Raw genomic sequence first — 115,343 nt, 5'->3', positions numbered from 1 at the left:
TTTGAGCTGCTTTAAGTTTTGATGTATTAGGAGTTCTTGATTCGATGACATCTAAGGTAGAATGAATTTGATAATAAGTATAACCAGCGAAGGCAACAGTACTTGTTAGTACGATAAAAGTAATTGAAAAGAATATTTTTTTTAACATCTGGAGTTCCTCCTCTCTTTTCAATATTTGTTAGCTTACAGAAAAAATGTATCGAAATTGTATCTGTCGATTTATCTTATAAGGAATTATTTCGAATTAGAATTGAGTCTTATAATGAAAACTGCTAAACTTAAAAAAATGAGAAGTTAGGAGGAGGATATGAGTGCCTACAATTAAAGATATTGCTAAATTTACAGGTGTGAGCCCAACAACTGTTTCTAATGTTTTACATGGTCGTTTTGAAAAGGTGTCGCCTGAAACGAAACAAAAAGTTGAGAGCGCTTTAAAAGAGCTTGATTATTCCTCACATATGGCTGGAAGATTGCTAGGTAAGCATGGTTCTAAGATTATTGGCGTTATTATTCAGGATCAAGACGCTCTAGATGAGCAGTTTTACGATAATCCGTACCATGGCGAGTTAATCCAAGCGCTAGAATATCATATCCGTGAACAAGGCTATTTTATGATGTTTCATCGTGTGTCTGATTTTGAAGAAGGGGTACGCTTGGTTAATATGTGGGATCTTGAAGGTGTGATTGTTTCTGGGGCTCGAACTGAAGATATAGCGGATTGGCAAAAGAGAATTTCACGACCAATTGTGTTTTTAGATACGTATGGTGAAGATGAAAATCAAGCAAAATTAAATGTTGGCTTAGATGATTATGATGGTGCCTATCAAATGACGAAATATTTGATTGAAAACGGGCATCAGAATTTAATGTTTTTAGCTAAAGCAGAGAACCCAGAAGATTGGGCTGGAGTTGATGCTTTTCGGTCACAAGGCTTCTTGGCGGCGACTAAAGAATATCAAGTCAATGGTAAACTGAAGGGGCTTAAGTCAACTTATCAACATAATCAATCAGCAATTGAAACATTGGTTGCATCGAATTTTGAGGACTGTACTGTTTTATTTTTTGCTTCAGATTTATTGGCGATTCAAGCAATCGCAGAATTTTCCCGATTAGGCGTTAAAGCAGCGGTTGATATTTCAATTGCAGGATTCGATGGAACGCCTTATAGTCGCTACGCTACACCGCAAATCGCCTCCGTTTTTCAAAATCTGAAAGAAAAAGCGTCTCTAGCTACTAATTTATTAGTGAGTGCAATTCATTTAGGTGAGCAACATCAAGCGGATATCAAAATGAAAGGAACAATTCTACCAGGACAATCGATAAGAATATTGAATTAAAATGGAAACGCTTCTAAAATAATTGACAATGATGAACTGTCGTGCTATAGTTTTGGCACTAGGTGTTTCGCAACACCTGACGGTATAACTAAGATTGTCAGTTATTTTTTTAAGCATAGGTGTTACGTGACACCTATTGAAATTAAGCGTAAATTTAAAATTAAAGTAGAATGAGGTAGTCAGATGGCAAAGACAAAATGGTGGCAAGAAGCGGTAGTGTATCAAATTTATCCTCGTAGTTTCCAAGATACAAATGGAGATGGTATTGGAGATTTACGCGGAATTATTAATCGTTTAGATTATTTAGAAAAGTTAGGCATAACAGCACTTTGGTTAAGTCCTGTTTATCAGTCTCCAAATGATGATAATGGGTATGACATCAGTGATTACGAAGCCATTATGGAAGAGTTTGGTACGATGGCTGATATGGATGAGTTGATTCAAAAAGCACGTCAACGAGACATCCGAATCATTATGGATTTAGTGGTTAATCATACTTCTGATGAACATACTTGGTTTGTGGAAGCTAAAAAAGGTCGAGAAAATCCTTATCGTGATTATTATGTTTGGCGTGATCCGGTTGCAGGTGGCGTCCCTAATGATTTAGGTTCAACTTTTAGTGGCAGTGCTTGGGAATTGGATGAAGCTAGTGGCCAGTATTATCTGCATTTATTCAGTAAAAAACAACCAGACTTGAATTTTGAAAATGAAAAAGTTCGTCAGGAAGTTTACCAAATGATGAATTTTTGGTTAGATAAAGGAATTGGTGGTTTCCGCATGGATGTTATTGATCTCGTGGGTAAAGAACCAGATAAAGGTATCACTGGTAATGGTCCTAAATTACATGATTATTTGCAAGAGATGAATCATGCAACGTTTGGCAAACATGATGTGATGACTGTTGGCGAAACATGGGGCGCAACGCCAGAAATTGCTAAATTATATTCTAATCCAACTCGAGAAGAGCTGTCGATGGTATTCCAATTTGAACATATTGGTTTAGATCAACAAGAGCATCAAGAAAAATGGGATTTGAAGGATTTAGAGATGAAAGATTTAAAGACGGTTCTATCAAAATGGCAAACGTCTTTAGGTTCTGAAGGTTGGAATAGTCTATTTTGGAACAACCATGATACACCAAGAATTGTTTCTCGTTGGGGAAATGATACGACTTATCGCGTTGAAAGTGCTAAAGCATTAGCGATTCTTTTACACATGATGAAAGGTACACCTTACATTTATCAAGGTGAGGAAATTGGCATGACAAATTGTCCTGTCTCAAGTATTGATGAAGTTGAGGATATCGAAAGTGTGAATATGTATGCCGATCGCCTTGCGAAAGGATACGATCCGAAAGATATTATTAAGTCGATTAATGTCAAAGGACGCGATAATGCGCGAACACCAATACAATGGAATAAAGATGCGAGTGGTGGATTTACGACAGGTACACCGTGGTTACATGTGAATCCAAACTATGAGCTGATCAATGTTGAAGCGGCTTTAAATGATCCGAATTCTATCTTTTATACCTATCAAAAACTGATTCAACTTAGAAAATCGGAACCTTTAGTCATATGGGGAGATTATGCATTACTGGAAGACACTGAAGATAAAGTGTTCGCTTATACACGTACTGATAATAATAAGCAGATTTTAGTGGTGGTTAATCTCTCGAATGAAGTGCAAAACTTTACTTCTGATTATGAAATTAAAGAAACTTGGATTAAAAATATGGCAGCACCAAATACGTTGAAAAATATTTCATTACAGCCTTGGCAAGCTTTTGTGGTGGAAGTTAAGAGATAAAAGAAAAAGCTGACAGATGTCGGCTTTTTTGTATGGTTCGTTCTAGATGTTGGTTGTACTTTTTTGGATAGTCGATATTTTTGAAGCATGGGTTCAGCGCCAAGCCAATTCTAGTATTCAGACAAAAAGCGTTAGTTTCGTATGTTTGTCTTGCTGCTCATCTCAAAGCGTCTGCTTCACCATTTTGATTTTTATCTAGTTTTTTTATACGGGGTGTGTTAAAATTAGTAGGATAAGAATTAGATTGTAAAAGACGGAGGTATTGTATGGATAAAATCTTATTAGTCATTATGCTTATTTTATCTGTCTTGATTATTGTAGCGGTTATGTTACAACCAAGTAAACAAAATAGTGCTGCTAGTGCTTTTTCTGGTGGTGCAAGTGAATTGTTTGGTAAATCAAAAGCTAGAGGATTTGAAGCGTTTATGCAACGTGCAACTGCGGTTTTAGGTGTATTATGGGTCGCACTTGCAATTGTATTAGCATTTTTATCTTCAAAATAAAAAGTCTCCTGTTAGTGCAGGGGCTTTTTTTATTAAATGAATATTTTAGAAATAAAGGAGGTATGTTGTATGAATGGATTATTTTTACCAAAAGGACCGAAGGCGGTTCTTCTACTTCATGCTTACACAGGAACCCCTAATGATGTTAGAATGCTAGCACGTAAATTAGAAAAAGAGGGTTATACAGTATTGGCACCACTTTTTACGGGCCATGGAACAATGGATCCACGTGATATTTTATCCCAAAATCCATTAGAATGGTGGCAAGATGCCAGAAATGCGATGCAATTTTTAATCGATAAAGGGTATCAGGAAATCGCAACGTTTGGTTTGTCATTAGGCGGAATTTTTGCAACAAAGTTAATGGAAGAGTATCAAGACGTTATCGTCGGTGGGGGCTCTTTTAGCTCACCTATTTTTCCAAGTGAAAACCATAATATTTTCCCTAACTTTTTGGCGTATTGTGAAATAATCTTTAACCGAAAGGGTTTGAGTCAAGAAGAGGTTGAATTTGAGTTGAAAAAATTAACGGATCCGTTATTGACACAATTGAGTCTAATCAATGATGTAACCAAAGATGTTTATCATGGCTTAGATAAAATTGATTGTCCAGTCTTTTTAGCACAGTCAGCTCAAGATGAAATGATTGAAGCAAGTCACGTTTATCGTATTGCTGAAAAATTAGCGCATCTTGATCACGAAATTCATTGGTACGCTAAGAGTACACATGTTTTGACTGTCAGTAAAGATCGTCACCAATTCGAGCAAGATATGATTTACTTTTTAAGTAAACTAGCATGGGATGTGACAGAGTGAAAACAACAATTAAAACAAATATAATTGAATTTATGAAAAATAGTAATAAAAAGTCTTTTTCAATGGAGCTACTTGCTGAAAATCTAGGCTTACAAAAAAGCCAAGATTTTAAAGTATTAGTTCAAACGATTGCACAAATGGAACGTGAAGGAACCGTTTCATTTAATCAAAAAGGTAAAGTAAGATTGGTAAATAAGGAAACCACTTTAGAAGGTAAGTTTCGAGCGAATGAGAGAGGTTTTGGCTTCGTAACCGTAGAAGGTGAAGACCAAGATATTTTTGTTCCTAAAAATGATACCAATTTTGCTTTGGAAGGCGATCAAGTTGAGATTGAGATTACAACAAGTGGCGATCCTTTGAATGGGAAAGCTGCTGAAGCGAAAGTAAAAAATATTTTAACGCGTGGGACGACGCAAGTGGTAGGAATTTTCACCTTATTTGATGAAGATGAAATTAACGAATCACATTTGTATGGCGTTGTCGTGCCGAAAGATAAAAAATTAGCATCATATCGTGTTTTTGTAACGGCGCAAGGTATTAAACCAGAAGATGGAAGTGTCGTGATAGTTGAAATTACTCACTATCCAGCACCTGAATATACCAATAGCTTTGAAGGTTTAGTCTCAAAAGTGGTGGGGCATAAAAATGATCCAGGTATGGATATCTTGTCAATTGTCTTACAATTGGGGATTCCAACTGATTTTGATCCTGAAACTTTGGCCGAAGCTGAAAAAATTCCAGATGTGGTTTTAGCAGAAGAATTGGTTGGCCGAAAAGATTTGCGTCAAGAAACGATTGTCACGATTGATGGTGCTGAAGCAAAAGATTTAGATGATGCGGTGGCCATTAAAAAGTTAGACAATGGCAACTATTTTTTAGGTGTTTATATTGCTGACGTGAGTCATTATGTGACTGAAAATAGTGCGTTAGACCGTGAAGCTTTAGCTCGTGCAACGAGTGTTTACTTAACTGACCGAGTGATCCCAATGTTACCGCGAAAATTATCAAATGGTATTTGTTCTTTGAATCCAGATGTTGATCGTTTAGTGATGGGTTGCGAGATGGAAATAGACCCAAGTGGTCTGGTTGTCGCACATGACATTATCGAAGGAGTGATTCATTCAACCGCGCGTATGACTTATACTGCAGTTAATGAAATCCTTGATAATAGTAATGAAGAAACTTTAGCTAAATATTCAGAGTTGGTACCATTCTTTGAAAATATGGCCGAGTTACATCATATCTTGGAAGAAAAAAGAACTAGACGCGGTGCAATTTCTTTTGAAAGTCGTGAAGCACAAATTATTGTTGATTCCGATGGTCATCCTGAAGATATTGTATTACGTTCAAGAGGAGTTGGAGAACGTTTAATCGAGTCATTCATGTTGGCAGCTAATGAAACTGTCGCAGATCATTATACGACACTTCAATTACCGTTTATTTATCGGATTCATGAACATCCTAAAGAAGAAAAGATGCAACGCTTCTTTGAATTTTTAACAAACTTTGGTTTAATGATTACGGGAACAAAAGAGGAAGTTGCGCCTAAAGAGTTGCAAAAAGTGTTAGATGAAGTAGCAGATCGACCTGAAGAACCAGTTATTAATATGATGCTTTTACGCAGTATGCAACAGGCGAAGTATTCAGAAACACCAGTTGGTCACTATGGTTTAGCTGCAGAAGACTATACGCATTTTACGTCGCCAATTCGTCGTTACCCGGACTTACTTGTTCACCGTTTGATTAAGGAATATCGTAAGTTACCAGTGAGTCAAAAGACAATGGATAAATGGGATAGTTTAATTCCAGAAATTGCAGATCGTAGTTCTCAAATGGAACGTCGTGCAGTTGAAGCGGAACGCGCAACAGATAGTCTGAAAAAAGCTGAATTTATGCAAGATAAGATTGGTGAAGAATTTGATGGAATTATAACGTCGATAACGAAATTCGGTATTTTTGTTGAATTGAATAATACTGTCGAAGGCTTGATTCACGTCAACCAAATGAAAGAAGATTACTTTCACTTTTTCGAAAGTCATTTAGCACTAGTTGGTGAGAGAACAGGCGTCGTGTATAAGATTGGTCAAGAGGTTGTCATTAAAGTTACGAAGTCTGATCCTGAGACTCGTGAAATCGATTTTGAATTGATTTCGGCAGAGCCACTTGAAGTTTCGCTTCAAGAAATGAACACTTATAATAGTAGAAAACAATCGAAAAATAAACCGAATTCGCCGAAAAGAGGTCAAAGCTCAAAACGTGAGCAGGACAATCATCCGCGTAAAAAAGGCAAAAGCAAAGGTAAAGGAAAACAACCTTTTTATAAAAAAGTCGCAAAAGGTAATAAGAAAAAGAAAAAAGCAAAAAAATAGAAGGTGATAGAAATGCCTAAAGGTGAAGGAAATATAATAGCACAGAATCGAAAGGCGCGCCATGATTATACCGTCATTGATACGATTGAAGCTGGGATTGTATTAAAAGGAACGGAGATTAAATCCATTCGTCAACGACGCGTGAACTTAAAAGATGGCTTTGCTAGAGTGAGAAATGGCGAAGTTTATCTGATGAATGTCCACATCAGTCCCTATGAGCAAGGTAATTTGTTTAATCATGATCCCTTAAGAACGCGCAAATTATTGATGCATAAACGTCAGATCAATCGCTTGGTTAATGAAACCAAAAATACCGGTGTCACACTGGTACCATTAAAGATTTATATCAAAGACGGTTTCGCCAAAGTCTTAATTGGGGTTGCAAAAGGTAAAAAACAATATGATAAACGTCAAGATTTGAAGCGTAAAGACATGAAACGTGAAATTAATCGTGAATTGAGAGAACGTCAAAAATAACGACAACTTAAACTTATTTTTATTCTACCGATAAGGAGGATAGAGATAAGTTTTTGTTTAAAGAACACGCGTTACAAAAATTTACTCAAATCGCCAAAAACCTTTGTAAATATATGATGAAAATGGGTGAAATTTCATGATTTTACTTTGTGTTATTTCGAATTTGGTGGTATCATATTCCTAGTTGATTCAAAATACTTGACAGTCAACTCGCGAATTGAAAGTCGCTTTTTTATTTTACAATAAATTAGCGATTTATAAGAACTTTTCTTACAAGACTCTCGTAAGACAGGTATTTAGAACAGAAAAGGGGTGAGGTCTATGGAAGAGGTATCTTGGATAGTAAATATTGGGGGCATTTATTTTGATATGACAGTCTGCATTATGATTGTACTAACATGTTTAATTGTTTTTGGCATTGTTTATTTTTGTAGTCGGAATCTTCAAATGAAACCAAAAGGCAAGCAAAATGTGTTAGAATTTCTAATCGATTTTGTCCGTAATATTGTAGCCGATAATATTCCGAGGAATGAGGTTAATAACTATCTTTTACTCGGGTTTACATTCTTTATGTTTATCTTGGTATCTAACCTTTTAGGTTTAGTAACCAAAGTAATATTGTTTCCTGGAGAGATATCATTATGGAAGAGTCCGACAGCAGGTCCACTAGTGGCACTAACATTAGCCTTTATCTCAATTATTTTGTCAAACTATTATGGTCTGAGGAAGCAAGGAGTTAAAAACTATTTTGTGAATAGTTTTATGAAGCCAACCGCGATTCTGTTACCAATTAAATTAATTGAAGAGTTTACCAACGTATTAACGCTTGGTCTTCGGTTATACGGTAATATTTTTGCTGGTGAAGTGTTATTGACATTAATTGCTGAGTTGGGTGCATCTGGTCCGTTTAAGGCCATTGCAGCTCTACCAATGGCGGTAATTTGGGACGGTTTCTCTGTCTTCATTGGTGGTGTACAAGCATTTATCTTTGTTACATTAACAATGGTTTACTTATCCCATAAAGTGGAAACAGAACATTAGTACAATTTTTAAATTTAGAAAACAATTTTTAGGAGGAAAACAATAATGCAATATTTAGCAGCAGCTATCGCAGTTTTCGGAGCAGCTATTGGAGCGGCTTACGGTAATGGTAAAGTAATTTCAAAAACTCTTGAGTCAATGACTCGTCAACCAGAAATGTCAGGACAACTAAGATCAACTATGTTCATCGGTGTAGCCCTAATTGAAGCGGTTCCAATCTTAGGTGTGGTTATCGCATTATTATTAGTCTTCAAATAATATCTAATAGGGTGTTTAAATACACCTATAGAGTGTCATAAAGAACTGACACACGAGGAAGGAAGTGTAGTAAGGATATGAACAATCAATTATTGATTGCGAGCTCTGGACAAACTACGCTTAGTACGATTCTTTTTGTTACTGTTTCGTTTATAGTATTAATGCTAGCTTTGAAAAAATTTGCATGGGGTCCAATTGTCAACATGATGGACGAACGTCAACAAAAAATATCTGACGATATTGATAATGCAGAAAAAGCAAACAGTGAAGCAAATGCTCTGGCTAAACAACGTGATGATGAGTTAATAAAAGCACGTACTGAAGCGCAAGTTATTATTGCTCAAGCCAAAGAAACGGCTGAAAATAATGCACACGCCATCATTGTGGATGCTGAAAAGCATACCAAGAGAATGAAGTTACAAGGTCAAGAAGATTTACGACTTGAGCGTGATCGAATGATTGAAGATGCAAAAAAAGAAGTGGCTGAATTATCAGTGCAAATTGCTTCTAAAATTTTGAAAAAGGAATTATCGGCAGCGGCTCATCAAGAGTTGATTCAATCAAGTATTGAAAAGCTAGGAGTCGATAACGATGAATAGACAATATGCAGTAGCACGTACTTATGGAAAAGCAATATTTACTGAAGCACTAGAGATGAATGAATTAATCGAAGTGTATCAAGAATTACTTAAGCTTCGTGACGTTTTTTCTCGTGTTCCCGATTTAGGAGAAATTCTAACAGATGATCGTTTATCTGTTTTTGAAAAAGTAAATATTATTAAAGATTTAGAAGGAAACTTCAGTGATACAGTCGCAAAATTTATTCACACGGTTTATGACTATGGACGTATGGATGAATTTCCTGAGATTATCGACTCGTTTGAAGAGCTTTATTATAACCATTACGGCATTGTGCTTGTCGATGTAACGACAGCAGTTGCTTTAACAATGGATCAACGTCATGAGCTAGAAGAAAAACTAGCGACACAATTTCATGCGAATAAAGTTATTTTACGTCCGAGAATCGACCCAGCTATTATGGGTGGCGTGATTGTTGAATCTGAGCATCGAGTAATCGACCAAAGTATCCGAACTCAGTTAGAAAATGTGAGAACTGAGTTGTTACGCGGTTAGAACTCATTGATAAAGTGAGAGGTGAAATACATGAGTATTAAAGCGGAAGAAATTAGTTCGCATATTAAACAACAGCTTGCTAAATACGAACAGTCTCTAACGGTCGATGAAGTTGGTACGGTTTCATACGTTGGGGATGGTATTGCACGTGCTTACGGTTTAGAAAATGCTATGTCAGGCGAGTTATTAGAATTTGACAATGGCGTCTTTGGGATGGCTCAAAACTTAGAAGCTGAAAGCGTAGGGATTATCATCCTTGGTGAGTTTGAGCAAATCCGTGAAGGGGATAAAGTTAAACGAACTGGCAAGATTATGGAAGTGCCTGTTGGCGATGCCTTAATCGGTCGTGTTGTTAACCCTTTAGGACAACCAATTGATGGTCTTGGTGAAATTCATACTCGTAAAACACGTCCAATCGAAGCTGCAGCACCTGGTGTTATGGCGAGAAAATCGGTTGACCAACCGTTACAAACTGGTATTAAAGCGATTGATGCTTTAGTTCCAATTGGTCGTGGTCAACGTGAGCTTGTAATTGGTGACCGTAAAACTGGTAAAACTTCAATTGCGATTGATGCAATCATTAATCAAAAAGATCAAGATATGATTTGTATTTATGTTGCAATTGGACAAAAAGAATCAACAGTAAGAAACCAAGTGGAAACACTTCGTAAATATGGTGCTCTTGATTATACAATTATTGTATCCGCAAGTGCATCTCAACCTGCACCATTATTGTACCTAGCGCCTTATGCTGGAACTGCAATGGGTGAAGAATTCATGTACAATGGAAAACACGTTTTAGTTGTGTTTGATGATTTATCTAAACAAGCAGCAGCTTACCGTGAAATTTCATTACTACTTAGAAGACCACCAGGTCGTGAAGCGTTCCCAGGGGATGTTTTCTACTTACATTCACGTCTATTAGAACGTGCGGCTAAATTAAATGATAATTTAGGTGGCGGTTCAATGACAGCTTTGCCGTTCGTTGAAACACAAGCAGGAGATATTTCTGCTTATATTCCAACAAACGTAATCTCAATTACAGATGGTCAAATTTTCTTAGAAAGCGACCTGTTCCGTTCAGGTGTTAGACCTTCAATCGATGCTGGTTTGTCAGTATCTCGTGTTGGTGGTTCTGCCCAAATTAAAGCAATGAAACAAGTTGCCGGAACATTACGTCTTGACTTAGCAAGTTACCGTGAATTAGAAGCCTTTACGCAATTTGGTTCTGATTTAGATGCGGCAACACAAGCTAAATTAAACCGTGGTAAACGTACAGTTGAAGTCCTAAAACAAAATGTGCATGAACCATTGGCTGTTGAAAAACAAGTCTTGATTCTATATGCGTTAACAAAAGGATTCTTAGATACAGTTCCTGTAAATGATATTTTACGTTTTGAAAAAGAACTTTGTGAGTATGTTGAAAACAACTATCCTGCAATTTTTGATACAATTAAAACGTCTCATAACTTACCGGAAGCTGAAGATATGAATAAAGCAATTGATGAATTTAAAGAAATCTTTAGTTCAACTAAATTTTCAGTTGCAGATGAATTGAAATAATCAAAGAAAGCGGTGATTGAAAATGGGCGGCTCACTTATTGATATTAAGAAGAGAATAGCTTCAACAAAAAAGACCAGTCAAATCACTAGCGCGATGCAAATGGTTGCAGCGTCTAAATTGACGAAATCTGAACAATCATCCAGACGTTTTCAAGAATATGCTTCAAAAGTAAGATCGATTACCACGCATTTAGCGTCATCTCAATTGGAAGGTATCGCTAATACAAGCGACCCAAACTTTGAGAATAACCTTAAATCGTATAACCAATTATTGGTTGAGCGACCAGTTAAAAAAACAGGTTATATCGTGATTACTTCGGATAAAGGTTTAGCAGGTGGTTACAATAGTGCTATTCTTAAAAAAACACTAGAGATATTAAAAAATGATCATGATGGAAATGATGATTTTGTTTTGATGGCTATCGGTAGTACGGGTGCAGAATTTTTCAAGCATCGTAATATGCCGATTGCATATGAATTAAGAGGACTAAGTGATTATCCAAGCTATGATGAAGTGCGTAAAATTGTGAACTCTGCGATTCAAATGTACAATAGTGAAATTTTTGATGAATTATATGTTTGCTATAATCACCATGTAAATACTCTTTCCTCAGCATTCCGTGCTGAAAAAATGCTACCAATCGTCGATTTGGATGCGAGTGAGGCAGCAGTTTACGAGCAAGAGTATATTATGGAGCCTGACGAGGAAGCAATTTTGAATACACTGTTACCTCTCTATGCTGAAAGTTTAATTTATGGAGCAGTCCTAGACTCTAAAACAGCTGAACATGCCTCTAGAATGACAGCAATGAAGAGTGCGACTGAAAACGCCACTAATATTATCGATGATTTAACAATTTCGTATAATAGAGCTCGCCAAGCAACAATTACTGAAGAAATTACGGAAATTGTTGGTGGAGCGGCAGCATTAGAAGATTAACGGGAAGGAAGACGATTAATGAAAATAGGAAAAATAGCCCAAGTCATTGGCCCGGTTGTTGACGTATCATTTCCCTTAGATCAATCGTTACCTGATATAAATGATGCTTTAGTTGTTTATAAATCAGAAAACAAACAAAAAGTTGTTCTTGAAGTGACGTTAGAACTAGGAGATGGTGTCGTAAGAACGATCGCCATGGAATCAACAGATGGCTTACAACGTGGAATGGAAGTTGTATCAATGGGTCAACCAATTAGTGTGCCCGTTGGTAATGAAACGTTAGGTCGTGTCTTTAATGTTTTGGGTGAAACAATTGATTTAGGTGAAGAATTACCAGAATCAATGGCTAAGAAAAGTATCCACACAAAGGCACCAAAATATGAAGATTTAAGTACAAACACACAAGTGTTGGAAACAGGTATTAAAGTAATCGACTTATTAGCACCTTACTTAAAAGGTGGTAAAATTGGATTGTTCGGTGGTGCCGGTGTAGGTAAAACTGTATTAATTCAAGAGTTAATTCATAATATCGCGCAAGAACATGGTGGTATTTCTGTATTCTCAGGCGTTGGAGAACGTACTCGTGAAGGGAACGACCTTTATTTTGAAATGAAGGACTCTGGCGTTATTAAGAAAACAGCAATGGTGTTCGGTCAAATGAACGAGCCACCTGGTGCCAGAATGCGTGTTGCGTTAACAGGTTTAACAATGGCTGAGTATTTCCGTGATGAAGAAAAACAAGATGTGTTACTCTTTATTGATAACATTTTCCGTTTTACTCAAGCGGGTTCTGAGGTATCTGCCCTTTTAGGTCGTATGCCTTCTGCCGTTGGTTACCAACCAACATTAGCAACAGAAATGGGTCAATTACAAGAACGTATTACGTCAACAAAAGACGGTTCAATTACATCAATCCAAGCGATTTATGTACCAGCCGATGACTATACTGACCCTGCTCCTGCAACAGCGTTTGCCCATTTAGATGCAACAACTAACTTGGAGCGTCACTATGCAGAACAAGGGATTTACCCAGCGGTGGATCCATTAGCTTCTTCTTCAAGTGCCTTAGAACCAAGTATCGTTGGTGAAGAACATTACCAAGTTGCAACTGAAGTTCAACGTTTATTGCAAAGATATAAAGAATTACAAGATATCATTGCTATCTTAGGGATGGATGAATTGTCTGATGACGAAAAAGTTGTCGTAGGACGTGCAAGAAGAGTTCAATTCTTCTTATCACAAAACTTTAACGTTGCTGAACAATTTACAGGCCAACCTGGTAGTTATGTAACTTTAAGCCAAACGATTAGTGGATTCAAAGATATTCTTGCTGGTAAATATGATGATTTACCTGAAGAAGCGTTCCGTAACGTTGGACGTATCGAAGAGGTCGTTGAAAAAGCTAAAAAAATGGATATTAATTAATAGGGAGAGATGAAAATGGGTTCTTTCGTAGTTAATATCGTAACACCTGATGGGATCATTTTTGACCATCATGCTAAATATTTAGTTGCAAATACTGCAGCAGGCTCATTGGGAGTCTTACCTAACCATGCGCCGTTAATTTCACCATTAGAGATTGATGCTGTTCGGATTGATCTTGAAGATGATTCAGATCATAAATCAGAATGGGTCGCAGTAAACGGTGGAATTATTGAAATTCGTGATAATGTTGTTTCGATTATTGCGAATAGTGCTGAAACAGAAGAAAATATCGACATTGCACGTGCGAAAGCAGCTAAAATTAGAGCTGAAGAAAAAATCGCAGCGGCAAAAGAAGCAAGTGATCATGGCATCGACATGGACCGTGCTGAAATTGCACTACATCGTGCGATTAACCGATTAAATGTAGCTAATAAAAGAAGATAAAGGGGATTTCCCTTTATCTTTTTTTTTCAAATTAATAAATACTAAGAGAGGGATTAGGATGGGATTTAATATTTATGGAATTGACACATTAGTTGCTTTTGTCAGTCATTGTTTTTTTATCTATTTATCATTTTGGGCATTACAATCACTCCGAATGGATCAAATATTTAAAAAAGGTGTAAATTATGACATGAAAATCAAAATACTTTACATTTTGTTTTCAATTGTGATTGGATTCACAGTTAGCAGTTTTTTCCTTGATGTTATTTTTATGACACGAAATTTAATTCAAGGGTTAATCGTTTAACGAAATTAATGAGAATAGTCATTAAAAATACCATTTTATTTTTTTCCATGGTATAATTGGGAAGGTTTAAATAATTCCTTATATTTTTGGAGGGAGAATTATGGGATATATTATTGTTCGCCGGTCAGATAAACTTACCGGAGAAGTAAAAATTGAAGGTGCAAAAAATGCTGTTTTACCAATATTAGCTGGAACTTTGTTAGCTGATAAAGGTGTGTCAGTTGTTAAAAATGCACCCATTTTATCAGATGTATTGATGATGAACCAAATGATCAATCATTTGAATACTGAAGTAGAATTTGATCAAGAAAAAAATATTATTAGTGTTGATGCTACAAAAGAATTAAACTGTGAAGCTCCGTTTGAATACGTATCTAAAATGCGAGCTTCAATCGTCGTGATGGGTCCTTTATTAGCTAGAACAGGTCATGCTAAAGTAGCAATGCCTGGTGGCTGTGCAATCGGCACTCGTCCGATTGATTTACATTTAAAAGGTTTCCAAGCATTAGGTGCAACTATTACTCAAGAAAACGGATTTATAGAAGCTAAAGCTGATAAGCTTAAAGGTGCACGAATTTATCTCGATTTTCCAAGTGTAGGTGCAACACAAAATATCATGATGGCTGCTGTTAAAGCAGAAGGAATCACAACAATTGAAAACGTTGCGCGTGAACCTGAGATTGTTGATTTAGCAATTTTCCTTAATAAAATGGGTGCTAAAATCACAGGTGCTGGAACAGAGACACTACGTATTGAAGGTGTGACTGAATTAAGCGGTACCGAACATACAGTGGTTCAAGATCGTATTGAAGCGGGTACGTTCATGGTTGCTGCAGCTGCAACTGGTGGTAATATCTTAATTCAAGAAGGATTGATGGAGCACAACAAACCATTAATTTCAAAATTGAAAGAAATGGGTGCAACTGTTGTTGAGGAAAATGAAGGAATTCGTGTGATTGGACCTAAACGTCTGATTGCAACTGATATCAAAACTTTACCTCATCCTGGTTTCCCAACAGATATGCAAGCGCAAATGAGTGTCTTGTTAACATTGGCTGATGGATCAAGTGTCTTAACTGAAACAGTTTTCGAAAATCGTTTCCAACATTTAGAAGAGATGAAACGAATGAATGCAAAATTTGATATTTCAGGTAACATTGCCCATATTGAAGGTGTCACACAGCTTCAAGGTGCGGAAGTTTCAGCAACAGATTTAAGAGCAGCAGCAGCATTAATCTTAGCAGGTATGCGTGCTGAAGGCTTAACAAAAGTCACACATCTGGAGTATTTAGATCGTGGCTATTACAATTTCCATAAAAAACTTCAAAAATTAGGTGCAAATATTGAACGAATTTCTGAGGATGAAGCAACAGTTTCTAAAGTAACTGAAAAAGTTTAGCAACAAGGAGGACAAATAATGAAAATGACCGGCAAGAAAATACTATCACAATTAACTTTAGTATTAATTTGTTTAGCATTTTTAGTCATTTTATTTTTTGTAGGGATTTTTATCGGCTATGTCTTTTTAGGTAAGGGTCATCCTTCTGAAGCGTTTAATGTCGCAAATTTCCAACATATCATGGATTTTATCAAGTAAAAATTATTCAAAAGGTTATAGGTTGAATCAATTGTTTTTAAAAAAGGAGTATGACATAATAATGTCACGCTTCTTTTTTTTGAAGAGTTGATGCAAGATTGTTGATTATATGAGGAGTGTTGGTTATCAAAAAAATTGTCATTTTACCGGTTCGTTTTTATCAGAAGTTTATTTCCCCCCTTTTTCCAAGAAGCTGTCGTTATTATCCAACTTGTTCGCAGTATATGATTGATGCGGTCTATACACATGGTGCTTTGAAAGGCTTTTTAATGGGGACGTCTAGAATTATGAGGTGCCATCCATTCGCCAAAGGTGGGATTGATTATGTGCCTTTGAAATTTTCTTTACGTAAAAACTATGATGAAACCTACCGCGGACCCTATACGGTAAGAGTGAAAAAAGGCGAATCCAAAATCAATTCTTAATGTTAACCTTAGTGTTAATTTTAGGGATTGATTTTTTTTATTTACTAATAATTCGAAATATTCTGACAATTCTGTTGACTTTAATATTTAGATAGCTTATATTATTAAACAACTTATAAAATTTTGAACGATTAGAGGGTGTTGAAAGATGAAAAAATTAATGGTCGTGGGATTACTCTTAGCATTTTTATTATCAGGTTGTGGCGTACCCGGTGGAGGAGCAGCCGGTGGTGGTGCGGCAATTTTATATAAGGCACAAGAAGAAAGCGAAACTGTAAAAATTGGACTTAATCTCGAATTATCAGGAGCAGTGGCTTCATACGGGAATCAAGAGAGAGATGGCATTATGCTTGCGACAGAAGAAATTAATAAAGATGGCGGAATTAATGGTAAACAAATTGAACTTGTCACCAAAGATAATAAATCAGATACAGCCGAAGCTGCATCTGTCGCTTCAAGCTTAACGACAAAAGAACAAGTTGTTGTGATTGTTGGCCCTGCAACATCTGGTGCTTCAAAGGCAATTATACCTAATATTACTAAAACACAAACACCTGCAATCACACCTTCTGGTACTGATGATGGTATTACAGTCTTGAATGGAAAGGTGCAAGAGTATATTTTTAGAGCAAGTTTCCAGGATTCGTTTCAAGGTGTCATCTTAGCAAATTATGCTTATGAATCGTTAAATGCTAAGAAAGCCGTCATTATCGGAGATGTTTCAAGTGATTATGCCAAAGGATTAACTAAATCTTTTAAAGATACGTATCAAGGAGAGATTGTCGCTGATGAAAAGTTTAGTCAAAAAGATAAAGATTTCAAAGCGATACTGACCAAATTGAAAGATAAAGATTTTGATTTTATTTATTTACCTGGTTATTACGAAGAAGCAGGGTTAATTATAAAACAGGCGCGTGAAATGGGCATTAAACAACCTATTTTGGGAGCAGATGGTTTTTCTGATGAAAAATTGGTGACAATTGCTGGGGCAAAAAATATGAATCAAATTTTTTATACTTCTCACTTTTCCGAGAAAGCACCAGGATCGGATAAAGTTGTCCAATTTATTAACAATTTTGAGGCAAAATATGGTAAAAAACCAAGTGCATTTAATGCTCTAGCTTATGATTCGATTTATATGATTAAAGCATCACTTGAAGGCGAAGCGAAGATGAATAGCGGTGTTTTAACTAAAAATTTAAGTACACTAATTGATTTTGAAGGCGTTACTGGAAAAATGACAATGGATAAAAATCATAATCCGCGCAAGCCAGCTGTGGTTATTGGATTAGAGAAAGGCAAGCAACATTCAGCAGATGTTGTTGAACCTTAAAGGGTTAGAAAGGGTGGTTTTGAATGGATATCATACAACAATTTATTAACGGGTTATCATTAGGAAGTGTCTATGCCCTTTTAGCTTTAGGTTATACCATGGTTTATGGCATCATTAAATTGATCAATTTTGCCCATGGCGAAGTTTATATGATTGGAGCCTATGTGGGATACTATGTGATTAATACCTTTAAGTTAGGTTTAGTTCCGACCTTGATTATTTCGATGGTTATTTGTGCGATTCTTGGCGTTTTGATTGAGTACTTTGCCTATCGACCATTAAGAAAATCAACACGTATTGCAGCACTGATTACGGCAATTGGTGTCTCGTTTTTGATTCAATCATTAATGATTTATTTTGTTGGGGCGGATACACTACCGTTTCCTCAAATTATTGATAATCAAAATTATGATTTAGGTCTTTTTGAAATTAGTAAAATTCAAATTATTATTTTACTGACTTCATTAAATTTAATGGTTTTACTCCAACTAATTGTCCAAAAAACAAAAATGGGTAAAGCAATGCGAGCGGTGAGTGTCGATGCTGACGCTGCGAAACTGATGGGCATTAATGTGAATCATACAATTTCTTTCACATTTGCAATTGGTTCGTCGTTAGCCGCAGCAGGAGGCATTTTAATTGGTCTTTACTATAACAGTATTGATCCGATGATGGGTGTTGCGCCAGGACTTAAAGCCTTTATCGCAGCTGTATTTGGTGGTATTGGGATTATTCCAGGAGCGGCACTTGGGGGCTTTTTAATTGGCCTAATTGAAACTTTTATTAGTGCACTGGGTTTTACAGCTTACCGAGATGCAGCCGTTTATGTCATTTTAATTATCATATTATTAGTACGTCCTGCAGGATTGCTAGGAAAAAATGTCAAAGAGAAAGTGTAGGTGATGGGAATGTTAAAGAATATCAATGTAAAAATGAGTTGGTTATGCACGATGGTTGGCGGCTTTATTGTACTCGCTTTGTTTTATACAACTGGCTTAATGACGCCTGTCATTGAAACGACTTTGGTCATGATTGGAATTAATATTATTTTAGCAGTCGGTTTAAATTTAGTGATTGGATTCTCTGGACAATTTTCTTTAGGTCATGCAGGTTTTATGGCAATCGGTGCTTATGCAATGGGAATTGTCACCTTACGTATCCCAACTTTTGGCGGTTTTTTATTAGGTTTAGTTGTCGGTGTCTTAGTTTCAGGTTTAGCAGCACTATTAGTCGGCATTCCAACCTTACGTTTATCCGGTGATTATTTAGCTATCGCGACGCTGGGTGTGTCAGAAATTATTCGAGTGATTATTATGAATGCAGAAAAAATAACTAACGGTCCAGCTGGACTTTTTGGGATTAAACCATTTGTGACATGGTCTATGGTGTACTTTGCTGTTTGTTTGACCACGCTAATTGTGACAAATTTCATCCATAGTGCTTCAGGTCGAGCAACGCGTTCGGTACGTGATAATGAAATCGCTGCTGAAGCAATGGGTGTTAATACAACCAAGTATAAAGTCATTGCATTTGTGATTGGTGCCATGACAGCTGCCTTAGCAGGTGGACTTTACACAAGCTATTTTCAAACGATTATGCCTCAAAATTTTGATTTTATGAAATCAATTGATATTCTGATTATTGTTGTTTTTGGTGGGGTAGGGAGTATAACAGGAACATTTATTGCAGCAGTCTTATTAGGTTTTCTAAATCTCTTTTTACAAGATGCAGGTGCTTTGAGAATGGTTGTCTATGCCCTAGCTTTGATTATTATCATGATTTTTAAACCGTCAGGCTTGTTGGGGACTAAAGAACTATCATATAAAAATTTATTTAAAAAGGGAGGTCGCAAAGATGCCACTTCTAGAAGTTAAACACTTAACAAAAAACTTTGGTGGATTGACGGCCGTTTCAAATGTCAATATTACATTGGATAAGAACGAATTAGTTGGTTTGATCGGCCCGAACGGTGCAGGAAAAACAACCTTGTTTAACCTTTTGACGGGTGTCTATGTTCCCTCTAGTGGAGATGTACTATTTGAAGACCAAACAGTTCAGCGCTTAAATGGTTTGAAACCCTATAAAATTGCAAAATTGGGACTGAGTCGAACTTTTCAAAATATTCGTCTCTTTCAAGATTTATCGGTTTTAGAAAATGTTTTAGTGGCTCTTAATACGACGAAAGAGCAGGGAACAATAACTGGTATTCTACGTTTACCTAGCTTTTTTAAAGATGAAGAAGTCAAAGAAGAAGAAGCACGTCGTTTACTTGTAATTTTTGATTTAGATGAAAAGGCAACAACTTTAGCGAGTAATTTATCATATGGTGAACAGCGCCGTTTAGAAATTGTTCGTGCCCTTGCAACACAACCTAAGTTGCTCTTTTTAGACGAACCTGCAGCTGGGATGAATCCACAAGAAACAGCTGAATTGACTGAATTAATTAAACGAATTCAAAAGGAATTTGATTTGACAATTTTGTTGATTGAGCATGACATGTCTCTTGTAATGGACGTTTGCGAAAGAATATACGTTTTAGAATATGGCCAGTTAATCGCCGAAGGATTGCCAGAAGAGATAAAAGCAAATCCGCGCGTCATAAAAGCATATTTAGGAGGTGAACTATAATGTTAAATGTGAATCAATTATCAGTTCACTATGGCATGATTCAAGCCGTGAAAGAAGTTAGTTTTAACGTACAACAAGGTGAAATTGTAAGTCTAATTGGTGCAAATGGGGCTGGGAAAACAACAATTTTACGTGCGCTTTCTGGACTAGTGAAACCAAGTCAGGGTACAATTAGTTTTGAGGCACAAGACATTACCAAAAAACAGCCTGAAAAGATAGTTGCAAGTGGTTTGGTACATGTACCAGAAGGGCGCCATATTTTTCCAGGGATGAGTGTGATGGAAAATTTAGAGTTAGGGGCGTTTTTATATCGAGACCGCGAAGAAAGTCAGGCTATTTTAAAAACAGTTTTTGCTCGTTTTCCTGTTCTAGCAGAGCGTAAAAATCAAGATGCTGCAACGCTATCAGGTGGTGAACAACAAATGTTGGCTATGGGCAGAGCGTTAATGTCTCGTCCTAAGCTATTATTATTAGATGAGCCCTCAATGGGTTTAGCTCCTATTTTTATTAAAGAAATTTTTTCGATTATTCAAGAGATTAACCGTCAAGGTACAACGGTATTATTAATTGAGCAAAATGCTAAAATGGCTTTAAGTATCGCCAATCGAGGTTATGTTCTTGAAACAGGTAAAGTTGTTTTAGAAGGAACAGGTGCGGAGTTATTGGAAAGTTCTGAAGTTCAAAAAGCATATTTAGGAGGATAAATCATGTTAGTAAAAGATTTTATGAAAACTGATTTAATTACAATTACTGCCGATTTAAAAATTGTTGAAGCCGTCGAATTGATGAAGAAAAATGACATTCATCGTCTGCCAGTAGTTAAGGGTGGTCAATTAATCGGCTTGTTAACTGAGAGTACGATTCAAGAAGCCATGCCATCTAAAGCGACAAGCTTAAGCGTTTATGAGATGAATTATTTAATAAATAAGACGGTAGCGGCTGATATTATGGTGACAGATGTGATTACTATTGGACCAGAAGAGTTGTTAGAGGATGCAATTTTAACAATGCGTCAGGAAAATGTTGCTGTTTTACCGGTTGTTGATAAGCAAAGCAATCTTTTAGGTATTATTACGAATAATGACATTTTTGATGCCTTTTTAGATATGACAGGTTATAAAAAACCAGGAACAAGAGTTGCGATTGAAATTGAAGAAGATCATACAGGTGTTTTAGCGGATTTAACTAAGATATTTGCAGAAGAACAGTTGAATATCGTGCAAATTGTTGTCTATCGCCAACATACAGCCCCAATTATCATTATTCAATTAACTCATTCTGATATAAAAGATGTCCTGTCTATTCTGACGAAGGCTAATTTTAAAGTTATCTCTTGTGTTGAAACGACCGCTAAGTGATAAGAAAATTTTTATGAAAGTTTATAAATCTCTTTGTAATATTGCAAAGAGATTTTTTATTTGAAGTGTATTAAAGGGGGGAACAGATTTTTAATATTAATTTTTACGATTACTAAGTTCCCTACTTAACAAATCTCTTATTTTATGCTATTCTCAATGAGTTAGAAATTTGAGAGGATGTTTAACAATGAAAAAAAATAAACCAGTTGAAGTAACAGTGAATGAAACTGTTAAAACAGTCTCAGGTGAAGAAGTAGCAGTTCAAGAAGTCTTAATTGGAAAAAAAGTGATCGGTGAAATTGAAGCACAAGCAAATTCTAAATTTAAAGTAACAGGATTCGATAACTTCTATGCGATGACAAAATCCTTAGATGACGCGCTTGAAGAGTTAATAAAACACTGGAATTTGAACAATTAAAAAACTTTTTGAAAAAGGCTTGCCTTTTCTCTGAAAATTAGTTATTATATTGAAGTCGGGTTGATGCGAGTCAACTAGATCGGAGGGATAGCGAAGTGGCTAAACGCGGCGGACTGTAAATCCGCTCCTTCGGGTTCGGCAGTTCGAATCTGCCTCCCTCCATTTTATTTTTGGGCTATAGCCAAGCGGTAAGGCAACGGACTTTGACTCCGTCACTCGTTGGTTCGAATCCAGCTAGCCCAGTTATTTAATCTTACTATATTAAATAGTAAGATTTTTTTTATTTAGTCCTGTTTTGTGTTAAACTTAACATGGATATAATACAAAAAAGAGAAAGAGTGAGCAAAAATGGAAAAATTAAGTGAAAAAATTAAAGATCAAATCTTAAGCTATCGTGAGGTTGTTAAAAGTGCAAATCTTCAGGATCAAGTAAAAGAAAATGGTTTGACTGTTGATCCTTTAAAACGTCATGTAGATTTGATTGACAAACAAAATAGAAGAAAATGGCGTTCAAAATTATAATAATTTAACTAGTCCTTTTAGTTGATTATTGTTGTAAAATAACAAAGATGTTAATCCAATAAATATAATATAAAAGTAACAAGCAAAGATGAAATATCTAATTTTCAACTCCAGGCATTCTTAAAACAAAGGTTTGCTTTGAGTTGATTTTTTTTGAGAAATATTTATTCATTCTGAGGAGAAGTTAAAATATTGGGGTTTAGGGTTGTTCGTTTGACCTAGACCGTTTATAATAAAATTAAGACTATGGACTAAAAAGGATGTGTTGGAGATGGTTTCATCTAAATTACCGGTGTATCTACAAATTCATGATGCGATTAAAAATAAAATTGCCAATGGTTATTGGAATGTGGGCGATCGCTTACCGTCAGAACGTGAATTATCAGAAGTTTTTGGCGTTAGCAGAATGACGCTTCGTCAAGCAATTCAAACGTTAGCTGATGAAGGGATTTTAGAGCGTAAAGTTGGTTCAGGTACTTATGTTGCCCGAAAAAAGGTTAAAGAAACAATGATTGGTACGACAAGTTTTTCAAAAATTGTTTCAGCTCAAGGTAGTGTACCTTCAAGTAAAACAATGTCTTATTTTGTGACTAAACCGAGTTCTAGCGAGATGGAACGATTGAATATTGGTAAAGATGAAGAAATTATCAAAATGGAAAGAATCCGTTATGCTGATGACATTCCAATTTGTTTCGAAGTTGCGAGTATTCCTTATCATATTATTCAAGATTTTGATAAACATGAAATTACACAATCTCTTTATACGGTCCTCGATAAAAACAGTAATAAAAGAATCGGTAAATCATCTCAAACTATCTCAGCCTTAATTGCCTCTGAGAAAATTGCGGAATATCTTGATATAAAAAAAGGTGATGCGGTCTTACGTTTACGTCAAGTCTCGTATTTTACTGATGGTGAACCATTTGAATATGTACGGAGTCAATATGTTGGTGAACGTTTTGAATTTTATTTAGAAAAATAAAAGAGGTGTGACAGAAGTGTTCAGCTTATTTCTGAAGAAGCTACTTCTGTGACACCGTTTAGTTTGTGAAAAGAGACTGTGACGTATTTATGTCGCAGGCCCTTTTTTTATATATCTTTTTCAATATAGCGAACGTCTCCAATTGAGATATCACATTGATTACTGAGCAAATTGACGATTTTGGCTTGAACTTCTGTGGTTTCTTCTTCATCAATCATAATTGTTAACATGACTTTATCTGTAAATTGTGTATCTAAAAGGGTAATATTTTCTTGTTGTAGAAAAAATTTTAATTTTCCGTGATTTGGATAGTCCGTTGTTATGATTATTTCTTGTTGGAGCATGCCTTTAACTAGGCCGATGTGTTCAAGGGATTCGGAGACAGAAGAACTATAAGCACGAATTAAGCCGCCAGCACCGAGTTTGGTACCGCCAAAATATCGCGTGACAACTGCTAGGACGTCTTTTAATTCTTTAACTTTTAATACCTCTAACATTGGCACGCCAGCTGTTCCACTAGGTTCGCCATCATCGCTTGAGCGTTGAATCTCTTGACGTTCACCTAAACAATAAGCGGAGCAATTGTGATTTGCTTTCCAATGTTCTTTTTTGACGGCTGCAATTATTTCTTTTGCATGGTCCTCATCTTTAATTCGATAAAGCGAACAAATGAATCGTGATTTTTTTATTTCGATTTCATAAGTTCCATCTTGTTTTATGGTATAGTAATATGGCAACAAGGGAAAACCTCCTTAGTATGATGATCAGTGAAAGGATTTGAATTATTTTGAAAAATAAAGTATTTTTTTTGATACTGTTAAGTTCCTTCCTAATATTTGGAACAGCTTGTAAAAGTAAAACATCTGAACCCGCAAAAGAGACTGGGCAAGACTCGGCTTTTACATATACCTTTGATTTTGAAGAACATGATTATCAATTTCGTTTGCTTAATGGTTGGATTAAATTTCCTGATAAAGACTCAACGATAGCTTTTTTAGTCGCAAATAAAGATAAAAAAGCTTTTATGTCAGCTGGCTTTGAAGAAAAAAAAGGACAAACGCTCAACGATTATCAAAAACAATTTGAAATAAAAATTAATGAAGCTGACGGAAAAATAGAGGAAAAACCAATTGAAAAAGAGCTGAATGATTTACCAGCCTATTTTCTAGGATTTAAAATGAAAGATGCCAAAAATAGATGGTTGACATATCGTAGTTACTTGATTGAGACAGATAAATATTTCATTAATTTAGCTGCTTGGACAAGTGATCCGAAACCCACTGCTGATTTGATAAAAGAATTAGATGAAATGCTTTCAAATTTTAAAGAGCTAAAATAATAAAAAATATAAGCAATGATGAAAGGTAACCAGGAGAAATTCGCAACGGAATTTTCTCTTGGTTACCTTTTTAATTTACATTGAGTGCAGTGTTTATTTTAAGAATTCAAATGAAGTGTGACCCAGTCATAAAGGTCATACATAACTTCTTCCTGTTCTTCTTCGTTTAGCACTTCATGTCTTAAGTCATGATAAAGTCGTAAAGTAACATCAGTAAAGAAGTGTTCACTTAATTCCAATGCAACTTTGCGCGGGCCCTTTCCATATTGCCCTACAGGATCTTGTTCACCACTAATAATCAGAATAGGTAAATCAGTTCTAATCGAACGGTACCAATTATTTTTAGTAGCATCATCCATCAAATTGACAAGAGTGAAAAAGCCGTTATTCGTAAAAGTAAACCCAAGTTTCTCATGTTGGTCATAGGCTTCAACGTTGGCTTCATTTTTTGAAAGCCATGCATTTTTAGAAGCAGGACGATGAATACGTTTATTAAATTGGCCAAACATCAGTTGATTGATTGCTTGGTTTTTAACTTTAGGGCTGACAGTATTTAACCCTTTGACAATTTTTTTCAAGATAAATAATTCGTCTCGTTTACCACCTGTGCCCATAATAATAGCGCCGTCCACTTGTTGACTATATAATTTAAGGTAGTTGCGAACCACAAATGATCCCATGCTATGACCTAAAATAAAAATAGGAATATCAGGGAAACGTTTTTTAACGTAATTTGTGATTTGATATGTATCTTCGACCAAAATTGAGTTGGGATTTTTTTCAGCAATATACCCATAAAGCGGTTCTTCAGGATTGACAGATTCTCCGTGACCTAAGTGATCATGACCAACAACTAAAATGCGTTGATTTGCAAAGAATTGTCCCAATGCTTCGTAGCGTTCAATAAATTCTGCCATGCCATGGACAACTTGGAGAATAGCACGAGGTTGAGAAGTGACATCTGGTTGCCAAATGATGCCATTTAGGTCTGTTTTTTCATCTAATGATTCAATGACAAAATATTTTTTCATAATAATTCCTTTCCATGACGTATTTATATATTAATTACTTTCTATTATAGTCTATTTCTTTTAGTAGGACTAGTCAATTGAATAGAAAAGACTGGGGTGAAGATGTTGAATAATGCAAAATATTTCTTTGGCAGAAGTTTGTTGCGCGAGGAATTTCCAGATCAGATTCAACCTATTAAAGAAGAGAGTAAAGTGCGGAGTGTAAAATTAATAGGAGATAAAGTTATCTGTCAAAGATGTGGGTCTGAAATAGCTAAGGATAATGTATGCTTAAGAGTAAAGCAGTTGTATTATTGCGATCGATGTTTAGTTATGGGGCGTGCGTCAACAAAAGACTCTCTGTATCGTTTTGCGCAAAAAAAAGAGCCGCGGCGGAGAGTTAACTTGACGTGGGAAGGTCAACTTACCTCAGCTCAAGCGCGAATATCGAAAAATTTGATTCGTGCCTATCGACATAAGAAAAATCATCTGGTCCATGCGGTAACTGGAGCAGGAAAGACAGAGATGCTTTTTCCTTTGATTAAGAGAGTTTTGTCTGATGGTAAACAAATTGCAATTGCTTCCCCAAGAGTTGATGTTTGTTTAGAATTATACCCTCGACTTAAAGCAGCTTTTGTTGAAGAAGAGATAACACTTTTATATGGGGGAGCAGAAGAAGTATATCGTTATTCACCATTGGTTTTATGTACGACACATCAACTGTTGCGTTTTTATCACGCATTTGATGTTATTGTAATCGATGAGGTCGATTCTTTTCCTTATGCTGGCGATGCGGCACTTTTTTATGGAACAAAGCAAGCAAAGAAAAAGAATGGCGTTTTATTCTTTTTAACAGCAACACCAAGTGCTGAAATATTGGCTTATCTTGAGGAAACTAATGGGCGAATTAGTTGTTTAAATCGTCGCTTTCACGGTGTTGACTTACCAGTGCCGAAGTATTATTGGGTTTGGAACTTGACTGAAAAGATGTATCAAAATAAAATTCCAGTACCATTAATGAAGCTTTTAAGTGAAAGTTCACGACAATTGCTTTTGTTTTTCCCAAGTATTAATTTAATGGAAAAGTATTGTCAAACATTACGGCAAGCATTTCCACATAAGCGGATAATGTCTGTCCATGCTGCAGATGAAGAAAGGGAAAAAAAAGTTATTATGATGCGCGAGGAGAAAATTGATTGGCTCTTAACCACAACCATTCTAGAGAGAGGTGTTACATTTCCTAATATAGATGTTATTATTATTCAGGCAGAACACCGAGTGTATACGACAGCAAGTTTGGTTCAAATTTCAGGTCGTGTCGGACGGTCGCCATTATATCCAACCGGAATAGTGGCATTTGTCCATAGCGGAAAAAGTCGAGCAATGAAAGCGGCAGTTACACAAATAAAAAAAATGAATCGAGATGTTTAAGAAGATGGAATGTGAATTATGTCATCTGCCACTCAATTATCCTTTAAATTGGAAAAGTTTATTTTCAAAAAAACCATTTATTGAAAATCATTGTTGTGAGGAATGCTTTCGAACGTTCAAAATGATTCGTGATAATAAGAATATTTGTCGATATTGTATGAAAGAAGTTAGAGTTGGCAAAAATATATGTTCAGATTGTCAATATTGGTTGGAAAAAGAAGGGAAAATTGAGAGTTATCATCGTGCTTTATTTAGTTATGATGAAGCAATGCAACATTATTTTAGGGAATATAAATTTAAAGGGAATATTAAATTGGCTAAAGTATTTTCGAAAGAGATACATCAGGGACTATACTACGAGTTAAATGAAAGAATCATTGTTCCGATTCCTATGAGTCAGACTTCGTTTTTAAAACGTGGATTTAATCCAGTTGAGGAATTTTTGGTACAGGCGGAAATTCCCTTTTTAAAAATCTTAAATAAAAATCAAGAGACTGTTCCTCAATCTAGTAAAAATCGCCCAGAAAGACTCCAATTAGAACAACCTTTTGTTATTGATTATAAATTGAAAAGACAGGTGAAACGACGAAAAGTAATTATTGTTGATGATATCTATACGACAGGCCAAACTATTCATTTGGCAAAAAAATGTTTGTTAGAAAATGGAATTCGAACAGACTTTACTTTTTCGTTAACTAGATAAATAACAAACAAAATCGTTTTCAAAGGAAACTTATTTGTCATTTGGTCTAAAATTGGTTATAATGTAAGTGAAAAGAAATAGTAGGTAAGAGTGGTCCTTCCTTTATTTCTTTTACTGATTAGGTAGGCGAAAGGGGCAATTAATATGTTTAGATATAATGTACGTGGAGAAAATATTGAAGTTACTCAAGCAATTAGAGATTATGTAGAGAAAAAGATTGGGAAACTTGAACGTTATTTCCAAGATGCACCAGAATCTACAGCACATGTAAATTTAAAAGTTTATTCAGATAAAACTGCAAAAGTTGAAGTAACAATTCCACTTCCATACTTAGTGTTAAGAGCGGAAGAAACTTCACCTGATTTATATGCGAGTGTGGATTTAGTAGCTGACAAATTAGAACGTCAAATCAGAAAATATAAAACTAAAATAAACCGTAAATCAAGACAAGTTACTGACGAGGCACCTCTTGTATCAATTCCAGAAATTGATAATCATGAAGAGCCAGATTTAGAAATCGTTCGTACAAAACGTCTCTCATTGAAACCAATGGATAGTGAAGAAGCAGTTCTTCAAATGAACATGCTAGGTCATAACTTCTTCATCTTTGAAGATGCGGAAACAAATGGTTCAAGTATTGTTTATCGTCGTAAAGATGGTAAATATGGTTTGATTGAAACAAATTAAAAAATTAAAAAGTAATGAAAACCCATGATATTTCATGGGTTTTCATTACTTTTATAACATTTTATCGAACTTTTATGAATAATTGGTTTAATTTTTTAATAAGTAATGCTAAAATGTATAAGATAGCCTCATTATAATAAATAAGAGAATACTGATGAGAGGGTAGGATTTAGACAAATGGCAAATTTTTTAAAGAAATTAATTGAAAATGATAAAAAAGAGTTGAAAAGATTAGGGAGTATCGCAGATCAAATTGATCTCTTAAAAGGTGATATTGAAAAATTAAGTGATGAAGAATTACAAGCGAAAACTGAAGAATTTAAAGCACGTTATCAAAAAGGTGAAACGTTAGATGAACTTTTACCTGAAGCTTTTGCTGTTGTACGTGAAGCTGCTAAACGTGTGTTAGGGCTATTCCCATATAAAGTACAGTTAATGGGTGGTATCGTGCTTCATGACGGTAACATTCCAGAAATGAAAACTGGTGAAGGTAAAACGTTAACAGCGACAATGCCAGTTTACTTAAATGCGATTTCAGGCGAAGGTGTTCATGTTGTTACAGTTAACGAATACTTAGCAACACGTGATGCTAACGAAATGGGTGAGTTATATAATTTCCTAGGCTTAACAGTTGGTTTAAACATCAATTCAAAAGACTCAGAAGAAAAGAGACTTGCTTACAACTGCGATATCACATATTCAACAAATAATGAGCTAGGATTTGACTATTTAAGAGATAACATGGTTGTTTACCGTGACCAAATGGTACAACGTCCGTTAAACTTTGCGGTTGTCGATGAAGTCGATTCAATTTTAATCGATGAAGCGAGAACACCATTAATTATTTCAGGACAAGCTGAAAAATCAACAGCAATGTACAATCGTGCAGATAACTTTATTAAAGAGTTAACTGAGGAAGAAGATTACAAAATTGATATTCAATCAAAAACAATTTCATTAACTGAAGAAGGTATTTCTAAAGCAGAAAAACATTTCAATTTAGATAACCTGTATGATATTGCAAACACTTCTTTAACGCATTATTTAGATCAATCATTACGTGCGAACTATATTATGATTAATGATATTGATTATGTAGTTCAAGAAGGTAAAGTAATGATTGTTGACCAATTTACTGGTCGTATTATGGATGGACGTCGTTATTCTGACGGTCTTCACCAAGCGATTGAAGCTAAAGAAGGCGTTGAAATTGAGGACGAAACAAAAACTTTAGCAAATATTACGTTCCAAAACTATTTCCGTATGTATAAAAAATTATCGGGTATGACCGGTACTGCCAAAACGGAAGAAGAAGAATTTAGAGAAATCTATAACATGCAAGTTATTCAAATTCCAACAAACCGTGACATTGCTAGAATTGACCGCCCGGATCTTTTATATCCAAACTTAGGCAGCAAGTTTAATGCCGTTGTTGAGGACATCAAAGAACGTCACTTAAAAGGTCAACCAGTTTTGGTTGGTACTGTAGCTGTTGAAACATCAGAATTATTATCTGATATGTTAACAAAAGCTAAAATTCCGCATGAAGTGTTAAATGCGAAAAATCACTTTAAAGAAGCGGAAATTATCATGAATGCTGGTCAAAAAGGTGTGGTAACAATCGCAACTAACATGGCTGGTCGTGGTACCGATATTCGTTTAGGGAATGGTGTCATTGAAGCAGGTGGATTAGCTGTTATTGGTACAGAGCGACATGAATCTCGTCGTATTGATAACCAATTACGTGGCCGTTCTGGTCGTCAAGGAGACCCAGGTGAAACTCAATTTTACCTTTCACTTGAAGACGATTTAATGAAACGATTCGGATCAGAAAGAATTAAAGCCTTCTTAGATCGTATGAGTTTAGAAGATGAAGATGCTGTTATTCAAAGTAAAATGTTATCTAAACAAGTTGAAGGTGCACAAAAACGAGTTGAAGGTAATAACTACGATACTCGTAAGAACGTCTTACAATATGATGACGTGATGCGTGAACAACGTGAAGTCATCTATAAACAACGGAACCAAGTGATTACAGCAGAAGCTAATTTAGAAGAAGTTCTTTTAGGTATGGTTGAGCGTACGATTGGCCGTTATGTTGATGGCCATACTCAAGGTGAACAAGCTGATTGGAACCTAGTTGGTTTAGTAGACTTTGTGGGTGCTGCCATTACACATGAAGATGCTATTACTGTAGAAGACTTCAAAGGTAAAACAGCAGAAGAAATAAAAAAATTCATCTATGAAAAGGCAAAAACGATTTATGATGAAAAAGTTGAAATTTTAAACAGTGAAGAACAATTATTAGAATTCCAAAAAGTAGTTATTCTAAGAGTAGTTGATATGAAATGGACTGATCATATTGATGCAATGGATCAATTAAGAGAATCAATTGGTTTAAGAGCTTATGGTCAAAATAATCCGTTAGTTGATTATCAAACAGAAGGCTACCAAATGTTCGTTGAAATGGTTGGTGCGATTGAATATGAAGTGACTCGTCTCTTCATGAAATCAGAAATGCGTCAAAACGTTCAAAGAGAACAAGTGAGCCAAGGTGAACCAACTCGTCCAACTGAAGAACAGGGACAAGTATCAAGTGATCAAAAGAAAAAACCAGTTAAGGTTGAAGAAAAAATTGGTCGAAATGATATGTGTCCATGTGGTAGTGGTAAAAAGTATAAAAATTGTCATGGTAAACCAGAATAAAAAGGGCATACGACTTAGTTAATCTGAGTCGTTTTCCTTTTTTAATAACAGAAAGGATGAATACTTTGGAAAATTATGAAATTCAACAGTATTTAGATAAGTTTTCAACAAAAATCGCAAATTTCAGGAGGTCTCTTTGACTTAGAGATACTTGAAGAACAAGTGGCAGAGATTGATTATCAGATGTCAGAACCTGAGTTTTGGGATAACCCTGAAGAAGCTCAAGCTTTCATTGAAAATTCAAATCAGGTAAAAGCAACGTATGAATCATTTAAAGCAATCGAAAAACAACTTGAAGAGCTTTTAGAGTTGCAAGAAATGCTTCAAGAAGAAGAAGATGCTGAGTTACAAACTGAATTAGAACAATATATTCAAGCGTTCAATCAAACGATTGAAGCGTATGAATTGACACAATTATTAAGCGAACCTTATGATAAGAGCAATGCAATAATTGAATTACACCCTGGAGCTGGCGGAACAGAATCGCAGGATTGGGGCAGTATGCTCTTAAGAATGTATCAGCGATGGGCGGATAAGAAAGGTTTTAAAGTTGAAACATTAGATTATCTTGCAGGAGATGAAGCAGGTATTAAAAGTGTTACATTATTGATAAAAGGTTATAATGCTTATGGCTATTTGAAGTCAGAAAAAGGTGTGCATCGTTTGGTTCGTATTTCACCATTCGATTCCAATAGTCGCCGTCATACTTCTTTTTGTTCTGTGGATGTGATGCCGGAATTGTCAGATAATATTGAAATTGAAATTAAAACAGATGATTTAAAAGTTGATACTTATCGTGCGAGTGGTGCTGGTGGACAACATGTCAATAAAACCGAATCTGCTGTCAGAATTACTCATATACCAACGGGTGTGATTGTAGCAAGTCAAGCCCAACGTTCGCAACTTAAAAACAGAGAACAAGCGATGTCCATGTTAAAATCTAAATTATATCAATTAGAAATTGAGAAAAAAGAGCAAGAAGCGGCTGAACTTCGTGGAGAACAGATGGAAATTGGTTGGGGTTCGCAAATTAGATCCTATGTTTTTCATCCATATTCAATGGTTAAAGACCATCGTACTCATTTTGAAGTTGGCAACACTGATCCAGTGATGGACGGTGATTTGGATGGATTTATTGATGCATATTTACGCTGGAAACAAATTTAACGACAATCTTAACAGTAACTTTTCTGAATTGAAATGAAATTGTAAAGATTAACTATTAAATCAGACATATATCCATGTTATACTGGATAAGATATAACGAAGCATAAAAAAATATATAGTCGGGGAGAATATCTATGATTGAAATGAAAAAAGTAACCAAAAAATATTCGAACGGTACGACTGCTTTGCGCAATGTTACGGTAAACATTAATCAAGGTGATTTTGTTTATGTAGTAGGCCCTAGTGGTGCCGGTAAATCTACTTTTATAAAATTAATGTACCGTGAAGAAAGAGCAACAAAAGGCTCATTAAGTGTGTGTGGTTACGACTTATTAACGATAAGAAACCGAAATATTCCGTATTTACGACGTGAAATCGGAATTGTTTTCCAAGATTACAAATTATTAACACATAAAACCGTGTATGAAAATGTTGCATATGCAATGCAAGTTATCGGTAAAAAACCTAGAGAAGTAAAAAAACGTGTGATGGAAGTTTTATCCTTAGTAGGTCTGAAACACAAAGTTCGCGTTTTCCCAAGTGAATTATCTGGTGGGGAACAACAACGTGTTGCAATTGCAAGAGCAATTGTAAATACACCTAAAGTGTTAATCGCCGACGAACCAACGGGTAACTTAGATCCAGAAAACTCATGGGAAATTATGGAGTTATTAGAACGTATCAATGGCCAAGGCACAACAATTGTGATGGCTACTCATAATAGTACAATTGTAAATACAATTCGTCACCGTGTGCTTGCAATTGAAAATGGCCGTATTACAAGGGACCAAGATGAGGGGGATTATGGATACGATGATTAGAAACTTTTTTAGACATATTGGGAGTGCGCTTAAAAACTTAAAACGTAACGGCTGGATGACGGTTGCGTCTGTCAGTGCGGTTACGATTACTTTAACTCTAGTTGGTGTCTTTTTAGCAATCATTTTAAATGTAAGTAAAATTGCTGTTGATATCAAGGATAATGTTGATGTTTCGGTCTTTGTAGAAATTGGTACTTCAGATGAAGATACTCAAAAACTTGGTAAAGAACTAAGTGAGATTAAAGGTGTCGATAAAGTAACATTTTCTAGTAAAGAAACAGAATATAAAAAATTAACTGAAAAACTTGGTGATACTTGGAAATTATTTGATGGTGATGATAATCCACTTTATGATGTTTATGTAGTAACACCAAAAGATACAGAAGACATTAAAACAATTCAAAGAGAAGTTCAGAACCTTGCCAATGTTGATAAAGCGGATTATGGTGGTAAAAAATCAGAAAAACTCTTTACGATGGCAAAAAATGTTAAATTATGGGGAACGATTGCAGGTGTTTTCCTAATTGTAGTCGCTATTTTCTTGATTTCTAATACAATTAGAATTACGATTATTTCAAGAAAACGAGAAATTCAAATTATGCGCCTCGTTGGTGCGAAAAATGGATATATCCGCTGGCCATTCTTTTTAGAAGGTGCCTTTATTGGTGTGCTAGGATCAATTATCCCACTTGTTTTATTATCATTTGGTTATTCACAAGTTTACTTTATTTTCGCGAAGAACATGTCAAGTTACGACTTAATTCGCCCAACAACACTTGTGTTGCAATTGAATGTCATTTTAATTTTAATTGGTGTTGTCATTGGATCGGTAGGATCAGTCTTCTCAATGCGCCGCTTCTTAAAAATCTAATTCAATTAATTTAGAAACGTGTAGAAAAAGAGAATTATCTCTTAATCTACACGTTTTTTTTATAAAAGATAAACTATTATTAAACTTTGGTAGAAAGCTTGCAAAATTTAAGAAAATTCGTCATATTTACTATATATTGAGTCAAGAAACTGGAGGAAAAATTATGCAAGATGTTGTTATTGTTTCAGCGAAAAGAAGTGCGATTGGAAAATTTGGAGGGTCGCTGAGTCAGACGTCAGCTATTGATTTAGCAGCACAGCTTATAGAAAATCAAATTAGTACATTAAGATTAGAACCGGAAGAAGTTGATGAGGTTATTTTAGGTAACGTTTTAGGAGCCGGATTAGGTCAAAATCTTGCCAGGCAAGTTGCTGTAAAAGCGAATTTACCAATTGAAACATCAGCTTATGTTGTAAATAAAGTATGTGGATCAGGTTTAAAGGCTATTATTTTAGGGACGCAAGCGATTATGACAGGTGAACATGAAGTTGTCGTTGCTGGCGGTGTGGAAAATATGAGTCAGGCCCCACACGTTACATACGGCGTGCGAAAAGGAAAAGCAATGGGTAATTTAAACATGCAAGACTTGATGCTACAAGATGGGCTGACTGACGCTTTTTCTGGTGAGCATATGGGTATTACTGCCGAAAATATTGCCGAAAAATTTGGCATTGATCGCAAGGAACAAGATACGTTTGCTTTAAATAGTCAAATTAAAGCTAAACACGCAATAGAAATAGATCGCTTTAAAGATGAAATAGTTCCAATTAAAGTGAACGAAAAACTTGTTTCAACAGGATATTTTGATGTCGATGAATATCCTAGAGCAAATAGTAGTCTAGAACAGTTGGCTAAATTGAAACCAGCTTTCAAAAAGGATGGGACTGTTACAGCGGGGAACGCGTCTGGAATGAATGACGGAGCAGCGACTGTAATTTTAATGAGTCGTGAAAAAGCAGAGTTATTAAAAATGCCTATTTTAGCAACTATTAAATCATGGGCTTCAGCCGGTGTTTCACCTGAATTAATGGGAATGGGTCCAATTGAAGCAACAAAAAAAGCCTTAAAAAAGGCTGCCTTAACAGTTTCTGATTTAGATCTGATTGAGTCAAATGAAGCATTCGCAGCACAGGCACTCTGTGTATCTAAAGAGTTGGGTTTAAATCCTGAGCTTGTAAATGTTAATGGTGGAGCAATTGCCTTGGGCCATCCTATTGGTGCAAGTGGTGCTCGTATTCTAGTCTCTTTGATTCACGAGCTAATGCAACGAAATGAAACAACAGGACTTGCAACGCTTTGTATTGGAGGTGGCCAAGGAATATCAATGGTGATTGAAACAGAACGCTAATTTAACTGGTTAACGTATTGTAAACTATTTGAAATTGCACTGGAAATAGTTTGATCTAATAAACAGTTGCTAATTAATGATGCACCAAATGTTGGTTTTGAAAAAGATATATTATCTTGTTGATCGTAAATTATCAATAGATTATCTGTTTTTAATAGGCCCATATTTGGTGTGAAATCTTTTAATGAGATGTTTTTAATGAGCAGCTGTTTAACACCAGTGCGATTAAAATCTTGCATTCTCATTTTTAAATCTCTTTGTGTCGGGCTTTCGACATTAAAATATAGTGGGTTAAGAATATCCCAATCACAAATTATAATGTCAACTAGTTCTATGAGTTGTCTAAGTTTCTTTTTAACTGGTTCAGTTGAATTAATTATATTATCGTTGTTTTGCAAATCTAAAACACTAAAAACATTTTTTTGTTCTTCAATTAAATTAATGAGTGTCTGTAAGTGATTTTTTGATGCAATTGAGTTAATCAAAATCCCGTCTAAATGACCACCGGCTAATACTGTTTCAATCTGTGCTTCGAAGACGTCTGTTTCAACGTGATGCTGTTGACCATCTTGTAAGGACAGTGAAGTAATTGTAGTAAACCCAAAATGTGAGTAGTCTTGAAAAACTTTTAAATCTGTTTGAATACTCTTTGTCATTAATGGTGAAGACTCGCCAATGGTTAGAATTTTTTTGATCATGCAGTACCTCCTCTTTGAGCAAAGTATAGTATATCATATCTGTTTGATGAATAAAAAACATAACAGTAAGTATTTTAATGTTTATTTTTGTTGTTTGGATAGACTTGTAAGCGATAAGTTTTATGTATATAACAATCGCCTGATAAGTTGTTCTATTCGCTGTCTATATCGTTATAATGAGATGAAGTGTTTAAAATGTCTGATTATCGGACACGAAAGTCTGATAAAAAAATTAATTAAAAGGTATAGTAATAAGTGAGGAAAATAAAAAAATAATTAAGTTTTGGCTTCATAATTTTAATAATAAAGTTATGAATGAGAGTTTGATTAAATAGAAATATTTTTGTTGAGTTTAACACATTATTGTCTATCATGTTTAACAAATGTAAGCATTTTATATTTGTTAACAAAAACACAAATATAGTGATGTTTTTCACTATCTAGTGATACAGTGTGGCACAATGTTTAATTATTTGTTTTTGGAGTTTATCGCTTGCTTTAATGGTTTTTACGTGGTAAATTAATGGTGTTGAAACAAGAATTACTGATACAGTTTATCTGTACTGTTTAAACGAACGACAACACTACTTATTAATAGAGAGGATTGTGAAATAAAGATGGCTAAGAAAAAAATTAATCCACTTGATTTTGACGCTTTGTTACAAGATATCAATGCAGACTTTCCAACAATTCAAGTATTAGATGAGAAAGGGAAAGTGGTAAATGAGGACTTAATGCCTGATTTATCAGATGAAGAATTAGTACAATTAATGACAGACATGGTTTGGTCACGCGTATTAGACCAACGTTCAACTGCTTTAAACCGTCAAGGACGTTTAGGATTCTTCGCCCCAACTGCTGGACAAGAAGCAAGTCAATTAGCGAGTCAATTTGCGATGGATAAAGAGGATGTATTATTACCTGGATATCGTGATGTTCCACAATTAATTAAGCATGGTTTACCATTAACACAAGCATTTTTATGGTCAAGAGGACATGCTGCTGGTAATGAATACCCAGAAACATTAAAAGCCTTACCACCTCAAATTATTATTGGTGCACAATACGTTCAAGCTGCAGGAGTAGCATTAGGACTTAAGAAACGTGGCAAAGCAAATGTTGCTTATACATATACTGGTGATGGCGGTTCATCACAAGGAGATTTTTATGAAGGAATTAACTTTGCAGGAGCTTATAAAGCAAATGCGGTATTCTTCATTCAAAATAATGGCTACGCAATTTCTACACCTCGTGAATTGCAAACAGCTGCTAAAACATTAGCACAAAAAGGAATTGCGGCAGGTATTCCAAGTATTCAAGTTGATGGAATGGATCCATTAGCAGTTTACAAAGTAACACAAGCTGCACGTGAATGGGCAGTTGCAGGAAATGGTCCCGTTTTAATTGAGACATTAACATTCCGTTATGGCCCACATACATTATCAGGGGACGATCCAACTCGTTACCGTACTAAAGATGTTGAAGATGAGTGGCATGCAAAAGATCCGTTAACTCGTTTCCGTATTTACTTAACAGAAAAAGGGTTATGGTCAGAAGAAAAAGAAGAAGCAATCATTGAAGCAACAAAAGAAGAAATTAAAGAAGCAATCAAAGCTGCAGATGCAGTTCCAAAACAAAAAGTATCTGATTTCTTGAAAAATATGTTTGAAGCAACACCAAAAACAATTCAAGAACAAATTGATATTTACGAAGCAAAGGAGTCGAAATAAATCATGGCACAAAAAACAATGATTCAAGCAATTACAGACGCACTAGCTTTAGAACTAGAAGCTAATCCAGATGTATTAGTTTTTGGTGAAGATGTTGGGAATAACGGTGGTGTATTCCGTGCAACAGAAGGTTTGCAAGAAAAATTTGGTGTTGACCGTGTTTTTGATACACCTTTAGCAGAATCTGGTATTGGTGGTTTAGCTTTTGGTTTAGCATTAGAAGGTTTTCGCCCATTACCTGAAATCCAATTCTTCGGTTTCGTATTTGAAGTAATGGATGAAATTATTGGTCAAATGGCACGTACACGTTACCGTATGAGTGGTACACGTAACATGCCGATTACAATTCGCGCTCCATTTGGTGGCGGTGTGCATACTCCTGAATTACACTCAGATAACTTAGAAGGTTTAATTGCACAATCACCTGGTATTCGTGTGGTAATTCCAAGTAACCCATATGATGCTAAGGGATTATTAATTTCAGCGATTCGTGATAACGATCCAGTTGTTTTCTTAGAACATATGAAATTATATCGTTCATTCCGTGAGGAAGTTCCAGATGAAGCTTACACTGTTCCTTTAGACAAAGCAGCTGTAACTCGTGAAGGAAAAGACGTTTCTATTATTACTTATGGTGCGATGGTGCGTGAAGCAATCAAAGCCGCTGATAAATTAGAAAAAGAAGGCATTTCTGTTGAAATCATCGATTTAAGAACGGTTGCGCCATTAGACGTTGATACAATTGTTGCGTCTGTTGAAAAAACAGGTCGTGTGATTGTCGTTCAAGAAGCTCAAAAACAAGCCGGTGTAGGCGCTCAAGTTGCATCTGAAATTTCTGAGCGTGCAGTTCTTTCTTTAGAAGCGCCAATCGGAAGAGTCTCTGCTCCAGATACAATTTTCCCATTTGGTCAAGCTGAAAATGTTTGGTTACCAAATGCATCTGATATCGAAGCAAAAGTGAAAGAAGTTTACGAATTTTAGACTAGCTTACATAGATAAGAGAAGGAGAGTATGAGACATGGCATTTAAATTTAAATTACCAGATATTGGTGAAGGTATTGCAGAAGGCGAAATCGTAAAATGGTTCGTTAAAGAAGGCGATACAATCAATGAAGATGATACACTTTTAGAAGTTCAAAATGATAAATCGGTTGAAGAAATCCCGTCACCAGTGACAGGAAAAGTTTTAAAAGTTGTCGTATCAGAAGGCACAGTTGCAAATGTTGGCGATGTTCTTGTTGAAATTGACGCACCAGGTCATGAAGAAGAGGAAACGGAAGTTGTTGAAGCAGCTCCAGAAGCAATTGTTGTTGAAACAGCAACTCCGGCAACAGGTGGTGTATTCCAATTTAAATTACCAGATATTGGTGAAGGTATTGCAGAAGGCGAAATCATGAAATGGTTCGTCAAAGAAGGCGATACAATCAATGAAGATGATACACTTTTAGAAGTTCAAAATGATAAATCAGTTGAAGAAATCCCATCACCAGTGACAGGGAAAGTTGTTAAAGTTGTCGTCCCTGAAGGTACAGTAGCAAATGTAGGTGATGTCTTAGTTGAGATTGATGCACCAGGACATAACGACGCAACTGCACCAGCTGTTGAAACACCAAAAGCTCCAGAAGTGATTACACTTGTTAGTAATGATGCTCCAGCAGCTCCAAGTGCGTCAAGTGCAACTGCTAATGGTTCAAAACGCGTGTTAGCGATGCCTTCAGTTCGTCAATATGCACGTGAAAAAGGCATTGATATTACACAAGTATCACCAACAGGAAAAGGTGGACGTGTTGTAAAAGCTGATATTGATAATTTTGGTTCAGCACCAGTTGCCACAGATTCAATTCAAGTTGTGACAACGAAAGAAGCGGCTCCAGCTATTGAGGTTGTGACAAGCAAATCTATTCCAGCTGCAGCACCAACACCATTTGTTGGCGCACCAGAAGCCGAAGTTAGAGAAAAAATGACACCAACACGTAAAGCTATTGCAAAAGCAATGGTTAATAGCAAACATACAGCGCCTCATGTTACTTTACATGATGAAGTAGAGGTTTCTAAATTATGGGATCACCGTAAGAAATTTAAAGATGTTGCAGCAGCTCGTGATACTAAATTAACGTTCTTACCATACGTTGTAAAAGCATTAACGGCGACAATGAAACAATTCCCAGTGTTAAACTCATCTATTGATGATTCGACAGATGAAATTGTCTATAAAAACTATTACAACATTGGTATCGCAACTGATACAGATCACGGTCTATATGTACCAAACATCAAACAAGCAGATACAAAAGGTATGTTTGACATTGCTGATGAAATTAACGCAAAAGCGGCACTTGCTATTGAAGGTAAGCTAACAGCTCCCGATATGCGTGGCGGTACTGTTACAATTAGTAACATTGGTTCAGTTGGTGGCGGTTGGTTTACACCAGTTATCAACTACCCAGAAGTGGTTATTTTAGGTGTGGGTACAATTACGCAACAACCAGTTGTCAATGAAGATGGCGAATTAGCAGTAGGTCGTATGATGAAATTATCAATGAGTTTTGACCACCGTGTTGTCGATGGCGCAACAGCTCAAAAAGCAATGAACAATATTAAACGTTTATTGGCAGATCCAGAATTATTATTAATGGAAGGTTAAGGTGAAACGCGCATGGTAGTAGGAGATTTCGCAGTAGAATTAGATACAGTCGTCATTGGGGCAGGACCTGGTGGATATGTAGCAGCAATTCGTGCCGCACAAATGGGGCAAAAAGTCGCAATCATCGAGCGCGAATACATTGGTGGCGTTTGTTTAAACGTTGGCTGTATTCCATCAAAAGCTTTAATTAGTGCTGGACATAAATTACACGATGCAAAACACAGTGATGTTTTCGGTGTGACAGCTGAAAATGTTAAATTGGATTTTGCAAAAACACAGGATTGGAAAGATAACGTTGTCGTGAATCAATTAACGACAGGTGTTAAATTCCTCTTAAAGAAAAATAAAGTTGAAATTATTAATGGTGAAGCATTCTTTGTTGATGAAAACACATTACGTGTCATCAACGAAGATAGCGCCCAAACTTATTCATTCAACAATGCAATTGTTGCGACTGGTAGTCGACCAATTGAAATTAAAGGATTCAAATTTGGTGGTCGCGTTCTTGATTCAACTGGTGGCTTAAACTTACCAGAAGTACCAAAGAAATTTGTCATCGTTGGTGGTGGTGTCATTGGTGCTGAATTAGGAAGTGCTTATGCTAACCTTGGTGCCGAAGTTACAATTCTTGAAGGTTCTCCTCAAATTTTACCAACATTTGAAAAAGATATGGTTAAATTTGTTGAATCAGACTTTAAGAAAAAAGGCATCAAAGTAGTCACTAAAGCAATGGCTAAAGAAGCAATTGATAATGGTGACAGTGTAACTGTTCACTATGAAGCAGATGGTAAAACAGAAACAATTGAAGCTGATTACGTGATGGTAACAGTTGGCCGTCGTCCTAATACAGATGATTTAGGTTTAGAAATTGCTGGCGTTGAGTTATCTGAACGTGGTTTAGTTAATGTTGACAAACAAGGTCGTACAAATGTGCCAAGTATTTGGGCAATTGGTGACATTGTAGCTGGTGCTGCACTTGCTCATAAAGCAAGTTTTGAAGCTAAAATCGCCGCAGAAGCAATTTCTGGTAAAGCAGTTGAAGTCGATTATGTCGGCATGCCTGCAGTAGCTTTTACTGATCCAGAATTAGCAGTTGTTGGAATGACAGAAAAAGAAGCGAAAGAAGCAGGATTAGACGTTAAAGCATCTAAATTCACTTTAGGTGGAAATGGCCGAGCATTATCACTTAACCAAACTGAAGGTTTTGTACGTTTGGTCACAACAAAAGAAGATAACATTGTTGTTGGTGGACAAGTAGTCGGTGTTGGCGCAAGCGATATGATTGCTGAAATTGGCTTAGCAGTTGAAGCTGGGATGAATGCAGAGGATATTGCTTTAACAATCCATTCTCATCCATCATTGGCTGAGGCAGTAATGGATACAGCTGAATTGGCATTAGGTTTACCAATTCACGTTTAATTCAATAGCTATAAATCAAAAGGAACAAGTGCGTATTCGACGCACTTGTTCCTTTTTTACATCTAACCTCTAAGGTTAAATGATTTTATTAATTAAAAAATGTTAAATATTGTTATTTTTATCGGACAAGTTTTCTTCAATAATAAAGCGGGGTCTTTTTTTACTTCGGAATAAATATTTCTGATGTATTCACCAATAATAGATAATGAAACAAGTTGAATACCACCTGAAATCCAAATACTCATCGTCAAAGAAGACCATCCAGGAACAGTATTTCCGGTGAGATGTTGGAACAAGATATTAAGTGAGTAAATAATTCCAATGAAAAATGTTAAAATACCAAGATTTCGAACAAAACGAATAGACATTATTGAAAATGAAGTGATGCCCTCCAACGCGAAAGAAATCATTTTTTTCAATGGATATTTTGATTCTCCAGCAAGGCGTTTATTTCTAGAATAGTAGACTTCAGTAGAAGCATAGTCGACTAAAGGAACGAGACCACGGAGAAAAATATTTTGCTCCTTAAATGAAAGTAATGTTTTTGTAGCGCATTTACTCATTAATCTAAAGTCAGCATGATTTGCCACCATGTTAACACCAATTTTTCCCATCATTGAGTAAAATGCAAGTGCTGTCCGACGCTTGAACTTAGTATTAGTATCTCTGTTGTTTCTTACACCATAAACAACTTCGAATCCTTCATGATATTTGGTTACCATTTCTTTAATTGCATTAATGTCATCTTGGAGGTCAGCATCAATTGTGACTATCATATCAGATGTTTGCACAGCAGTTGTCATACCAGCGATTAATGCATTTTGATGGCCGAAATGACGACTAAATTTGATTCCAGAATAATGGATTGGATCTTCATGATGTAATTTTTCAATTATTTTCCACGTTTGGTCTTTGCTCCCATCATCAACAAATAGGATAGTGCTATTTTCAGCAACTTTATTCTCATTAATTAATTCTATAATAATTTCTCTTATTTGTTTACTTGACTCTGGAAGAACTTCTTCTTCGTTATAGCAAGGTACGATAATTGTTAATTTATTTTCGTCATTTAAAAATTCTCCTTTTTGTAAATACCTAACTATTTTACGATAGTTTATTCAAATGTACAATCGTTCCTTTTTTTAATTGCATTAAATTTATTTCTAGTTTTTATAAAAGTTACGAATATTTTTTGTTCGAGTTGTTATGGTATAATAATTTTATTCATTATTAATTTAATTGGAGAGTGGAAATATGTTTTGGATGGTAAATTTTTTAATTATAGCATTAAAATTTAATATTGGTTTTTATCTTGCAATGATTATTGGGCTTCTGTTGTCAACACGGAATAGTAAGATAATTCGGAGAAGTATTGTCGCATCACTTTGTATGACTATGATTGGTTTTGTTTTTATTTATATGGTATTACCACCGCAAACGTTAAGTAATTTAGTTGTAATTAATATACTTTCATATGTGTTTGGTGTTTTTATTTTTACTATGCTAAATGTTGGAACAGTATTAAAAAATATTAATGTGAAACCCAAAAGAAAAAAGAATGTTATTCAAGCACAATCTGTGGGGGGGATAAAATTAACTAAAGCTCTCTTTGCAGGAATTGTAGCTTTAGTGATAGTGGTTATTTACGTGCCTGTTGCTAGAATTTTGAGTACGGATGAAATTTATCAAACAATCAATGTAAAAAAAGTGAAGGAAACAGAAGAGTTAGTATCTACGAAAGAAACACCAATTGCAATGTCTACTAAAAGTGCACGTAATAAGATGCAAAAAATGATTAGTAGTGTTCCTAACTATAGTGCCTATAAATTAGGAACAACAACGGCACAAGTTATTGATGGTGAGTATGTCTATGTATCTGGTATTGAATATCGTAGCTTTTGGAAGTGGAATCGTTTTAAGAAAATGCCTGGCTATTTTAAAATAAGTGCCACAGATATCAATGCTCAACCAGAATTTGTTAAAACAGAGATGAAATATGTTCCCAGTGCATATCTATGGCAAGACGCCGAACGAAACATCTATGCGAGTTCTTCGAGTTATGCACGAATGGGTGCAGTTAATTTAGAAATAGGTGATGATGGTACTCCTTACTATGTTACTACTCTTTACAAAGAGTATGGCTTAAGTGGTAAAAAAAGATATGATAAATTTAAAGTTGGTGTTTTAAATAGCCAAACAGGCAAAACAATAGTTTATGATTTAAAAGATACGCCAGAATATATTGACGCTCCATTGACAAGTGCAGTTGCAAGTAGCATGAATAATTATTTTGGTAAGTATGGTAAGGGATGGCTAAATAGTATTTTTACTAAAGATGACGTAAAACAACCAACAAGTAATGGAATATACTCAAGTGGAGCCGTGACGCCATTAATGTCTAAATCAGGACACCTTTTGTACTTTACTGATTTCACGAGTGATGATGCTAAGCAAGATAGTGCTTTAGGTTATAGCTTAATTGATGCGAGAACTGGTATTATGGAGTATTATCGTGACAATAAGGGGATGATGGATAGTGATGGGGCCATCTCAATTGCGGAAAAAATTTATCCTGAAAAAAAATGGGATGCTAAAATGCCAATTTTATATAATGTCGAGGGTGTGCCAACTTGGATAATTTCGTTGTTAGATGTAAATGGAATTTTCAAAGGATACGTATATGTTTCAGCGACGGATAGTGATATTGTAGTGGATGGTAATGATGCTCAAAAAACACTGGAAGCGTACAAAGTTCGATTAAGTATGAAAGGAAGTAATAATCGAAATACTACTAAAACAGAGTTAGAAAGTATTAGTGGTGAAGTTCAACGTGTTAATAAAGTCGTTATAGACGGAACTGAAACAATCTCGTTCTTATTAAAGGGAAATAATACTGTTTATACAATTAGTACTTCAAATAACATATATAGTATGTTTTTAAAAGAAGGCGATAAAGTGTCCTTCAAAGCGAATAAAAGTAAGGATGATAAGGTTAGCACAATCGAAGATATCACTATTGAAGACGTGACACCGTAAGAATAAAACTTGACTCAATCGTACTTAAAAGGTATCATACTTTTTGGGCACCCTTTTAATGGGTCAGTTTGTACATGAAAGCTCCTTATTCTCATTAATCATGAGAGTAGGGAGTTTTATTTATTTTTTTGAATCCCCCAAAACTTAAAAGGAGGGAACTTTTGTAGTTTTTAAAATGCACGTTATTACTCATGCCTATTATTATATTTGGTATTGTAATCATGGCAATTAACATAAAAAATAAAAATATGCTACAAAAAATCATTTTAATAGGTTAGGAGTTTTTAGTTAATGATCAATAAAAAAGAGTCTACGCTTAAGCTAGTTATGGGGTATAGCATACTATTTGCAATTGTTTTATATATCATATATTTACCATTCTTAGATAGTGGAAAAACCTTTGTGAGTAATCTAGATGCCTTATCGCAACATTACGTTTCCATTGCGCAATTAAAAGAAATGATAAAAAATGTTATCCATCAACCACAAGAGTTTGGCCATTTTTGGGATTGGACACTTGGGTTAGGAGCGGATTCATTCCAGAGCTTTAGTTACTATTCTGTAGGTGACATTTTTGTTTATCCCTTCTTATTTTTTAAGAATATTGAAAATACATATGTAGCAATGATGCTTTCAAAATTATTTTTTGCTGGTTTAGCATTAATTGCTTACTTAAAAAATAAATATAATTATAGTAATAAAGCATTATTATTAGTTTCAATGTTTTATGTTTTTACAGGATATGCTGTCCATTCTTCAATATCACACCCAATGTTTTTAACACCTTTAGTAATTTATCCACTACTTTTAATGAGTATTGATTATTTTTTAGAAGGAAAAAACAAAGCATTCTTTACTGTTATGGTGACTTGGACATTAATTAATAATTTTTATTTTGCTTTTTTACTTGGATTAGGCGCAATTTTTTATTTTGTGGTCCAAGTTTTAACACAAAAAGAAAAGAACTGGAAAGAGAAGGGAATTCAGATTGCTTCAATTATTCCTTTTGGCCTATTAGGAATTTTATTATCCAGTGTAATTTTGTTACCTACGTTGGACTACTTTTTTAATTCTACACGCTCAAGCGTACCGTTCGCGAATGGATTATTAGTTTATCCATTTAATTATTATTTGGATTTTATACCACGCTTTATTACGGCAACTAGTTCAAATAGTTTTGAATATTATGGGGGGTACGGTGTAGTTGTTGTTCCCGCATTAGTAATAAGTTTTTCTCGATTTAAGAAATATAAAAAATTAAACTTATCAATTGCGGTTGGCTTTATTTGTTGGCTAACACCAATGTTAGCAGCAGCAATTAACGGGATGGCCACTCCTTCTGTTCGTTGGGTTTTTCTGATGACAATTCCGTTTACCATTGTGATAGCCAACATGATTGATTCGATAAAATTAGTTAATCGTAGGGAAGTACAGACAATCTTTATTGTAGGTGCTGTTTTGACAGTAATGGCATTCGTTGGCGATACATACAGCTTCTACGAACAAAAAGCAGTAGGGATACCTTTAGTTCTTATGTGGATAACTATTGGAGTCATTGCTTTTAATGTCGATAATAAAGATAAAAAAATTAAAGGTAGCGTAATCGTTTTATTATCACTAACCTGTATAAACGCCGCGTACTTAGGTAATTATTATAATAGTGAAGAAGGAAATAATGCAATTTCTTGGCATATGAATCGGCACTCAGTTGATCCATACTATAAGAACTATCTTGGGGGATTAAATCAATCTGTTGCTTTTGATAAATCTGATTTTTATCGAAGTAATTTTACTAAGGGAATGTATGATGGTCATCGTTCAAGAGCGAATATTGGACCTATGATTGATAAGCCGATGGTGAATTCTTATGTGTCATTACAAAATGGTTCAGTTGGTGATTTTAGTTTAGCTATGGATAATGTTGAATTTCAAATGGCAGAACCGCTGAAACATTTAGACAATCGTTACATGATGAGTGATTTTTTAGGAGTTCGTTATCTATATGCTCAACAAGGAGCATTAATTCCGAATGGATTTGAAAAAATAGAGTCAAAAGGTAATAAAGGACTTTATGAAACTAAAAATGCTTTTCCACTAGTTTATTCAATGGAGCAATCAATTCCACAAGATAAAGTGAAAAAAATGAATGGGATTGAAAGAGAGGAATTACTGAGTCAAGCAGTTGTCGTTGAAAAAGGGTCAAATCGTAATTCTAATCAGGTTACGTCAACTTTGAAGAACGAATCTGTAAAAGTTTCTAAGAAACAAAATAATTATGAACTTTTATTTAATTCCAAATCACAAGATGTCCAAGATAAAGAATTTTTTATCGAAATAAATGGTATCGAAATCTCACCAAAACCTTTTAGTGAAAGAAGATTTGAATCTAAACATAGACCTTTATATGAAGGTGAAAATAAAATCGAACGCAAAATGAGTGCAATCGATTATGAACAATTAGGGACAACGTTTAATGTTAAAACTGATAAAAAAGTATTGAATAGTTTTTATCAATTTTCACCTAATAATATTTCTTCTTATCGACCAACACCAAATACGATAATGAGTTTAGGGAAACTTTCACAAAATGATTTACAAAAATTAAAAATAGAGATTAATGGTAATAGTATCGCTACAATTAAGGATGTAAAAATCTATTCACGCGTCATTAGTTCAGAATATTCGAACCGAGTAGAGATGATACAAAAAAATAAACTTAAAGACATGAAAATAAAATCTTCTTCCGTTACAGGGGAAATGACTTTAGAAAGATCTAGTATGTTAGCAACGTCAATTCCTTATTCAAAAGGATGGAAGTTAAAAGTTGATGGTAAGTCATATGATATTCAAAAAGTAAACTATGGTTTTATTGGTGCGAAATTACCAGAGGGAACGCATAAAATTGAACTTTATTATCAAACACCGTTGTTTAAATTAGGACTAATGGTCTCAATAGGAGTATTACTGATTTTAGTGGGATATGTATTTTTTGTAATCTTATGGAAAAAAAGAAAACAATCTAAATAAAATAATCATAACGAAATAGAGGGGTACCAGTATGCGAAAAATTGGTTTTGATTCAAATAAGTATATAGAAGAACAATCTAAATACATTTTAGAACGTGTCAACAATTACGATAAACTTTATTTAGAGTTTGGTGGTAAGCTAATCGGTGACAAACATGCGAAACGCGTTTTGCCAGGATTTGATGAAGATTCTAAAATAAAAATCTTACAAAAGCTAAAAGATAAAGCCGAAATTTTAATTTGTGTTTATGCAGGTGATATTGAGCGTAACAAAATTCGTGGCGATTATGGTATCACTTATGATATGGACATTTTAAAATCAATTGATGAATTTAATGAGTACGGTTTAGCTGTTAATAGTGTGTTAATCACTCGTTATACAGGACAACCAGCAACAAAAATATTTATCAATAAATTAGAGAAACGTGGAATTAAAGTTTATACCCACGAAGCGATTGAGGGCTATCCCTATAACATTGATCAGATTGTTAGTGAGGAAGGTTTTGGTCGCAATTGCTACATTCCGACAATTAAACCAATTGTTGTTGTTACCGCTCCTGGAGCGGGTAGTGGTAAATTAGCGACAAGTTTGAGTCAAATTTATCATGAGAGCCTTCAAGGCACGATTTCTGGTTACTCAAAATTTGAAACATTTCCAGTATGGAATGTACCGCTTAAACACCCATTAAACATCGCATATGAAGCGGCAACGGTCGATTTAAAAGATGTAAACATGATTGATTCATTCCATTATGAAGCATACGGCGAGGTTGCAGTGAATTATAATCGTGATTTAGAAACATTCCCAGTCATCAAAAGAATTATTGAACGAATTACCGGTAAGCCGTCAGTCTTCAAATCGCCAACTGATATGGGTGTAAATCGTGTTGGCTTCGGTATAGTTGATGATGAAGTGATTTGTCAGGCGTCTAAAGATGAAATTATTCGTCGTTGTTTTGAGACAGAGGTCTTTTATAAACGTGGTTTGGTTGATGATGAAGTTGTTAGTCGCATCCATTTAATAATGGAAGAGATGGAACTAAAAAAAGAAGATCGTTTTTCGGTCGTGGCTGCAAGAAACTACGCGGAGGAATTGAAAATTCGTTTTGATTCAACAGCACCGATATCTGCCATCGCGTTCGAGTTACCTGATGGTAAAATCGTCACGGGTCGCTTAAGTGATTTTATGGATGCTTCAGCAGCAGCTATTCTAAATGCCGTGAAATATTTGGCAAATATATCTGATGATATCTTACTGCTTTCACCAGTCATTCTTGAAACGATTCAAAAAATGAAAGTAGAAGAATTGAATAGTCGAGCTGCAGCGTTAAATACAAATGAGGTGTTAATCGCCTTGGCTATGAGTGCGGTAACAAATCCTACAGCTCAATTAGCCTACGATCAACTACGTAAGTTAGTTGATACCCAAGCGCACTCAACAGTTATTTTGAATAAGGATGATGAACAAGTTTTGAAAAAACTAGGTATTGATGTGACAAGTGATGATATTTTTTCATCGGAAAACTTATTCTATATTTAAAGAAATAATCGGCAATTTATTGCCGGTTCTTTTTTTATGATTTTCCTAATTATAGCTGTTAGGAAATCGAAACTGGAACTGTATCGTTGAATGTTTCTCACTAAGGTCTCATAACATATTTACATTTGAAGTTGAATTGTAAATTCAATGTAAAATGACTTGCATTTTGACTTCCATAATTATATGTTTAGATGGAGAGTTTTATTAATCTCTATTTTTGTAAAGTTATTGTAGATATTAGGAGGCAATCCGTGTGAAAAAGGTTTTGAAATTTATCACGTTAGTTGGATTAACAGTAGGCTTAGGAAGCTGTGGAACTGTTGATAACGGCGAATCAATTAATGCAGTGGGCTCATCCGCTATGCAACCCTTAGTAGAAGCAGCAGGAGAGCAATATAGTAGTCTGAATATGGGAAAATTTGTTAATGTTCAAGGTGGCGGAAGTGGAACTGGTTTAAGCCAAGTCCAATCTGGGGCTGTTGAAATTGGCAATTCAGATTTATTTGCCGAAGAAAAAGGTGGCATTGATGCTAAAGCATTAGTAGATCATCGTGTCGCAGTTGTTGGCCTAACACCAATTGTTAATAAAGAAGTCAGTGTTAAAAATGTATCATTAGAAGACTTAGGAAAAATATTTACTGGTGAGATTACCAACTGGAAAGAAGTTGGCGGCAAAGACGTACCAGTTGTTTTGATTAATCGAGCAGCAGGAAGTGGTAGTCGTCATACGTTTGAACAGTGGGTCTTAAAAGGTAAACAATCGAAACGTTCGCAAGAACAAGAGTCAACAGGAATGGTACGTCAAATTGTGAGTACAACACCTGGCGCAATTAGTTATGTTGCATTTTCTTATGTAACAAAAGAGGTGGCAACATTAATGGTAGATAATGTCAAACCGACTGAAAAAAATGTTATGGAAAACAAATGGATTATTTGGTCATATGAACACATGTATACAAAAGGTGAACCTAAAGGTTTAGCCAAGGAATTCTTAGAATATATGGAAAGCGAAGAAGTTCAAGAAGAAATTGTCCCTCAATTGGGTTATATTCCCGTTTCAAAAATGAAAGTTGAACGAGATGCAGCTGGGAAAATAAAATAAGTGTAAGATAAATACCTATTTATTAGGAGGAGTATCAGTGGAAGATTTACAAGTAAAGTTATTAAAGAAGTCTAAAAAAGCCAAATTGGAAAAATTTGGTAAAACAATCAGTTTTTTAGCAATTCTTTTGATTGTTCTCGTTGTAATTGCAATCTTTTATTTTGTAGCAAGCAAGGGTTTGGCAACCTTTTTTGTTGATAAAGTAAACTTTTTTGATTTTCTCTTTGGGAAAGAATGGAACCCTGGAACGCTTGGACCTGACGGTAAACCAATGGTCGGCGCCTTCCCAATGTTAGCTGGATCATTTATTGTAACTTTCTTATCAGCGCTAATTGCGACACCATTTGCGATTGGAGCAGCAGTCTTTATGACTGAAATTTCACCTAAGATTGGTACAAAAGTATTACAACCAGTTATTGAACTATTAGTTGGTATTCCTTCTGTAGTTTATGGTTTTATTGGTTTGTCTGTGATTGTACCAGCAGTTCGTAATGTCTTTGGCGGTTCTGGTTTTGGTATTCTAGCTGGAACATTTGTCTTGTTTGTTATGATTTTACCAACGGTAACTTCGATGACAGTTGATGCTTTAAAGGCTGTCCCACGTCATTATCGTGAAGCGTCTTTAGCACTTGGTGCGACAAGATGGCAAACAATCTATAAAGTTGTGTTGCGATCAGCCATTCCGGGTATTTTAACAGCAGTCGTTTTTGGGATGGCACGTGCCTTTGGAGAAGCTTTAGCGATTCAAATGGTTATCGGAAATGCAGCATTATTACCACACAATTTAATTACACCAGCCTCAACACTAACGAGTGTCTTGACAATGGGAATTGGTAATACAATTATGGGGACACTTGAAAATAATGTTCTTTGGTCATTAGCATTACTATTATTATTAATGTCATTATTCTTTAATATCTTAACACGCTTAATTGGCAAGAAAGGGGCAATGAAATAAATGAATGCAAAAAAAGCGGATAAAATTGCAACAGGCGTTTTATATACCATTGCCGGCATTATTATTGCCATCCTTGCAAGTTTAATTTTATATATCTTAGTTAGAGGAGTACCCCACATCAGTATCGACTTTTTAACGAAACCGTCAAAAAGTTTTCAAGCTGGTGGTGGGATAGGAATTCAATTATTTAACTCCTTTTATCTGTTAATTATTACAATGTTGATTAGTATTCCGATTTCATTAGGTGCTGGTATCTATTTATCAGAGTATGCAAGAAAAAATTGGTTCACGAATGTCGTTCGAACATCAATTGAAGTTTTGAGTTCATTACCGTCAGTTGTCGTTGGTCTATTTGGCTTTTTAGTTTTTGTTATCCAAGCCGGATTAGGTTTCTCAATTATTTCAGGGGCCTTAGCGTTAACTTTCTTTAATTTACCTCTTTTAACAAGAAATGTTGAAGAATCATTAAAGACTGTTCATTTTACACAACGTGAAGCAGGACTTGCTCTGGGCTTATCACGTTGGGAAACAGTAACACGTGTCGTTATCCCAGAAGCATTACCTGGTATTTTGACGGGAGTCATTTTAGGTGCAGGACGTATCTTTGGTGAAGCTGCGGCTTTAATTTATACAGCTGGACAAAGTGCACCAGCTTTAGATTTTAGCAATTGGAATCCGTTAAGTATTACGAGCCCACTAAATATCTTTAGACAAGCTGAAACATTAGCTGTGCATATTTGGAAAGTTAATAGTGAAGGAAATATGCCTGATGGTGCCCAGGTTTCTGCTGGAGCATCAGCGGTATTAATTATTGCTGTCTTACTTTTTAACTTCTTAGCTCGTTTTATTGGTAAGAGATTGCATAAGAAAATTACATCTGCTTAGAAAGGTCGTTAAGGATGAAAAATTATAATCTTGATGAAACACATATTTATCGCTTTGATCCAAAAGAAAGACAAATCGCTTTGGAAACAGAAGATGTCCATGTTTGGTATGGGGATAATGAAGCAATAAAAGGTGTGTCACTTCAATTTGAAAAAAATAAAATTACTTCTCTAATTGGTCCTTCAGGTTGTGGAAAGTCAACTTATCTTCGTTCACTAAATCGAATGAATGATGAGATTGACAATACACGGGTGACGGGGAAAATTATTTATGCGAATACTGACATAAATTCGAGTGCGATTGATGTGTATGAAATGCGTAAACATATTGGCATGGTTTTTCAACGTCCTAATCCATTTAGTAAATCAATCTATGAAAATATAACCTTTGCCTTAAAACAACATGGCATGAAAGATAAAAATCAACTTGATGAAATTGTGGAAACAAGTTTAAAACAAGCGGCGTTATGGGATCAAGTGAAAGATGAATTAAATAAAAGTGCCTTAGCACTTTCAGGTGGTCAACAACAGCGTTTATGTATCGCAAGAGCAATTGCTATGAAACCAGATATTTTACTTTTAGATGAACCAGCGAGTGCATTAGATCCGATTTCAACGAGTAAGGTAGAAGAAACATTAATTAATCTAAAGGAAAACTATACGATTGCTATCGTGACACATAATATGCAACAAGCATCAAGAATTAGTGACTACACTGCCTTTTTCTATATGGGCAAAGTCATGGAGTACGATAAAACAAGAAAAATCTTTACACGACCAAAAATTCAATCAACCGAAGATTATGTATCAGGGCACTTTGGTTAAGGAGGGCGCTTATGTCAATTATTGAATCGAATGATTTACATTTATACTATGGCAAACATGAAGCATTAAAAGGCATCACAATGGATTTTAACGAAGGTGGCATTACTGCTTTAATTGGTCCTTCGGGTTGTGGTAAATCCACGTACCTTAGAACATTGAATCGAATGAATGACTTAATTCCTTCTGTAACAATTACAGGAAAGGTAACTTACAAGGAACAAGATATTTATAGCCCGCGAACAGATATTGTAACGTTAAGAAAACAAATTGGGATGGTTTTCCAACAACCAAATCCATTCCCGTTTTCAGTTTATGATAATGTCGTCTATGGTTTACGTTTAGAGGGAAAGCATTCTAAAAGTGAGCTAGATCAAATTGTTGAAGAAAGCTTAACAGCAGCTGCTGTTTGGGATGATGTTAAAGATAAACTGCATAAAAGTGCACTTTCTTTATCAGGTGGTCAACAACAACGTGTCTGTATTGCAAGAGTTCTAGCTGTTAAACCAGAAGTGATTCTTTTAGATGAACCAACGAGTGCGTTGGACCCTGTTTCAAGTGGTAAAATTGAGAATATGTTATTGGAATTAAAAGATGAATATACAATGATTATGGTAACGCATAATATGCAACAAGCGTCACGTATCTCTGATAAGACGGCTTTCTTTTTAAATGGCGACTTAATCGAGTATAATGACACTAAGAAAATGTTTCTTAATCCTGGTGAACAAGAGACTGAAGATTATATTTCTGGAAAATTTGGTTAAGCAGAGAAATACAATGAATGAAGGGATGAGAGAAAATGCTAAGAACACAATTCGAAGAAGACTTAAATAAGTTACATGATAAATTTTATTTAATGGGAAAAGAAGTGAGTAAAGCAATCAATAATTCAGTTAAAGCTTTCATTGACCATGATAAAAGTTTAGCAAAACAAGTGATTGATCGCGATGATTCAATCAATCAAAAAGAGCAGGACTTGGAAAAGAAAAGTTTTGAAATGATTGCTTTACAACAGCCTGTCACAACCGATTTAAGAATTATTGTCACGATAATGAAGGCAAGTAGTGATTTAGAAAGAATGGGCGACCATGCTGTTTCGATTGCTAAGTCAACCATTCGTGTTAAAGGAAATAAACGAGTTTTAGAAATTGAACAAGAAATTTCAGAGATGGCTGATGAAGTTACAAAAATGGTAGATGAAGTCTTAATTGCTTATATTAATACTGATGAAGAAAAAGCAATTGAAATTGCGACAAGCGATCGTAAGATTAATGAATACTTCAAATCAATTTATCGTCACTCAATTCGTGCAATGAAAGAAAATGCTGAAACAGTGGTTGTAGGGGCAGATTATTTACAAGTTGCAGGCTACTTAGAGCGTATTGGTGACTATGTCACAAATGTTTGTGAGTGGATTGTCTACATTAAAACCGGTAAGATTTCTGAATTAGAGATGAAAAATGTTACAGATGATTAGGGCTTGATGAAGTTAAAACTAGCATATAAAAAATATATGCTGGTTTTTTAGGTTAATTTTACATATATTTTAAAAGTGTGTTATACTGTTTCTTGTCGTAGAAATATAAATGTAATATACTCGTAAATTTATTTGATACTTTATATGTTATACTGTTTATGGGTAAAACAGTTGATAGGAGAAAATAATACATGAAATATAAAAAACTTATTGCGATGTCTATCGCAGTATCAATACTAGGCTCTTCATCTGCGGGTATTGTTGCATCAGCAGAATCAATTGACAGCAAACTTGCTACTGAAGAAAAGAAAATTAATGATTTATCAAAACAAGAAAAAGAAATTAATAGTGAATTAGCTACTTTGGAAGCAACAATTAAAGATTTATCATCTGAAAAGGAATCTTTAATGGAAGAAAAATTAAAACTTGAAAAAGAAGTTAATAAAATTCACGAGGAAATTAAAGCATTAGAAAAAACAATTGCAAAACGTACTGATAAAATTGCCGAACAAGCTCGTTCTGCACAAATGAATCAAAGTGATCAAGATTTATTAAATGTTATCTTAGATTCAACTTCAGTTTCTGATGCGATTAGTCGTACTATGGCATATAGTACTTTAGTGTCAAACAATAGTGATATTGTTGAGGCTCAAAAGAAAGATCAAGATGAATTAGCTAAAAAACAAGCTAAATTAGAAAATAAAGTGAATGAAATTTTAACTAAAGCTGAAGAGTTAAAAACAAAAGAAGCTGAACTTGAAGCTTCAAAAAATGCACAAGTTAAAGTTGCACAAGCTATTCTTAAAAACTTAGATGGTGCTAAAGGCAATAAAGCAAGCTTACTTTCACAAAAAGCTCAAGCTGAACGTGTTCAAAAAGAAAACGAAGAAAAAGCTAAAGCATTAGCTGATCAAGTTAAAGCTGCTAAAGCAGCACAAGAACAAGCTGAAAAAGAAATGGAAGTTTCAATTCCAAAATCAATCAATAGAAATACAGGTCAAACTGGTAAAACAGATAACTCTAAATCACCATTATCAGCAAGTGGCTTCCAACGTCCAATTCCAAACATTACAATTTCAAGTGGATTTGGTGGACGTGAAGATCCTACAGGTAGTGCTGGTACTTTCCATGATGGTATCGATATGCCAGGTTCTCTAAATCAACCTGTTTATGCATCTAGAGCGGGTACTGTTGTTGAATCTAGTTATCACCCAAGTGCTGGAAATCATGTGATTATTCAACATGATAATGGTTACTATACTTATTACATGCACTTTAACTCATTAGGTGTTGCTGCGGGAACACATGTTGAAGCAGGAGATGTTGTAGGCTTAATGGGAACAACTGGTAACTCAACTGGTGTTCATTTACACTTTGGTATTGCAACAGGAATTTGGAGTGGCTTCTTAGATCCAGGTCCATTTATCGGTTTATATTAAAATATAAAGTAAACATCCATTAGCCTTTCGGTTAGTGGATGTTTTTTTGGATTTTTTAAGTATTCTTAGTGATATTCGGATTATATTGACAATAACAATTATTATGTATAAGGTTTATTTAAAGAGGTAGCTAGTCGAACTATCACAAACTTAATGTTTTTAAATTTTTTATTCTTGTTTTTTTTATAACAGTTATTGAATTATCTGAAATTTCTTGTATACTTTTACTATTGGGCTTAAATTGAGACAAAGTACTAAGACTTTAGTCGTAGAGAAAGTTAAGTCAAATGCTTGATTAGAAAAAGCAAATAAACAGATATAATTTAATTGAAATTAATTAGAGGAGGTAATCTCAATGGAAACTCAAAAAAATGATCAATTAAAATACTGGACAAAATTTATTGGAAAATCATTACTATATGCAGCGATTATCTTGGGATTAATATATTTATATCATTATAGCCAAGTTGGCGGAGGCTCATTTATATATAATCAATTTTAAACTATTTTAGGAGGGCCACGATCATGAATACAATTTTAGACACGATAAAAAAATGGTCTATTCAAACACCAAATGTACTTTGTTTTGATGATGTTGAAGATAAGTTAAGCTATGCTGAACTTGAAAAAAAATCAGAAATATTAGCTAGTTATTTACAAGAACATTATCCCAAAAGAGAAGGGATTGTCGTTTATGGAGGGCATACTAGTGAAGTATTAATTAGCATGATTGCATGTACAAAATCAGGACATGCTTACATTCCTGTTGACCAACATACACCAGACGATCGTCTTAATCTAATTGTTGAAGAATCTCAAGCAATTGCGATTATTTCATTGAGTCCATGGCCATTAGCATCAACTGTTATTGACTTGGAACAATTTACGAAAATTACAACACAAGCAATCGAACCAGTGGTATTATCACCTGTTGTAGGAGACGAAATCTATTATACAATCTTTACATCTGGTACTACTGGTAAACCAAAGGGTGTTCAAATTTCATTTAACAATTTGAAGAGTTATACAGACTGGATGGTATCAGATTTTAATCTTAAGACAGGTCAAAGATTTTTGTGTCAAGCACCTTTTTCATTTGATCTATCAGTTATGGATTTATATCCAGCACTACTTACAGGTGGCGCTTTAATTCCATTACATAAACCAGAAGTTGATCACTTTCCAACTTTATTTAAACGTTTGCCTGAACTTGATTTAAATGTCTGGGTATCGACACCATCAATGGTTGAAATTTGCTTATTAAGTCCTGATTTTTCACAAGAAAAATTACCAAACTTAATCAACTTTCAGTTTTGTGGTGAAGAATTACCACGTCCAGTTGCACTTAAATTAATGGAACGTTTTCCAGATGCTGACATTTTTAATACGTATGGCCCAACAGAAGCAACAGTGGCTGTCACATCAGTGAAGTTAACTGAAAAACTCCTTGAGGAAGTGGATCGACTTCCATTAGGTAAGGTTAAAAGTGATACACGGTTACTCATTATGAGTGAAGAAGGAAAGGTGTTACCTGATGGCGAAATCGGCGAAATCATTATTATTGGCCCACCAGTTTCACAGGGGTATTTTAATAATGAAGAAAAGACGAAAGAGGCATTCTTCACTTATGAAGGAGACCAAGCATACCGAACGGGTGATGCGGGTTTACTTAAAAAAGGGCTATTATTCTATAAAGGCCGATTGGATTTCCAAGTGAAATGGCATGGATTCCGTATTGAACTTGGTGATATCGATCACCATCTTTTAGCATTGGAAGCTGTTCGCTCTGCATGTGTTGTGCCTAAATATAATAAACTACATAAGGTACAACAATTAATTGCATTTGTGGTTGTGAACGATCAATTTAAAGATGCTGACGAAAAAGAGTTAGCTAAAGAATTGAAACAACAATTGGCTCAAAAAGTTATGGAGTACATGGTGCCACAAAAAATTGATATTGTCGAATCTTTACCTTTAAGTGTAAATGGTAAAGTTGACCGGAAGGCATTAATAGGCCAGGTGAATAATACATGACAAATATTTTAAGCAGTTTTCCATATTTAACACCATATGAGACACCGTTTTACTTTATTATTTTAGGGGTATTATTCTTACCGTCAATTTTTATGTCATTAAAAGGTAAACGTGTCGTATGGTATCAAAATTTAATTACTGTTGTCTTTCTTTGGATGAGTTTTGCTGGTCCGAACCTTAGACAAGGAATCTCACTGATTGCCTATATTGTTTGGCAAGTCATGTTGACACAATGGTATTTTAATTATCGTAAAGAAAAAAATAGTTCAGGTATTTTCTATTTAACTGTTTTCTTGAGTATAGTTCCAATGATAATTATTAAGTTAGAACCATTTATGCTGACAGAAACATTATTTGGTTTCTTAGGTTATTCTTATTTAACTTTTAAATCAGTTCAAGTTATTATGGAAATGCGTGATGGAATTTTAAAAGATTATAAGATGAGTGATTATATTCAATTTCTTATATTCTTCCCTACTATTTCGTCTGGTCCGATTGACCGTTATCGCCGTTTTACAAGTGATTTACATTCAGCACCAACAACTGAAAAATATGTGGAGCTGTTAGGTAAAGGAATCCATTTTATCTTCTTAGGTTTCCTTTATAAGTTTATTATCGGCTATTTCTTAGGATCGCAATTATTACCACTTGTTCAACAATTTGCACTTAGCAAAAATGGTGTTGTGTTAGGTACAATTGGTTATATGTATGTTTATAGTTTCTATTTATTCTTTGATTTTGCAGGATACAGTTTGTTTGCTGTTGGGACTAGTTACTTATTAGGCTATGAAACACCAATTAACTTTAACAAACCATTTATCTCACCAAATATTAAAGAATTCTGGAATCGTTGGCACATGTCACTGTCATTCTGGTTTAGAGATTATGTTTATATGCGTTTGATGTTTACTCTTTTGAAAAAGAAAGTTTTCAAGAGTCGTATTGTTGCTTCAAACGTCGGCTATTTTGCACTATTTATGTTAATGGGAGTATGGCACGGTTTAGAATGGTATTATATCGTTTACGGTCTCTACCATGCGGCTCTAATCTGTATTAATGACGCGTGGATTCGTTACAAACGAAAACATAAAGATAAATTACCAAGTAACAAATTTACACATGCATTTTCAGTGTTCTTAACATTTAATGCAGTGTGTGTCAGCTTCTTAATTTTCTCAGGTTTCTTAGATGTTCTAATCAAACATCTGACTACAATCTAACAACTAAAGGATAAGGTGATTTTAAATGGATATTAAAACAACAATTTTAGAAATTATTGAAGAATTAACAGGTACAGATGTAAGTAATCAATTAGATATGGATTTATATGAAGAAGGTTTATTAGATTCAATGGGTACTGTTCAAATGCTTGTTGAAATTGATGGTCGCTTAGGTGTGACTGTTCCAGTTTCAGAGTATGAACGTAGCGAATGGGGAACACCGCAACAAATTATTGATCAAGTTTCAAAACTGTAATGAAGATGAGTAAAAAGAAATTACTTACAGCAATTGGACCGCTTGTCGTAGCGGTTTTGGTTGTTGCTGGTATTCTAATATTCCCATCGCGCTCATTAGATAAACCTTCATCAAAAACCATCCATAATGCAGCATCTTCAATGTCTGTTAATATTCTAAAAGGTAATCTTGTTAAAAATACTGCAGTTAAAAGCGGTGAGTATTTACCATTCTTTGGTTCATCAGAATTAAGTCGGGTAGATACATTTCATCCATCTGTTTTAGCAGAAAAATACAATCGCCCTTATGAACCTTTTCTTTTAGGCTCTCCTGGAACGCAGTCTTTAACGCACGTATTAATGTTAAATTCAATGAAGGACGAACTAAAAGGTAAAAAAGTAGTCTTTGTTGTTTCGCCACAATGGTTTGTTAAAGATGGTGTGAGTCAACAAATGTTTTCATTTTTCTACTCGCCGTTACAAACGTATCAATGGATAAGCGAATTGGAAAAACCTGATGAAAATGACCGTTATTTAGCTAAACGATTACTTCAATTCGAAAATGTTGCTTCCGATACACGACTAAAAAATATGTTACAAAAAATTCGTGATAATGAAGAGTTGTCTCGAAGTGAAAAACGTGCAGCAGCTGTTAAATATCAATTATTAAATAATGAAGATCGCTTATTCAGTCAATTTGTGTTTAAAACGAGAGCAGATAAAATTACTGAAAAAACAGCAGGTTTACCTAATACTTATAATGTTGAGCAACTTGAAGCATTGGCAACAAAAACAGGTCAAAAATCAACAAGTAATAATGAGTTTGATATAAAGAATAGTTTTTATTCAAAACGTATTGCACCGATGAAGGATAGTTTAAGAAATTCTCAAAAGAAATTTAATTACGTAGAATCTCCTGAATTTGCAGATTTCCAATTGTTTTTAAGTATTTTAGCTAAAAATGATATTGATGCAATGTTTGTCATTCCACCTGTTAACAAATTATGGTCAGATTATACCGGTTTGTCAGAAGAAATGTTAAATACATTTAGTAAAAAAATAAATGAACAAATTAAAAGTCAAGGATTTACCAATGTAGCAGATTTCACATTTGACCGCTCAAAAGCCTTTTTCATGCAAGATACAATCCATATTGGCTGGGTTGGCTGGGTTGATTTCGATAAAGAATTGCAAAAATTCTTAGCAAACGAAAAACGACCAACAATTGAGTTACAGTCAGATAAGTATTTATCTAAAGATTGGATGAATGCTTATGGTAAAAAGAAAAAAGAGTGATGCTTAATTGAAAAAAAAGAGAAAAGTTATCAAAATTATTTTCTTACTGATACTTGTCTCTTGCATTGTCATGTTGATTAGTTTTGGCATCCAGACAAAAAAAGAAGTCAATCAAGTTATGAAGTGGGAAAGTACAGTTCAAGAAGCTGCTAAAAAACATGGTGTTGAAGAATATGCGGATCTTGCTTTGGCTATTATTTATTCTGAAACGAAAGGTAATCATTTAGATGTGATGCAAAGTAGTGAAAGTAAATACGGACTTCAAAACAAGATTGAAACCAGTGAGGAAAGTATCGACATCGGTGTTGCTCATTTAGCAGAAGTTATCAAGTTATCAAATCAAAAAAAATGTGATATTTGGACTGCGGTTCAAGCCTATAATTTTGGGATGAATTATATTGATTATATTTCAGAAAATGGTGGTGAAACAACAGTCGAGTTAGCAAAAAAATATTCACGAGATGTTCTTGCTCCACTGCTAGGCAATAAAGACGGTGAAACCTATTTCTATAAATCGCCACTTGCTTTGTTTTATAACGGAGGTAAGTTATATAAAAATGGCGGTAACTATTTATACGCTAAAACAGTTCATTGGAACCTAACCCTGATTCATGCCTTTTCATAATAAGGTGTTGGAGTGAGCGTTTTGAGCTGAGCAGTAAGGCAAGCATGAAAATTTGACGGTTTATGTCAAAGTATCAGGATTGACTTAGTGCCGAAGCTCAGCTCACGGAACCCCGTCTATCTCAGGTGAGCGTTTTGAGCTGAAGGATAAAAAATAAGAGTACGATTCTACCCAATTGGTCGAATCGTACTCTTTTAATTTTGTGTCAATTGCTTGATGAGATTTCCAAAGCCTTCATAATTCAATCCTGGTTCCATACGCACTCTTTTTAATGCAAAAGGATCTGCTTGGCTAGATGCAAGTCCAGGCTCTGTTGTGATAGCAAGTTCGTATCCAACCTCGTTGGCAATACGTTTAACACGCTCATCATATCTTCCAGCAGGATAACATAATAATTTTGTATCTTGTGCCAGTTTTTCATCAAGCCATTTTTTTGAATCAGCCAATTCAGTTTTTATCTGGTCATCCGAAAGAGTATTTAAATCTAAGTGACTAACTGTATGACTCTGAATATCAACTAGCTGACTGGTTTTCATCTCATTCATTTGTTCAAGATTGAAATAAGAAGATGAACCTAATTTAGAAGTAATAAAGTTAATTGTTGCACTTAATTGATACTTCTGTAAAATTGGAAAAGCTTGGGTAAAGTTATTGAGGTAACCATCGTCAAATGTTAACCAAATAATTTTATTGCTAGGAACTTTATTGATTTTTAAAACAGTGATTGCTTCATCAGTATTTAAGGTATAATAATCATTATCTTTCAACCACCGCATCTGTTCTTCAAATTCAGCTGGATCAATTTTTAATGTATTACCATCATCGGACTTTTCAAAACTATGGTACATTAAAATTGGAAATGGTGCTTTGTTCTCATTATCTGTCCACTGATCGATTGGTAGTTTTAGGTTGTTAACTTGCTTAGTTTTCGGAGTGTTCTTTTTAACGTGAGAGATAATTTTTTGAGAGGTCTCAATCTCGACCTCTTTGGGGAGGTTTGTTTCGTGACGATATATTAATGCACCAACAACTACAATTTCAACTATTAAAATTAAGGATAAGGCAGTAATCCACTTTTTCATATCTTCCTCCAAAATAGGCTTCTACATAAAATTTTAACAAACTTAAGTAGGACTATCAATGTAAAAGTTGAATTTTACAAATTGAGTTGGCTACTTCTTTGTGGTAAAATTTAAGTGTGGCTATTTAGGCCTTTTTTTAATGCCAAAAGGAGTGTTATTTTGAAAGAATCAAGATATCAATGGCAGGAAGAGACAGATACCATAAAATCAGAAAGTCTCTTTCCAGCGTTAAAAGAATTGGGATTATCAAATGATCTTGCCCCGTTATTATGGAAACGAGGAGTAAAGCAAGTTGAAGACGTAGCTTCATTTTTTTATCCTGCTTTGGAAAATTTACATGATCCGTTTTTACTCTATGATATGGAAAAAGCTGTTGAGCGTATTCAGACAGCAATAATGAATAATGAAAAAATTCTTGTTTATGGTGATTACGATGCGGATGGTATCACAAGTACGTCTCTTATGAAAGAGAGTTTGGAATTGGTAGGCGCTAATGTATCCTATTTTATTCCCAATCGATTTGACGATGGCTATGGTCCAAATAAAGAAGTTTATAAATATTATATGAAACAAGAACAAGTCACTTTAATTATTACGGTTGATAATGGTGTGAGTGGTCATGAAGCGATTCAGTACGCTCAAGAAAATAATGTGGATGTTATCGTAACTGATCATCATGAGTTGCCGGAAATATTACCTAACGCTTATGCGATTATCCATCCCCGACATCCTCAGGGAGAATATCCATTTGGAGATTTAGCGGGTGTTGGGGTTGCTTTTAAATTAAGTAGTGCATTATTAGGAGAAATTCCGATTGATGCTCTTGATTTAGTTGCAATTGGAACTATTGCTGATTTGGTATCATTAACAGATGAGAACCGTGCCCTTGTAAAATTAGGTTTAGATCGTTTGAAAGAGACAGACCGCATAGGGTTACAAATTATGTTTTCGGAAACAAAATTGAAATTAGCTGAATTGAATGAAGAGACAGTTGGCTTTACAATTGGACCACGCTTGAATGCAATTGGCAGATTAGGTGACGGTTCTCCAGGAGTTGAACTGTTAACTACTTTTGATGATGAAGCAGCAGAACAAATTGTACGTGATGTTGAGGCAAGTAATGATGAACGAAAAGAAATCGTTCAGAGAATTTCTGGAGAAGCGCTACTTATGGCTGAACAAGAATCATCAGATTTTAATCTCATCATTAAAGAAGGCTGGCATCAAGGTGTTTTAGGAATTGTAGCTAGTAAAGTGGTGCAAAAAACGGGTCGGCCAACCTTGATTATGACTTATGATGAACAAACAGGTTTAATAAAAGGATCAGGTCGAAGCACGGAGCATCTCGATATGTTTCAATTTTTAACTCAAATGAAAGAAAAATTTGTTAGTTTTGGTGGCCATCATATGGCTTGTGGACTTTCTTTTGAAAAGGATAAAGTTGAGAGCATCCGCGAAGCAATTAAAACGCAGTTAGCAGCAGGTGAATATGACTTTTCTCAAAAACCTGCCCTAGCAATTGATGAAAACTTAGCTATTGATCAGATAACTGTTAAAAAGATCGAACAATTGAATCAGCTAAGACCATTTGGAACTGATAATCCTGCACCGTATTTTAAAATTGATCCAGAAACAATGACAAGCATGAAACGACTTGGTGTCAATCAAGATCATTTAAAACTGTTAGTTCGTTCGGGTGAAACGGATTTAGATTGTATCGGTTTTTCATTTGGCGATGCACTTGAAGAAATTGAAAGTGGCAGTGGCTTGTCGTTTGTTGGCCAAGTTTCTATTAATGAATGGAATGGTCAGCGTAAACCGCAATTCCAAATCACAGATTACTGTGTCAATGGGTTACAAATATTTGATGCACGTGGAAAAAAAGCACAAAATTTTGAACTATCAAAAAATGATATTTGTGGACTAGTCTTTACCCAACCATTTTATGATAAATTTTCTAAAACAATGAATGTGAAGCTTTTTGATTTTGAAAAATTAGATTCAATAGATATCTATCAAACTATTGCCATCTTAGAGTGTCCACCGTCATTAGAAGTAGCGGAAAAAATGGCGGTTGCTTATGATGTATCTAGATGGGTTCTACTATGTGAAACCGATTTTGATCATTATTTGGCTGGTATACCAACGCGCGATGATTTTGGTAAATTTTTCAAACTAATTCATCAACAGTCGTCAATCGATGTGCGTCATAAATTAGATGCGATTATTAGTTATTTAAAAATTGATAAAAATAAAGTTATTTTCATGATTAAAGTGTTTTTTGAATTAGGTTTTGTTACAATAGAAGATGGGTTGATGAAGCGCGTGGAAAACCCACCGCATCGACCATTAACTGAAAGTACTAAATACCAAGCATACTTAAAGAAAATCGAATCAGAGAAATTGTTTATTTGTAGTAATACGGGAGAAATCAAACAGTGGCTTTGTTCGATAGGAGGAAACAAAAAATGAATTTAAAAGATTATATTGCAAGTATTCCAGATTATCCAAAAGAAGGCGTCATTTTTAGAGATATCTCACCATTAATGGGAGACGGACTAGCGTATCAAGAAGCAACAAGACAAATTGTATCTTACGCAAAAGAATTAGGTGCTGAAATGATCGTCGGACCTGAAGCGCGTGGATTTATCATTGGATGTCCAGTAGCATATGAACTAGGAATTGGTTTTGCTCCTGCTCGTAAAAAAGGCAAGTTACCTCGCGAAACAATTGAAGTGAGCTATGGATTAGAATATGGTGAAGCAATCTTAGCTTTACATAAAGATGCAATTAAACCAGGACAAAAAGTTTTAATCTGTGATGATTTATTAGCAACAGGTGGAACCATTGCTGCAACGATTGAGTTAATTGAAAAACTTGGTGGTGAAGTTGTTGGCTGTGCTTTCTTAGTTGAATTAACAGACTTAAATGGTCGCGATAAAATTGAAGGTTATAATATTTTAGCTTTAACTAAATTTTAATATATAAAAAAGGTAAATTGTTTTTTTGAGATTAAAACAATTTACCTTTTTCTTTTTTTGATCTTTCTCTTAAAGTTTGATTTCATAAATTGGTGAAAGCGAACTTCATCTTCAGGGTGTTCAAGGATAATTAATTCAGCTGGAAATAAATAAAGATTCTTCTTAATTTCAGGTAATCTTTTTTTGAAACGTACGTTCCATTTAAATAGTTTAAACATACGTTTGATTACTTTTATCTTTTGCGAAAAATCACGTTCTTTTTCAAAGACCTGTAAAAAGGCTCTTTTTACGACACGATACTGAACGAGTAGTAGAGGATAATCTAACAAAATAATTAAATCTGCTCTTGTCAGGGTTTCCTGACACCATTGACCAAGTTGGACGCCCTCAGTGGTCCAATCTCTCAAGTCATAGAGATCATGTTCTAACTGTCTGGCCCGATCAGATTTATTTTTTATTTGAAGATAGTCATCTAGCGAAATACCTTGAATCCGATACTTTTTTTGAATTGCTAATGCAAGAGAAGTTTTTCCGCTGCCAGCATATCCAATGATTCGAATATTCATAGAATTCACTACTTCCATAATAATAATAAGTGCATGATAATTATAACATACTTTCAAGGACTAAAAAATAAGATGTGTTTTATAGTTAGGAAAAATTAATTTAGAACGATTTTGTTCATCTGTTATTGATATTCAATTTTAGATCATCGTCAAGGTAGCGTCGTCCGATTAAAGACCAGTACTGCAATATTTCGGATTGTAGTATTGACAATTGTGATGTGAATCGGTAATATACAATATGTAATTTAAATTGCCGCCTTAGCTCAGCTGGTAGAGCACCACCATGGTAAGGTGGGGGTCGTCGGTTCAAATCCGACAGGTGGCTTACACTGAAACGTTGATAACTCGACGTTTTTTTATTTTGTTTCACAAGGAATAAGGAAAGAATTAGGCTCGTTCCCCCATTTGTCCCCCCATATTTGTTTACATGCTCATGAAATCGGCGAATTCTGACAAGAGTTGTACCTTAATAGATAACTATTTTTTCAAATTATTACAAATATATTTGAAAATAAAGACCTGTAAACTAATTGATAAAAAAACAAGGTCAATTTTAAAATGACCTTGTTTAATCGTTTATAATTTTTTGACGAATTCCGATTTCAATTTCATTGGACCAAAACCATCAATTTTACAATCAATGTTGTGATCTTCATCAATCAAGCGGATATTTTTAACTTTTGTTCCTTGTTTAAGTGCACTTTGAGCGCCTTTAACTTTCAAGTCTTTGATAATCGTGATACTATCGCCATCTTGAAGTAATGTGCCATTGGCATCCTTAACGATAAATGTATCAGTCTCTGTTTGACTGTCATTTGGATTCCACTCGTGGGCACACTCTGGACAAACAAGTAACGCGCCATCTTCGTAAACATATTCAGATTGGCACTTTGGACAATTTGGTAAATTTGACATGGAAACATCCTTTCATTTTGCAAGTGTCTTCATTGTAGCTAATATTAATTCAAAAAGATAGTCCATTTATAGATAATAAATAACTAAATTTGTTAAAAAAATTCCGAGATTAGGTTGGTTTTTAAAGATAATCATGTATAATAAGTAGAGTCAATTAATATAAAAAGATAAGGAGGGCCCTTTTTTGACAAAAGATAATGAAAATTTCAATGAACACTTGAACGTAAGAACATCAGAGATGTTGACTGAAAGTGAAGGGTCGGAAGATAAGACAGTAACGGAGGATTTAAAAGAATCATCTCGTAAGAAATACCGTCGAAAAAAATATGATAAGAGACAAAAAGAAAATAAAGCTGTTAAGAAAGTTGTCTTAATAGTTGTAAGCTTATTATTACTGACAGCAGTGATTGCGAGCATTAGTGTTTACGGTTTTATCAAATCAAGCTTGCAACCTTTGGACTCATCTAGTAAAAAATTAATTCAAGTTGAAATTCCAGTTGGAAGTGGTAGTAAAAAAATCGGTCAAATCTTAGAGGAAAAGAAGGTCATTAAAAATGGCATGGTCTTTTCTTACTATGTTAAAGCCAATAACCTTTCTAATTTCCAAGCAGGTTTCTATCAAATGTCACCAAGTATGAGTTTGGAAACAATTGCGGATAATCTTCAACAAGGTGGAACAGCCGAGGCACAAGAATTGGCTGATGCAAAAATTACGATTCCTGAAGGATATTCAATTGATCAAATTGGAAAACTTCTTTCTGAAAAAACGAAATTTAAAAAAGATGATTTCTCTAACTTGATGAAAGATGATAAATTCTTTAATCAAATGGTAGAGAAATATCCTGATATGCTAACAAGTGCCAAAGAGGCCAAAGATGTAAGATATCATTTAGAAGGCTATCTTTACCCTGCTACATATAATTATTATAAGGACATGAAGTTAGAAAAATTAGTGGAGCAAATGGTGGGTAAAACGAATGAAGTCTTAACACCACTTTATCCATCAATGAAAGAAAAACAATTAACTGTACAACAAACTTTAACAATTGCTTCTTTAGTTGAAAAAGAAGGAGTTAAAGAAATGGATCGTCGTAAGATTGCGCAAGTCTTCTTTAATCGTATTGAAGCCGATATGCCACTGCAATCAGATATTTCAATCCTATATGCATTAGAAACACATAAAGTCCATCTATCAAATAAAGATACACAAGTAGACTCACCATATAACTTGTATATCAATAAAGGGACTGGACCAGGACCATTTAATAATCCGAGTGAGCAAGCAATCCAAGCGGTATTAAATCCAGAACCAAATACTTACATCTACTTCTTAGCAGATGTTTCGACTGGAAAAGTTTACTATGCAAATAATTACGAAGAACATTTAGAATTGAAAGCTAAATATATCGATAATAAAAATTAATGGTTATTTTTTGAAAAGAAAAATAGTTATTTACATTTTGTTATTTACATGCTAATCTGTTTCATGTATTGAAAGAGCTTTTCTGGCGAGTTGGCCGGAAAAGCTATTTCGTTTATCTATAACGGATAAACAAAATGATTTATTTTTAAGGAGAAGTGAAACTCATGGAAAAAGTATATCCAATGACTTTAGAAGGTAAACAAAAATTAGAACTTGAACTAGAAGAACTTAAAACTGTTAAACGAAAAGAAATCGTTGAAAGAATTAAAATAGCACGTAGTTTTGGAGATTTATCTGAAAACTCGGAATATGAATCTGCAAAAGACGAACAAGCTTTTGTTGAAGGACGTGTTACAACATTAGAAAATATGATTCGTTTTGCACAAATTATTGACAATAATAATGATAAAGGAACAGTATCATTAGGTCACACTGTAACTTTCACAGAATTACCAGATGGTGAAGAAGAAGAATATACAATCGTTGGTAGTGCCGAAGCAGATCCGTTCTCAGGAAAAATTTCTAATGACTCACCAATTGCCAAAGCCTTATTAGGCCATAAATTAAATGAAGTGGTTACAATCAGTACACCTGGTGGAGATATGGAAGTAAAAATTCAAAAAATTTCATAAGCAATTTTTGATTTTAAAATTCATTTTAGAATACAAGTTAACACCCATGAACAAATCTTTAATGACTTGTTCATGGGTGTTGCTTATTAAACGAGCTGATAGCTATAAAACTAGGTCTTTAGACCTAGAAAAGTTTCCGTCTTTTGAAGTTTTAAAAATGTTTCATAAACGGTATACTATAATAAGTAGATATATTAAAGTAAAGGAGTTATCAACTCATGCATAAAAGCTCTTGGAATTTCTTCATAGTGGTTGAACTCTTGTTAATGATATGGGCACTTTACCAAATGTTGAGTAATTTGCCAATATTTTTCTTAGCAATTTTCGCTTTATTCAATGTAGCATACGTAATAAAGAAACAATATCGAACATCATTTAATCATTTTCAAAGTATCGTTAGTTTAATTGTCTTGGCACTTTGTTCACTTAGTATCCCAGCAGTTTGGATAATGTTGGTTGTTGCGGTTCTGTTCGTTGGCCTTAAAGGGGTTGAAGTTTCAGGTATTAGCTTGTTTGAAAATACACCTTGGTCGAAAAAACAAATGATTATTGTTAAAACAACGGCGAGTGAATCCAAAGCTGGTAAACGATTTAAAAGACCTCTAATAGGTACACAACGATTTGGTAATGATACATATGAATGGGATGATATCAATATCACAGCATTTTCTGGTGATACCATCGTTGATTTAGGTAATACCTTATTACCTAAAGACCAAAATGTTATTATTGTTCGTAAGGGTTTTGGTAAAACGAGAATTTTAGTTCCTACAGGTATTGGTATCATGTTGGAACATACAACCATGATGGGTGAAGTCACTTTTGAAGACAGCCATTTACGTTTGAAGAATGAAGCGGTGAAAATGTACAGTCAAGAATATGATGTTGCAAATCGTAAGTTAAAAATCTTAACGAATACACTGTTTGGTGATATTGAGGTGATTAGGGTATGATGAATAAAAATAGTCGTCCCCTGTATTTCTTTTATGCGTTTATTTTAACGTTCATTGTACTAATTCTAACGCTCTATACTTATTTTTATGCCAAACAGCAAACTAAATGGGTGCTTGAATTGGTTCGCACACAAATGTTTCGTATCCCGATTATTATTTATGTCATCTTAATCTCGCTTGTTGTGAGTGGAATTTTTATGAGTATCTTATTTGTTCTAGATGCAAGAAAATACGGCAAAATTGAAGAACAAGTCCGGTTAATGGCATTGGGACACTATGAGCACCGCGAATTAGAAAAAATGGATATTGATTTAATGGATCAATCGATTTTAAGAGATGTTGAATTGATTCGCATGAAAATATTAGAGATGACCAAAGAATTACAGGAACTCAATAGTTTGCCTCGTTTGGTTGAAGGTGAAACCAAGGAGGAAATCATTCGTGAAGAACGTCATCGAATCGCGAGAGAACTACATGACTCAGTTAGTCAGCAACTCTTTGCCGCAACAATGATGCTTTCGACTTTGAATGAGATTGTTGCAGAAACAGAAGTACCCGAGGTTGTTAGTCGTCAACTGTTAATGATCAGTGACATTATCAATACTTCACAGTCAGAGATGAGAGCGCTACTGCTTCATTTAAGACCAATAAACCTCGAAGAAAAATCAATTAAACAAGGTATCGAATTACTGTTAAGAGAATTACAAACAAAGATAAAAATCGAAATTGTCTGGGATTTGGAAGATATCAAAACACAAACCAATATTGAAGACAATTTATTTAGAATCGTACAGGAATTACTTTCTAATACATTAAGACATGCGAAAGCAGATGTTTTAGAAGTTTACCTCAAACGAATGGATCAAAATATTCAACTACGTGTTGTCGATGACGGTGTTGGTTTTGATATGGATCAGAAAAAAATAGGCAGTTATGGTTTAAATAATATTAAGGAACGGGTTGCGAGCATTGGTGGAACTTGTCGCATTATTAGTTTTAAAGGGCAAGGTACAAGTATTGAAATCAAGGTTCCAATTATTGAGGAGGAAGAATACGATGATTAAAGTTCTTTTGATTGATGACCACGAAATGGTTAGACTTGGAGTATCATCATATTTGTCGATTCAAGCAGATATTGAAGTCGTTGGTGAAGCAGATAATGGTTTGGATGGATACCATAAAGCCATGGAATTAAGACCGGATGTGATTTTAATGGATTTAGTGATGGATGTCATGGATGGTATCGAATCAACGAAGAAAATCTTAAGCGAATGGTCTGAAGCTAAAATTATCATTGTCACAAGTTTTATTGATGATGAAAAAGTCTATCCTGCAATAGAAGCGGGTGCAGCAGGGTATTTGTTAAAAACATCTTCAGCAAAAGATATTGCTAACGCTATTCGTTCTGCATATGAAGGAAATAAAGTGCTTGAACCAGAAGTAACAAACAAAATGATGGCACGTTTAACACAACCGAAGCAACATATCTTACATGAAGATTTAACAAATCGAGAAAAAGAAATCTTGTTATTGATTTCTGAAGGTAAGAGCAATCAAGAAATAGCGGATGAGTTATTTATCACTTTAAAAACAGTGAAAACACATGTGTCGAATATTTTATCGAAATTAGATGTTGAAGATCGAACACAGGCTGCAATTTATGCCTTTAAGCATGGCATTGTAAAATAAGTTTAGAAAGAAGAGAAATCAATATGAGAAAATCATTTGTGATCATTGGACTGGGACGATTTGGTGGTAGTGTTTGTCGCACGCTTGTTGAATCAGACCAAGAAGTATTGGCCATCGATAGTTGTGAGGATCGTGTCAATGAGTATATGAATATAGCAACACATGCTGTTGTAGCTAACGCTCAAGATGAAACAACCTTAAGATCATTAGGCTTAAGAAACTTTGATCACGTCATTATTGCGATAGGTGAAGATATTCAAGCAAGTATTCTTGTGACTTTGATGGCAAAAGAAATGGGCGTACCTCGAATTACAGCAAAAGCCCAAAATGAATATCATGCGCGTGTCCTTGAGAAAGTAGGGGCAGATTTTGTGGTCCATCCTGAACGGGATATGGGTGTCCGAATTGCCCATAAATTAACATCTAATACGATGTTAGACTTTATTGAACTGTCAGAGGATTACTCATTAGCTGAAGTGAAAGTAACTGCTAAAAAATTCTTTAATCAAACGATTGAAGGTGTTAATTTTAGACGCCACTATAATTTAACGATTGTTGCAATTAGAAGAGGTAAACATGAATTAATTGTCTCTCCTCCTGCAAATCAAATGATTTTAGAAGACGATGTCTTACTTGTTGTTGGTAACAATCAAGATGTTGATTTCTTAGATAACCAAATGAATTAATGATGTATAAAATGGGCTGGTGAATCAAATGAGATTCATCTGTCCATTTTTTTATGAGGAATTTAAAGAAATCAGAAGTTCACGATGTAGAGTATTGAGCAGATTGCTCGGTGCTTTATTTTATTTATGGTAAAATATACTTATAAAATCAGTTTTGGAGGCGCATTAATTATGACATTAAAGATATCTGACCAAGCACATCAATGGTTTATCGATGAATTAGAGTTAGAACCAGGTGCGGCGGTTCGAATTTTTGGGAAATACGGTGGGGCGACAAACGTTCATGTTGGTTTTTCAACAGGAATTACCGTTGTCGAGCCAGAGCGCATTCGAGATGAAATGGTAAAAGATGATATTCACTATTTTACTGAACAGGGTGATGATTGGTTTTTCAATGACTACACCTTAGCAGTTGATCTTAATCCGGAATCAAATGAACCGACTTATTTTTATAAATAAAAAGCAACCTTATCATTGATTAATAACTTAAATCAGGATAAGGTTGCTTTGTTTTATTTAACTTTACGTGGACGAATCGTATTTTGAATCATAAAGAATAATAGAATTGTCACGCCACTGACTAGTGAAGAAGCAGGTAATGTTGGGAAGATAAAACTTAGGATTGTTGCTGCAACGACTGGTAAAGTTGAAGCATAAACTAAAATTTTAAAAGTCTCTGAAAATTTTAATGGAACTAACGTTAATTTGTTAGAAATATTTGCTAGTAACGTTAAAAAGAAAGTTGAAAAGATAAAGCTTCCAAACATCATGAAGAGCGACGTCACGATGATGACAGACATAAAGACGTTGATATTCACACGACTATTCACAATTTTGGTTAACGATTCTTTATTAAAGGAATCATGTTTTGGAATTGAAGCATATGGGAATGTGAATGTCTTAGTATCAACAACATCTGTGGCGCTACTAGATTGAGGTAACACAAGGACAATTTGTTTGTCCATCAGCGCAATTGGTAACGCTCGGCCCATTTGATCTTGTTGGATGTCAGAAAGTGTTCGTTTATTATCAGGATCAAAAGTAAAGACAATTGAATCTGTTTGGTAGACGAAACCTTCTTCATAATTTTTTGGATTTAATTTGCCGTCTTTTATATCAAATTCAGGGATTTTTTTAATAATCTCATTTGAATCCTTTTTAAAAGTTTGCGCAATTTCAATTGATTGATAAATGAGGGGTAAGCTCAAGATGAGTGAAAGAAGAAAAACATAACCGATGACTTTCCCCCAAGTTCGTTTTGAAAATTGAATAAATTCGTCTGGCTTCTTAATGGTGTAGCCGATGACATTAAAAAATGTTTTCATGTAGATCTCCTTTCGAAAATAGATACTCATAGTATTGTAACTCTTTTTATATGGCGTGACAAGAATACAGTGTAGCTGAGCCGATTTTTTGTTTTTCTAGATATTAGATGCTATATTAAGAGTGTCAAAACAATTTAACACAATTCGGAGGGAATTTTTATGACATACACATTACCAGAATTACCATACGCATATGATGCTTTAGAACCACATATTGATGAATTAACAATGAAATTACATCATGATAAACATCACAATACTTATGTAACAAATTTAAATGCAGCAATTGAAAAACATCCTGAATTAGGTTCAAAATCTGTAGAAGAATTAGTCGCTGACTTAGGTGCAGTTCCAGAAGACATTCGCATGGCTGTTCAAAACAATGGCGGTGGACATGCTAACCATACATTCTTTTGGAATATTATGGGACCTAATGCTGGTGGTGAACCAACTGGAGCTGTTAAAGGTGCCATTGAAAGTGCATTTGGTAGTTTTGAAGACTTTAAAGCACAATTTAAAGCAGCAGCATTAGGTCGTTTTGGTTCAGGTTGGGCTTGGTTAGTTGTCAATGATGGTAAATTAGAAGTAATGGCAACATTAAATCAAGATTCACCATTATCAGAAGGCAAAACACCAATTTTAGGAATTGATGTTTGGGAACATGCATACTATAAAAAATATAGTAATGTGAGAGCTGATTATATTGACGCATTCTTTAATGTCGTAAATTGGGATGTTGTAAATACTTTATATTCAGAAGCAAACTAATTAGCTAAATTATAAGTGCAGTTGAAAGAAATCCCTTTGTGGTAATTTCTTTCAACTGCTTTTTTGTTTAACAGTTAAAAAGAACGAAATAGTAATTCATCAAGAAGTCTTAAATAGTACTGAAAATCGTTGGAGACTCAAGGGTACTTTGTGCTATAATAAAACACAATGAAGGAGGGCTATGTCGTGTTAGAAATTTCGAGACAAGATGCCTTAGATGTAATTAACGTTGAGGCGGAAAAAATAAAAAATTTAATTAAAAATCAACGCAATTATGAGTGTATCTCGCAATGTAAAGCGTTTGAAGAAGTTGTGGATACGCAAATGTTTGGGTTTTCAAAACAATTAGAATTTGCACAACATATTGGTGTGATCAATCGTAAGGAAAGTCAGACCTTAATTTTAGAATTAGAAACAGAACTAAATCAACTCTATAGTGATGTTTATGATGAACAAAAAGATAAAGTTGAAAGGAATGACTAGGGTGCCAAAAAAGATTAAGAAGAGAGTTTATTTAGATTATGGCATTTTAATTCCATATTTATTTTTATCTGTTTTAGGTATTATCATGGTTTACAGTGCAAGTTCAACGCACTTAGCTTCAAAAGGATTAAATCCTGCAGATTATGCAATCAAGCAAGCTCTATTTTTTATTGTAGGCATCATTGCAATTCTGTTTATTTATAAATTGAAAACAGATGTTTTTAAAAGTTATAAATTAATCAAGTTTTCCGTTGCCATCATGATTTTAATCTTATTGCTCACCAAATTTACGCCATTGGGTGTTCACGGTGGGGGTGCTGATGGCTGGATTAGTATTGCTGGAATCACGATTCAGCCAGTAGAGTTTTTAAAAATTGTCCAAATTTGGTATCTAGCATATGTTTTTTCGTCACGTCAAGATAGTATTCAGACAGATTTAAAAGGTGTCATAAAAATGCCGTTTCTAGTTGTGGGTGGGATGATTTTAAGCGTACTTATCCAACCTGACACTGGAGGTGCGGTCATTTTAATTTTATTAGCTTTTATTATGTTTTTAGCGAGTGGTATTAATTATTACTATACGATTCTTGGAATTGGAATTGGCACTATTGCCTCAATTGGCTTAATTCAATTTATTGCTGTTTTTGGTGAAAAGCTTTTTCCGGCTCGCTTACAATACGTTTATCAACGTTTCAGAACATTCTCAGATCCGTTTGTTGATTCATTAGGTGATGGCCATCAAATGGTCAATTCATACTATGCAATGAAAAATGGTGGCTGGTTTGGTTTGGGAATTGGAAATAGTATTCAGAAAAAAGGCTTTTTAACTGCAGCGCATACAGATTTTATGTTCTCAATCGTGATTGAAGAACTGGGAATTATTTTAGCAATCGGTATTTTAGGCGTTTTAATGTTTATGATTTTAAGAATCTTCTTAGTCGGTATTAAATCAAAAAATTCATTTAACTCAATGCTTTGTATCGGAATTGCGGGATTACTTCTGATTCAAACTTTTGTCAATGTTGGGGGAATTACGGGAATTATTCCACTAACAGGTGTTACTTTTCCATTCTTAAGTCAAGGTGGTTCAAGTTTGATTACTCTTTCAGTTGGTGTGGGTCTAGCATTGAATATCAGTGCGGATGAAAGAAAAATGCGCTACACACAGCAATTAGAAGAAAGTCGTCGTCTTCAAGAAGAAGCGGAAAAACAAAAAGAAAAAGAAGCGCAAGATGATTTGTATGAAGGTTATCGTGACTTAAATTAATAGGAGGTTGTCGAATGAAAAAAGTATTAGTAGCAAATCGTGGTGAAATCGCCATTCGTATATTTAGAGCGTGTTCTGAATTGAACATTAAGACAGTTGGGATATATGCTGCCGAGGACGACCGCTCCGTTCACCGTTTTAAAGCAGATGAAGCGTATCTAGTTGGAAAAGGAAAAAAACCAATAGATGCTTATCTAGATATCGAAGATATTATTAGAATTGCTAAAGAAAGTGGCGTTGATGGCATTCATCCTGGTTATGGTTTTTTATCTGAAAATATTGAGTTCGCAAGACGTTGCGTTGAAGAAGGTTTAATTTTTATTGGACCGTCATTACATCATCTTGATATTTTTGGAGATAAGATCAAAGCCAAAGAAGCTGCAATTTCGGCAGGTGTTCAATCAATTCCAGGGTCAGACGGACCAATTGAAACAGTTGCTGAAGCAATGGCGTTTGCAGATGAATTTGGTTACCCAATTATGATTAAAGCTTCTCTTGGTGGCGGTGGACGTGGTATGCGAATCGCTCATAGTGAAGAAGAAGTTGCAGAAGGCTTCAATCGTGCTAAAAGTGAAGCGAAGGCTGCTTTTGGTAATGACGAAGTTTATGTTGAAAGATATATTCAAAATCCAAAACATATCGAAGTTCAAATCCTAGGGGACGAACATGGCAATGTTGTCCATTTATTTGAAAGAGATTGCTCAGTCCAAAGACGACACCAAAAGGTTGTTGAAGTTGCACCAAGTGTTTCAATTTCTGAAGAATTACGTCAAAAAATTTGTCAACAAGCAGTAAAATTGATGAAACATGTAGGATATGTCAATGCTGGTACAGTTGAATTTCTAGTAGAAAAAGAAAATATCTACTTTATCGAAGTCAATCCACGTGTTCAAGTTGAGCATACGATTACTGAATTGGTTACAGATGTTGATATTGTGACAAGTCAGTTACAAATTGCGATGGGAAAAGACTTACATCGTGAGATAGGGATTCCTGTGCAAGAAAAAATTCGTCTCCACGGATACGCAATCCAATGTCGTATTACAACAGAAGACCCATTAAACGGCTTTTTACCAGATACTGGGAAAATTGATACTTATCGTTCACCAGGTGGCTATGGTATTCGTTTGGATGTCGGTAATGCGTTCTCTGGAGCAGTCGTTACACCTTACTTCGACTCACTACTAGTTAAAGTATGTACACATGCTTTAACTTTCGAACACACGATTCAAAAAATGACACGTGCTTTATGTGAATTTAGAATTCGTGGTGTGAAGACAAACATTCCTTTCTTAGCCAATGTGATTGATCACCCAGCATTCAAAGGTGGAGAAATTTCAACAACATTTATTGACAACACACCGGAACTCTTTATTTTCCCACGTGTTAGGGACCGCGGTAATAAAACAATGAAGTATATTTCTGAAGTGACAATTAATGGGTTCCCAGGTATTGAAAAATCAGAAAAACGTCATTTTAATGAAGCGCGCTTGCCAATAGATTTAGAACCAGCTTCAGTTAAAATTAGTCCTAAACAACTTTTAGATACAAAAGGACCAGAAGCAGTTGTGGAATGGATTAAAAATCAAGATGAAGTGTTAATGACTGATACGACATTTAGAGATGCTCATCAAAGTTTGTTAGCGACACGTGTCAGAACAAGTGATTTAAAACGAATTGCGCAACAAACAGATCAAGCATTACCAGAGCTATTCTCTGCCGAAATGTGGGGCGGTGCAACATTTGATGTTGCCTATCGATTCTTAAATGAAGATCCATGGGTTCGTTTGCGTAAATTGCGTAAATTAATGCCAAATACTTTATTCCAAATGTTATTTAGAGGTTCAAATGCAGTTGGTTACCAAAACTATCCGGATAATGTCTTAAAAGAGTTTATTCATTTAGCAGCTCGTGAAGGAATTGATGTCTTTAGAATTTTTGACAGCTTAAATTGGTTACCTCAAATCGAAAAAAGTATTCAGTATGTTCGTGATGAAGGCAAAATTGCTGAAGCAACTATCTGTTATACTGGAGATGTTTTAGATCCGAGCCGTCCTAAATACAATATGGCTTATTATAAGCAAATGGCAAAAGATTTAGAGAGCATGGGTGCTCATATTATTGCGATTAAAGATATGGCTGGTTTACTACAACCACAAGCAGCATTTCACTTAATCACAGAATTGAAAGCGACAGTTGACACACCAATTCATTTGCATACACACGATACTGCTGGAAATGGTATTATTACATACTCTGCTGCAACAAAAGCAGGTGTCGATATTGTGGACGTGGCAATGAGTGCAATGAGTGGGGCGACAAGTCAACCAAGTATGAGTAGTTTATTCTTTGCCTTGAAAAATGGCGAACGGACACCAACAATTAATATCAATAATGTCCAAGAAATTAATCATTATTGGGAAGATGTCCGTGACTTCTATCAACCATTTGAAAATGGTATCAAAGCAGCACAGACTGAAGTTTACAAACATGAAATGCCAGGTGGCCAATATACAAACTTACAACAACAAGCTAAAGCCGTTGGTTTAGAGTCTTTATGGAGTAAAGTCAAAGAGATGTACGCGACAGTTAATCAAATGTTTGGTGATATTGTTAAAGTAACTCCTTCATCAAAAGTGGTAGGAGATATGGCTTTATTTATGGTTCAAAATGAATTATCAGTTGATGATATTTACGATCATGGTCGCGAATTAAACTATCCAGAATCAGTTATCAGTTTCTTCCAAGGAGATTTGGGTCAACCAACAGGTGGTTTCCCTGAAAAATTAAAAGATATTATCTTGAACGGTAAACCATCAATTGATGTGCGCCCAGGAAGTTTAGCTGCACCAGTTGATTTTGAAAAAGTCAAACAAGAAATGGCTGAATTAACTGGCTATCATCCAAATGATTTAGAAGTAATTAGCTATTTAATGTATCCGCAAGTCTTCTTAGATTATACAAAAAGTTATGAAGCATTTGGTGATGTTGAATTACTGGATACACCAACGTTCTTCCATGGAATGCGTTTAGGCGAAACAATCGAAGTTAGAATTGAAAAAGGTAAAACCCTGATCATTACGCTTGATGAAATTGGTGAACCTGATCTAGAAGGAAACCGTGTTTTATTCTTTAATTTAAATGGTCAACGCCGGGAAGTGAATGTCAAAGACCAAAATATTAAATCGCAAGTCATTATTAAACCAAAAGCAGAACCAACGAATCCTTTACATATTGGTGCCACAATGCCAGGTTCGATTCTTGATGTACTGGTTAAAGTTGGTGATGTGGTTGAAGAAGGCGATGTTTTATTAATAACAGAAGCAATGAAAATGGAAACAACCATTCATGCAACTCGTCGTGGTAAAGTGAAACAAGTCTTAGTTCAAAAAGAAGATCCAATTTTAACGAATGATTTATTAATCGAATTGGAAGATTAGTTTAAGGGAAGTGAGTAGATGATGAAAAATTTGGGCAAACGAGTAGCTGCATTTTTATTATGTCTAATTGTGGTGACAATCGGCATCTACTCTAAACCTGTTCTATCTTCTCGAAATAAGCCGGTTCGAGATATTGATTATTCAATCAATGATTTACGTGTTAAACCTACTTCAATTCCTTATCATGAGCTTAATTCAACTGGATTATCACGTTTAATTGGGATGACAGAAAAAGAAGTATTAGCTAAGTTTCCTGAAGCGAAGAAAAAATGGACGTCAACTTTGGGCGTACAATGGTATGTTGTAGGAACAGACTTAAAAAATGCCTTTGAATTTGGTATTAAGGATCATGTTGTTTCTGATGTTTTTGCTATTGGAACGGATATTGACACTGAACCATTCAAAATTGGCATGACATTAGCTGATATTTCTGAGATTACAACCGTCTTTTCAAATTTTACAGTTGAATATGGTGATCAAAGTTACCAACTTGAATTAACTGAAGAAGATATGAATTACCGGCCAATTGTTGCATTTAACAATAATAGTTTTGCCAATCTGCATATTAATCAGGAAACAGGTGAATTAATTGCGGTTCGCTATTTAGATAAGCGGTCATTACTAGAGATGTTTGCCAATCAAGTTATGAATTCATCGTTAATAAATGATGAACTCGAACTAATTGGCAATTGGGATTTGGTTGATCGCGATAATTTAGAGCATTTTAAATATCTAATGCGCTTATTAAGTCAACGTGATAAACATCATTCTTTTTATGAAGTATCAGCAATGTCGCACCAAGCAGATGTAAGCTTAGATTCATTTGTAACCGATCCAAGTAAAGTCTTAAAAGGATCGCGTTTAGAAGCTTGGAAAAATATTGAAAAACAAGAAGATGCGATTGAATCTTTTTCTTTTAATCCAGATGAAACTAAAAAAATTACTGAACTCGGAAATCTAGATAAAAAAAGCTCAGTCTATTTTTACTATCCAATCTTTGATGTGCCAAGTTTGATTGTGAGTTTTTACGGCAATCGATTCTATCATGAGCAGTTGGTAAGTGAACATAGTCAAAAAATGGGTGTTTCATTCAATAAAACGAAACTCTTAGTCGTACTAAGTCCAGAAGAAAAAAATAAAGCAACAACAGAAAGTAGTGAAATCAACGAATGATATATGATGAACAATTGTTTGAATTAGAAGATGCCGTATTGAACGTTGTCGATAGTTTAGAAAAATCACAGTTGACACAAGATTATTTAAAGCATTACACTAGTCTTGAAGAGAATCATGATGTTGATAAACTAGTGATTGCACTAGAACGTGCAAATGATAAATTTGAACAAGTTTCTAAATATGGAAAATTTGCCCCTGATTTTAAAGAAAAAAGACGTGAATTAAGAAAAATTAAACGTCAAGTGGACACACATCCACTTATTTCTGAATTTAAAATTTCTGAGACAGAACTACAAAATGTTCTAGACTATATTGCGTTAGATTTATCTCAAAGTATTTCGAAAGAGATAAAAGTTGATGCCGGCAATCCATTTTTTGAATTTGCAAGTAGAGGATGCGGAGGTAGTTGTCATGTTAAGTGAAAGTGAAAATCAAGAAATCATTGAATTATCTGAAACGAAACGACGCGCAATTATTGTTTGGGTCTATAGCTTAAAACAATTAAAGCAGTTACGTAAGTTTGGTTATATTCATTATGTGTCACGTAAAATGAAGTACATTGTAATCTATGTCGATGATGTTGATGCTGAAATGACAAAAGAAAAATTAGAGAAATTATTTTTCGTGCGTCAAGTTGAATTATCATATCGTCCTGATATAAATATGAATTTTAACAATCGTTTGGGCAATAAAGATAAGTTTGCTGAAAATGAACCGATTGAATTTGAAGAACAAAATACAGAAATTAAGTTAGCAGAATTTAATGATTAATAAAAGTCATCTTTCTCAGGTGTTTTTTGTGAGAGAGATGCTTTTTTTTTAGGATTTTTGCTATAATAAAGCTATTGAATTTTAAGGAGTGAGAGCATGCGAGTCATAGCAGGTGAATTTAAGGGCAGAAAACTAAACTCCCTGAAAGGTGATAATACCCGACCGACGAGTGATAAAATTAAAGGGTCGATCTTTAATATGATAGGTCCATACTTTGAAGATGAAGTGATATTAGATTTATATAGTGGTAGTGCGAATTTAGCCATTGAAGCAATTTCAAGAGGTTGTCAACATGCTTACTGTTTTGACAATCATTTTAAGGCAATCGAAGTTATCAATGAAAATATCAAATTAACCAAGGCACCTAAGAAGTTTACTGTCAAAAAAATGGATGCTCGTAAAGGGTTAGTTTTTCTTGAGTCAAAAAAAGTCAAATTAGACATGGTCTTTTTAGATCCTCCTTATGCGAAGCAAATAATTGTTGATGACATTGAGTGGGTGATTGCCCATGACTTAATAAATGATCGTGCGACGATTATTTGTGAGACTGATGCAGATGTGGAACTCCCAGATGTGATAGCTGGAGTAGAAAAGGTAAAAACGCAAGAATACGGTACAACTAAAGTAACGATTTATCGTTTGTGGGAGGTTGATTTAAATGACTAAACGACAGGCCATTTTTCCAGGAAGTTTTGATCCCTTTACTAATGGACATTTTAATACTGTAGAACGTGCCAGTTTGATGTTTGATCATGTTTATATTGTTGTTTCAACGAACACGAGTAAGAAAGAATTATTTAGTGTTTCAGAGAAAGTAGACTTAATCGAAACAGCAATAAAAAAGCTTGATAATGTAACGGTTGTTGCCGAAGTGAATCAATTAACCGTGACAGTTGCCCAAAAATATCATGCTAATTTTCTAGTTCGCGGTATTCGCAACAATCAAGATTTTGAATATGAGAAAAGTATTTCTTTTATGAATCGAAATCTAGCTCCTGACATTGATACTGTTTTCCTACTAGCAGATGAAAAATATAGTAGTATTAGCTCAACTATGATTAAAGAAGTTGCAAAATTTGGAGGGAAAATAACCGATTTTGTTCCTGAAAATGTCGAGCAAGCATTAAGAAGAAAGTTGGGCTAGGATATGAATCAAAGTAATAAAGATAAGTATCGAAAACGGAGTCTGATTTTGATCGTTATCTTACTATTAGGTTTAATGATTCCACTACCATACTTTGTAGAAGTTCCAGGAACAGCGGAGCAAACACGCAATATTGTGACGATTGACGGTAAACGAGATGATTTTGAAGGCGAATATTTAATGACTACAGTGGCATTGGAACCGGGTTTTCTTTTAAACTTGATTCGCTCGGTTGGTGACCCTAATGCATCAATCTATTCAAAAAAAGAATTAATTGGTGGAACTTCAATTCAGAATTATGATGAACAGCAGGCAATGTCGATGCAAAATTCACAGCAGTCTGCTTTAGAACTCGTTTTGACGAAAGCTAAATATCCTTTTGAAAAGATATCAAAAGGGGTTAAAATTATGGCGATAAGTCCTGATTCAGCATTTTATGAAGAACTTGAAGTAGGTGACTTGATTGTTGCCGCAAATGGTAAAAAAGTGACAGATGGTGAAGATTTAAAAAAAGTACTTGAACAAGTTAAACCTAAAGAGTCTGTAAAAATTGAGTTCGAGCGTAATCATGAATCTTTAAAAGCAAGTGGTAAATTAGTAAAATTAGAAGGAATGAAAAAACCTGGTATAGGTATTTCATTAATGAACGATGTCACGTTTAAGACGGAAAAACAAATAAACTTCAATCTAGAAGACGTCGGTGGAGCTTCAGGCGGGCTGATGTTTAGTTTAGAATTGTATGGGATGCTTGCTGATATTGATTTAACTAATGGACAGGTGATAGCTGGAACCGGCACGATTGATGCTGAGGGTAATATCGGACAAATTGGCGGGATTGATAAAAAAGTTGTCGCTGCTGAAGACGCTGGTGCAACATTATTTTTAGCACCAGAGTTGTCTGATAAAGATAAGGAAAAACAACAATCAAATTATGAAGAAGCACTTGAGAGTGTCGCGAAAAATCATTTGCGCATTAAAGTAATTCCTGTGAAGACTTTTGATGAAGCGATTGAGGCACTTAAAAAGAATAAATAAAAATAAGCCTAAAATAAGGGCGCATGGAGTTCAAAACTCTGTGCGCCCTTATTTTTTTAAGGGGATAAAAATATATAAATGGAAAAGATGATAAGACTGATTGCAAGGATGAGCATGATAAATGCTGTAACTTGACCATTTATTGTATCTTGCTCAGTTGGTTGTTGAGGTTTTCTAACCATTGTTGCAAGGGCTAAATTTTTTTTATCCCAATATCATAGACAAGGTAAAAGAAAAGTAAGCTTAAAAAAGCCATACGTAATGCATTAGATATCGGAATAAAAATGATAATAATCATACTGAAAACTAGAACGACTTTCTTCATAAAAAACCATCTTTACTAGCTTAATCATTATATTAATTGTACGAAAAACATTAAGTTTTGTAAAATAATCCACTTTTTAAAATTAAATTTACTCACTTACATATCTAGAATTAAAGGGGGTCTTGAGATGAAGAAAAAGAAACAAAAAAGGAAAACAGTATTGGAACAATTAGTAATAGAAGTAAAAAAGCATTATCGAAAAATAGGTCTTGGTTTGTTGATATTGATTTTGGTTATTTGTGGGGTCATCTTAAAATTTAAAGAGATAACCGTTGAAAGTGAGCCTACACTCAGCTTCACATCATCAAGTATCACACAGCAGCAACAATCTGAGACCAAAATGACACTTGAGCAAGCAACAAAGGAATTAGAAGGCGGTTATGTTGATCTTAAAGGTGCAATTAATCATCCTGGTATGTATCCATTTAAAGATGATATGCGAGTTTTTGATGTTATTGAATTAGGTGGTGGTGTGACTAAAGAGGCAGATTTGACAAGACTTAATTATGCACAAAAATTAAAGGATCAAATGATTGTTTATGTTTATAAGAAAGGTGAAGAGACATTACCAAAAGAAAAATTGAATCACTCTCCTACAGAAAGTAACTTTTCAGAAGATTCAAGTGAAGACAAGGGAGATAAAAAAGTAAGTTTAAATACTGCGAATTTAGAAGAGTTACAAACTGTTAATGGAATTGGAAAGAAAAAAGCAGAGGCCATCATTGAGTTTCGTGAAGCAAATGGATCATTTAAAGTCATTGACGATTTAAAAAAAGTGAAAGGAATTGGCGATAAAACCTTTGAAAGTTTGAAACAATCGATTAAACTGTAAGACAGATAGAAATATAGAAAGTTGGTAAAATGGATGAGTTTTAAAAGAATACCTTGGGATCAATATTTTATGGGGCAAAGTGTGCTACTATCTCTTAGGAGTACATGTACTAGACTAGCTGTAGGGGCTACAATAGTTCGTGATAAACGAATTATTGCAGGCGGATATAATGGGTCAGTGAGTGGTGATGTTCATTGTATCGATGAGGGTTGTTTTGTCGTTGATGGCCATTGCGTACGCACGATTCATGCGGAAATGAATGCTATCTTGCAATGTGCTAAGTTTGGTGTGAAAACAGACCAAGCTGAAATTTATGTCACACATTTTCCTTGCTTACAGTGTACGAAAATGATTCTTCAAGCTGGAATAAAAAAGATTTATTATCTTAAAGATTATCATAATGATGAATATGCGATTCGCTTGATACAACAAGCGGGAGCGACAGTTGAACAAGTAAAACTTTCAAAAGAATATTTTGCCGAATTTCCATTCGGGAATGATGAATTATTCATGGCTGACTAAATTAAAAGGCTTTTATTTTTTTCCAATTATAGGTTTTGAAATTGGCGTTTTGTTGTGTTTTGGTGTTAATTATTATCTTGTTTTTGGGGTGCTACTCCTTTTTATTAGATTAGTATTTGGCAAAAAAAAATTTTTGACCTATCTTTCTTTTAGTGCAATTTTTATAGGTTTTGTTTTTTGTATTCTTTTTACCTATTTCGATAAAAAAATTGAAATGCATGCAGAAATTATAAACGTTGACGTGCAGATGGATTCTATCAAAATAAGTGGTGATTATCTTAGCTTTATTGGAAAAGAGTTATCAACCAGACAAAAAGTTAAGTGTTCGTATTACCTCAAAACAGAAGAGGAAAAACAATATTTTGAGAAGTGTCAAAATCAAATTGTCTTAAGGTGCAAATTTGAAGCACAAACAATTGAAGAAACTCGAAATTTGCATGGCTTTAATCAACAACGTTTTTTTGCAAGCCATGGAATTAAAAATAAACTGAAAATTATTCATATTGATGCCATTAGTGATCGAGAAATAAACATGTTAACCCATCCGGTAAAGAGTTTACAACTATTGAGGCGAAAAGGGATACTATGTTGTGAAAAAATTAAGGCACCGTTAACACGTTACTACACTAATATTTTTTTATTTGGATATAAATCGGAAGAGGCTGGTTTAGAAATTAAACAATGGGCGCACTTAGGCTTGATCCATATTTTTAGTTTATCAGGTATGCATTTGTACTTTTTTCTAAAAGTATTTCGCTATTGTGTTTTAAGAGTCGGTATTACGCATGAGACAGAGAAAATTTTAGAATACTTTTGTTTGCTGTTCTTTGTGGTCATGTCAGGTTTTGCGATTGGCATTGTACGAGCTAGTCTACTTACAGGTGTGAAACAAGTGAACCGAAAAAAGAATTTAAGATTAAGCCAAAGTGATTGTTGGTCACTTACTTTAGGTTTACACACATTAATAAATCCAAGAGTGTTGCTGACTGTTGGAGGACAATTTTCATATTACTTATCATTTATCATTGTGATGGTATGTTTTAACCAATCCAGACATGAAAAGAGATGGCGTAAAAATTTTCAACTCAATGTGATTTTGTCATTTTTATCTCTCCCTTTGATTTGGTACTATTTTTATGAATGGCATTTATTATCAATGGTGGGTTCTTTTATACTATTACCAATTTTTTTAACAGGCGTGCTTCCAGCTGTGACGGCTCATTTTTTTATCTTTGTCACAACAGGTTTAGATGTATCGCTAATTTTAGAATTTTTCTTGCAACCAATTCAAACTTTAGGTTTAATTGCTACAAAAATTCCTTTTCTTCATTTTGTTGTTGGAAAACCACCTGATTTACTTATGTTGGTGATGATTAGCCTTCAATGGTGGATTCTCTATCGCATTATTGTTGGAGGTACTCAGAAAAGTCTTGTATTATTTGCAGTAATTGTATTTTTTAGTTTAAGTGGATTTAAGTATTATAATCCTTTGGGTATTGTGACATCAGTTGATGTGGGGCAAGCAGATGCAATGTTAATCGTAGAACCATTCCACCATCGCGTCTATGTGATTGATGTGGGTGGGAGACGAGAGTTTGAGAAGGATGACTGGCGTCAACCAAAGATAAAATTTGAAGATGCAGATAAGGCGTTGATTCCATTATTAAAGAGTCAGGGCGTCTCAAAAATTGATAACTTGTTTATTACGCATGCTCATGAAGATCATTGTGGAAATTTACAACAAATAGGGCAAGCTTTTACAATTAAGGAACTTGTCACAACTGAAGGAACTTTATGTGCTCAAAGTTTTAAAGCGTACTTAAAGGGGTTTGAGCATTGCCAAAAAACTTGGAGAAAAGGTGCTCAAATTAAAAGTTGTTTTGGGACAATGCAATGTCTTTATCCTATGAAAAAAGGTGACGGAGGGAATGACGATTCTTTAGTATTAAAGTATTCTTTTGGCTCACAATCATTATTGTTAATGGGAGATTTAGAAGTAACTGGCGAGCAAAACCTATTACAACACACATCTCCGGAAGTTTTAAAATGTGATATACTTAAAAGTGGCCATCACGGGAGTAAGACATCATCAACTGCTGACTTTATTGAAGTGGTAAGTCCAGATTATGCTTGGATATCTTGTGGTTTACAAAATCGATATGGACATCCTAGTCTAGAAACCATAAATACTTACCTAGACTATCAGATTCAAACATATCGAACAGACAGCCAAGGAATGATCTATTTAAAATGGTTGGGCTTTGGGGAAATTAAATTTAAGATTCAAACAATAAAATAAATGAGTAGAACGAGGTAGTTTATGTCAATGTCAATTGAAAAAGAACTTAATAAAATAAAAAAAGGTGAGATTTCAGACGTTTATGTTCTAAAAGGAGATCAAGATTTTTTAATTAAAAAATTGTTGGCAGCGTTAAAGGAATCACTGTTTGAAACAGAAGACGAGGAATTTAATTACATACGCTTTGATATGAATGATACATCAATCAGTACGGCTATTGAGGAAGCACAATCAGTTCCCTTTTTTGGTGATCATAAATTAGTTGTGATTGATCATCCCTATTTTTTTACAGCAGAAAAGAAGAAAACGGAATTTGAGCAAAATTTAGATGAACTGACAGCTTATTTAACAGCGCCAACAGAACAGACGACATTAGTTTTTATTCATTCGTATGAAAAATTCGATGAGCGTAAGAAGATTGTTAAGTTACTTAAAAAGAATTCGACTATTATTGATGTCAGCCCGCTCTCAGAAAAAGCGACAGAAAACTATCTAGCTCAATTAATTGCTGACGAAGGGTATGGAATTGAAGGCTCTGCTTTTAAAGAGTTATTATTTTTGTGTGATTATGATATTTCTAAGTTAATGAACGAGGTGCAAAAATTATTTCTTTATTCTGCCGAGACAAAGCAAATCTCACTAGATGAAGTTATTACACTCGTTCCGAAATCACTGGAACATAATATTTTTGATATGATTAAATATATTATGACGGGCCAGAAAGAATTCGCTTTGAGGCTGTATCAAGATTTGTTAAAGCAAGGTGAGGATACGATTAAGATTAATGCGATTCTGATTAGTCAATTTCGTTTGTTTTTACAAGTGAAGATGCTACAAAGCATTCAATATCAGCAAAGTAATATGGTTGATGTATTAAAAATACATCCTTATCGTATAAAATTAGCTTATCAAGAAGTGCGAAATATCCCTTTAAGTAAAATAGGCGCCTCTTTTGATCAATTAATTGAAAATGATTACTTAATCAAGACAGGTCAAATGGATAAGGATTTATTATTTGAATTCTTTGTCTTAAAAGTGTAAATAAAAAAACTTGATGAATCGTGTTTAATTAAAACACCTCATCAAGTTTTTATTATTTAGCTAATTTTTTTGCTAAACGAGATTTTTCACGGTTAGCTTTGTTTTGATGAATTAATCCTTTAGCAGAAACTACATCGATTTCTCTTGTAGCTGCGACTAATAGTTCTTGAGCGTTGTCAGCGTTAGCTTCAACTGCTTGTTCGAATTTTTTCATCGCTGTACGCATTTTGCTTAATTTAGCTGAGTTAGCTTCGTTAGCTTTTTCGTTAGTGCGAACACGTTTGATTGCTGATTCAATATTTGGCATTTGTTTCTCACCTCCGACATAGACTTTATATTTGATTTCTCAAACATAATTCAACATTCTTATTATACAGAATGGGGCTTGAGTTTGCAATGAAAAAGTGAAAACTTCATTTAATTATTTAGTTATTTTTACAGGTCTTAAAAGGCGTAGCCCGTTTAAAATGACTAGAATTGTACTGCCTTCATGACCAACAACGCCAAGGGGTAAGCTGATAACTTGCAAGAAATTGCTGGCAATTAAAATTAGAATAACGGACATTGAAAAAATAATGTTTTGGGCAACTATTTTTTTGAATTTTTTAGCTAATTGATGCGAATATGCTAAATGGGCCAAATTACTTTTCATTAAAACGATATCTGCAACATCGATGGCAACGTCTGTTCCTTGTCCCATAGCTATCCCAATAGTTGCATTTGCAAGAGCGGGCGCGTCATTAATGCCATCGCCGACCATAATATTGGTTCCCACGTTTTTACGTTGTTCCATAATAAATTCAGTTTTTTGTGCCGGTAAACATTCTGCATTTACTTGATCGATTTGTAGTGTATTGGCTACAGCCATCGCTGTTTTTTTGTTATCACCAGTTAACATGACAGTTTGAATGTGATTATCTTTAAAGTATTGAATTGTTTCGGCAGCTTCGGTTTTAGGAATATCAAGTAACCCTAGAAAAGCTTTGACTTGATCATCTTTAGAAATAAAGATAACTGTTTTGCCTTCTTCTTGAAGTTGATTTACTTGTTCTTTATGTGTTTTATCTGTTAAATTTTTACCGGCATAAGCTTCTTTGCCGACTTTCCAAAGATGACCATCAAGTGTTGTCTGCATTCCAGCACCTGCTAATTCTTCAACTTGAATGGTGTTTAGCAAATCGTTTTGATCTAGATTATTAAAATGAGATGTAATTGCAGTTGCCAAAGGATGTTGACTAACTGTTTCAATTGCAACTAAAACTTTTGTTACTAATTCTTCATCATCAGATAGAAAATATGTATTCGTAACTATGGGTTTTCCATTTGTTAATGTACCAGTCTTATCAAAAGAGATCGCTTTTAGGTCACTTAACGCTTCAAGGTGAATGCCACCTTTGAAGAGAATTCCATGTTTGGCCCCATTTGAAATTGCAGCTAATGTGGCTGGTGTTGCAGATGCAACCAGTGCACAAGGTGATGCAACAACAAGAAGAACCATACCACGATAAAAACTTTGATCAAAACTCCATCCGAAGAAGAAGTAAGGTACAAAAATCGCAAGAGGGACAATTGCTAAAATGACTTTTACATATATATTTTCGAAATTGTTTAAAAATGTAGCTGTTTTTGATGGTGTGTTTTGTGCTTCATTGACAAGGCGAATGATTTTACTGAAAAGTGTGTTTTCGCTTGTTTCGGTAACTTCCATCTTAAAAGCGTGATTTAGATTGATTGTTCCGCCAATTAGGTGTGCACCGCTTTCTTTCTCAATTGGAATAGATTCCCCGGTGATATTTGCTTCATCGATAGTTGCAAATGAATCAAGTAAGAGTCCATCGATTGGGATATTTCCACCTTTTGGTACTAATAAATGATCACCAATTTCAAGTTCTGACACGCTTACTTCTGAAGTAGAACTGTCAGAATTAATTCTTAAGGCTGTTTCAGGTTGAATGTTTATTAGCGCTTCGATTTCTTTTTTACTGTGATTTGTCGTCATGTCCTCAAGTGCACCGCTTAATGCGAAAATAAAAGTTAACATAATACCTTCAAAATAATATTGAATACTTGCAGCGCCAATCGCAGCTAGAGCCATCAGTAAATCGACATTTAAATGTTTTTCACGATATGTGCTGATAATGCCTTCTTTGGTTTGAATAAAGCCACCGATAATCATTCCTGCAATATAGACGATTGGATAGAGTGGTTGATTTGTTTTCTCAAGGATAAATCCAGTTATTAATAAAAGCCCACAAATTAGTGTTGTAATAGTACTTGCTTGTAATTTTTTTAATGTTTTCATTTTGTATCCCTCCACTAACTGAAGTATAACACAAAAAAGCCTAAATTAGAGTGATTATAATCTAAATAGGAATGATAATCATTATCGATTATTTAAGAGTAAAAAAAAAGCTTAAAATCAACGTTAGTTAGATTTTTAGCTTTTAAAGTTGAATGATTATAATTCTCAATTAGAAGAATATTGTTGATAACCAATAGACAATTAAAATCGCACCTAAAATGATACGATACCAACCAAACACTTTGAAATCATGTTTTTTAATGTAATTCATTAAGAATTTGATTACGATAATTGAGACAACAAAGGCAACGAGACAACCAACGCTTAGCATGATAATTTCAGTTGAACCAAAAGTGTTGCCTGCTCTTAAAAATTTAAAAATTTTAAGGGCACTGGCACCAAACATAACCGGAATACCAAGGAAAAACGTAAATTCAGCAGCAACATATCGAGAAGCGCCGAATAGAATAGCACCAATAATTGTCGCACCAGAACGAGATGTACCCGGTACGAGTGCTAGGACTTGGAACATCCCAATAATAAAGGCTAATTTAAAAGTTAAATCTTGCAATGAATTCACTGCAGGCTCATGATTCTTGTTATAGTTTTCAATCACGATGAATGCAATCCCGTAGACAATTAGCATAATTGCTACAGGTAAGAACTTGTGGAAATGTAGCTCAAGATAATCGTCTAAAAGTGGTCCTAAGATGACCGCTGGGATACAAGCGACTACGACTTTGAACCAAAGGAACCAAGTATCTTTTCTTTCAATTTTCGTTTTTGATTTAAAAGCAAATGGATTCAATTTTTGGAAGTAGAGTACGACAACTGCCATAATTGCACCAAGTTGAATTACAACATTAAACATTGTTTTAAAATCAGCGGATGCATTTAATTTAATAAACTCATCAATTAAGATGAGATGACCAGTACTACTGATCGGCAACCATTCTGTAATTCCTTCAACAACCCCAAGAAAAATTACTTTTAATATATTGACAAAATCCATAATAACAACCTTTCTTAAATAAATATACTAGATGATAGTATACCTGATTTTTCTTTTGATTTGAATAAAATAGTGAAAACTAAAAAAAATTTTAGAAAGTATTAAAATTTATTTTTTTGTTTAGTATAAAAATGCTTAATGACAGGGAAAAAACCTATAAAAAATAGTAGCATAAGACATTTGGTTATTTTGAATGGCAAGATTGTATTTAAATCAATTCTTTGCATACTATAATCAGTAAATATTTGTGAGACAGTGACGGTTTTTGATAAATAGGTTACGAGAAATAGCACTGCCATCATTAGCACTTGATGGATAATCGAACCGATATTGTTTAATCTAAACTTTGCCATAATCCGGCTATCAACGGGTAGTCCTTTTAATTGATAGGCAAATTTTGTAAGATCTTGATTCATAAAAATTGCAAAAAGGCTTGTAATAAAGACGCCTAGATAAAATGTCAGATTAAAAACTAAACAGACATAGCCAATGCTTAATCCAATCAACAATAGGACATCATTTTCAAGTGGTATTTTTTGTTTTAGTATTTTGATGATCATTGGTCCGATTAATACAGCTATTAAATAAATAATATAGACTAAATAAAAGGCATTTTTACCTTTGTAAAGTAACATAAAGAATGTACAAAAAACAAAGATAAAATTAGTTAACATACCTTTATAAATAATTAAAATTGTTGAACAACGGTCAAATTTACGGTCAGGTTTAACTCGTGTCAAATACAAAAGGTAGAAAAAAGAAATAATACTAAAGAGCAGTAACATCGGTAAAAGAAATTCACCAAAACCAAGTTTTTTTGCACTTTTAATAATAAATATCGTGAAAAAACCTAAACTGAATAATAAAATAGATTCGTAAACTGAGTAGCTTGGATAAGGGGTTTCATCTTGGAGCACATACGTATCATAAATTTGTATGACAAAATAGAGTAAAGCTAGATTTATTCCAAGCAAGACGAAGGTTCCTGTCAATGAAATGCTAGCAATTTTAAAAAAAGTATATAGTAGAACGCTAGCATAAATGATTGTAATAATCATGTTGGGTGAGGGCACCGGATGATCTGTTTGAAATTTTTGATGGAGAGAGACAGTTGTAAATGCTGGTGTCATCAAACCGCTACTAATTCCTAATAGAATGCCAGTCATCAGTTGTAAAATAAAATTGTTTTCAGATAAAAAACCTGTCACTGAGCCAGCAATTCCGACCCAAATTGAAAATAGTAAAATCTGATAGGAATTAATCTTTCGAATTCTAACGATAAAAAGGATTGTGGTCTTAAAACAATAAAAGAGGACCAGTGGGAGGATGAAGGGTGCCACTCGTTTATCTTGGATAAACAATTGAGAAAGGATAAAAATTGGAAAAAGATTCATTCCATTAGTCATGACGAATGGAATAAATGTTAATTTTTTTCTTAAATTACTTGTAGAAACATGCATAAAATTCACCTCTTAAATCTAATAGAACCAGTATAACACCCTTTTTTTTATTTTGGAAAGGCAAGTTGTTTTGATTTTTACAAGAGTTTAGTATACTAGTAAAAGAAATCATAATGGAGGTTAATGAAAGATGAATATAAAACAAATTGTAACAGGTGCAATTCAAGAAAATTGCTATTTAATTGATGATAATCAAACAATGTTAATTGTGGATCCGGGCAGCGATGCAGAAAAGATTAAGGCAGAAATTGCAGCCAGTTCTGCAAAACCAGTTGCTATATTAATTACGCATACGCACTATGATCACATTGGTGCTGTTGAAGCTATTCGCCATGAGTATAATATTCCAGTATATGTTAGTCCAATCGAACAAGAATGGCTTACAGATCCAAAACTTAATTTTTCAGGGCTGATGAATCATAATGATATTGAGGATATTATCGTTCAACCAGCAGAACATTTGTTTGAAATGGGACAAACGTTAACCTTTGGTGATTTAAGTTTTAAAGTTGTGCCGACACCTGGACATTCACCTGGTAGTGTAAGTTTCATCTTTGCAGAGTTTGTAATTACCGGGGATGCTTTATTTAGAGGCAGTATTGGACGCACAGATTTACCTTTTGGTGACATGGAACAGTTAAAAAAAGGAATTAAGGCGGAGTTATTTACGCTACCTGATGATTTACGAGCATACCCAGGACATGGACCCGTGACATCAATTGGTCGTGAGAAGAAAATGAATCCTTTTTTTAATTAAATAATTAAAAGAGGTAGCCTTTAGTATTGAGGCTACCTCTTTTGATGGTCCAATTTTAGTTTTTATTACTTCTGAAAAAAAAGAGGTTCATACCATTGATGAAAAGACAACTTCCAACAAGAAAACTTGGTCCAATAAACTCACGAACAGTCGGGATACTGATTAAACCAATACTAACAAATGCGAATAAAAAATATATTTTCTTATAAGTCACAAGTTCACCCTGTAAAACTTCCATAATCAGCATCATAATAAAATGGAAAATAGTATCAATCGCAAGGCAAGCGATAATTAAAACCGTCACCCAAAATTCATCGATAAAAAGACTAAATATTAGCAGTAGGCCAGAAAATAAATTGATAAAACCAAGTAATAGAAAACTATGTTTTAATCTTGTATTCTCAAATAGCTGGTAGGAAAAATAATAAAAGCCAAAGGAAAAGAAACCTTTTAACATGGTAACAATACCAACTGGAATTACGAGATGTGATAAATCAAAGTTATAACTTGCAAAAATAAAACTACTAAAAATAATTAAAAATATGCCACTCAAGTGAAAAGACCAATTGCTTTGATCAAAATAATAGGCATATGATTTAAATTTTTTTGCCATAAAAAAATCCCCTTTTCAATGTATCCCCATACATCTTAATAATGATCTGTGTTATTCCATCTTTCAATTGAATAAGTCAAATCAGAAGGTTCAGCTAAAACGGTTGAAATACTGACATTATCTAAAAAAGGCTGCTTTCTTAAATCACGTATTTCGACGCCAGTTAAATAACCCATTGTTGATAGAAGTGTTAGGCCGTGTGAAACAACTAGAATATTTCCATCTGGAAATTGTTCCGTATACTCATTAAAAATAGGCACGGTTCTATCAACAAGTTGTTGGAAGCTTTCTCCATTGAAATCACTAGGATCATAAAGATCAGGACGTTCAACAAGATGCTTGAATTGTTCGAAGTCTTCAAATTGAGCTTGAGGTAAGCCATCCCAATCACCAAATTCAATTTCTCTTAAATCTTCAATTGTTTGATAAGTCTGAGGTTCAAGAGAATAGGTTGAAAGGATTGCTTGGGCAGTTTCTTGAGCTCGTTTTTGTGGGCTGACAAGTATTTCATCGAAGCTGATGTGTTTTAAATAGTCCCCTGCATTTTTTGCATATTCAAGACCTTCTGCAAGTAATGGAGAATTTGATAACCCTCCTTGTAAAACAAAATCTTGATTAAATACTGTTTTACCGTGACGGATACAGTAGAATGTTGTCATAGAAAAATCTCCCTTCAATATATTAGTTTATATTATAAGCGAAAATATAATGAATGCCAAAGTGTTTATCTTAAACTTTTTTTGAAGAATAATGTAATTTCGTTAAATTTAGACTTTGTGTATAGCAATAAAGAGAAAGTTTACAAAAATTGTGACTATGACTAAATAATGGAGAAAAAAACATAGATTAGCAGGCTCAAAGACTAACAGGAATAAAAAGTTGCGTTATCGAAAATCTTGTTGTATAATACTTAAGGTATGTCACGAAAACGTGAGATATACAAAATCCACATTGTGTTTATATTTTTTAAAAGGTGCTTAGAAATAAGTCTTTAAAAGAGCTTTAAAAAATGCAAGAGGAAAATAAAACCATATCGGAGGAAACAAATCATGGCAGTAATCTCAATGAAACAACTACTTGAAGCTGGTGTACACTTTGGTCACCAAACTCGTCGTTGGAACCCAAAAATGAAGAAATATATCTTCACAGAAAGAAATGGTATTTATATCATTGACCTACAAAAAACAGTACGCTTAGTTGACGATGCATACAACTATATGAAAAACGTTGCTGAAGAAGGCGGAATCGCTTTATTCGTAGGTACTAAAAAACAAGCTCAAGAAGCAATCAAAGACGAAGCAATTCGTTCAGGTCAATACTACATTAACCACCGTTGGTTAGGTGGAACTTTAACTAACTGGGATACTATTCAAAAACGTATCGCTCGCCTAAAACAAATCACTAAGATGGAAGAAGAAGGCGTATTTGAAGTTTTACCTAAAAAAGAAGTTGCTGGTTTAATGAAAGAACGTGAACGTTTAGAAAAATTCTTAGGCGGTATCGCTGATATGCCAAGAATTCCAGACGTAATGTTTATTGTTGACCCTCGTAAAGAACGTATCGCTGTTCAAGAAGCTCATAAATTAAATATCCCAATCGTAGCTATGGTTGATACTAACTGTGATCCAGATGAAATCGATGTTGTTATCCCATCTAACGATGACGCAATTCGCGCGGTTAAATTAATTTCTGCTAAAATGGCTGATGCTTTCATCGAAGGCCGTCAAGGTGAAGATGAAGTTGTAGAAGAAACTTTTGCTGAAGAAGTTTCTGAAGAAGCTCCATCAATCGAAGAAATCGTTGAAGTTGTAGAAGGCAAAAGCGCTGAATAATTTCAAATTATAAAGAAGATTGGCTGTCTTAGGCTGCGGGGTCAAGGTGAACAAAGTAGCCGTGATAACGATTATCCTAAGGCAGTTTTTTTAAAACAAACATAAAATTGGTTAGTAAAATTTAGGAGGAATATAATAATGGCAATTAATGCATCTATGGTAAAAGAATTACGTGACCGTACAGGCGTTGGTATGATGGACGCAAAACGCGCGTTGGTTGAAGTTGACGGCGATATGGATAAAGCTATCGACTTATTAAGAGAAAAAGGTATGGCGAAAGCTGACAAGAAAAACGATCGTATTGCTGCAGAAGGTTTAGCAAACGTAGCAGTAAGTGGTAACACAGCTGCAATCGTTGAAATCAACTCTGAAACAGACTTCGTTGCTAAAAACGAAAAATTCCAAAAATTAGTTGCTGATGTTGCGCAATTAGTTGCTGAAAACAAACCTGCTGACATGGAAGCTGCAATGAAAATTACAACTCCAACAGGTACTATCGAATCTGACTTAATCGAAGCTAACACTGTAATTGGTGAAAAAATTAGTTTCCGTCGTTTTGAAATCGTTGAAAAAGCTGACAATGCTGCATTTGGCGCTTACCTACACATGGGTGGAAAAATTGCTGTATTATCAGTTATAGATGGAACAACTGACGAAGAAGTAGCTAAAGACGTTGCAATGCACGTTGCTGCTATTAACCCTCGTTATGTAACTAAAGATCAAGTATCTGCTGAAGAGTTAGAACATGAGAAAAAAGTTCTTACTGAACAAGCATTAAACGAAGGCAAACCTGAAAACATCGTTGAAAAAATGGTAGCTGGCCGTATGCACAAATTCTTAGCTGAAATTTGTTTAGTAGACCAACCATTTGTTAAAGATCCAGATGTAACTGTAGAAAAATATGCTGCTTCTAAAGGAGCAACTGTTAAAGGATTCACTCGTTTTGAAGTAGGCGAAGGTCTTGAAAAACGTGAAGAAAACTTTGCTGACGAAGTTATGAGCCAAATGAAATAACATGAGTTAGCTAATAGGACGCATTTATTATTTTTGATAACTGCGTTCTTTTTTTTAGAAAATTTTTACAATTTTACAGGTCTAGAATTTAAAAAGCGGAGGTTATAAAAATGGCAGAACCTAAGTATCATCGTGTACTTTTAAAAGTGAGTGGCGAAGCATTAGCAGGAGATAAAGGATTTGGAATTAATCCATCTGTTGTGAAAGAATTTGTGAAAGAAATTAAAGAAATTTATGATTTAGGAATTGAAGTAGCAGTTGTTGTTGGTGGTGGAAATATCTGGCGCGGACAAGTTGGTGCGGAAATGGGTATGGAACGTTCACAAGCAGACTATATGGGTATGCTTGCAACTGTAATGAATGCTTTAGCTCTTCAAGATACTTTAGAAAATCTTGGCGTACCTTCAAGAGTTCAAACTTCAATCGAAATGAGACAAATTGCAGAACCATATATTAGAAGAAGAGCAATTAGACACTTGGAAAAAGAGCGCGTCGTAATTTTCGCTGGTGGAACTGGAAATCCTTATTTTACAACAGATACGACTGCTGCATTAAGAGCAGTAGAAGTCGATGCTGATGTAATTTTAATGGCTAAGAACAATGTTGATGGTGTTTATTCAGCAGATCCTAAGCTTGATAACACTGCAACTAAATTTGATGAATTAACACATTTAGAAGTTATCTCAAAAGGTTTATCAGTAATGGACTCAACAGCTAGTAGCTTGAGTATGGATAATGATATTCCGTTAGTTGTCTTTAATATTAATGAACCAGGTAATATTAAACGTGTCGTATTAGGTGAACAAATTGGAACAACCGTAAGGGGGAAATAACATGCAAACAACAATTTTAAATGATGCAAAAGATAGAATGACGAAATCAGAAGAAAGTTTACAACGAGAATTAGGTTTAATTCGTGCAGGACGTGCGAATGCTAGTCTTTTAGACAGAACAGTTGTTGAATACTATGGTGTTGAAACACCATTAAACCAAATGGCTTCAATTACAATTCCAGAAGCACGAGTACTAATGATTACACCATTTGATAAATCAATCATTGGTGATATTGAAAAAGCAATTTTAATGAGCGATATTGGTATTAGTCCAACAAATGATGGTACAGTAATTCGGTTAGTGATTCCTCAATTAACTGAAGAACGTCGTAAAGAATTAGCTAAAGAAGTAAGTAAATACGGTGAGAACGCTAAAATTGCAATTCGTAATGTACGTCGTGAAGCGATTGACGAATTGAAAAAATTAGAAAAAAGCAAAGATATCACTGAAGATGAATTACACAATTTAGAAAAAGAAGTGCAAACTATTACAGATGCAAGTTCTAAAAATATCGATGCAATTGTTGCAACAAAAGAACAAGAATTATTAGAAGTTTAACAATATTAAAAAAAGTCGTGGAATATTCTGCGACTTTTTTTTAAAATGGTTAAATTTGTGATATTTTTATGAAAAGATTAGGTTTTTAATTGAGTCTTTGCTACAATAGTAACGATAGTCTATGTCTGTATTAGGAGGCTGTATATGTTTAATATATTCAAAAAAGATAAGATTAACGAAAATCAAAATACAATTGATTTTGAAAAACCAATCCCACAACACATCGCAATTATTATGGATGGAAATGGACGTTGGGCACAAAAAAGAATGATGCCTCGTGTTGCAGGTCATAAAGAAGGTATGAATAATGTTAAGAGAATTACCAAGGAAGCTAATCGATTAGGTGTTAAAGTTTTAACCTTGTATGCTTTTTCAACTGAAAATTGGAAAAGACCGACTGATGAAGTTAATTTCTTGATGAAGCTCCCAGTTGATTTTTTTGATGTTTTTGTACCGGAATTAATTGAAGAAAATGTTCGTGTGGAAGTCATGGGGTATATTGATGATTTACCTGAACATACACGAACTGCCGTGATTAATGCAAAAGAGCAAACCAAACATAATACCGGAATGGTTCTAAATTTTGCTTTAAATTACGGTGGCCGTGCTGAAATCTTGACGGCGGTGAATCAATTATTGACTGAACAACGAAACGGACAATTAACTGAAGAGCCCATTGAAGATGATAAGTTCTCTGATTATTTAATGACCGGAATATTGGAAAAAGAGCTTCGTGATCCGGATTTATTAATTCGTACAAGTGGCGAAGAAAGAATTAGTAATTTTCTGTTATGGCAACTTGCCTATAGTGAATTATATTTTACCGATTTAAGCTGGCCTGATTTCACTGCACAAACATTAGCAGAAGCTATTAGTGACTATCAAGCAAGAAATCGACGTTTTGGCGGGCTTAAAGAAACAAAAAAAGGAGTTAATTAACATGAAACAACGCGTGATTACAGCAGTGATTGCATTGGCATTTTTTATTCCACTGATGATTATGGGGGGCATCCCATTTCAATTAGTTGTCGTAGCAATGGGTGTCATTGGTATTTATGAATTATTTAATATGAAAGGTTTAGAGCTGAAATGTATTGAGGGTGCTCTAACTCTTTTAGCGACAGCTGTGATGATTTTAGGTCCAGGCCAAATTTTTGGCATTTTCCCGACAACGATGGATACAAATTCATTTTTCTATCTTTTTGTGATGATTATTTTAATGTTGCCAGTATTTTCAAAAAACGAATATACAATCGAAGATGCAGCATTTCCTGTCATGATTAGTTTGTATGTTGGAATGGGCTTTAAAAATTTATTAGTTGCTCGTGATGCTGGTATGCCAGTCATTATTTATGCCTTATTTGTTGTTTGGGCAACAGATATTGGTGCGTATTTTTTTGGTCGAAAATTCGGAACGAAAAAATTTGCACCACATATTTCACCAAATAAAACTATTGAAGGTGCTCTAGGAGGTATTTTGAGTGCGGTCGTAGTTAGTTTATTTTATTTGATGTTCTTCCCAATGCCTAATTATTCATTAACAACAATGTTAGTCTTGACTATTATTTTCTCTGTCATTAGTCAATTAGGTGATTTAGTGCAATCTGCATATAAACGTTATTATAATGTTAAAGACTCTGGAAAAATTTTACCAGGGCATGGCGGTATTTTAGACCGCTTCGATAGTTTATTATTTGTGTTCCCGTTAATGCATATGCTGGGAGTCTTTTAATAAAACGTAGATAGAAAGGGTGTTTCGATGAAAACTATTATTACGTTTATTTTTGTTTTTGGCTTAATTGTGTTAGTCCATGAGTTTGGACATTTTATTTTTGCAAAACGTGGCGGTATTCTGGTAAGAGAGTTTTCAATCGGAATGGGTCCTAAACTTTTTTCACATCGTGTGAATGGCACAGCGTATTCTTTACGTTTGTTACCTATTGGTGGTTACGTTCGCATGGCAGGCGCTGGTGATGATGAAATTGAGATGCCACCTGGCATGCCAGTTTCACTTCAGTTAAACGATGCGGGTGAAGTTGTTAAAATTAATACAAGTAAAAAAGTAGAATTACCAAACAGTATTCCCATTGAAGTCACAGATTATGATTTAGAAGATAAGCTTTATATTAAAGGTTACGAAAATCGTGATGAAAGTGTGACCAAAGAGTTTAAAGTTGATCATGACGCGACGATTATCGAAGAAGATGGTGTCGAAGTTCAAATCGCACCAATTGATGTGCAGTTTCAATCAGCAAAATTAGGTCGAAGAATGCTGACTAATTTCGCAGGACCTTTAAATAATTTTATTTTAGCCTTTGTTCTGTTTGTAATTGTTGCTTTTATTCAAGGTGGCACGTATGTACCAGGAACATCAACTGTTATTGGAGGGATCCTTCAAGACAGCCCTGCTCAATCAGTTGGGATTGAACCTGGTGATGAGGTTACTAGTGTTGCAGGTAAAAAAGTCAGTAATGCTGATGAGATGATTAAAGAAATTTCGTCACATCCAGATGAGAAGATTGAGCTTGGTTTGAAAAATGAAAAAGGCGTGAATCGTACTGTTAAAGTAACGCCAGAAAAAGACCAAGCAAATCCAAATGTTGGTAAAATCGGTATTAATGTTGAAAATGATTTTGTAAAACTATCGTTCTTGGGCAAAATAAAATTAGGAGCGGAATTAACAGTAAAAAATTCATTGAATATCTTTAAAGCTTTAGGTGATTTGATTACTGGTTTTAGCTTAAATAAACTTGGTGGTCCAGTTATGATTTTTAAATTATCAGAACAAGTTTCTAAAAATGGCTTTTTAAGTGTCTTAATTTTTACTGCCACTTTATCAGTGAACTTAGGAATTATGAATTTAGTACCGTTACCAGGCTTAGATGGTGGGAAATTATTATTAAATATTTATGAAGGGCTAAGAGGGAAACCTTTAAGTCAAGAAAAAGAAATGATTATTACTATGGCTGGCGTTGCCGTTTTAGTAGTCTTAATGATCGCTGTAACGTGGAATGATTTTCATCGCTTCTTTATAAAATAGGTGTGTTAGGTTTTGTTGGTTTTGCCAAATTGGAGGAGGAAAACAATGAAGCAGTCAAGGTTGTTTATGCCGACACTTAGGGAGGTGCCGCGCGAAACGGATTTGATGAGTCATCAAGTGTTGCTAAGGGGAGGCTACATTCGCCAAGTTTCAAGTGGAATATTCAGTTATTTACCACTTGCAAATTTAGTGATTAATAATCTAAAAGGAATTGTTAGAGAAGAGTTTGCACGGATTGATGCAAATGAAATGTTATTACCGACACTTATTCCAAAAGCTTTGCTAATGGAAAGTGGTCGTTATGAAGATTATCAAGAGACACTGTTTGAAGTTACCGATAATGAGAACCGGTCTTTTATTTTGGGATATTCCCATGAAGAGCTCTTTTTATCTGCAATTAAAGATGAAATTATTTCGTACAAAAAATTACCTTTAATTTTATATCAAATTAAAGATAAATATCGCAATGAATTAAAAGTACGTCAAGGAATCATACGTACAAAAGAATTTTTAATGTGTGATGCTGGTTCGTTTCATTTAGAGGAAGCAGATTTAGATGAAATGTATTTACAATTTGAACGAACTTTTGAACGAATTTTTGAGCGTTGTGGCTTAAAGAGTTACGCAGTAGTTGGCAAGAAAAACTTGCTATTTCAAGCTGAATCAAAAGAGTTTATGGTTTTTTCTGAATCAGGTGATCAAACGGTCGTCTATTCAGATGGTAGTGATTATGTTTCAAGTTATGAACTCGCAAAAAGTATACTGGATGATAAGAAAGAGCATAAAAAATTATTACCACTTGAAAAAGTAAGTGCACCTGAATTTGAAACAATTGAAGAAATTGCGAAGCATTTTAAACTTAAAAGTGATCGAATAATTAAAACCATCCTTGTTGAAGTAGATGACGAGTTAGTGTTGATATTATTACGAGGGACTGATGAGTTGAGCTTAGCTAAGGCTCAAATGGTTTTAAATGCTAAAAATATTAGAATTGCGAGCATGGATAATATTGAGAAAAGTTTTGCTAAAGAATTTGATGCCTTAAATCCAATTGGCTGTAATCCTGATGTTAAGGTTATTGCTGATCACCGCATGGAAAATGCTGTTAATTTAACATGTCGTGGCTGTATGTCCGGTGTATATTATCAAAATGTTAACAGTGAACGTGATTATGGAATCAGTGAATTTGCTGATTTACGTTTGGTCTGTGAAGGTGAACAATCTCCAGATGGAAATGGTATTCTTCATTTTTCTCAAGCCTATGAATTAGGTCATATCTTTAAATTTGGCGCACAACTTAGTGAATTATTGAATGCCGATGTTCCCAACTCTGAGGGGCAGTCTGTCCCAATTTTAATGGGAAGTTATCGGTTAGGTATCAGTCGTTTATTAGCAATGATTGCCGATGCGTCTGCAAAAGAAACTGGTTTAAACTGGCCAATGGAAGTGGCACCATTTGATATTCACATCATTCCGATTAATGTTAATGATGACGTTCAGATGGATTTAGCTTTGGCTTTAGAACAAGAATTTGAAGCTGCCGGTTATGCTTGTCTGATTGATGACCGCAATGAACGTGCGGGCGTTAAATTCAAAGATGCTGATTTTGTCGGTTCGCCTTATTGGGTAACAGTAGGACAAAAAGCGGAAGAAGGCATTGTCGACGTGAAAATTAAAAAATCAGATGATATTTTAGAAGTACGTCGTGAAGATCTGATAGAAACATTGAAGATATTAAATCATTAAAAAAGTGGACTTTCAGTGTGATTCTATTGAAAGTCCTTTTTAATATTTGAACGAAGAGTAAAGTGAGGGGGCTTATACGTGGCACTTAATGAAAAAGAAAGATATCAGGAACTTTTAAAACAAGTTGATTTAACGGATGAGCTAGAAAATCATCCTGACTTAAAGGATGGCACCATACATAAAGTGGTTGTGCATAAACAAAGTCGTTTGTGGGATTTTTCGCTAGAATTTCCGCAAATTTTACCATTTAATACTTATCAACTCTTAAAACAAAAATTAATGTTGGCTTTTCAAAATATTGCCAACGTTGATTTAAACATTAAGACAATTGATAGTTTGGTTGACGAACAGTTAATTTGCGATTATTGGTTTGAAGTCCTGACCTTAGAGAACTGTACAACACCCGTCGTTCATCAAACTTTGTCAAAACAAAAACCGAAGTATCAAGATGACGAAGTTCGACTTGTCGTAGAAAATGAAGGCATGAAGCAGTACCTTAATCAACAATATGTCCCAATTATTGAAGGTAATTACCAAAAATTCGGTTTTCCAAAATTGCGTTTTAATCTTGAAATAGACGAAACGATTGCTCAAGAAACACAACAAGCCTTTGATGAAAAACAAAAGCAAAGAACAGAAGAATTAATGCAACAAGCTGCTATTGCGATTGAAAAAAATGAACAGCAAAAACAGAAACAAAAACAGAAACAAAAACAGAGTGTGCCAACCTTAGAAGGTCCGGTTCAAATGGGACGCTCGATTCCTGCGGACGAAGTGATTACTCCAATGGGGAATATTTTTGAAGAAGAACGTCGCCTCACACTTGAAGGTTACGTCTTTGATAAAGAAGTTCGTGATCTTAAGAGTGGGCGTCAAATATTAATTTTGAAAATTACTGATTATACCTCTTCGTTTTCAGTTAAGAAATTCTCAAATACCGAGAATGATAAAGCCGTTTTTGAGGCGATTGAAAAAGGGAGCTGGCTTCGAGTACGTGGTAGTATTCAAGAAGATACCTTCATGCGTGATTTAGTTATGAACTGTCAAGATCTTACGGAAGTGAAGCATGATACACGGAAAGATACAGCACCAGAAGACCAAAAACGTGTCGAGCTACATGCACATACTAATATGAGTACAATGGATGCGATCAATGGAGCAGATGAACTTGTTGCTCAAGCTAAAAAGTGGGGTATGCCCGCGATTGCTATTACTGATCATAGTGGTGCTCAAGCTTTCCCGGATGCTTATCATGCTGGTCAAGCGAATGGTGTGAAAATTCTTTTCGGAGTTGAAGCCAATGTTGTGGATGATGGTGTTCCGATTGCCTATAATCCAAGTCATATTCATTTAAGTGATGCCACTTATGTTGTTTTTGACGTGGAGACGACAGGTCTTTCAGCCGTTTATAATTCAATTATTGAGCTTTCCGCGGTAAAAATGCATAAGGGAAATGTCATTGATCAATTTGAACAATTTATTGACCCTGGTCATCCATTATCGCAAACAACCATCAATTTAACAGGTATCACTGACGAGATGGTTCGTGGTTCTAAATCGGAGCAAGAAGTCTTGGAGTTATTTCGAGAATTTTGTGGTGAAGATATCTTAGTCGCGCATAATGCGAGTTTTGATATGGGATTCTTAAATACGTCATATAGCAAATATGATATGCCTGATGCGACTAATGCGGTCATTGATACTTTAGAACTGTCAAGATTACTCCATCCTGAGATGAAATCGCATCGCTTAAATCGTTTGGCTAAAAAATATAATATTAATTTAGAACAACATCACCGGGCTATCTATGACTCAGAAGCAACGGGGCATTTGTGTTGGATTTTTGTGAAAATGGCCAATGAAAAATTTGGTGTGGTGTATCATGATGAGTTCAATCAACATGTAGGTGAGGGGGATGCATACAAGCGTGCGCGACCGTTTCATGTTACGATTATTGCGCAAACCCAAGCTGGCCTTAAAAATCTTTTTAAATTGATTTCTAAATCGAATATTAATTATTTTTATCGGGTACCACGAATACCTCGATCACTGTTAGATAAATATCGTGAAGGACTCCTCGTTGGTTCTGCTTGTAGTAATGGTGAAATATTTGAGGCTATGATGCAAAAAGGAGCTGAAGAGGCTAAAAAAAAGGCAAAATTCTACGATTATATCGAAGTGATGCCGAAACCTGTTTATGCACCTTTGATTGAAGCTGAACTTGTTCAAGACCAACATGATTTAGAAGATATTATTAAAAATATTATTCAAATTGGGAAAGATTTGAAAAAAACAGTTGTTGCGACAGGAAATGTGCATTACCTGAATGAGGAAGATGCCATCTATCGTAAAATTTTAATCAATTCGATGGGTGGGGCTAATCCCTTAAACCGTTATTCATTACCAAGAGTTCACTTTAGAACGACAAATGAGATGCTTGCTGAATTCTCTTTCCTTGGCGATGAATTAGCGAAAGAGATCGTCATTGAAAATCCGCAAAAAATCGTTGATTTATGTGACGAAGTCGTTCCCGTTAAAACCGATTTATATACACCGAAAATTGAAGGTTCAGAAGATGAGATTACCAAATTAAGTTATGATGAAGCACATCGTTTATACGGACCAGATTTACCAGAAATCGTTGAAAAACGAATTGAAAAAGAATTAAAAAGTATCAACGGTAATGGTTTCTCGGTGATCTACTTGATTTCGCAAAAATTAGTGCATAAGAGTTTGCAGGATGGGTATTTAGTTGGTTCAAGGGGATCAGTTGGCTCTAGTTTTGTGGCCACGATGACCGGAATTACCGAAGTCAACCCTTTACCACCTCATTACCGTTGTCCTGAGTGTTGTTATTCTGAATTTTTTGAAGATGGATCCTATGGTTCAGGCTTTGACCTACCAGAAAAGAATTGTCCAAAATGTGAGACGCGTTTATCGAAAGACGGTCACGACATTCCCTTTGAGACCTTCTTAGGTTTCCATGGTGATAAAGTTCCCGATATTGATTTGAACTTCTCAGGCGATTATCAACCACAAGCTCATAACTATACCAAGGTGCTCTTTGGTGAAGATTATGTCTATAGGGCAGGGACAATCGGTACAGTTGCTGACAAGACGGCTTATGGCTTTGTAAAAGGCTATGAACGTGATAATAACCTTAATTTTAGAAATGCTGAAATTGATCGCCTTGCGAAAGGCGCGACTGGCGTTAAAAGAACAACAGGACAGCATCCGGGTGGGATTATTGTTATTCCTGATTATATGGATGTTTATGATTTTAGTCCGATTCAATTTCCGGCAGATGATCAAGATTCTGAATGGAAAACAACCCATTTTGATTTCCATTCGATTCATGATAATGTCTTAAAACTAGATATACTTGGACACGATGATCCGACCGTCATTCGGATGTTACAAGATTTATCGGGTATTGATCCTAAAACGATTCCAACGGACGATCCAGAAGTGATGAAAATTTTTGCGGGACCTGATATTTTAGGTGTGTCTGAAAAAGAAATTTTCTCCAAGACTGGTACTTTGGGGATCCCTGAGTTTGGGACGAAATTTGTACGTGGCATGTTAGAACAAACGAAACCTACAACGTTTGCCGAATTACTCCAAATTTCAGGATTGTCTCACGGGACAGACGTGTGGTTGGGTAACGCGGAAGAATTGATTCGCCGTGGTGAGGCTAGCTTAGCGAAGGTTATTGGTTGTCGTGATGATATTATGGTTTATCTAATGCATGCTGGTCTTGAAGATGGCTTAGCTTTCAAAATTATGGAGAGTGTCCGTAAAGGGAAAGGTATTCCAGATGATTGGCAAAAAGAGATGCGTGATAATCAAGTACCAGAATGGTATATCGACTCATGTCTTAAAATTAAGTACATGTTCCCGAAAGCCCATGCGGCGGCTTACGTGTTGATGGCATTACGTGTCGCTTATTTTAAAGTTCATTTTCCAATTCTTTACTACGCTGCTTATTTTTCAGTTCGTGCAATGGATTTTGATATCGTTGCGATGTCAAAAGGCAAAGACGCTGTCAAAGAACGTATGAAAGAAATTACGGATAAGGGGATGGACGCCTCAACCAAAGAAAAAAACTTGTTAACAGTTCTTGAGATTGCCAATGAGATGCTCGAAAGAGGCTATAAATTTGGCATGATTGATTTATACAAGTCAGATGCAAATGATTTTGTGATTGATGGTGATACTTTAATCGCACCATTTAGAAGTGTACCGAGTTTGGGGCAAAACGTGGCCAAACAAATTATGATTGCACGTGAAGAAAGAGCCTTTCTTTCAAAAGAAGATTTGGCAACCCGAGGAAAAGTCTCAAAAACAATTATTGAATTTATGACTGAAAATGGCGTCTTAACTGACTTACCTGACGAAAATCAACTTTCGCTCTTTGATATGTTATAAAAACAGCTTAATAGACTTTAAATTTTTTCGTAAACAGTGTAGAATAGTTATGTTAAGATAAGAGGAGGAAATTTAATGAAGAAACCAAATACTGGCTTCTATGTACGAGTGATTAACGACGCGATTACAGAATCAGAATCGATTGGCGAAAAGATGAATCCCTCATATGAAGTAATTAGAGAAGCAATTGATAATAAAACACTAGAAAAAGTTGAGCTTGAAAAACTTAAAGAAATTCATCAAGCCTTCACTGAAGGAACTGATCGATATCGTGTTATTTCTGCAATGATTACAGAAATCAAGCCACCTGTTAAAGTTATGGGTATACATAAAAAATTGGAAAAAGCATTTGAATTATACGTTGAAGGCTGTCAAGCAATGGTCGATTCTATTCAACTTGATAAAGGCACAGTTGATGCAGCTGCTTTTGATGCATCAGAAGCGATTCAAGATGAAGCAACAGATTCAATTGCATTTAGCGTACAAAGAATGACTAGTTTGATTATGAAATAAGGTTGTGTGAGGTTGTGATAAAAGGTATTATCTTTTGTCATGACCTCACTTTTTTTGTTATGATAGGTAAAAGAAACGATTGCGAGGTGTGAAGATGGAGAATCCCAAAGGTTATCCCGGGTTATCGACTCATGAAGTTGAACGACGTAAAGCGCGTGGTGATATAAATGTTTCGCCGCCATCGACGACAAGAAGTTTAAATCAAATTATTATTGAAAATAGTTTAACTTTTTTTAATTTAATTAACTTAGTGATTGCAGGATTTATTATTTATACTGGCAGTTATAAAAATCTCCTATTTCTAGGCGTGATTATTTCCAATACGTGTATTGGTGTTTTTCAAGAATTACGTGCCAAAAAAAATATTGACTCATTAAGTTTACTTAATCAAGCGAAAACAGCCGTCATCCGCGAAAGTAAAGTTGTTTCCATTCCACAAGATGAAGTGGTGAAAGACGATTTAATTATCATAAAACGTGGTGATCAAATTATCGTTGATGGTGAAATTATCGATACTTTAGGTTTAGAAATCGACGAATCACAATTAACAGGTGAATCAGATGCAATCAAAAAAACGATGGGTAGTCGTGTACTTTCGGGTAGTTTTGTGATTAGTGGCAGCGGGGTCATGCAAGCAAAAGAGGTTGGCGTTGAGACCTATGCTTTTCAATTAACTAAAGCAGCTAAAGAAGAAACCGGTATTTATAGTGAACTGATGATGATGTTGAAAAAAATGATTCGTATCCTTAGTTTTGTAATTATTCCAGTTGGAGCTATTTTGATGATCACAAGTTTGTTGCGACATTCAGTCATTGAAGAAGCCATTTTGGGTAGTACAGCAGCAATGATTGGGATGATTCCTGAAGGTTTGATTTTGTTAACGTCAGTTGCATTGGCAATTGGGGTGATTAAACTTAGTCGTCAAAAAGTCCTTGTACAAACAATGGGTTCAATTGAAACGCTTGCCAGAGTAGATGTGCTCTGTTTGGATAAAACTGGCACACTGACAAGTGGTGAATTAAAAGTTATCGATTTAGAATGTTTTACTGAAATCGACGACGCACAACTGAGAGAGTGGTTAAGCTACGCGGTGAATGGTCTGAATGAAGAGAATGCAACAGGGAACGCCTTAACCAATCATTTTAAAAAAATTGACCATGATTATCAGATTAAGCACCAAATTCCTTTTTCATCTGCACGTAAATGGAGTGCAATTGAATTTGAGGAATTGGGGAGTTTCTATCTAGGCGCACCAGAATATCTTTATAAGGATTTAAGTGACGCGCAACAAGAAAATCTTAAAGCAAGAATGGAACAAGGCATGCGTATTATTGCTTTTGGACGTGATTCGGGTGAATTAGATCCGGAACTTAAAGTACCAACTGATTTAGAATTATTAGGTTTCATCTACCTAGAAGATGAGATTAGGGCAGAAGCAGCTCATACGCTACAGTATTTTAAAGAGCAAGCTGTTGATATTTGTATTATTTCAGGTGATCATCCTGATACAGTGAGTCAAATTGCACGTCGGGTAGGTATTCAAAATTCACGTAAAAAAATTGATATGAGTCAAGTTGAGGAACACGAAATTCCTGCAATGATTGATGAATATCGAATTTTTGGGCGCGTCTCACCCGAACAAAAGAAATATCTTGTTGAGTGCTTACAAGAAAAAGGACATGTTGTCGGTATGACTGGTGATGGTGTGAACGATATTCTTGCGCTTAAGAAAGCAGATTGTAGTATTGTTATGGCAAATGGAAGTGACGCGGCTAAAGGGATTGCAGATTTTGTCCTATTAGACTCAAATTTCGACTCTTTAATCAATGTCGTCTTAGAAGGTCGTCGGGTGATTAATAATATTCAAAACGTTGCATCACTTTATTTAACAAAGACCATCTATTCTTTGTGTTTAGCATTGATATTTATCTTTTTAGCTACTCGATATCCATTCCAACCGATTCAATTAAGCCCCATTAATTCTTTAACAGTGGGCATTCCGTCATTTTTCTTAGCATTAAGACCGACTTTAACACCGATTCGAGGAAAATTTTTGAAAAACGTCATCAAACCACCACTTGCTAGTGGGGTGACAATCGTCATTTTAACAATTCTTGTTCAATGGAGTGGCAGTTTGTTGTCGTGGTCTTATGAAGAAAAATCAACCATTACAGTACTTTTAACGGGAATTGTCGGGTTTACAATTCTTTATGAAATTGCCAAACCAATAACCGGAAAGATTATTCTTTTAATTACATGTCTAATGGCAGCCTTTTTCAGTTTATTTTTATTTTTCACGAAACTATTCTCATTAGTATCGATTTTTCAATGGCATCTAGCCATTGTCTATTTACCTTTGGCCTTTTTAGGTGTCATACTTTTTCACATACTATTAAAATGTGTCAAACAGATTATAAAATAGCAGCTCCCATTTGTTTACAAAGTCAATTACGTGGGGTATTATTAAAGGGATTAGGAGGATGAATCATGGCAGAAGAAAAATGGTCTGAAGAACAACTTAATGATATTAAAGAAGATGTTATGGGCGCTTTAGAGACAGTAATTGACCCTGAAATTGGGATTGATATTGTCAATTTAGGCTTAATATATGAAGTGAATATTTCCGAAAGTGGATACTGCGAAATTAAGATGACCCTGACAACAATGGGATGTCCCTTAGCAGATGTTATCACTGAACAAATTCACGCGGCGGTAAAAGACGTGGATGAAGTGAAAGAAGTTGATGTAAAATTAGTATGGTACCCGGCGTGGACGACTGATAGAATGTCGAGATATGCAAGGATTTCGCTCGGAATTAGATAGGTTTGGAAGTTGAAAGAACATTGTTCTTATAATATTCCTAAGACATTCTGTATGGGGTTTGACCTCTTTTTTAAGAGTTCAGACTACTTACCAAATGACCCTATTTTAGACACGGACTACAGACTAAATGGTAATAAAAATGAAACTCTTCTGTTAAATTGATGATTAGCAGAGGAGTTTTTTTGTCATGGAAAATTTAATACTAGAAAAGTTGTTATGACAATGAAATGTAAAAGGTCTCGATTTTTAAGCTAGTATGAGATTCTGGTCTCGTTTTGAATGAATAATACTAAATTTAATTATACTTAAAAAAACTGATTGATTACATTAATTCATTAAAAGTAAAAAACACTTAAATATTATAGCAAATTATTGATAATTGTTAAATAACAACAATTAGCATCTTGTTTATTAAATACAGATATCTTTTTATTTTAAACCCCTTTAAAAGTAAAATAAATACTTTGATAGCGCTATTTTCTTGAGTTGCAAAATTGCTTTGTGTATAATTTGATTATAGTTTGATAACATGTTTTTTGTTAAAGTATGAATCTTGAGTGAAATGAGGAGTTTTAAGAAGTTTTTCGATTAAAGTGTTTAATAACGTTGTAAAAAAACAATTAAAGGTTAAAGTTAATAATGGCAATTCTAAAAAGCTTTTAAATTTTGAACAGATTGAAAATAAACAAAAGGGGAGATTACTATGGGATTGAGAAAAAATCTTTTATTGATGTTATTTATTGTGATGATTTATTCTTTAGTTAACGTCATAGTTTTTAGTTTTGATGCTCAGGCTGATGTATTTACTAATCGGGTCAAATATTATCAAAAGAAAGGGTATGAAGAGGGGGATAATGTTGCTAGAGATATCAGGATATAGGGTGCTGATGGGAAGACAGAAAAATTTAGATTTAAAATTGGTGAGGACCGAAATGGAGGGAGAATGGATCGTATTTTTGCCAATGTGAGTTATTATAAAAATGGCGATACAGAAGATGAAGAATTAATTACATCTATTCTTGACCTTAGTGGAATGGGCGTAGCGAGTTTAAACGAAAATTATATTTATGATATTTTTAAATTTAATGAGGGAACCGAAATTATTGATGATAATTATGCCCTTCTCGAACCTAATGACCGAAGTGCACAAGTTGTGATTGCGGAAGTTGAAGAAGGGGTTTTAGAATTTTTAATGGAGCCCAGTTCAATCGCTGCTGGTATGAGAACCGAAGTGTCGTTGTGGAATAATTCAAATAAAGCAAAAACCATGGGAGTCATGTATGCTCATGATACAATGCTGGGGAATCAGCAAGATTATCCAAATGCTGATCGTGTGCCGGTGTACTCACTGGGAGCAAATAAGGGCATGTATATTACAAACGAAACTGGCGTTCGTTTGAATTATACTTTTGAACGATATCGTGAAAATCCAACAAATTTTGTCGCAAGAAATGGTCCGACAGAAACATTGCTAGGATTTAAACCAGAGAAAGCAAATGGGATAGGTGTTGAATCTGATGCTAATGATGCGCCTAAGTCAATTTTAATGAATGGCGACACAGGAATCGCAGTTAAAAGATCACCAACATTAGTTCAGCCAGGAGAAAGATCTTTTTTTGCGTTTACAACAGGTTTGGGGTTAGCAACAACTAATCCAGAAATAATTCCAAGATTTGATACCTATGACATAGGTTTGGGTAGTGATTTAGAGGTTACAGGCGACTGGTTTGATATAGAAGGAAAAAAAGATAAACAGGGAGTTATTGGGGGGCATGGAATCATGGAGACATTCCGTCAATAAAGTATACAAAAGATACGAATAGTTCAAAGTCTGGGAAATTTTCTTTGAATGTCCCTACGTCTCATTTAAAGGTTGGTAGTTATCCATTGACTCTAAAAATTGTCGATTCAGAGGGAAATGAAGGGTTTGCGAAAATTAACGTCGTTATTACTGAGACAATGAAGCTGTCTTTAAGAGATAGTGTATCTGGTAAAATTTTCAACTCGATTGTTACTGATGAGCCTGCAGTTTCTGGTAAAGACTATTCAATCGCGTTACCTTTTATGACACCAGATAAATCGCATTTGATTTTTAAGAGGCAAATTTTATAATCAAGTTAGCCACTTGAAACATAAAAAAAACATCATAGCGAAAATTCATGTATTATTAGAGTTCCTCAACTAACTAATAAAGGATGAATTCGCTATGACGCAAACTAAGACTATCACAAAAACAACTAAAGGAAAACACTTATCTCTTAAAGAACGTATCTCTATTGAAAATTGGAATCAAGATGGCTACTCAAATCGTGAGATTGCGAAGCGTTTAGGTCGTGCGCCACAAACGATTAATAATGAAATTAAACGCGGTATGACTCCCCAAGCTAGACAACAGAAACAAAATGGAAAAGTCTATCGATATTTTCGCAACGAATATTCGGCTGATGTGGCCGAAACTAAGTATCATGAGAATCGTGAAAATTCTGGACGTCGAATGAAGTGGACATATTTTCCTGATATGCTCGAAAAACTAGATGAGCTGATGATTGGAAAAAATCATTTTTCACCAGATGTTGCCTTGTTTCTTTTGAGAAAAAGTGGTGACTTTTTAGCGAGTGAATTGCCAACAACTTCTACGCTCTATAGTTGGATTAATAAAGGTTTTCTCAAAACAAAAAATATTGATTTACTATGCAAGATGAGTCGTAAACCTAAACAGAAAAAGGTGCGAAAAAATAAGACAAACCTTGGCACATCGATTGATGAAAGACCTCAAGAAGTAAATGGAAGAAAGACATTTGGCCATTGGGAAATCGACACTGTTGTTGGTTCTTTAGAGCGAAAAGAGCCAGTAATGTTAACTTTAACTGAAAGACTAACAAGGTTTGAATTGATCTTTAAAGTAGAGGGAAAGAATCCAAAAGCTATCGGAAAATCATTATCTCGTTTAATAGAAAACTTAGGCGATAACTTTTCCAAAATATTTCAATCTATTACATCTGATAATGGGATAGAATTTTCAGGTTTGACACGTCTTCTAAAAAATCAACTTTTGGTCTATTTCACGCATCCTTATTCATCTTGGGAGCGCGGGACCAA

General features: G+C 34.7%; 110 protein-coding genes, 3 tRNA genes and 2 pseudogenes (1 of these 115 running past the window's edge). 99 read left to right on the top strand and 16 right to left on the bottom strand.

Annotated features, from left to right (window positions below):
• Window positions 1–148, bottom strand: the beginning of a protein-coding gene (locus ESZ54_RS02050) for an LCP family protein (protein ID WP_136136010.1). Its footprint begins 758 nt before the window's first position; 148 of the gene's 906 nt are visible here — the first part of the coding sequence; the start codon lies at window positions 146–148; its stop codon lies off the left edge, out of view.
• A 163-nt stretch (window positions 149–311) separates the two neighbouring features.
• On the opposite strand from ESZ54_RS02050, the gene ESZ54_RS02045 reads away from it, so the two are divergent.
• The 29 genes from ESZ54_RS02045 (at window position 312) to ESZ54_RS01910 (ending at window position 23,686) form a co-directional block, all read left to right on the top strand.
• The gene (locus ESZ54_RS02045; protein WP_136136009.1) at window positions 312–1,337 is read left to right on the top strand and encodes a LacI family DNA-binding transcriptional regulator; all 1,026 of its coding nucleotides are present in this window, start codon (window positions 312–314) and stop codon (window positions 1,335–1,337) included.
• 183 nt (window positions 1,338–1,520) lie between these two features.
• Window positions 1,521–3,146: a glycoside hydrolase family 13 protein gene (locus ESZ54_RS02040; RefSeq protein WP_136136008.1), complete on the top strand. Its 1,626-nt coding sequence runs from the start codon at window positions 1,521–1,523 to the stop codon at window positions 3,144–3,146.
• A gap of 266 nt (window positions 3,147–3,412) precedes the next feature.
• The gene (gene secG, locus ESZ54_RS02035) at window positions 3,413–3,649 is read left to right on the top strand and encodes a preprotein translocase subunit SecG (RefSeq protein ID WP_136136007.1); all 237 of its coding nucleotides are present in this window, start codon (window positions 3,413–3,415) and stop codon (window positions 3,647–3,649) included.
• 69 nt (window positions 3,650–3,718) lie between these two features.
• A complete protein-coding gene (locus tag ESZ54_RS02030; protein ID WP_136136006.1) occupies window positions 3,719–4,465 on the top strand; it encodes an alpha/beta hydrolase in 747 nt (248 codons plus the stop codon).
• A complete protein-coding gene (rnr, locus tag ESZ54_RS02025; RefSeq protein ID WP_275426533.1) occupies window positions 4,462–6,834 on the top strand; it encodes a ribonuclease R in 2,373 nt (790 codons plus the stop codon). Before ESZ54_RS02030 ends, rnr begins: the two co-directional genes overlap by 4 nt.
• 12 nt (window positions 6,835–6,846) lie before the next feature.
• Entirely contained in the window at window positions 6,847–7,311 is a 465-nt protein-coding gene (gene smpB / locus ESZ54_RS02020; RefSeq protein WP_136136004.1) for an SsrA-binding protein SmpB, read from the top strand.
• Window positions 7,312–7,632: 321 nt separating this feature from the next.
• A complete protein-coding gene (gene atpB / locus ESZ54_RS02015; protein ID WP_136136003.1) occupies window positions 7,633–8,352 on the top strand; it encodes a F0F1 ATP synthase subunit A in 720 nt (239 codons plus the stop codon).
• 45 nt (window positions 8,353–8,397) lie between these two features.
• Window positions 8,398–8,610 (top strand): ATP synthase F0 subunit C, encoded by a 213-nt coding sequence (gene atpE / locus ESZ54_RS02010; protein WP_136136002.1) that lies wholly within the window; start codon window positions 8,398–8,400, stop codon window positions 8,608–8,610.
• A 77-nt stretch (window positions 8,611–8,687) separates the two neighbouring features.
• Complete coding sequence (gene atpF, locus ESZ54_RS02005) at window positions 8,688–9,209, top strand: F0F1 ATP synthase subunit B (RefSeq protein WP_136136001.1); 522 nt, start codon at window positions 8,688–8,690, stop codon at window positions 9,207–9,209.
• Window positions 9,202–9,744, top strand: a complete 543-nt coding sequence (gene atpH, locus ESZ54_RS02000; RefSeq protein WP_136136000.1) for an ATP synthase F1 subunit delta — start codon at window positions 9,202–9,204, stop codon at window positions 9,742–9,744. Before atpF ends, atpH begins: the two co-directional genes overlap by 8 nt.
• Before the next feature lie 30 nt (window positions 9,745–9,774).
• Window positions 9,775–11,307, top strand: coding sequence for a F0F1 ATP synthase subunit alpha (gene atpA, locus ESZ54_RS01995; RefSeq protein WP_136135999.1), 1,533 nt, complete (start codon window positions 9,775–9,777; stop codon window positions 11,305–11,307).
• Window positions 11,308–11,329: 22 nt separating this feature from the next.
• Window positions 11,330–12,247: a F0F1 ATP synthase subunit gamma gene (locus ESZ54_RS01990; protein WP_136135998.1), complete on the top strand. Its 918-nt coding sequence runs from the start codon at window positions 11,330–11,332 to the stop codon at window positions 12,245–12,247.
• A gap of 18 nt (window positions 12,248–12,265) precedes the next feature.
• Window positions 12,266–13,672 (top strand): F0F1 ATP synthase subunit beta, encoded by a 1,407-nt coding sequence (gene atpD / locus ESZ54_RS01985; protein WP_136135997.1) that lies wholly within the window; start codon window positions 12,266–12,268, stop codon window positions 13,670–13,672.
• Window positions 13,673–13,687: 15 nt separating this feature from the next.
• Window positions 13,688–14,116: a F0F1 ATP synthase subunit epsilon gene (locus ESZ54_RS01980; RefSeq protein ID WP_136135996.1), complete on the top strand. Its 429-nt coding sequence runs from the start codon at window positions 13,688–13,690 to the stop codon at window positions 14,114–14,116.
• 58 nt (window positions 14,117–14,174) lie between these two features.
• Window positions 14,175–14,423 (top strand): DUF1146 family protein, encoded by a 249-nt coding sequence (locus ESZ54_RS01975; RefSeq protein ID WP_136135995.1) that lies wholly within the window; start codon window positions 14,175–14,177, stop codon window positions 14,421–14,423.
• Between the two features lie 100 nt (window positions 14,424–14,523).
• On the top strand, window positions 14,524–15,822 hold the full coding sequence (gene murA, locus ESZ54_RS01970) for a UDP-N-acetylglucosamine 1-carboxyvinyltransferase (RefSeq protein WP_136135994.1): 1,299 nt from the start codon (window positions 14,524–14,526) through the stop codon (window positions 15,820–15,822).
• Between the two features lie 18 nt (window positions 15,823–15,840).
• A complete protein-coding gene (locus ESZ54_RS01965) occupies window positions 15,841–16,020 on the top strand; it encodes a DNA-directed RNA polymerase subunit beta (protein WP_136135993.1) in 180 nt (59 codons plus the stop codon).
• Between the two features lie 125 nt (window positions 16,021–16,145).
• Entirely contained in the window at window positions 16,146–16,445 is a 300-nt protein-coding gene (gene yidD / locus ESZ54_RS01960; protein ID WP_136136146.1) for a membrane protein insertion efficiency factor YidD, read from the top strand.
• A 148-nt stretch (window positions 16,446–16,593) separates the two neighbouring features.
• The gene (locus ESZ54_RS01955) at window positions 16,594–17,778 is read left to right on the top strand and encodes an ABC transporter substrate-binding protein (protein ID WP_136135992.1); all 1,185 of its coding nucleotides are present in this window, start codon (window positions 16,594–16,596) and stop codon (window positions 17,776–17,778) included.
• Between the two features lie 23 nt (window positions 17,779–17,801).
• A complete protein-coding gene (locus ESZ54_RS01950) occupies window positions 17,802–18,677 on the top strand; it encodes a branched-chain amino acid ABC transporter permease (RefSeq protein ID WP_136135991.1) in 876 nt (291 codons plus the stop codon).
• 9 nt (window positions 18,678–18,686) lie between these two features.
• The gene (locus tag ESZ54_RS01945; protein WP_136135990.1) at window positions 18,687–19,652 is read left to right on the top strand and encodes a branched-chain amino acid ABC transporter permease; all 966 of its coding nucleotides are present in this window, start codon (window positions 18,687–18,689) and stop codon (window positions 19,650–19,652) included.
• Complete coding sequence (locus ESZ54_RS01940) at window positions 19,633–20,406, top strand: ABC transporter ATP-binding protein (protein WP_136135989.1); 774 nt, start codon at window positions 19,633–19,635, stop codon at window positions 20,404–20,406. Before ESZ54_RS01945 ends, ESZ54_RS01940 begins: the two co-directional genes overlap by 20 nt.
• Entirely contained in the window at window positions 20,406–21,110 is a 705-nt protein-coding gene (locus ESZ54_RS01935; protein WP_136135988.1) for an ABC transporter ATP-binding protein, read from the top strand. Before ESZ54_RS01940 ends, ESZ54_RS01935 begins: the two co-directional genes overlap by 1 nt.
• Window positions 21,111–21,113: 3 nt before the next feature.
• Window positions 21,114–21,764, top strand: coding sequence for a CBS and ACT domain-containing protein (locus ESZ54_RS01930; protein WP_136135987.1), 651 nt, complete (start codon window positions 21,114–21,116; stop codon window positions 21,762–21,764).
• A gap of 187 nt (window positions 21,765–21,951) precedes the next feature.
• A complete protein-coding gene (locus ESZ54_RS01925) occupies window positions 21,952–22,182 on the top strand; it encodes a DUF2969 family protein (protein WP_136135986.1) in 231 nt (76 codons plus the stop codon).
• Between the two features lie 81 nt (window positions 22,183–22,263).
• Window positions 22,264–22,344 (top strand) — tRNA-Tyr (locus tag ESZ54_RS01920).
• A gap of 9 nt (window positions 22,345–22,353) precedes the next feature.
• Window positions 22,354–22,425 (top strand) — tRNA-Gln (locus ESZ54_RS01915).
• A 105-nt stretch (window positions 22,426–22,530) separates the two neighbouring features.
• Window positions 22,531–22,704 carry a hypothetical protein gene (locus ESZ54_RS12475; RefSeq protein WP_162615065.1) on the top strand — a complete coding sequence of 58 codons (174 nt, stop codon included), beginning with the start codon at window positions 22,531–22,533 and terminating at the stop codon, window positions 22,702–22,704.
• Window positions 22,705–22,975: 271 nt separating this feature from the next.
• The gene (locus ESZ54_RS01910; protein WP_136135985.1) at window positions 22,976–23,686 is read left to right on the top strand and encodes a GntR family transcriptional regulator; all 711 of its coding nucleotides are present in this window, start codon (window positions 22,976–22,978) and stop codon (window positions 23,684–23,686) included.
• 107 nt (window positions 23,687–23,793) lie between these two features.
• Here ESZ54_RS01910 and ESZ54_RS01905 read toward each other — a convergent pair whose 3' ends face one another.
• Entirely contained in the window at window positions 23,794–24,426 is a 633-nt protein-coding gene (locus ESZ54_RS01905) for a YigZ family protein (protein WP_136135984.1), read from the bottom strand.
• Between the two features lie 47 nt (window positions 24,427–24,473).
• Here ESZ54_RS01905 and ESZ54_RS01900 point away from each other — a divergent pair, with 47 nt between their 5' ends.
• Entirely contained in the window at window positions 24,474–25,025 is a 552-nt protein-coding gene (locus ESZ54_RS01900; RefSeq protein ID WP_136135983.1) for a hypothetical protein, read from the top strand.
• Between the two features lie 98 nt (window positions 25,026–25,123).
• Here the strand turns inward: ESZ54_RS01900 and ESZ54_RS01895 are convergent, their stop codons facing one another.
• A complete protein-coding gene (locus ESZ54_RS01895) occupies window positions 25,124–26,056 on the bottom strand; it encodes an alpha/beta fold hydrolase (protein ID WP_136135982.1) in 933 nt (310 codons plus the stop codon).
• 105 nt (window positions 26,057–26,161) lie between these two features.
• Between ESZ54_RS01895 and ESZ54_RS01890 the strand changes: the two genes are divergently transcribed.
• From ESZ54_RS01890 to ESZ54_RS01855, 8 genes are all read left to right on the top strand, one after another.
• Window positions 26,162–27,466: an ATP-dependent helicase ComFA gene (locus tag ESZ54_RS01890; protein ID WP_162615064.1), complete on the top strand. Its 1,305-nt coding sequence runs from the start codon at window positions 26,162–26,164 to the stop codon at window positions 27,464–27,466.
• A gap of 121 nt (window positions 27,467–27,587) precedes the next feature.
• Window positions 27,588–28,169 (top strand): ComF family protein, encoded by a 582-nt coding sequence (locus ESZ54_RS01885; protein WP_204249498.1) that lies wholly within the window; start codon window positions 27,588–27,590, stop codon window positions 28,167–28,169.
• A 144-nt stretch (window positions 28,170–28,313) separates the two neighbouring features.
• Entirely contained in the window at window positions 28,314–28,856 is a 543-nt protein-coding gene (gene hpf, locus ESZ54_RS01880; RefSeq protein ID WP_136135979.1) for a ribosome hibernation-promoting factor, HPF/YfiA family, read from the top strand.
• A 177-nt stretch (window positions 28,857–29,033) separates the two neighbouring features.
• Entirely contained in the window at window positions 29,034–31,562 is a 2,529-nt protein-coding gene (gene secA, locus ESZ54_RS01875; RefSeq protein WP_136135978.1) for a preprotein translocase subunit SecA, read from the top strand.
• 65 nt (window positions 31,563–31,627) lie between these two features.
• Window positions 31,628–32,729, top strand: a protein-coding gene (gene prfB / locus ESZ54_RS01870) for a peptide chain release factor 2 (protein ID WP_204249497.1) whose coding sequence is annotated in 2 segments (ribosomal slippage) — window positions 31,628–31,699 and window positions 31,701–32,729 — 1,101 coding nt in all. Because the reading frame shifts where the segments join, the coding sequence is not laid out codon by codon here.
• A gap of 134 nt (window positions 32,730–32,863) precedes the next feature.
• Window positions 32,864–33,550, top strand: a complete 687-nt coding sequence (ftsE, locus tag ESZ54_RS01865) for a cell division ATP-binding protein FtsE (protein ID WP_136135976.1) — start codon at window positions 32,864–32,866, stop codon at window positions 33,548–33,550.
• Window positions 33,543–34,421 (top strand): permease-like cell division protein FtsX, encoded by an 879-nt coding sequence (gene ftsX, locus ESZ54_RS01860; RefSeq protein WP_136136145.1) that lies wholly within the window; start codon window positions 33,543–33,545, stop codon window positions 34,419–34,421. Before ftsE ends, ftsX begins: the two co-directional genes overlap by 8 nt.
• Window positions 34,422–34,584: 163 nt before the next feature.
• The gene (locus tag ESZ54_RS01855; RefSeq protein ID WP_136135975.1) at window positions 34,585–35,769 is read left to right on the top strand and encodes an acetyl-CoA C-acetyltransferase; all 1,185 of its coding nucleotides are present in this window, start codon (window positions 34,585–34,587) and stop codon (window positions 35,767–35,769) included.
• Here the strand turns inward: ESZ54_RS01855 and ESZ54_RS01850 are convergent.
• Window positions 35,766–36,467, bottom strand: coding sequence for a bifunctional hydroxymethylpyrimidine kinase/phosphomethylpyrimidine kinase (locus tag ESZ54_RS01850; protein ID WP_136135974.1), 702 nt, complete (start codon window positions 36,465–36,467; stop codon window positions 35,766–35,768). The genes ESZ54_RS01855 and ESZ54_RS01850 overlap by 4 nt on opposite strands.
• Window positions 36,468–37,084: 617 nt before the next feature.
• Here ESZ54_RS01850 and pdhA point away from each other — a divergent pair.
• The 4 genes from pdhA to lpdA are packed head-to-tail and all read left to right on the top strand — an operon-like array spanning window position 37,085 to window position 42,260.
• Complete coding sequence (pdhA, locus tag ESZ54_RS01845; RefSeq protein ID WP_136135973.1) at window positions 37,085–38,197, top strand: pyruvate dehydrogenase (acetyl-transferring) E1 component subunit alpha; 1,113 nt, start codon at window positions 37,085–37,087, stop codon at window positions 38,195–38,197.
• 3 nt (window positions 38,198–38,200) lie between these two features.
• Window positions 38,201–39,178 (top strand): alpha-ketoacid dehydrogenase subunit beta, encoded by a 978-nt coding sequence (locus ESZ54_RS01840; protein ID WP_136135972.1) that lies wholly within the window; start codon window positions 38,201–38,203, stop codon window positions 39,176–39,178.
• Between the two features lie 37 nt (window positions 39,179–39,215).
• Window positions 39,216–40,841, top strand: a complete 1,626-nt coding sequence (locus ESZ54_RS01835; protein WP_136135971.1) for a dihydrolipoyllysine-residue acetyltransferase — start codon at window positions 39,216–39,218, stop codon at window positions 40,839–40,841.
• A gap of 12 nt (window positions 40,842–40,853) precedes the next feature.
• Window positions 40,854–42,260 (top strand): dihydrolipoyl dehydrogenase, encoded by a 1,407-nt coding sequence (gene lpdA / locus ESZ54_RS01830; RefSeq protein WP_136135970.1) that lies wholly within the window; start codon window positions 40,854–40,856, stop codon window positions 42,258–42,260.
• 102 nt (window positions 42,261–42,362) lie between these two features.
• Here lpdA and ESZ54_RS01825 read toward each other — a convergent pair.
• A pseudogene (locus ESZ54_RS01825) lies at window positions 42,363–43,363 on the bottom strand (glycosyltransferase family 2 protein).
• Between the two features lie 151 nt (window positions 43,364–43,514).
• Between ESZ54_RS01825 and ESZ54_RS01820 the strand changes: the two are divergent.
• The 16 genes from ESZ54_RS01820 (at window position 43,515) to ESZ54_RS01745 (ending at window position 61,957) form a co-directional block, all read left to right on the top strand.
• On the top strand, window positions 43,515–45,296 hold the full coding sequence (locus ESZ54_RS01820; RefSeq protein ID WP_136135968.1) for a DNA-binding protein: 1,782 nt from the start codon (window positions 43,515–43,517) through the stop codon (window positions 45,294–45,296).
• A gap of 291 nt (window positions 45,297–45,587) precedes the next feature.
• The gene (locus tag ESZ54_RS01815) at window positions 45,588–48,323 is read left to right on the top strand and encodes a YfhO family protein (RefSeq protein WP_136135967.1); all 2,736 of its coding nucleotides are present in this window, start codon (window positions 45,588–45,590) and stop codon (window positions 48,321–48,323) included.
• A gap of 31 nt (window positions 48,324–48,354) precedes the next feature.
• A complete protein-coding gene (locus ESZ54_RS01810; protein WP_136135966.1) occupies window positions 48,355–49,863 on the top strand; it encodes a DUF1846 domain-containing protein in 1,509 nt (502 codons plus the stop codon).
• A gap of 253 nt (window positions 49,864–50,116) precedes the next feature.
• Window positions 50,117–50,965, top strand: a complete 849-nt coding sequence (locus tag ESZ54_RS01805; RefSeq protein ID WP_136135965.1) for a phosphate ABC transporter substrate-binding protein PstS family protein — start codon at window positions 50,117–50,119, stop codon at window positions 50,963–50,965.
• Window positions 50,966–51,002: 37 nt separating this feature from the next.
• Window positions 51,003–51,923 (top strand): phosphate ABC transporter permease subunit PstC, encoded by a 921-nt coding sequence (gene pstC / locus ESZ54_RS01800; protein ID WP_136135964.1) that lies wholly within the window; start codon window positions 51,003–51,005, stop codon window positions 51,921–51,923.
• The gene (pstA, locus tag ESZ54_RS01795) at window positions 51,924–52,808 is read left to right on the top strand and encodes a phosphate ABC transporter permease PstA (protein WP_136135963.1); all 885 of its coding nucleotides are present in this window, start codon (window positions 51,924–51,926) and stop codon (window positions 52,806–52,808) included.
• Between the two features lie 14 nt (window positions 52,809–52,822).
• Window positions 52,823–53,632: a phosphate ABC transporter ATP-binding protein PstB gene (gene pstB, locus ESZ54_RS01790; RefSeq protein WP_136135962.1), complete on the top strand. Its 810-nt coding sequence runs from the start codon at window positions 52,823–52,825 to the stop codon at window positions 53,630–53,632.
• An 11-nt stretch (window positions 53,633–53,643) separates the two neighbouring features.
• Window positions 53,644–54,396, top strand: coding sequence for a phosphate ABC transporter ATP-binding protein PstB (gene pstB, locus ESZ54_RS01785; RefSeq protein WP_136135961.1), 753 nt, complete (start codon window positions 53,644–53,646; stop codon window positions 54,394–54,396).
• 35 nt (window positions 54,397–54,431) lie between these two features.
• Complete coding sequence (phoU, locus tag ESZ54_RS01780; protein ID WP_136135960.1) at window positions 54,432–55,109, top strand: phosphate signaling complex protein PhoU; 678 nt, start codon at window positions 54,432–54,434, stop codon at window positions 55,107–55,109.
• Between the two features lie 191 nt (window positions 55,110–55,300).
• Window positions 55,301–56,548 carry a murein hydrolase activator EnvC family protein gene (locus ESZ54_RS01775; RefSeq protein ID WP_136135959.1) on the top strand — a complete coding sequence of 416 codons (1,248 nt, stop codon included), beginning with the start codon at window positions 55,301–55,303 and terminating at the stop codon, window positions 56,546–56,548.
• Window positions 56,549–56,903: 355 nt separating this feature from the next.
• Window positions 56,904–57,050, top strand: a complete 147-nt coding sequence (locus ESZ54_RS01770; RefSeq protein WP_136135958.1) for a teichoic acid D-Ala incorporation-associated protein DltX — start codon at window positions 56,904–56,906, stop codon at window positions 57,048–57,050.
• A gap of 23 nt (window positions 57,051–57,073) precedes the next feature.
• Window positions 57,074–58,582: a D-alanine--poly(phosphoribitol) ligase subunit DltA gene (gene dltA, locus ESZ54_RS01765; RefSeq protein WP_136135957.1), complete on the top strand. Its 1,509-nt coding sequence runs from the start codon at window positions 57,074–57,076 to the stop codon at window positions 58,580–58,582.
• Window positions 58,579–59,802 carry a D-alanyl-lipoteichoic acid biosynthesis protein DltB gene (dltB, locus tag ESZ54_RS01760; RefSeq protein WP_136135956.1) on the top strand — a complete coding sequence of 408 codons (1,224 nt, stop codon included), beginning with the start codon at window positions 58,579–58,581 and terminating at the stop codon, window positions 59,800–59,802. Before dltA ends, dltB begins: the two co-directional genes overlap by 4 nt.
• Before the next feature lie 25 nt (window positions 59,803–59,827).
• Window positions 59,828–60,058 (top strand): D-alanine--poly(phosphoribitol) ligase subunit DltC, encoded by a 231-nt coding sequence (dltC, locus tag ESZ54_RS01755; RefSeq protein ID WP_136135955.1) that lies wholly within the window; start codon window positions 59,828–59,830, stop codon window positions 60,056–60,058.
• A 5-nt stretch (window positions 60,059–60,063) separates the two neighbouring features.
• Window positions 60,064–61,332, top strand: a complete 1,269-nt coding sequence (gene dltD / locus ESZ54_RS01750) for a D-alanyl-lipoteichoic acid biosynthesis protein DltD (protein ID WP_239433726.1) — start codon at window positions 60,064–60,066, stop codon at window positions 61,330–61,332.
• A 7-nt stretch (window positions 61,333–61,339) separates the two neighbouring features.
• Window positions 61,340–61,957, top strand: coding sequence for a lysozyme family protein (locus ESZ54_RS01745; protein WP_239433725.1), 618 nt, complete (start codon window positions 61,340–61,342; stop codon window positions 61,955–61,957).
• Window positions 61,958–62,151: 194 nt separating this feature from the next.
• Here the strand turns inward: ESZ54_RS01745 and ESZ54_RS01740 are convergent, their stop codons facing one another.
• Window positions 62,152–63,039: a polysaccharide deacetylase family protein gene (locus ESZ54_RS01740; RefSeq protein WP_136135952.1), complete on the bottom strand. Its 888-nt coding sequence runs from the start codon at window positions 63,037–63,039 to the stop codon at window positions 62,152–62,154.
• Between the two features lie 159 nt (window positions 63,040–63,198).
• On the opposite strand from ESZ54_RS01740, the gene recJ reads away from it, so the two are divergent.
• Together recJ and ESZ54_RS01730 are read left to right on the top strand one after the other, a co-directional pair.
• Window positions 63,199–65,511 carry a single-stranded-DNA-specific exonuclease RecJ gene (gene recJ, locus ESZ54_RS01735; protein ID WP_162615062.1) on the top strand — a complete coding sequence of 771 codons (2,313 nt, stop codon included), beginning with the start codon at window positions 63,199–63,201 and terminating at the stop codon, window positions 65,509–65,511.
• On the top strand, window positions 65,508–66,020 hold the full coding sequence (locus ESZ54_RS01730; RefSeq protein WP_136135950.1) for an adenine phosphoribosyltransferase: 513 nt from the start codon (window positions 65,508–65,510) through the stop codon (window positions 66,018–66,020). The genes recJ and ESZ54_RS01730 overlap by 4 nt, the downstream gene beginning before the upstream one ends.
• Before the next feature lie 41 nt (window positions 66,021–66,061).
• Here the strand turns inward: ESZ54_RS01730 and ESZ54_RS01725 are convergent, their stop codons facing one another.
• Window positions 66,062–66,586 (bottom strand): P-loop NTPase family protein, encoded by a 525-nt coding sequence (locus ESZ54_RS01725; RefSeq protein WP_136135949.1) that lies wholly within the window; start codon window positions 66,584–66,586, stop codon window positions 66,062–66,064.
• Between the two features lie 252 nt (window positions 66,587–66,838).
• On the opposite strand from ESZ54_RS01725, the gene ESZ54_RS01720 reads away from it, so the two are divergent.
• A tRNA-Thr gene (locus tag ESZ54_RS01720) sits at window positions 66,839–66,911 on the top strand.
• A gap of 251 nt (window positions 66,912–67,162) precedes the next feature.
• Here ESZ54_RS01720 and ESZ54_RS01715 read toward each other — a convergent pair.
• On the bottom strand, window positions 67,163–67,501 hold the full coding sequence (locus ESZ54_RS01715) for a zinc ribbon domain-containing protein YjdM (protein ID WP_136135948.1): 339 nt from the start codon (window positions 67,499–67,501) through the stop codon (window positions 67,163–67,165).
• 184 nt (window positions 67,502–67,685) lie between these two features.
• Between ESZ54_RS01715 and mltG the strand changes: the two genes are divergently transcribed.
• The 7 genes from mltG to ESZ54_RS01680 all read left to right on the top strand — a co-directional run bounded on the left by mltG (window position 67,686) and on the right by ESZ54_RS01680 (window position 73,343).
• A complete protein-coding gene (mltG, locus tag ESZ54_RS01710) occupies window positions 67,686–68,924 on the top strand; it encodes an endolytic transglycosylase MltG (RefSeq protein WP_239433724.1) in 1,239 nt (412 codons plus the stop codon).
• A gap of 164 nt (window positions 68,925–69,088) precedes the next feature.
• A complete protein-coding gene (gene greA, locus ESZ54_RS01705) occupies window positions 69,089–69,556 on the top strand; it encodes a transcription elongation factor GreA (RefSeq protein WP_136135947.1) in 468 nt (155 codons plus the stop codon).
• A 218-nt stretch (window positions 69,557–69,774) separates the two neighbouring features.
• Window positions 69,775–70,509, top strand: a complete 735-nt coding sequence (gene liaF, locus ESZ54_RS01700) for a cell wall-active antibiotics response protein LiaF (RefSeq protein WP_136135946.1) — start codon at window positions 69,775–69,777, stop codon at window positions 70,507–70,509.
• Window positions 70,506–71,573, top strand: a complete 1,068-nt coding sequence (locus ESZ54_RS01695) for a sensor histidine kinase (protein WP_136135945.1) — start codon at window positions 70,506–70,508, stop codon at window positions 71,571–71,573. Before liaF ends, ESZ54_RS01695 begins: the two co-directional genes overlap by 4 nt.
• Complete coding sequence (locus ESZ54_RS01690) at window positions 71,566–72,198, top strand: response regulator (RefSeq protein ID WP_136135944.1); 633 nt, start codon at window positions 71,566–71,568, stop codon at window positions 72,196–72,198. The genes ESZ54_RS01695 and ESZ54_RS01690 overlap by 8 nt, the downstream gene beginning before the upstream one ends.
• Before the next feature lie 23 nt (window positions 72,199–72,221).
• Entirely contained in the window at window positions 72,222–72,884 is a 663-nt protein-coding gene (locus tag ESZ54_RS01685) for a potassium channel family protein (protein WP_136135943.1), read from the top strand.
• A gap of 171 nt (window positions 72,885–73,055) precedes the next feature.
• Window positions 73,056–73,343, top strand: coding sequence for a HesB/YadR/YfhF family protein (locus tag ESZ54_RS01680; protein ID WP_136135942.1), 288 nt, complete (start codon window positions 73,056–73,058; stop codon window positions 73,341–73,343).
• Window positions 73,344–73,396: 53 nt separating this feature from the next.
• On the opposite strand, the gene ESZ54_RS01675 is transcribed toward ESZ54_RS01680, so the two are convergent.
• Window positions 73,397–74,209 (bottom strand): DUF1189 family protein, encoded by an 813-nt coding sequence (locus ESZ54_RS01675; RefSeq protein ID WP_162615061.1) that lies wholly within the window; start codon window positions 74,207–74,209, stop codon window positions 73,397–73,399.
• 159 nt (window positions 74,210–74,368) lie between these two features.
• Here ESZ54_RS01675 and ESZ54_RS01670 point away from each other — a divergent pair, with 159 nt between their 5' ends.
• The 10 genes from ESZ54_RS01670 (at window position 74,369) to ESZ54_RS01625 (ending at window position 84,293) form a co-directional block, all read left to right on the top strand.
• The gene (locus ESZ54_RS01670) at window positions 74,369–74,977 is read left to right on the top strand and encodes a superoxide dismutase (protein WP_136135940.1); all 609 of its coding nucleotides are present in this window, start codon (window positions 74,369–74,371) and stop codon (window positions 74,975–74,977) included.
• A gap of 186 nt (window positions 74,978–75,163) precedes the next feature.
• Window positions 75,164–75,460: a DUF1507 family protein gene (locus ESZ54_RS01665; protein WP_136135939.1), complete on the top strand. Its 297-nt coding sequence runs from the start codon at window positions 75,164–75,166 to the stop codon at window positions 75,458–75,460.
• A gap of 1 nt (window position 75,461) precedes the next feature.
• Window positions 75,462–76,727, top strand: a complete 1,266-nt coding sequence (locus ESZ54_RS01660; protein ID WP_136135938.1) for an FtsW/RodA/SpoVE family cell cycle protein — start codon at window positions 75,462–75,464, stop codon at window positions 76,725–76,727.
• 14 nt (window positions 76,728–76,741) lie between these two features.
• A complete protein-coding gene (locus tag ESZ54_RS01655) occupies window positions 76,742–80,167 on the top strand; it encodes a pyruvate carboxylase (protein ID WP_136135937.1) in 3,426 nt (1,141 codons plus the stop codon).
• Window positions 80,168–80,185: 18 nt separating this feature from the next.
• Window positions 80,186–81,340, top strand: a complete 1,155-nt coding sequence (locus tag ESZ54_RS01650; protein WP_136135936.1) for a CAP-associated domain-containing protein — start codon at window positions 80,186–80,188, stop codon at window positions 81,338–81,340.
• A complete protein-coding gene (locus ESZ54_RS01645) occupies window positions 81,337–81,765 on the top strand; it encodes a YlbF/YmcA family competence regulator (protein WP_136135935.1) in 429 nt (142 codons plus the stop codon). Before ESZ54_RS01650 ends, ESZ54_RS01645 begins: the two co-directional genes overlap by 4 nt.
• Window positions 81,755–82,114, top strand: coding sequence for a YlbG family protein (locus ESZ54_RS01640; RefSeq protein WP_136135934.1), 360 nt, complete (start codon window positions 81,755–81,757; stop codon window positions 82,112–82,114). Before ESZ54_RS01645 ends, ESZ54_RS01640 begins: the two co-directional genes overlap by 11 nt.
• A gap of 96 nt (window positions 82,115–82,210) precedes the next feature.
• Window positions 82,211–82,780 carry a 16S rRNA (guanine(966)-N(2))-methyltransferase RsmD gene (gene rsmD / locus ESZ54_RS01635; RefSeq protein ID WP_136135933.1) on the top strand — a complete coding sequence of 190 codons (570 nt, stop codon included), beginning with the start codon at window positions 82,211–82,213 and terminating at the stop codon, window positions 82,778–82,780.
• Window positions 82,773–83,258: a pantetheine-phosphate adenylyltransferase gene (gene coaD, locus ESZ54_RS01630; protein ID WP_136135932.1), complete on the top strand. Its 486-nt coding sequence runs from the start codon at window positions 82,773–82,775 to the stop codon at window positions 83,256–83,258. Before rsmD ends, coaD begins: the two co-directional genes overlap by 8 nt.
• 3 nt (window positions 83,259–83,261) lie before the next feature.
• Window positions 83,262–84,293: a SepM family pheromone-processing serine protease gene (locus tag ESZ54_RS01625; RefSeq protein WP_136135931.1), complete on the top strand. Its 1,032-nt coding sequence runs from the start codon at window positions 83,262–83,264 to the stop codon at window positions 84,291–84,293.
• Window positions 84,294–84,486: 193 nt separating this feature from the next.
• On the opposite strand, the gene ESZ54_RS12735 is transcribed toward ESZ54_RS01625, so the two are convergent.
• On the bottom strand, window positions 84,487–84,618 hold the full coding sequence (locus ESZ54_RS12735; RefSeq protein ID WP_275426532.1) for a hypothetical protein: 132 nt from the start codon (window positions 84,616–84,618) through the stop codon (window positions 84,487–84,489).
• Between the two features lie 127 nt (window positions 84,619–84,745).
• On the opposite strand from ESZ54_RS12735, the gene ESZ54_RS01620 reads away from it, so the two are divergent.
• From ESZ54_RS01620 to holA, 4 genes are all read left to right on the top strand, one after another.
• Complete coding sequence (locus tag ESZ54_RS01620) at window positions 84,746–85,450, top strand: helix-hairpin-helix domain-containing protein (protein WP_136135930.1); 705 nt, start codon at window positions 84,746–84,748, stop codon at window positions 85,448–85,450.
• 33 nt (window positions 85,451–85,483) lie between these two features.
• Entirely contained in the window at window positions 85,484–85,972 is a 489-nt protein-coding gene (locus ESZ54_RS01615) for a ComE operon protein 2 (protein ID WP_136135929.1), read from the top strand.
• A 214-nt stretch (window positions 85,973–86,186) separates the two neighbouring features.
• Window positions 86,187–88,271 (top strand): DNA internalization-related competence protein ComEC/Rec2, encoded by a 2,085-nt coding sequence (locus tag ESZ54_RS01610; protein WP_162615060.1) that lies wholly within the window; start codon window positions 86,187–86,189, stop codon window positions 88,269–88,271.
• Window positions 88,272–88,292: 21 nt separating this feature from the next.
• Window positions 88,293–89,312, top strand: a complete 1,020-nt coding sequence (holA, locus tag ESZ54_RS01605; protein WP_239433722.1) for a DNA polymerase III subunit delta — start codon at window positions 88,293–88,295, stop codon at window positions 89,310–89,312.
• Between the two features lie 52 nt (window positions 89,313–89,364).
• On the opposite strand, the gene rpsT is transcribed toward holA, so the two are convergent.
• The 4 genes from rpsT to ESZ54_RS01585 all read right to left on the bottom strand — a co-directional run bounded on the left by rpsT (window position 89,365) and on the right by ESZ54_RS01585 (window position 94,086).
• A complete protein-coding gene (gene rpsT, locus ESZ54_RS01600; RefSeq protein WP_136135927.1) occupies window positions 89,365–89,619 on the bottom strand; it encodes a 30S ribosomal protein S20 in 255 nt (84 codons plus the stop codon).
• A 114-nt stretch (window positions 89,620–89,733) separates the two neighbouring features.
• On the bottom strand, window positions 89,734–91,614 hold the full coding sequence (locus ESZ54_RS01595) for a heavy metal translocating P-type ATPase (RefSeq protein ID WP_136135926.1): 1,881 nt from the start codon (window positions 91,612–91,614) through the stop codon (window positions 89,734–89,736).
• Window positions 91,615–91,783: 169 nt separating this feature from the next.
• The gene (locus ESZ54_RS01590) at window positions 91,784–92,626 is read right to left on the bottom strand and encodes an undecaprenyl-diphosphate phosphatase (protein ID WP_136135925.1); all 843 of its coding nucleotides are present in this window, start codon (window positions 92,624–92,626) and stop codon (window positions 91,784–91,786) included.
• A 101-nt stretch (window positions 92,627–92,727) separates the two neighbouring features.
• Window positions 92,728–94,086, bottom strand: a complete 1,359-nt coding sequence (locus ESZ54_RS01585; RefSeq protein WP_136135924.1) for a hypothetical protein — start codon at window positions 94,084–94,086, stop codon at window positions 92,728–92,730.
• Window positions 94,087–94,216: 130 nt separating this feature from the next.
• Between ESZ54_RS01585 and ESZ54_RS01580 the strand changes: the two genes are divergently transcribed.
• Window positions 94,217–94,843, top strand: coding sequence for an MBL fold metallo-hydrolase (locus tag ESZ54_RS01580; protein ID WP_136135923.1), 627 nt, complete (start codon window positions 94,217–94,219; stop codon window positions 94,841–94,843).
• 55 nt (window positions 94,844–94,898) lie between these two features.
• On the opposite strand, the gene ESZ54_RS01575 is transcribed toward ESZ54_RS01580, so the two are convergent.
• Window positions 94,899–95,456: a hypothetical protein gene (locus ESZ54_RS01575; RefSeq protein WP_136135922.1), complete on the bottom strand. Its 558-nt coding sequence runs from the start codon at window positions 95,454–95,456 to the stop codon at window positions 94,899–94,901.
• A gap of 35 nt (window positions 95,457–95,491) precedes the next feature.
• Window positions 95,492–96,115 (bottom strand): histidine phosphatase family protein, encoded by a 624-nt coding sequence (locus tag ESZ54_RS01570; protein WP_136135921.1) that lies wholly within the window; start codon window positions 96,113–96,115, stop codon window positions 95,492–95,494.
• A gap of 390 nt (window positions 96,116–96,505) precedes the next feature.
• Between ESZ54_RS01570 and rpsB the strand changes: the two genes are divergently transcribed.
• The 16 genes and pseudogenes from rpsB to ESZ54_RS01495 all read left to right on the top strand — a co-directional run.
• Window positions 96,506–97,288 (top strand): 30S ribosomal protein S2, encoded by a 783-nt coding sequence (rpsB, locus tag ESZ54_RS01565; protein ID WP_136135920.1) that lies wholly within the window; start codon window positions 96,506–96,508, stop codon window positions 97,286–97,288.
• 138 nt (window positions 97,289–97,426) lie between these two features.
• The gene (gene tsf / locus ESZ54_RS01560) at window positions 97,427–98,302 is read left to right on the top strand and encodes a translation elongation factor Ts (RefSeq protein WP_136135919.1); all 876 of its coding nucleotides are present in this window, start codon (window positions 97,427–97,429) and stop codon (window positions 98,300–98,302) included.
• A gap of 110 nt (window positions 98,303–98,412) precedes the next feature.
• Window positions 98,413–99,135: a UMP kinase gene (gene pyrH, locus ESZ54_RS01555; protein ID WP_136135918.1), complete on the top strand. Its 723-nt coding sequence runs from the start codon at window positions 98,413–98,415 to the stop codon at window positions 99,133–99,135.
• Between the two features lies 1 nt (window position 99,136).
• Window positions 99,137–99,694: a ribosome recycling factor gene (frr, locus tag ESZ54_RS01550; RefSeq protein ID WP_136135917.1), complete on the top strand. Its 558-nt coding sequence runs from the start codon at window positions 99,137–99,139 to the stop codon at window positions 99,692–99,694.
• A gap of 201 nt (window positions 99,695–99,895) precedes the next feature.
• A pseudogene (locus ESZ54_RS01545) lies at window positions 99,896–100,633 on the top strand (isoprenyl transferase); the annotation flags it as partial.
• 1 nt (window position 100,634) lies between these two features.
• A complete protein-coding gene (locus ESZ54_RS01540; RefSeq protein ID WP_136135915.1) occupies window positions 100,635–101,426 on the top strand; it encodes a phosphatidate cytidylyltransferase in 792 nt (263 codons plus the stop codon).
• A 27-nt stretch (window positions 101,427–101,453) separates the two neighbouring features.
• The gene (gene rseP / locus ESZ54_RS01535; RefSeq protein ID WP_136135914.1) at window positions 101,454–102,734 is read left to right on the top strand and encodes an RIP metalloprotease RseP; all 1,281 of its coding nucleotides are present in this window, start codon (window positions 101,454–101,456) and stop codon (window positions 102,732–102,734) included.
• 45 nt (window positions 102,735–102,779) lie between these two features.
• A complete protein-coding gene (locus ESZ54_RS01530; protein WP_136135913.1) occupies window positions 102,780–104,480 on the top strand; it encodes a proline--tRNA ligase in 1,701 nt (566 codons plus the stop codon).
• A 78-nt stretch (window positions 104,481–104,558) separates the two neighbouring features.
• Complete coding sequence (locus tag ESZ54_RS01525; RefSeq protein ID WP_136135912.1) at window positions 104,559–108,908, top strand: PolC-type DNA polymerase III; 4,350 nt, start codon at window positions 104,559–104,561, stop codon at window positions 108,906–108,908.
• Between the two features lie 75 nt (window positions 108,909–108,983).
• On the top strand, window positions 108,984–109,421 hold the full coding sequence (locus ESZ54_RS01520) for a hypothetical protein (protein ID WP_136135911.1): 438 nt from the start codon (window positions 108,984–108,986) through the stop codon (window positions 109,419–109,421).
• Window positions 109,422–109,515: 94 nt separating this feature from the next.
• Window positions 109,516–111,843, top strand: a complete 2,328-nt coding sequence (locus ESZ54_RS01515; RefSeq protein WP_136135910.1) for an HAD-IC family P-type ATPase — start codon at window positions 109,516–109,518, stop codon at window positions 111,841–111,843.
• A 65-nt stretch (window positions 111,844–111,908) separates the two neighbouring features.
• On the top strand, window positions 111,909–112,244 hold the full coding sequence (locus tag ESZ54_RS01510; protein ID WP_136135909.1) for a metal-sulfur cluster assembly factor: 336 nt from the start codon (window positions 111,909–111,911) through the stop codon (window positions 112,242–112,244).
• A gap of 703 nt (window positions 112,245–112,947) precedes the next feature.
• Window positions 112,948–113,124 carry a hypothetical protein gene (locus tag ESZ54_RS12470; RefSeq protein WP_162615059.1) on the top strand — a complete coding sequence of 59 codons (177 nt, stop codon included), beginning with the start codon at window positions 112,948–112,950 and terminating at the stop codon, window positions 113,122–113,124.
• Between the two features lie 63 nt (window positions 113,125–113,187).
• Complete coding sequence (locus ESZ54_RS01505) at window positions 113,188–114,045, top strand: hypothetical protein (protein ID WP_136135908.1); 858 nt, start codon at window positions 113,188–113,190, stop codon at window positions 114,043–114,045.
• A gap of 44 nt (window positions 114,046–114,089) precedes the next feature.
• Window positions 114,090–114,356 (top strand): hypothetical protein, encoded by a 267-nt coding sequence (locus ESZ54_RS01500; protein ID WP_136135907.1) that lies wholly within the window; start codon window positions 114,090–114,092, stop codon window positions 114,354–114,356.
• Window positions 114,357–114,450: 94 nt separating this feature from the next.
• Window positions 114,451–115,343 (top strand): IS30 family transposase (locus tag ESZ54_RS01495; protein WP_136135906.1); only part of this gene is annotated, 893 nt, incomplete at its 3' end.

This window comes from Vagococcus silagei, from assembly GCF_004795745.1.
Taxonomy (GTDB): domain Bacteria; phylum Bacillota; class Bacilli; order Lactobacillales; family Vagococcaceae; genus Vagococcus; species Vagococcus silagei.
Note: the sequence above shows the minus strand (reverse complement) of the source record. Positions and strands in the feature narration are given on the sequence as shown.

Coding starts and splice junctions, on each gene's coding strand:
- ESZ54_RS01505 (WP_136135908.1), top strand. CDS start 113,188: ATGGATCGTATTTTTGCCAATGTGAGTTATTATAAAAATGGCGATACA.
- greA (WP_136135947.1), top strand. CDS start 69,089: ATGGAAAAAGTATATCCAATGACTTTAGAAGGTAAACAAAAATTAGAA.
- ESZ54_RS01950 (WP_136135991.1), top strand. CDS start 17,802: ATGGATATCATACAACAATTTATTAACGGGTTATCATTAGGAAGTGTC.
- rpsB (WP_136135920.1), top strand. CDS start 96,506: ATGGCAGTAATCTCAATGAAACAACTACTTGAAGCTGGTGTACACTTT.
- ESZ54_RS01835 (WP_136135971.1), top strand. CDS start 39,216: ATGGCATTTAAATTTAAATTACCAGATATTGGTGAAGGTATTGCAGAA.
- ESZ54_RS01580 (WP_136135923.1), top strand. CDS start 94,217: ATGAATATAAAACAAATTGTAACAGGTGCAATTCAAGAAAATTGCTAT.
- atpE (WP_136136002.1), top strand. CDS start 8,398: ATGCAATATTTAGCAGCAGCTATCGCAGTTTTCGGAGCAGCTATTGGA.
- secA (WP_136135978.1), top strand. CDS start 29,034: ATGGCAAATTTTTTAAAGAAATTAATTGAAAATGATAAAAAAGAGTTG.
- ESZ54_RS01740 (WP_136135952.1), bottom strand. CDS start 63,039: ATGAAAAAGTGGATTACTGCCTTATCCTTAATTTTAATAGTTGAAATT.
- rsmD (WP_136135933.1), top strand. CDS start 82,211: ATGCGAGTCATAGCAGGTGAATTTAAGGGCAGAAAACTAAACTCCCTG.
- ESZ54_RS01585 (WP_136135924.1), bottom strand. CDS start 94,086: ATGCATGTTTCTACAAGTAATTTAAGAAAAAAATTAACATTTATTCCA.
- ESZ54_RS01810 (WP_136135966.1), top strand. CDS start 48,355: ATGCGAAAAATTGGTTTTGATTCAAATAAGTATATAGAAGAACAATCT.
- ESZ54_RS01775 (WP_136135959.1), top strand. CDS start 55,301: ATGAAATATAAAAAACTTATTGCGATGTCTATCGCAGTATCAATACTA.
- murA (WP_136135994.1), top strand. CDS start 14,524: ATGGGATATATTATTGTTCGCCGGTCAGATAAACTTACCGGAGAAGTA.
- ESZ54_RS01650 (WP_136135936.1), top strand. CDS start 80,186: ATGATGAAAAATTTGGGCAAACGAGTAGCTGCATTTTTATTATGTCTA.
- ESZ54_RS01815 (WP_136135967.1), top strand. CDS start 45,588: ATGATCAATAAAAAAGAGTCTACGCTTAAGCTAGTTATGGGGTATAGC.
- ESZ54_RS01590 (WP_136135925.1), bottom strand. CDS start 92,626: ATGGATTTTGTCAATATATTAAAAGTAATTTTTCTTGGGGTTGTTGAA.
- atpH (WP_136136000.1), top strand. CDS start 9,202: ATGAATAGACAATATGCAGTAGCACGTACTTATGGAAAAGCAATATTT.
- ESZ54_RS01680 (WP_136135942.1), top strand. CDS start 73,056: ATGACATTAAAGATATCTGACCAAGCACATCAATGGTTTATCGATGAA.
- ESZ54_RS01530 (WP_136135913.1), top strand. CDS start 102,780: ATGAAGCAGTCAAGGTTGTTTATGCCGACACTTAGGGAGGTGCCGCGC.
- ESZ54_RS12475 (WP_162615065.1), top strand. CDS start 22,531: ATGGAAAAATTAAGTGAAAAAATTAAAGATCAAATCTTAAGCTATCGT.
- dltD (WP_239433726.1), top strand. CDS start 60,064: ATGAGTAAAAAGAAATTACTTACAGCAATTGGACCGCTTGTCGTAGCG.
- atpF (WP_136136001.1), top strand. CDS start 8,688: ATGAACAATCAATTATTGATTGCGAGCTCTGGACAAACTACGCTTAGT.
- ESZ54_RS01850 (WP_136135974.1), bottom strand. CDS start 36,467: ATGATCAAAAAAATTCTAACCATTGGCGAGTCTTCACCATTAATGACA.
- ESZ54_RS01855 (WP_136135975.1), top strand. CDS start 34,585: ATGCAAGATGTTGTTATTGTTTCAGCGAAAAGAAGTGCGATTGGAAAA.
- ESZ54_RS01990 (WP_136135998.1), top strand. CDS start 11,330: ATGGGCGGCTCACTTATTGATATTAAGAAGAGAATAGCTTCAACAAAA.
- ESZ54_RS01540 (WP_136135915.1), top strand. CDS start 100,635: ATGAAACAACGCGTGATTACAGCAGTGATTGCATTGGCATTTTTTATT.
- ESZ54_RS01685 (WP_136135943.1), top strand. CDS start 72,222: ATGAGAAAATCATTTGTGATCATTGGACTGGGACGATTTGGTGGTAGT.
- ESZ54_RS01895 (WP_136135982.1), bottom strand. CDS start 26,056: ATGAAAAAATATTTTGTCATTGAATCATTAGATGAAAAAACAGACCTA.
- pstB (WP_136135961.1), top strand. CDS start 53,644: ATGTCAATTATTGAATCGAATGATTTACATTTATACTATGGCAAACAT.
- ESZ54_RS01570 (WP_136135921.1), bottom strand. CDS start 96,115: ATGACAACATTCTACTGTATCCGTCACGGTAAAACAGTATTTAATCAA.
- ESZ54_RS01940 (WP_136135989.1), top strand. CDS start 19,633: ATGCCACTTCTAGAAGTTAAACACTTAACAAAAAACTTTGGTGGATTG.
- pstB (WP_136135962.1), top strand. CDS start 52,823: ATGAAAAATTATAATCTTGATGAAACACATATTTATCGCTTTGATCCA.
- ESZ54_RS01515 (WP_136135910.1), top strand. CDS start 109,516: ATGGAGAATCCCAAAGGTTATCCCGGGTTATCGACTCATGAAGTTGAA.
- ESZ54_RS01620 (WP_136135930.1), top strand. CDS start 84,746: ATGAAGAAAAAGAAACAAAAAAGGAAAACAGTATTGGAACAATTAGTA.
- hpf (WP_136135979.1), top strand. CDS start 28,314: ATGTTTAGATATAATGTACGTGGAGAAAATATTGAAGTTACTCAAGCA.
- ESZ54_RS01520 (WP_136135911.1), top strand. CDS start 108,984: ATGAAGAAACCAAATACTGGCTTCTATGTACGAGTGATTAACGACGCG.
- holA (WP_239433722.1), top strand. CDS start 88,293: ATGTCAATGTCAATTGAAAAAGAACTTAATAAAATAAAAAAAGGTGAG.
- ESZ54_RS01770 (WP_136135958.1), top strand. CDS start 56,904: ATGGAAACTCAAAAAAATGATCAATTAAAATACTGGACAAAATTTATT.
- ESZ54_RS01965 (WP_136135993.1), top strand. CDS start 15,841: ATGAAAATGACCGGCAAGAAAATACTATCACAATTAACTTTAGTATTA.
- coaD (WP_136135932.1), top strand. CDS start 82,773: ATGACTAAACGACAGGCCATTTTTCCAGGAAGTTTTGATCCCTTTACT.
- ESZ54_RS01955 (WP_136135992.1), top strand. CDS start 16,594: ATGAAAAAATTAATGGTCGTGGGATTACTCTTAGCATTTTTATTATCA.
- ESZ54_RS01615 (WP_136135929.1), top strand. CDS start 85,484: ATGAGTTTTAAAAGAATACCTTGGGATCAATATTTTATGGGGCAAAGT.
- ESZ54_RS01695 (WP_136135945.1), top strand. CDS start 70,506: ATGATGAATAAAAATAGTCGTCCCCTGTATTTCTTTTATGCGTTTATT.
- ESZ54_RS01725 (WP_136135949.1), bottom strand. CDS start 66,586: ATGAATATTCGAATCATTGGATATGCTGGCAGCGGAAAAACTTCTCTT.
- ESZ54_RS02040 (WP_136136008.1), top strand. CDS start 1,521: ATGGCAAAGACAAAATGGTGGCAAGAAGCGGTAGTGTATCAAATTTAT.
- pstA (WP_136135963.1), top strand. CDS start 51,924: ATGAATGCAAAAAAAGCGGATAAAATTGCAACAGGCGTTTTATATACC.
- dltC (WP_136135955.1), top strand. CDS start 59,828: ATGGATATTAAAACAACAATTTTAGAAATTATTGAAGAATTAACAGGT.
- ESZ54_RS12735 (WP_275426532.1), bottom strand. CDS start 84,618: ATGAAGAAAGTCGTTCTAGTTTTCAGTATGATTATTATCATTTTTATT.
- ESZ54_RS01975 (WP_136135995.1), top strand. CDS start 14,175: ATGGGATTTAATATTTATGGAATTGACACATTAGTTGCTTTTGTCAGT.
- ESZ54_RS01730 (WP_136135950.1), top strand. CDS start 65,508: ATGAATTTAAAAGATTATATTGCAAGTATTCCAGATTATCCAAAAGAA.
- dltA (WP_136135957.1), top strand. CDS start 57,074: ATGAATACAATTTTAGACACGATAAAAAAATGGTCTATTCAAACACCA.
- ESZ54_RS01625 (WP_136135931.1), top strand. CDS start 83,262: ATGAATCAAAGTAATAAAGATAAGTATCGAAAACGGAGTCTGATTTTG.
- tsf (WP_136135919.1), top strand. CDS start 97,427: ATGGCAATTAATGCATCTATGGTAAAAGAATTACGTGACCGTACAGGC.
- phoU (WP_136135960.1), top strand. CDS start 54,432: ATGCTAAGAACACAATTCGAAGAAGACTTAAATAAGTTACATGATAAA.
- pyrH (WP_136135918.1), top strand. CDS start 98,413: ATGGCAGAACCTAAGTATCATCGTGTACTTTTAAAAGTGAGTGGCGAA.
- dltB (WP_136135956.1), top strand. CDS start 58,579: ATGACAAATATTTTAAGCAGTTTTCCATATTTAACACCATATGAGACA.
- ESZ54_RS01640 (WP_136135934.1), top strand. CDS start 81,755: ATGTTAAGTGAAAGTGAAAATCAAGAAATCATTGAATTATCTGAAACG.
- pdhA (WP_136135973.1), top strand. CDS start 37,085: ATGGCTAAGAAAAAAATTAATCCACTTGATTTTGACGCTTTGTTACAA.
- ESZ54_RS01930 (WP_136135987.1), top strand. CDS start 21,114: ATGTTAGTAAAAGATTTTATGAAAACTGATTTAATTACAATTACTGCC.
- ftsX (WP_136136145.1), top strand. CDS start 33,543: ATGATTAGAAACTTTTTTAGACATATTGGGAGTGCGCTTAAAAACTTA.
- ESZ54_RS12470 (WP_162615059.1), top strand. CDS start 112,948: ATGGGATTGAGAAAAAATCTTTTATTGATGTTATTTATTGTGATGATT.
- liaF (WP_136135946.1), top strand. CDS start 69,775: ATGCATAAAAGCTCTTGGAATTTCTTCATAGTGGTTGAACTCTTGTTA.
- ESZ54_RS01670 (WP_136135940.1), top strand. CDS start 74,369: ATGACATACACATTACCAGAATTACCATACGCATATGATGCTTTAGAA.
- ESZ54_RS01715 (WP_136135948.1), bottom strand. CDS start 67,501: ATGTCAAATTTACCAAATTGTCCAAAGTGCCAATCTGAATATGTTTAC.
- lpdA (WP_136135970.1), top strand. CDS start 40,854: ATGGTAGTAGGAGATTTCGCAGTAGAATTAGATACAGTCGTCATTGGG.
- ftsE (WP_136135976.1), top strand. CDS start 32,864: ATGATTGAAATGAAAAAAGTAACCAAAAAATATTCGAACGGTACGACT.
- ESZ54_RS01655 (WP_136135937.1), top strand. CDS start 76,742: ATGAAAAAAGTATTAGTAGCAAATCGTGGTGAAATCGCCATTCGTATA.
- atpD (WP_136135997.1), top strand. CDS start 12,266: ATGAAAATAGGAAAAATAGCCCAAGTCATTGGCCCGGTTGTTGACGTA.
- ESZ54_RS01675 (WP_162615061.1), bottom strand. CDS start 74,209: ATGAAAACATTTTTTAATGTCATCGGCTACACCATTAAGAAGCCAGAC.
- rpsT (WP_136135927.1), bottom strand. CDS start 89,619: ATGCCAAATATTGAATCAGCAATCAAACGTGTTCGCACTAACGAAAAA.
- smpB (WP_136136004.1), top strand. CDS start 6,847: ATGCCTAAAGGTGAAGGAAATATAATAGCACAGAATCGAAAGGCGCGC.
- ESZ54_RS02030 (WP_136136006.1), top strand. CDS start 3,719: ATGAATGGATTATTTTTACCAAAAGGACCGAAGGCGGTTCTTCTACTT.
- ESZ54_RS01690 (WP_136135944.1), top strand. CDS start 71,566: ATGATTAAAGTTCTTTTGATTGATGACCACGAAATGGTTAGACTTGGA.
- atpB (WP_136136003.1), top strand. CDS start 7,633: ATGGAAGAGGTATCTTGGATAGTAAATATTGGGGGCATTTATTTTGAT.
- ESZ54_RS01510 (WP_136135909.1), top strand. CDS start 111,909: ATGGCAGAAGAAAAATGGTCTGAAGAACAACTTAATGATATTAAAGAA.
- secG (WP_136136007.1), top strand. CDS start 3,413: ATGGATAAAATCTTATTAGTCATTATGCTTATTTTATCTGTCTTGATT.
- ESZ54_RS01885 (WP_204249498.1), top strand. CDS start 27,588: ATGATTCGTGATAATAAGAATATTTGTCGATATTGTATGAAAGAAGTT.
- atpA (WP_136135999.1), top strand. CDS start 9,775: ATGAGTATTAAAGCGGAAGAAATTAGTTCGCATATTAAACAACAGCTT.
- ESZ54_RS01645 (WP_136135935.1), top strand. CDS start 81,337: ATGATATATGATGAACAATTGTTTGAATTAGAAGATGCCGTATTGAAC.
- ESZ54_RS01935 (WP_136135988.1), top strand. CDS start 20,406: ATGTTAAATGTGAATCAATTATCAGTTCACTATGGCATGATTCAAGCC.
- ESZ54_RS01945 (WP_136135990.1), top strand. CDS start 18,687: ATGTTAAAGAATATCAATGTAAAAATGAGTTGGTTATGCACGATGGTT.
- ESZ54_RS01575 (WP_136135922.1), bottom strand. CDS start 95,456: ATGGCAAAAAAATTTAAATCATATGCCTATTATTTTGATCAAAGCAAT.
- ESZ54_RS01595 (WP_136135926.1), bottom strand. CDS start 91,614: ATGAAAACATTAAAAAAATTACAAGCAAGTACTATTACAACACTAATT.
- ESZ54_RS01910 (WP_136135985.1), top strand. CDS start 22,976: ATGGTTTCATCTAAATTACCGGTGTATCTACAAATTCATGATGCGATT.
- frr (WP_136135917.1), top strand. CDS start 99,137: ATGCAAACAACAATTTTAAATGATGCAAAAGATAGAATGACGAAATCA.
- ESZ54_RS01820 (WP_136135968.1), top strand. CDS start 43,515: ATGTTTTGGATGGTAAATTTTTTAATTATAGCATTAAAATTTAATATT.
- ESZ54_RS01840 (WP_136135972.1), top strand. CDS start 38,201: ATGGCACAAAAAACAATGATTCAAGCAATTACAGACGCACTAGCTTTA.
- ESZ54_RS01980 (WP_136135996.1), top strand. CDS start 13,688: ATGGGTTCTTTCGTAGTTAATATCGTAACACCTGATGGGATCATTTTT.
- ESZ54_RS01925 (WP_136135986.1), top strand. CDS start 21,952: ATGAAAAAAAATAAACCAGTTGAAGTAACAGTGAATGAAACTGTTAAA.
- ESZ54_RS01610 (WP_162615060.1), top strand. CDS start 86,187: ATGCATGCAGAAATTATAAACGTTGACGTGCAGATGGATTCTATCAAA.
- rseP (WP_136135914.1), top strand. CDS start 101,454: ATGAAAACTATTATTACGTTTATTTTTGTTTTTGGCTTAATTGTGTTA.